This is a genomic window from Streptomyces sp. NPDC021225, assembly GCF_044332865.1.
In the GTDB taxonomy this organism is placed as follows: Bacteria; Actinomycetota; Actinomycetes; order Streptomycetales; family Streptomycetaceae; genus Streptomyces.
Map to the genome: position 1 here is coordinate 288,357 of NZ_JBIRPV010000005.1, position 111,487 is coordinate 399,843.

The 111,487-nt window shown below is 72.5% G+C and carries 99 protein-coding genes and 2 pseudogenes (2 of these 101 only partly in view); 50 read left to right on the forward strand and 51 right to left on the reverse strand.

Translation table 11 applies throughout. The annotated features are described in order from the left end of the window. Window positions 1-957 carry the 3' portion of a uroporphyrinogen decarboxylase gene (gene hemE, locus ACH4S9_RS23420; RefSeq protein ID WP_311723618.1) on the forward strand. 129 nt of this gene lie to the left of the window's left edge, so 957 of the gene's 1,086 nt are visible here — the last part of the coding sequence; its start codon lies off the left edge, out of view; the stop codon is at window positions 955-957. A gap of 55 nt (window positions 958-1,012) precedes the next feature. Continuing rightward, a complete protein-coding gene (locus ACH4S9_RS23425; RefSeq protein ID WP_398373747.1) occupies window positions 1,013-2,602 on the forward strand; it encodes a hypothetical protein in 1,590 nt (529 codons plus the stop codon). A gap of 10 nt (window positions 2,603-2,612) precedes the next feature. On the opposite strand, the gene ACH4S9_RS23430 is transcribed toward ACH4S9_RS23425, so the two are convergent. The 3 genes and pseudogenes from ACH4S9_RS23430 to ACH4S9_RS23440 all read right to left on the reverse strand — a co-directional run bounded on the left by ACH4S9_RS23430 (window position 2,613) and on the right by ACH4S9_RS23440 (window position 5,921). Beyond that, the gene (locus ACH4S9_RS23430; protein ID WP_311723616.1) at window positions 2,613-4,064 is read right to left on the reverse strand and encodes an MFS transporter; all 1,452 of its coding nucleotides are present in this window, start codon (window positions 4,062-4,064) and stop codon (window positions 2,613-2,615) included. Between the two features lie 418 nt (window positions 4,065-4,482). After that, window positions 4,483-4,749: pseudogene (locus tag ACH4S9_RS23435) on the reverse strand (helix-turn-helix domain-containing protein); the annotation flags it as partial. Continuing rightward, complete coding sequence (locus ACH4S9_RS23440; protein ID WP_398373748.1) at window positions 4,746-5,921, reverse strand: 4-hydroxybenzoate 3-monooxygenase; 1,176 nt, start codon at window positions 5,919-5,921, stop codon at window positions 4,746-4,748. The gene ACH4S9_RS23440 and the pseudogene ACH4S9_RS23435, both read right to left, overlap by 4 nt. An 87-nt stretch (window positions 5,922-6,008) precedes the next feature. Between ACH4S9_RS23440 and ACH4S9_RS23445 the strand changes: the two genes are divergently transcribed. The 3 genes from ACH4S9_RS23445 to hemQ all read left to right on the forward strand — a co-directional run bounded on the left by ACH4S9_RS23445 (window position 6,009) and on the right by hemQ (window position 10,385). Further along, window positions 6,009-7,811: an IclR family transcriptional regulator C-terminal domain-containing protein gene (locus ACH4S9_RS23445; protein ID WP_398373749.1), complete on the forward strand. Its 1,803-nt coding sequence runs from the start codon at window positions 6,009-6,011 to the stop codon at window positions 7,809-7,811. Between the two features lie 251 nt (window positions 7,812-8,062). Then, window positions 8,063-9,538, forward strand: coding sequence for a protoporphyrinogen oxidase (gene hemG, locus ACH4S9_RS23450; RefSeq protein WP_398373750.1), 1,476 nt, complete (start codon window positions 8,063-8,065; stop codon window positions 9,536-9,538). 109 nt (window positions 9,539-9,647) lie between these two features. Then, entirely contained in the window at window positions 9,648-10,385 is a 738-nt protein-coding gene (hemQ, locus tag ACH4S9_RS23455; RefSeq protein WP_311723611.1) for a hydrogen peroxide-dependent heme synthase, read from the forward strand. A gap of 33 nt (window positions 10,386-10,418) precedes the next feature. Here hemQ and ACH4S9_RS23460 read toward each other — a convergent pair whose 3' ends face one another. The 4 genes from ACH4S9_RS23460 to ACH4S9_RS23475 form a co-directional block, all read right to left on the reverse strand. Further along, window positions 10,419-12,050 (reverse strand): alpha/beta hydrolase, encoded by a 1,632-nt coding sequence (locus tag ACH4S9_RS23460; RefSeq protein WP_398374002.1) that lies wholly within the window; start codon window positions 12,048-12,050, stop codon window positions 10,419-10,421. Window positions 12,051-12,235: 185 nt separating this feature from the next. Then, window positions 12,236-13,102 (reverse strand): TIGR04222 domain-containing membrane protein, encoded by an 867-nt coding sequence (locus ACH4S9_RS23465; protein WP_398373751.1) that lies wholly within the window; start codon window positions 13,100-13,102, stop codon window positions 12,236-12,238. Between the two features lie 114 nt (window positions 13,103-13,216). After that, entirely contained in the window at window positions 13,217-14,242 is a 1,026-nt protein-coding gene (locus ACH4S9_RS23470; RefSeq protein WP_398373752.1) for a TIGR04222 domain-containing membrane protein, read from the reverse strand. A gap of 5 nt (window positions 14,243-14,247) precedes the next feature. Further along, window positions 14,248-15,594 carry a DUF692 domain-containing protein gene (locus ACH4S9_RS23475; protein WP_361187144.1) on the reverse strand — a complete coding sequence of 449 codons (1,347 nt, stop codon included), beginning with the start codon at window positions 15,592-15,594 and terminating at the stop codon, window positions 14,248-14,250. Window positions 15,595-16,132: 538 nt separating this feature from the next. On the opposite strand from ACH4S9_RS23475, the gene ACH4S9_RS23480 reads away from it, so the two are divergent. Next, window positions 16,133-18,076, forward strand: coding sequence for a transglycosylase domain-containing protein (locus ACH4S9_RS23480; RefSeq protein WP_385350902.1), 1,944 nt, complete (start codon window positions 16,133-16,135; stop codon window positions 18,074-18,076). Here the strand turns inward: ACH4S9_RS23480 and ACH4S9_RS23485 are convergent. Beyond that, window positions 18,060-19,325: a hypothetical protein gene (locus ACH4S9_RS23485; RefSeq protein ID WP_311723606.1), complete on the reverse strand. Its 1,266-nt coding sequence runs from the start codon at window positions 19,323-19,325 to the stop codon at window positions 18,060-18,062. The two genes, ACH4S9_RS23480 and ACH4S9_RS23485, sit on opposite strands and share 17 nt — an antisense overlap. 218 nt (window positions 19,326-19,543) lie before the next feature. Between ACH4S9_RS23485 and ACH4S9_RS23490 the strand changes: the two genes are divergently transcribed. Both ACH4S9_RS23490 and ACH4S9_RS23495 read left to right on the forward strand, forming a co-directional pair. Next, window positions 19,544-20,668, forward strand: coding sequence for a chemotaxis protein (locus ACH4S9_RS23490; RefSeq protein WP_385350884.1), 1,125 nt, complete (start codon window positions 19,544-19,546; stop codon window positions 20,666-20,668). A gap of 111 nt (window positions 20,669-20,779) precedes the next feature. Then, window positions 20,780-21,394, forward strand: coding sequence for a class I SAM-dependent methyltransferase (locus tag ACH4S9_RS23495; protein WP_398373753.1), 615 nt, complete (start codon window positions 20,780-20,782; stop codon window positions 21,392-21,394). Between the two features lie 19 nt (window positions 21,395-21,413). Here the strand turns inward: ACH4S9_RS23495 and ACH4S9_RS23500 are convergent, their stop codons facing one another. Then, entirely contained in the window at window positions 21,414-22,262 is an 849-nt protein-coding gene (locus ACH4S9_RS23500; RefSeq protein WP_398374003.1) for a peptidyl-tRNA hydrolase, read from the reverse strand. Window positions 22,263-22,275: 13 nt separating this feature from the next. Here ACH4S9_RS23500 and ACH4S9_RS23505 point away from each other — a divergent pair, with 13 nt between their 5' ends. Then, window positions 22,276-23,895 (forward strand): ATP-binding cassette domain-containing protein, encoded by a 1,620-nt coding sequence (locus ACH4S9_RS23505; RefSeq protein WP_398373754.1) that lies wholly within the window; start codon window positions 22,276-22,278, stop codon window positions 23,893-23,895. 74 nt (window positions 23,896-23,969) lie between these two features. Here the strand turns inward: ACH4S9_RS23505 and ACH4S9_RS23510 are convergent, their stop codons facing one another. Together ACH4S9_RS23510 and zapE are read right to left on the reverse strand one after the other, a co-directional pair. Further along, window positions 23,970-25,364: a PhoX family protein gene (locus ACH4S9_RS23510; RefSeq protein ID WP_385347643.1), complete on the reverse strand. Its 1,395-nt coding sequence runs from the start codon at window positions 25,362-25,364 to the stop codon at window positions 23,970-23,972. Between the two features lie 96 nt (window positions 25,365-25,460). Continuing rightward, window positions 25,461-26,561 (reverse strand): cell division protein ZapE, encoded by a 1,101-nt coding sequence (gene zapE, locus ACH4S9_RS23515; protein ID WP_398374004.1) that lies wholly within the window; start codon window positions 26,559-26,561, stop codon window positions 25,461-25,463. A gap of 109 nt (window positions 26,562-26,670) precedes the next feature. Here zapE and ACH4S9_RS23520 point away from each other — a divergent pair, with 109 nt between their 5' ends. From ACH4S9_RS23520 to msrB, 4 genes are all read left to right on the forward strand, one after another. Continuing rightward, window positions 26,671-27,492: a pyrimidine reductase family protein gene (locus ACH4S9_RS23520; RefSeq protein WP_311723600.1), complete on the forward strand. Its 822-nt coding sequence runs from the start codon at window positions 26,671-26,673 to the stop codon at window positions 27,490-27,492. Between the two features lie 119 nt (window positions 27,493-27,611). Then, window positions 27,612-28,088, forward strand: a complete 477-nt coding sequence (locus ACH4S9_RS23525) for an indole-3-glycerol phosphate synthase (RefSeq protein WP_385347637.1) — start codon at window positions 27,612-27,614, stop codon at window positions 28,086-28,088. Between the two features lie 128 nt (window positions 28,089-28,216). After that, window positions 28,217-29,647, forward strand: coding sequence for a UDP-N-acetylmuramate--L-alanine ligase (murC, locus tag ACH4S9_RS23530; protein WP_398373755.1), 1,431 nt, complete (start codon window positions 28,217-28,219; stop codon window positions 29,645-29,647). 8 nt (window positions 29,648-29,655) lie between these two features. Then, complete coding sequence (gene msrB / locus ACH4S9_RS23535) at window positions 29,656-30,063, forward strand: peptide-methionine (R)-S-oxide reductase MsrB (RefSeq protein ID WP_311723597.1); 408 nt, start codon at window positions 29,656-29,658, stop codon at window positions 30,061-30,063. On the opposite strand, the gene treZ is transcribed toward msrB, so the two are convergent. The 3 genes from treZ to ACH4S9_RS23550 all read right to left on the reverse strand — a co-directional run bounded on the left by treZ (window position 30,015) and on the right by ACH4S9_RS23550 (window position 33,384). Continuing rightward, on the reverse strand, window positions 30,015-31,832 hold the full coding sequence (gene treZ / locus ACH4S9_RS23540; protein ID WP_398373756.1) for a malto-oligosyltrehalose trehalohydrolase: 1,818 nt from the start codon (window positions 31,830-31,832) through the stop codon (window positions 30,015-30,017). The genes msrB and treZ overlap by 49 nt on opposite strands. A 94-nt stretch (window positions 31,833-31,926) precedes the next feature. Then, window positions 31,927-32,835: a GNAT family N-acetyltransferase gene (locus ACH4S9_RS23545; RefSeq protein WP_385347631.1), complete on the reverse strand. Its 909-nt coding sequence runs from the start codon at window positions 32,833-32,835 to the stop codon at window positions 31,927-31,929. A 204-nt stretch (window positions 32,836-33,039) separates the two neighbouring features. Beyond that, window positions 33,040-33,384, reverse strand: coding sequence for a MerR family transcriptional regulator (locus ACH4S9_RS23550; RefSeq protein WP_311723868.1), 345 nt, complete (start codon window positions 33,382-33,384; stop codon window positions 33,040-33,042). Window positions 33,385-33,499: 115 nt separating this feature from the next. Here ACH4S9_RS23550 and ACH4S9_RS23555 point away from each other — a divergent pair, with 115 nt between their 5' ends. Next, on the forward strand, window positions 33,500-34,318 hold the full coding sequence (locus ACH4S9_RS23555; protein ID WP_398373757.1) for an aminotransferase class IV family protein: 819 nt from the start codon (window positions 33,500-33,502) through the stop codon (window positions 34,316-34,318). 34 nt (window positions 34,319-34,352) lie between these two features. Here the strand turns inward: ACH4S9_RS23555 and ACH4S9_RS23560 are convergent, their stop codons facing one another. Together ACH4S9_RS23560 and ACH4S9_RS23565 are read right to left on the reverse strand one after the other, a co-directional pair. Beyond that, window positions 34,353-35,063, reverse strand: a complete 711-nt coding sequence (locus ACH4S9_RS23560) for a response regulator (protein WP_398373758.1) — start codon at window positions 35,061-35,063, stop codon at window positions 34,353-34,355. After that, window positions 35,060-36,340: a sensor histidine kinase gene (locus ACH4S9_RS23565; RefSeq protein WP_398373759.1), complete on the reverse strand. Its 1,281-nt coding sequence runs from the start codon at window positions 36,338-36,340 to the stop codon at window positions 35,060-35,062. Before ACH4S9_RS23565 ends, ACH4S9_RS23560 begins: the two co-directional genes overlap by 4 nt. Before the next feature lie 126 nt (window positions 36,341-36,466). Here ACH4S9_RS23565 and ACH4S9_RS23570 point away from each other — a divergent pair, with 126 nt between their 5' ends. Beyond that, the gene (locus ACH4S9_RS23570; protein ID WP_385347619.1) at window positions 36,467-36,718 is read left to right on the forward strand and encodes a hypothetical protein; all 252 of its coding nucleotides are present in this window, start codon (window positions 36,467-36,469) and stop codon (window positions 36,716-36,718) included. Here ACH4S9_RS23570 and lpdA read toward each other — a convergent pair. Then, window positions 36,684-38,117, reverse strand: coding sequence for a dihydrolipoyl dehydrogenase (gene lpdA, locus ACH4S9_RS23575; RefSeq protein ID WP_398373760.1), 1,434 nt, complete (start codon window positions 38,115-38,117; stop codon window positions 36,684-36,686). The genes ACH4S9_RS23570 and lpdA overlap by 35 nt on opposite strands. Before the next feature lie 99 nt (window positions 38,118-38,216). Here lpdA and ACH4S9_RS23580 point away from each other — a divergent pair, with 99 nt between their 5' ends. After that, entirely contained in the window at window positions 38,217-39,149 is a 933-nt protein-coding gene (locus tag ACH4S9_RS23580; RefSeq protein WP_398373761.1) for a LysR family transcriptional regulator, read from the forward strand. A 95-nt stretch (window positions 39,150-39,244) separates the two neighbouring features. Here the strand turns inward: ACH4S9_RS23580 and ACH4S9_RS23585 are convergent, their stop codons facing one another. From ACH4S9_RS23585 to glgX, 3 genes are all read right to left on the reverse strand, one after another. Further along, window positions 39,245-40,342 carry a lytic polysaccharide monooxygenase gene (locus ACH4S9_RS23585; protein WP_361187175.1) on the reverse strand — a complete coding sequence of 366 codons (1,098 nt, stop codon included), beginning with the start codon at window positions 40,340-40,342 and terminating at the stop codon, window positions 39,245-39,247. Window positions 40,343-40,483: 141 nt separating this feature from the next. Next, complete coding sequence (treY, locus tag ACH4S9_RS23590) at window positions 40,484-42,964, reverse strand: malto-oligosyltrehalose synthase (protein WP_385347608.1); 2,481 nt, start codon at window positions 42,962-42,964, stop codon at window positions 40,484-40,486. 127 nt (window positions 42,965-43,091) lie between these two features. After that, window positions 43,092-45,230 carry a glycogen debranching protein GlgX gene (gene glgX / locus ACH4S9_RS23595; RefSeq protein ID WP_385347605.1) on the reverse strand — a complete coding sequence of 713 codons (2,139 nt, stop codon included), beginning with the start codon at window positions 45,228-45,230 and terminating at the stop codon, window positions 43,092-43,094. 233 nt (window positions 45,231-45,463) lie between these two features. Between glgX and ACH4S9_RS23600 the strand changes: the two genes are divergently transcribed. The 4 genes from ACH4S9_RS23600 (at window position 45,464) to ACH4S9_RS23615 (ending at window position 49,566) form a co-directional block, all read left to right on the forward strand. Further along, window positions 45,464-46,270 (forward strand): Tat pathway signal sequence domain protein, encoded by an 807-nt coding sequence (locus ACH4S9_RS23600; protein WP_385347663.1) that lies wholly within the window; start codon window positions 45,464-45,466, stop codon window positions 46,268-46,270. A 55-nt stretch (window positions 46,271-46,325) separates the two neighbouring features. Then, entirely contained in the window at window positions 46,326-47,663 is a 1,338-nt protein-coding gene (locus ACH4S9_RS23605; RefSeq protein WP_311723583.1) for a copper amine oxidase, read from the forward strand. 65 nt (window positions 47,664-47,728) lie between these two features. After that, window positions 47,729-49,006 carry an SAV2148 family HEPN domain-containing protein gene (locus ACH4S9_RS23610; protein ID WP_311723582.1) on the forward strand — a complete coding sequence of 426 codons (1,278 nt, stop codon included), beginning with the start codon at window positions 47,729-47,731 and terminating at the stop codon, window positions 49,004-49,006. A gap of 35 nt (window positions 49,007-49,041) precedes the next feature. Next, window positions 49,042-49,566 (forward strand): hypothetical protein, encoded by a 525-nt coding sequence (locus ACH4S9_RS23615; RefSeq protein ID WP_358846137.1) that lies wholly within the window; start codon window positions 49,042-49,044, stop codon window positions 49,564-49,566. Here the strand turns inward: ACH4S9_RS23615 and ACH4S9_RS23620 are convergent. Then, window positions 49,512-50,372, reverse strand: a complete 861-nt coding sequence (locus ACH4S9_RS23620; protein ID WP_311723579.1) for an ATP-binding cassette domain-containing protein — start codon at window positions 50,370-50,372, stop codon at window positions 49,512-49,514. The two genes, ACH4S9_RS23615 and ACH4S9_RS23620, sit on opposite strands and share 55 nt — an antisense overlap. Further along, entirely contained in the window at window positions 50,369-51,094 is a 726-nt protein-coding gene (locus tag ACH4S9_RS23625) for a FadR/GntR family transcriptional regulator (protein ID WP_398373762.1), read from the reverse strand. Before ACH4S9_RS23625 ends, ACH4S9_RS23620 begins: the two co-directional genes overlap by 4 nt. 130 nt (window positions 51,095-51,224) lie before the next feature. Here ACH4S9_RS23625 and ACH4S9_RS23630 point away from each other — a divergent pair, with 130 nt between their 5' ends. Next, window positions 51,225-51,953, forward strand: coding sequence for a 3'-5' exonuclease (locus tag ACH4S9_RS23630; protein WP_311723576.1), 729 nt, complete (start codon window positions 51,225-51,227; stop codon window positions 51,951-51,953). A 13-nt stretch (window positions 51,954-51,966) separates the two neighbouring features. Here the strand turns inward: ACH4S9_RS23630 and ACH4S9_RS23635 are convergent, their stop codons facing one another. Beyond that, window positions 51,967-52,866 (reverse strand): aminoglycoside phosphotransferase family protein, encoded by a 900-nt coding sequence (locus ACH4S9_RS23635; RefSeq protein WP_398373763.1) that lies wholly within the window; start codon window positions 52,864-52,866, stop codon window positions 51,967-51,969. Window positions 52,867-53,359: 493 nt separating this feature from the next. Between ACH4S9_RS23635 and ACH4S9_RS23640 the strand changes: the two genes are divergently transcribed. The 4 genes from ACH4S9_RS23640 (at window position 53,360) to ACH4S9_RS23655 (ending at window position 57,302) form a co-directional block, all read left to right on the forward strand. Continuing rightward, window positions 53,360-54,253 (forward strand): sugar ABC transporter permease, encoded by an 894-nt coding sequence (locus ACH4S9_RS23640; RefSeq protein ID WP_358846180.1) that lies wholly within the window; start codon window positions 53,360-53,362, stop codon window positions 54,251-54,253. After that, window positions 54,250-55,095, forward strand: a complete 846-nt coding sequence (locus tag ACH4S9_RS23645; RefSeq protein WP_311723574.1) for a carbohydrate ABC transporter permease — start codon at window positions 54,250-54,252, stop codon at window positions 55,093-55,095. The genes ACH4S9_RS23640 and ACH4S9_RS23645 overlap by 4 nt, the downstream gene beginning before the upstream one ends. Further along, window positions 55,095-56,393 (forward strand): ABC transporter substrate-binding protein, encoded by a 1,299-nt coding sequence (locus tag ACH4S9_RS23650; RefSeq protein WP_398373764.1) that lies wholly within the window; start codon window positions 55,095-55,097, stop codon window positions 56,391-56,393. The genes ACH4S9_RS23645 and ACH4S9_RS23650 overlap by 1 nt, the downstream gene beginning before the upstream one ends. Window positions 56,394-56,468: 75 nt before the next feature. After that, window positions 56,469-57,302, forward strand: a complete 834-nt coding sequence (locus tag ACH4S9_RS23655; RefSeq protein WP_311723572.1) for a putative RNA methyltransferase — start codon at window positions 56,469-56,471, stop codon at window positions 57,300-57,302. Here the strand turns inward: ACH4S9_RS23655 and ACH4S9_RS23660 are convergent. Then, window positions 57,287-57,670, reverse strand: a complete 384-nt coding sequence (locus ACH4S9_RS23660; protein ID WP_385347584.1) for a hypothetical protein — start codon at window positions 57,668-57,670, stop codon at window positions 57,287-57,289. The genes ACH4S9_RS23655 and ACH4S9_RS23660 overlap by 16 nt on opposite strands. Between ACH4S9_RS23660 and ACH4S9_RS23665 the strand changes: the two genes are divergently transcribed. After that, window positions 57,671-57,949 carry a hypothetical protein gene (locus tag ACH4S9_RS23665; RefSeq protein ID WP_398373765.1) on the forward strand — a complete coding sequence of 93 codons (279 nt, stop codon included), beginning with the start codon at window positions 57,671-57,673 and terminating at the stop codon, window positions 57,947-57,949. A 136-nt stretch (window positions 57,950-58,085) separates the two neighbouring features. After that, complete coding sequence (locus ACH4S9_RS23670) at window positions 58,086-59,084, forward strand: CDP-alcohol phosphatidyltransferase family protein (protein ID WP_398373766.1); 999 nt, start codon at window positions 58,086-58,088, stop codon at window positions 59,082-59,084. Between the two features lie 7 nt (window positions 59,085-59,091). Here the strand turns inward: ACH4S9_RS23670 and erm are convergent, their stop codons facing one another. From erm to ACH4S9_RS23685, 3 genes are all read right to left on the reverse strand, one after another. Beyond that, on the reverse strand, window positions 59,092-59,862 hold the full coding sequence (gene erm / locus ACH4S9_RS23675; protein ID WP_385347657.1) for an ErmE/ErmH/ErmO/ErmR family 23S rRNA (adenine(2058)-N(6))-methyltransferase: 771 nt from the start codon (window positions 59,860-59,862) through the stop codon (window positions 59,092-59,094). A gap of 301 nt (window positions 59,863-60,163) precedes the next feature. Continuing rightward, window positions 60,164-60,316 carry a hypothetical protein gene (locus ACH4S9_RS23680; protein ID WP_311723567.1) on the reverse strand — a complete coding sequence of 51 codons (153 nt, stop codon included), beginning with the start codon at window positions 60,314-60,316 and terminating at the stop codon, window positions 60,164-60,166. A 116-nt stretch (window positions 60,317-60,432) separates the two neighbouring features. Continuing rightward, window positions 60,433-62,688: an MMPL family transporter gene (locus ACH4S9_RS23685; protein ID WP_385347654.1), complete on the reverse strand. Its 2,256-nt coding sequence runs from the start codon at window positions 62,686-62,688 to the stop codon at window positions 60,433-60,435. A 395-nt stretch (window positions 62,689-63,083) separates the two neighbouring features. Here ACH4S9_RS23685 and ACH4S9_RS23690 point away from each other — a divergent pair, with 395 nt between their 5' ends. Both ACH4S9_RS23690 and ACH4S9_RS23695 read left to right on the forward strand, forming a co-directional pair. Continuing rightward, window positions 63,084-64,304: a S8 family peptidase gene (locus ACH4S9_RS23690; protein ID WP_398373767.1), complete on the forward strand. Its 1,221-nt coding sequence runs from the start codon at window positions 63,084-63,086 to the stop codon at window positions 64,302-64,304. Between the two features lie 147 nt (window positions 64,305-64,451). Beyond that, entirely contained in the window at window positions 64,452-65,081 is a 630-nt protein-coding gene (locus ACH4S9_RS23695) for a disulfide bond formation protein DsbA (RefSeq protein ID WP_398373768.1), read from the forward strand. On the opposite strand, the gene ACH4S9_RS23700 is transcribed toward ACH4S9_RS23695, so the two are convergent. Together ACH4S9_RS23700 and ACH4S9_RS23705 are read right to left on the reverse strand one after the other, a co-directional pair. After that, the gene (locus ACH4S9_RS23700; RefSeq protein ID WP_398373769.1) at window positions 65,074-65,289 is read right to left on the reverse strand and encodes a DUF397 domain-containing protein; all 216 of its coding nucleotides are present in this window, start codon (window positions 65,287-65,289) and stop codon (window positions 65,074-65,076) included. The genes ACH4S9_RS23695 and ACH4S9_RS23700 overlap by 8 nt on opposite strands. Continuing rightward, complete coding sequence (locus ACH4S9_RS23705) at window positions 65,286-66,134, reverse strand: helix-turn-helix transcriptional regulator (protein ID WP_358846125.1); 849 nt, start codon at window positions 66,132-66,134, stop codon at window positions 65,286-65,288. Before ACH4S9_RS23705 ends, ACH4S9_RS23700 begins: the two co-directional genes overlap by 4 nt. 234 nt (window positions 66,135-66,368) lie before the next feature. On the opposite strand from ACH4S9_RS23705, the gene ACH4S9_RS23710 reads away from it, so the two are divergent. The 3 genes from ACH4S9_RS23710 to ACH4S9_RS23720 all read left to right on the forward strand — a co-directional run bounded on the left by ACH4S9_RS23710 (window position 66,369) and on the right by ACH4S9_RS23720 (window position 67,648). Next, complete coding sequence (locus ACH4S9_RS23710) at window positions 66,369-66,749, forward strand: hypothetical protein (RefSeq protein ID WP_385347563.1); 381 nt, start codon at window positions 66,369-66,371, stop codon at window positions 66,747-66,749. Between the two features lie 218 nt (window positions 66,750-66,967). After that, window positions 66,968-67,339 carry a hypothetical protein gene (locus ACH4S9_RS23715; RefSeq protein WP_385347560.1) on the forward strand — a complete coding sequence of 124 codons (372 nt, stop codon included), beginning with the start codon at window positions 66,968-66,970 and terminating at the stop codon, window positions 67,337-67,339. 39 nt (window positions 67,340-67,378) lie between these two features. Next, window positions 67,379-67,648, forward strand: a complete 270-nt coding sequence (locus tag ACH4S9_RS23720) for a hypothetical protein (protein ID WP_385347557.1) — start codon at window positions 67,379-67,381, stop codon at window positions 67,646-67,648. 27 nt (window positions 67,649-67,675) lie between these two features. Here ACH4S9_RS23720 and ACH4S9_RS23725 read toward each other — a convergent pair whose 3' ends face one another. Both ACH4S9_RS23725 and ACH4S9_RS23730 read right to left on the reverse strand, forming a co-directional pair. Beyond that, a complete protein-coding gene (locus ACH4S9_RS23725) occupies window positions 67,676-67,927 on the reverse strand; it encodes a hypothetical protein (RefSeq protein ID WP_398373770.1) in 252 nt (83 codons plus the stop codon). A gap of 38 nt (window positions 67,928-67,965) precedes the next feature. Continuing rightward, the gene (locus ACH4S9_RS23730; protein ID WP_398373771.1) at window positions 67,966-68,916 is read right to left on the reverse strand and encodes an RNA polymerase sigma-70 factor; all 951 of its coding nucleotides are present in this window, start codon (window positions 68,914-68,916) and stop codon (window positions 67,966-67,968) included. 280 nt (window positions 68,917-69,196) lie between these two features. Between ACH4S9_RS23730 and ACH4S9_RS23735 the strand changes: the two genes are divergently transcribed. Then, window positions 69,197-70,741: an MFS transporter gene (locus tag ACH4S9_RS23735; RefSeq protein WP_398374005.1), complete on the forward strand. Its 1,545-nt coding sequence runs from the start codon at window positions 69,197-69,199 to the stop codon at window positions 70,739-70,741. A 148-nt stretch (window positions 70,742-70,889) separates the two neighbouring features. Here ACH4S9_RS23735 and ACH4S9_RS23740 read toward each other — a convergent pair whose 3' ends face one another. Then, the gene (locus ACH4S9_RS23740) at window positions 70,890-71,516 is read right to left on the reverse strand and encodes a methyltransferase domain-containing protein (protein ID WP_361187208.1); all 627 of its coding nucleotides are present in this window, start codon (window positions 71,514-71,516) and stop codon (window positions 70,890-70,892) included. 63 nt (window positions 71,517-71,579) lie between these two features. Between ACH4S9_RS23740 and ACH4S9_RS23745 the strand changes: the two genes are divergently transcribed. Beyond that, window positions 71,580-72,230 carry a helix-turn-helix domain-containing protein gene (locus ACH4S9_RS23745; protein WP_311723558.1) on the forward strand — a complete coding sequence of 217 codons (651 nt, stop codon included), beginning with the start codon at window positions 71,580-71,582 and terminating at the stop codon, window positions 72,228-72,230. Between the two features lie 122 nt (window positions 72,231-72,352). On the opposite strand, the gene ACH4S9_RS23750 is transcribed toward ACH4S9_RS23745, so the two are convergent. Beyond that, window positions 72,353-73,111, reverse strand: a complete 759-nt coding sequence (locus ACH4S9_RS23750; RefSeq protein WP_398373772.1) for an SGNH/GDSL hydrolase family protein — start codon at window positions 73,109-73,111, stop codon at window positions 72,353-72,355. A gap of 343 nt (window positions 73,112-73,454) precedes the next feature. On the opposite strand from ACH4S9_RS23750, the gene ACH4S9_RS23755 reads away from it, so the two are divergent. Beyond that, window positions 73,455-75,035, forward strand: coding sequence for an Ig-like domain repeat protein (locus tag ACH4S9_RS23755; protein ID WP_311723556.1), 1,581 nt, complete (start codon window positions 73,455-73,457; stop codon window positions 75,033-75,035). Window positions 75,036-75,398: 363 nt separating this feature from the next. Here the strand turns inward: ACH4S9_RS23755 and ACH4S9_RS23760 are convergent, their stop codons facing one another. The 3 genes from ACH4S9_RS23760 to ACH4S9_RS23770 all read right to left on the reverse strand — a co-directional run bounded on the left by ACH4S9_RS23760 (window position 75,399) and on the right by ACH4S9_RS23770 (window position 77,255). Beyond that, entirely contained in the window at window positions 75,399-75,995 is a 597-nt protein-coding gene (locus tag ACH4S9_RS23760; RefSeq protein ID WP_311723555.1) for a Uma2 family endonuclease, read from the reverse strand. Between the two features lie 144 nt (window positions 75,996-76,139). After that, window positions 76,140-76,688, reverse strand: a complete 549-nt coding sequence (locus tag ACH4S9_RS23765) for an exonuclease domain-containing protein (protein ID WP_398373773.1) — start codon at window positions 76,686-76,688, stop codon at window positions 76,140-76,142. A gap of 48 nt (window positions 76,689-76,736) precedes the next feature. Continuing rightward, on the reverse strand, window positions 76,737-77,255 hold the full coding sequence (locus ACH4S9_RS23770) for a hypothetical protein (RefSeq protein WP_398373774.1): 519 nt from the start codon (window positions 77,253-77,255) through the stop codon (window positions 76,737-76,739). Between the two features lie 73 nt (window positions 77,256-77,328). Here ACH4S9_RS23770 and ACH4S9_RS23775 point away from each other — a divergent pair, with 73 nt between their 5' ends. Beyond that, complete coding sequence (locus tag ACH4S9_RS23775) at window positions 77,329-78,054, forward strand: hypothetical protein (protein WP_398373775.1); 726 nt, start codon at window positions 77,329-77,331, stop codon at window positions 78,052-78,054. Window positions 78,055-78,134: 80 nt separating this feature from the next. Here the strand turns inward: ACH4S9_RS23775 and ACH4S9_RS23780 are convergent, their stop codons facing one another. From ACH4S9_RS23780 to ACH4S9_RS23840, 13 genes are all read right to left on the reverse strand, one after another. Then, window positions 78,135-79,826: a phosphodiester glycosidase family protein gene (locus ACH4S9_RS23780; RefSeq protein ID WP_398373776.1), complete on the reverse strand. Its 1,692-nt coding sequence runs from the start codon at window positions 79,824-79,826 to the stop codon at window positions 78,135-78,137. Window positions 79,827-80,075: 249 nt separating this feature from the next. Beyond that, window positions 80,076-80,834 carry a sirohydrochlorin chelatase gene (locus ACH4S9_RS23785; protein WP_311723550.1) on the reverse strand — a complete coding sequence of 253 codons (759 nt, stop codon included), beginning with the start codon at window positions 80,832-80,834 and terminating at the stop codon, window positions 80,076-80,078. A gap of 88 nt (window positions 80,835-80,922) precedes the next feature. After that, complete coding sequence (locus ACH4S9_RS23790) at window positions 80,923-81,873, reverse strand: ABC transporter permease (protein WP_311723549.1); 951 nt, start codon at window positions 81,871-81,873, stop codon at window positions 80,923-80,925. Next, complete coding sequence (locus ACH4S9_RS23795) at window positions 81,860-82,684, reverse strand: ABC transporter ATP-binding protein (protein ID WP_311723548.1); 825 nt, start codon at window positions 82,682-82,684, stop codon at window positions 81,860-81,862. The genes ACH4S9_RS23790 and ACH4S9_RS23795 overlap by 14 nt, the downstream gene beginning before the upstream one ends. A 90-nt stretch (window positions 82,685-82,774) precedes the next feature. Continuing rightward, window positions 82,775-83,917 carry an ABC transporter substrate-binding protein gene (locus tag ACH4S9_RS23800; RefSeq protein ID WP_311723547.1) on the reverse strand — a complete coding sequence of 381 codons (1,143 nt, stop codon included), beginning with the start codon at window positions 83,915-83,917 and terminating at the stop codon, window positions 82,775-82,777. Between the two features lie 215 nt (window positions 83,918-84,132). After that, window positions 84,133-85,470, reverse strand: coding sequence for a sulfate adenylyltransferase subunit 1 (locus ACH4S9_RS23805; protein WP_398373777.1), 1,338 nt, complete (start codon window positions 85,468-85,470; stop codon window positions 84,133-84,135). A gap of 2 nt (window positions 85,471-85,472) precedes the next feature. After that, complete coding sequence (gene cysD / locus ACH4S9_RS23810; RefSeq protein WP_385347516.1) at window positions 85,473-86,435, reverse strand: sulfate adenylyltransferase subunit CysD; 963 nt, start codon at window positions 86,433-86,435, stop codon at window positions 85,473-85,475. After that, window positions 86,432-86,998, reverse strand: coding sequence for an adenylyl-sulfate kinase (cysC, locus tag ACH4S9_RS23815; RefSeq protein WP_398373778.1), 567 nt, complete (start codon window positions 86,996-86,998; stop codon window positions 86,432-86,434). Before cysC ends, cysD begins: the two co-directional genes overlap by 4 nt. Next, a complete protein-coding gene (locus tag ACH4S9_RS23820; RefSeq protein WP_311723543.1) occupies window positions 86,998-87,717 on the reverse strand; it encodes a phosphoadenylyl-sulfate reductase in 720 nt (239 codons plus the stop codon). Before ACH4S9_RS23820 ends, cysC begins: the two co-directional genes overlap by 1 nt. After that, window positions 87,714-87,896, reverse strand: a complete 183-nt coding sequence (locus tag ACH4S9_RS23825) for a hypothetical protein (RefSeq protein WP_311723542.1) — start codon at window positions 87,894-87,896, stop codon at window positions 87,714-87,716. The genes ACH4S9_RS23820 and ACH4S9_RS23825 overlap by 4 nt, the downstream gene beginning before the upstream one ends. Beyond that, the gene (locus ACH4S9_RS23830) at window positions 87,893-89,590 is read right to left on the reverse strand and encodes a nitrite/sulfite reductase (protein ID WP_398373779.1); all 1,698 of its coding nucleotides are present in this window, start codon (window positions 89,588-89,590) and stop codon (window positions 87,893-87,895) included. The genes ACH4S9_RS23825 and ACH4S9_RS23830 overlap by 4 nt, the downstream gene beginning before the upstream one ends. 247 nt (window positions 89,591-89,837) lie before the next feature. Then, entirely contained in the window at window positions 89,838-89,921 is an 84-nt protein-coding gene (locus tag ACH4S9_RS23835; RefSeq protein WP_309471194.1) for a putative leader peptide, read from the reverse strand. Between the two features lie 129 nt (window positions 89,922-90,050). Further along, complete coding sequence (locus ACH4S9_RS23840; RefSeq protein ID WP_385347506.1) at window positions 90,051-90,623, reverse strand: GNAT family N-acetyltransferase; 573 nt, start codon at window positions 90,621-90,623, stop codon at window positions 90,051-90,053. A 354-nt stretch (window positions 90,624-90,977) separates the two neighbouring features. Between ACH4S9_RS23840 and ACH4S9_RS23845 the strand changes: the two genes are divergently transcribed. Continuing rightward, window positions 90,978-92,288, forward strand: a complete 1,311-nt coding sequence (locus ACH4S9_RS23845) for a YhjD/YihY/BrkB family envelope integrity protein (protein WP_398374006.1) — start codon at window positions 90,978-90,980, stop codon at window positions 92,286-92,288. Here ACH4S9_RS23845 and ACH4S9_RS23850 read toward each other — a convergent pair. Next, window positions 92,262-92,957: a hypothetical protein gene (locus ACH4S9_RS23850; RefSeq protein WP_398373781.1), complete on the reverse strand. Its 696-nt coding sequence runs from the start codon at window positions 92,955-92,957 to the stop codon at window positions 92,262-92,264. The two genes, ACH4S9_RS23845 and ACH4S9_RS23850, sit on opposite strands and share 27 nt — an antisense overlap. A 103-nt stretch (window positions 92,958-93,060) precedes the next feature. Between ACH4S9_RS23850 and ACH4S9_RS23855 the strand changes: the two genes are divergently transcribed. From ACH4S9_RS23855 to ACH4S9_RS23875, 5 genes and pseudogenes are all read left to right on the forward strand, one after another. Beyond that, window positions 93,061-95,103: a spermidine synthase gene (locus ACH4S9_RS23855; protein ID WP_311723539.1), complete on the forward strand. Its 2,043-nt coding sequence runs from the start codon at window positions 93,061-93,063 to the stop codon at window positions 95,101-95,103. Between the two features lie 56 nt (window positions 95,104-95,159). Then, window positions 95,160-95,360 (forward strand): hypothetical protein, encoded by a 201-nt coding sequence (locus tag ACH4S9_RS23860; protein ID WP_398374026.1) that lies wholly within the window; start codon window positions 95,160-95,162, stop codon window positions 95,358-95,360. Window positions 95,361-95,394: 34 nt separating this feature from the next. Continuing rightward, window positions 95,395-95,670 (forward strand): annotated as a pseudogene (locus tag ACH4S9_RS23865) (hypothetical protein); the annotation flags it as partial. Window positions 95,671-95,706: 36 nt separating this feature from the next. After that, window positions 95,707-96,042, forward strand: a complete 336-nt coding sequence (locus tag ACH4S9_RS23870; RefSeq protein WP_398374007.1) for an alpha-L-rhamnosidase C-terminal domain-containing protein — start codon at window positions 95,707-95,709, stop codon at window positions 96,040-96,042. A gap of 88 nt (window positions 96,043-96,130) precedes the next feature. Beyond that, window positions 96,131-98,533: an ATP-binding protein gene (locus ACH4S9_RS23875; RefSeq protein WP_398373782.1), complete on the forward strand. Its 2,403-nt coding sequence runs from the start codon at window positions 96,131-96,133 to the stop codon at window positions 98,531-98,533. A 434-nt stretch (window positions 98,534-98,967) separates the two neighbouring features. Here ACH4S9_RS23875 and ACH4S9_RS23880 read toward each other — a convergent pair whose 3' ends face one another. Further along, window positions 98,968-100,719 (reverse strand): hypothetical protein, encoded by a 1,752-nt coding sequence (locus tag ACH4S9_RS23880; protein WP_398373783.1) that lies wholly within the window; start codon window positions 100,717-100,719, stop codon window positions 98,968-98,970. Between the two features lie 186 nt (window positions 100,720-100,905). Here ACH4S9_RS23880 and ACH4S9_RS23885 point away from each other — a divergent pair, with 186 nt between their 5' ends. From ACH4S9_RS23885 to ACH4S9_RS23920, 8 genes are all read left to right on the forward strand, one after another. Next, window positions 100,906-102,087, forward strand: coding sequence for an ROK family protein (locus ACH4S9_RS23885; protein ID WP_398373784.1), 1,182 nt, complete (start codon window positions 100,906-100,908; stop codon window positions 102,085-102,087). Window positions 102,088-102,367: 280 nt separating this feature from the next. After that, window positions 102,368-103,885, forward strand: a complete 1,518-nt coding sequence (locus ACH4S9_RS23890) for a sugar ABC transporter ATP-binding protein (RefSeq protein WP_398373785.1) — start codon at window positions 102,368-102,370, stop codon at window positions 103,883-103,885. Next, window positions 103,882-104,901, forward strand: coding sequence for an ABC transporter permease (locus tag ACH4S9_RS23895; RefSeq protein WP_311723535.1), 1,020 nt, complete (start codon window positions 103,882-103,884; stop codon window positions 104,899-104,901). Before ACH4S9_RS23890 ends, ACH4S9_RS23895 begins: the two co-directional genes overlap by 4 nt. A gap of 18 nt (window positions 104,902-104,919) precedes the next feature. Then, on the forward strand, window positions 104,920-105,960 hold the full coding sequence (locus tag ACH4S9_RS23900) for a substrate-binding domain-containing protein (RefSeq protein WP_311723534.1): 1,041 nt from the start codon (window positions 104,920-104,922) through the stop codon (window positions 105,958-105,960). A 51-nt stretch (window positions 105,961-106,011) separates the two neighbouring features. Further along, a complete protein-coding gene (locus ACH4S9_RS23905) occupies window positions 106,012-107,256 on the forward strand; it encodes a Gfo/Idh/MocA family protein (RefSeq protein ID WP_385341270.1) in 1,245 nt (414 codons plus the stop codon). 133 nt (window positions 107,257-107,389) lie between these two features. Next, the gene (locus ACH4S9_RS23910; RefSeq protein ID WP_398373786.1) at window positions 107,390-109,876 is read left to right on the forward strand and encodes a PQQ-dependent sugar dehydrogenase; all 2,487 of its coding nucleotides are present in this window, start codon (window positions 107,390-107,392) and stop codon (window positions 109,874-109,876) included. A 132-nt stretch (window positions 109,877-110,008) separates the two neighbouring features. Next, complete coding sequence (locus ACH4S9_RS23915) at window positions 110,009-111,199, forward strand: inositol-3-phosphate synthase (protein WP_398373787.1); 1,191 nt, start codon at window positions 110,009-110,011, stop codon at window positions 111,197-111,199. Beyond that, a protein-coding gene (locus ACH4S9_RS23920) for an SCO3242 family prenyltransferase (protein WP_358844148.1) crosses the window boundary here: on the forward strand, window positions 111,196-111,487 show its beginning. The gene runs 587 nt beyond the window's last position; the window shows 292 of its 879 coding nt (coding positions 1-292); it begins with the start codon at window positions 111,196-111,198; the stop codon falls past the right edge of the window. Before ACH4S9_RS23915 ends, ACH4S9_RS23920 begins: the two co-directional genes overlap by 4 nt.

The following is a 111,487-nucleotide window of genomic DNA, read 5'->3' on the forward strand; positions in this document are numbered from 1 at the left end:
CGGCAGGCCGGCCGCTCGCTGCCGGAGTACCACAAGGTCCGCGAGGGCATCGCGATGCTCGATTCCTGTACGCGGCCGGACCTGATCACCGAGATCACGCTGCAGCCGGTTCGCCGCCACCATGTGGACGCGGCCGTTTATTTCAGCGACATCGTGGTCCCGCTGAAGGCCATCGGGATCGACCTCGACATCAAGCCCGGCGTCGGCCCGGTCATCGCGGACCCCATCCGTACCCGTGCGGACCTGGACCGGCTGCGCCCGCTGGACCCGGACGATGTGAAGTACGTCACCGAGGCGGTCGGGATGCTCACCGGGGAGCTCGGCGCCACCCCGCTGATCGGCTTCGCCGGCGCGCCCTTCACGCTCGCCAGCTATCTCATCGAGGGCGGCCCCTCGCGCAACCACGAGCGCACCAAGGCGCTCATGTACGGCGACCCCGAGCTGTGGGCCGAACTGCTCGACCGGCTCGCCGACATCGCCGCCGTCTTCCTGAAGGTGCAGATCGAGGCGGGCGCCTCCGCCGTCCAGCTCTTCGACTCCTGGGTCGGCGCCCTGTCCCCCGCGGACTACCGGGCCCGCGTGATGCCCGCCTCCACGAAGGTCTTCGACGCCGTGGCCGGATACGGGGTGCCGCGCATCCACTACGGCGTCGGCACCGGCGAGCTGCTGGGGCTGCTCGGCGAGGCGGGCGCGGACGTCGTCGGCGTGGACTGGCGGGTGCCGCTGGACGAGGCGGCCCGGCGGGTCGGCCCCGGCAAGGCGCTTCAGGGCAACCTCGACCCGGCCGTGCTCTTCGCCCCGCGCCAGGCCGTCGAGGCCAAGACCGACGAGGTGCTGGAAGCGGCCCGGGGCCTGGAGGGCCATGTCTTCAACCTCGGCCACGGCGTGCTGCCCAGCACCGACCCCGACGCCCTGACCCGCCTGGTGGAGTACGTCCACACCCGCACCGCCCGCTGAGCCTGCGCCCTCAGTAGCCGGAACCCGCACGGGGTCCCTCATCGTCTGGGAGACCATGAGGGACTTCCCTGCCATCACCGCCGACCGCGTCCGGGAACTGGCCGACCAGTGGGACGCCGTCCGCGAAGGCCGCTCCAAAGACGAGGCCGACCGGCTCGTCCGCGGCTGTGCCGAGCGGCTGACCGCCGAGCCCACCGGTGAACACGCCTACCTGTGGACGCTCGGCCTGCTGATGACGGCCGAACACACCGGCTGGCTCACCGGGGACGGCGTCGAGGGCGCCGCCCTGGTGGCCCTCGACGCCGCCGACACCGCCCTGCGCGAGCGCCCCTGCGGCCACCGGTGGCACCCGTACGAGGACGACCTGGGCGAGCGCCAGGACGGTCTGGCGCACCTGCTGCCGCTGCTGCGCAACGGCCGGAGCGAGGCCGAGGACGAGCAGTGGCGCGACACGGCCACCAAGGAACAGTGGCTGTGCCCGCGCAACATCGCCGGATACGCGCGGGTGGCCATCGATGTCATCGACCCCGGCGCGGTGGCCGACATCCCGCCAAGGCTGCCCCTCATCGACGCGCGCAAGGCCCAGCACCTGCGGTCCATCCTGTGGGACTACCCCAACGTGGACCCCGCGTACGAGCTCTCCGACCACGCCGCCGCCCTGCGCGACCACCCCGAGGGCGACGGCCGCGCCGGGCTCGTCGTCATCCTGCACGCCGCCTGCGGGTACGCGGTGAGCGGCCGGATCCGCGGCAAGTGGGTGCTGGACGAGATGATCCAGGCCCTGGAGGCCGTCCTGCCCGCGCTCGGCGACGAGCCCTGCGCACACCGGGACGGCGAGCACCCCCGGACCGGCGACGACCCGGCCGCCCTGGCCACCGTCGGCGTCCATCTGCTCAGCACCGGCGGGCGGGGCGTCTACCAGTGGCGGGGCGGGATCGAGGGGTGGCACACCCCCCTGGAGGGCTGGCTGTGCCCGGCCTTCCTCGCCGGGCTCGCCCGCGAGGCGCTGGACCGGCTGCTGGCCGGGCGCGGCAAGCTCTTCGGCACCCGCGACACCGCCCACCTCGACGCGGAGTACCTGCTCCCCGACGGGCGGCTCGATATCGACACCCTCACCACCACCTACCGCCAGTCCTGGGTCACCGAACACGACGAGCTGGTGCAGAACGCCGCGCTGTGGGCCGCCCGCCGCTGGGCGGCGGGCGACGGCGACGGCGACGAGCGCGAGCGGGCCGTTCTGCTGCTGCTCGCCTGCTGGGCGGTGGACGGGATGGTCATCGACATACCGAGATCCGTGCTCGGCGTCCTTCAGGAGATCTTCGAGCGCGTCGATCTCGCCCCCCTGGACGAGCCGTGCCCGCACCCGGGCGGGCACCCCTGGGAGGGCCTGGAGCGCCTGGCGAGCCGCGGGTACGGGGTGGTGGGGTACCGGGACACGCTGATCGGCGCCCATCTGAACCACCTCTGCGCGCCCGGGGACTTCGAGGCCCCCGACGAGCCGTTCGCCCCCGGCGCCTGGAGCTGCCCCCGCCATGTGGCCGGGCGGGTCCGGGACGTGCTGGAGGTGCTGTACGAGGTGAACGAGAGCGACGAGGACGACGCGGAGGACGCGGAGGACGCGGAGGGCGACGCCGACGGCTGGTGAGGGGCGCGCGCTACGGTCGCCGGACCTCCTCGCGGATCAGGTAGTACAGCACGGCGCTGGCGAGCATCAGCGCGCCGTCGATGTAGACGGCCTGCGTCCAGCTCTTGTAGTGGTCGAAGAGGGTGCCGCTGAGCGCCGGGCTGATCACCGCGCCGATCTCGCCGACGAGGTTGAACATCCCGAAGGCCGCCCCGCGTTCGGCCGGGTCGACCACGTCGTTCAGCAGCGCGTGCGCCATCGGCTGGAGGGCGTTGAAGAACAGGCTGGTGACGAACAGGAGCACCGACATCACCAGCAGCGAGGGCGTCTCGTCGGCCTGGAGATAGGCGCCGAAGACCAGCACCAGCACCCCCTGGACCACGGTGAACGCGACCAGCAGCGGCCGTCGCCCCCAGCCCCGGTCCTTCGCCCGGTCCGAGAGCCAGCCGCCGGCGGGGAAGCCGAGGATGCCCGCGCCCGCGTTGAAGGTGGCGACCAGCGCGGCGTTCTGGAAGGAGCTGTGGGCGGCGTCGGCGACGATCGAGACCGACCAGAAGCTGAAGAACCACAGGTTCCACATGACCGCGATGAAGGCGAAGCTCAGCAGCAGCGCGTTGCGGTTGCGGGAGACCGCGCCCAGCCGTGAGCCCCGCCGGGCGAAGATCGCCCCGATGAGGACGAACGCCAGGACACACTCCAGGACGGCCACGCCCCAGGTCGGCAGCCCCGCCCCGTCGGCGATCAGATACACGGCCATCACGGCGGCGCACAGCACGGCCGAGATGCCCAGGAGCCGCAGCGCCGAGCCGCCCGCCCGCAGCGGGCCGCCGATGCGCCGCAGATAGGCCGCCGAGACGACGCCGAACACCAGCGTCGCGCCGCCCAGGACCAGGAACGGCATCCGCCAGGCGTCCTCGTGGCCGAACACGTCCGCGCCCCAGTCGATCAGATACGGGGCGCTGATGGTCGCGATCGTCAGCCCGATGGACAGCCCCGTGATCGCCACGCCCATGCCGAGACCGGCCTTGGCCGGCGGGGTCCGCTGGGCGATCAGCGTGCGGTCGTTGGAGTAGAAGACGCCCTCGCCAAGACCGGTCAGCACGCGCAGCACCACAAACGCGATCAGGCCGGTGACCATCCCGCTGGCGAGGGTCGCCACGCCCGCCCACAGCAGCGAGACGGCGAGCATCGCACGGTGCCCGAAGCGGTCCCCGAGATAGCCGCCGGGGAACTGCGTCAGCATGTAGCCCGCGAAGAAGAGGCTGCCGATCAGCCCGCCGAGCGCGTGCGGATGGCTGGCGGAGCCCAGCATCCCGTGGTCGTTGTCGATGAGCCAGGTGACGACCGGGCCGGTGATGGTGCGGTCCGCGTACGAGAAGAGCCAGCCGCCGAGCAGCATGGCCCACAGGGTGTGGTACGGCTTCCAGCCTCCGGACGCGGCCTCCGGCTCCTGGGCGGTGGTCGGTTCGGTCGCTTCGGGCATGTCCTCATGTCCCCCTCTGGGCGCGGCGGTTCACGGACGGTCCGGCGTCGGTGGCGCGAGGTGCGAGGTGTGAAAAGCGATGCGATGCGAGGCGCGTGGTGCCCCACAGCCTGTGGGCTCAGTCACGCCGCGGCAAGGGGTGCGGCCGCACCCTTTCACCGGGCGGAAGCCTTCGCGACGGGGCCTTGGACAGGATCCGTGTCGCTGCCCCGGGGTCGAGTACGCCGGGGACCAGTGCGCCCAAGACCGTTCGGGGCGTGCCAGTGCGTGGGCTCACCCCGCTCACTGCCCAGGAGCGGTACGGGAGATCCCGTGCGTCGGCCGGGATCAGCGTTGTCGGCGCCCGCCCCTTGGCGCCCGGGACGACGACGGACAGTGAGGCCACCACCTCCCCGCGCGGCCCGCGTGCTGGGGCGGCCCCGCGCGGCGACAGGGTCGCCACCTCCCACAGCCGTAGCCCGATGTGGTAGGCGCCCGCCGCGTCCCGCTCCAGGGCGCCCCAGCCGGTGAGCGCGGCGACCAGGCGGTGCGCGGTGGCCAGCGGCAGCCCGGCGCGGCGGGCGAGCGCGGTCAGCGACAGCGAGCGGTGCGTCGCGTCGAAGGCGTCCAGCACGGCGAGCACCCGGCCCGCGACCGAGCGGCGGCCGTCGAGGGGGCGCCCCTCCAGGGCCCTGGGCGCGGTCATATGAGCGGGAGGCCGACGTAGTTCTCGGCGAGTTCGGCCGACGCGGTCGGCGAGTCGGCGATCCGCTCCAGCTGGGCGAGGCGCAGCCGCTCCTCGAACGGGGAGCGGTCCGGGTGCGGATGGAGGGTGTCGGTCATGAAGTACGAGAAGCGCTCGGCCTGCCACACCCGGCGCAGACAGGTCTCGGAGTAGCCGTCGAGCAGTTCGGTGGAGCCGGTCTCGTGGTGCAGGGTCAGGGCGCGGGCCAGGGTGATCACATCGGTGACGGCCAGGTTGAGCCCCTTGGCGCCGGTGGGCGGCACGATGTGCGCGGCGTCGCCCGCGAGGAACAGCCGGCCGTGGCGCATCGGCTCCTGGACGAAGCTGCGCATCGGGGTGACCGACTTCGCGGTGATCGGGCCGCGCTCCAGGGCCCAGTCGCCGTCGACGGCGAAGCGGGCGGACAGCTCGTCCCATATCCGCTCGTCGGACCAGCCGGCCGGGTCGGTGTCGGCCGCCACCTGGAGGTAGAGCCGGGAGACGAGCGGGGAGCGCATGCTGTGCAGGGCGAAGCCGCGCCGGTGGCGGGCGTAGATCAGCTCCTCGCAGGACGGCGCCACATCGGCCAGGACGCCGAGCCAGGAGTACGGGTAGACGCGCTCGTACACCGTGGTGAGGCGGGCCGGGACCGCGCGGCGGGCCACGCCGTGGAAGCCGTCGCAGCCCGCCACGAAGTCGCAGTGGAGCGTCTGTTCGCGGTCCTCGTGGCGGAAGCGGATCGCGGGCGCGGCGGAGTCGGGACCCTCGATGGCGAGCACCTCGGCCCCGAACAGCAGCGGCGGCCCGTCGGTGAGCTGGAGCGCGATCAGGTCCTTGACCACCTCCGTCTGGGCGTACACCATCACCGACCGCCCGCCGGTCAGGGCGCGGAAGTCGACGCGGTGGGCGCGGCCCTCGAAGCGCAGCTCGATGCCGTGGTGGAGCAGCCCCTCCCGGTCCATCCGGGCGCCCGCGCCGCACGCCCGCAGCGCGTCCACCGTGCCCTGCTCCAGGATCCCGGCCCGCTGACGCGCCTCGACATAACCGCGGTCGCGGCTCTCCAGCACCACGCAGTCGACTCCGGCGCGGTGCAGGAGGCGGGCGAGCAGCAGTCCGGCGGGGCCGCCGCCGACGATGCCGACGGTCGTGCGCATCCGATTGTCCCCTCTTGCCCGTTCGCCCAGCCTTGTTCGCCTGGCGGGCTGTTCGCCTGGTGAAGGATGGTTCATAATCTGGTGGTGATGAGTCTCAGGGCGGCCTCACCGCCTGTCAATGGTTCGGTCGGGCCTCTCGAGCGCGGCCTCGCCGTGCTGCGCGAGCTGGCCGCCCTGTCCGCGCTGTCCGCGCACGGCGCGGGAACCGCGGTCCGCCCCGGCGACCTGGTGCGCGCCACGGGGCTCGCCCGCTCCGTCGTCGACCGCGTGCTCGGCACGCTCGAACAGCTCGGATATGTACGGCTGGACGGGCGCGAGGTGAGCCTGGCGACCCGGCTGATGGAGCTGGGCAACGCCTACCTGAACGCGAGCGGCCTGCCGGACGCGCTCCTTCCGTTCGCCGGGCGGCTGGCGGACGCGCTCGACGAGTCGGTCTCGGTCGCCGTCCCGGACGGAGCCGGGGTGCGCTTCGTCGTCCAGGTCACCCGGCGCCGCACCATGTCCCTCGCCTTCCGCATCGGCGACCTCCTCCCCGCCGAACGCTGCGCCCCCGGGGCCCTCTTCGCCACCCAGTGGGACGAGGCGACCTGGGCCGCCTGGCGCGCCCGCCGCGCCGCCGACCCGCTGGACGCCTCCTTCCCCGCCGTCCCGCCCCGGCCGGAGCGGGATGGGGCCCCGGGCCCCGGGACCCCGGACCCCGGCGACTTCGCGCGGCGCGTGGAGGCCGCGGGCCGCGGCGGCTGGGCACCGGACGACCAGCTGATCGAGCCGGGGCTGGTGGCGGTGTCCGTGCCGCTGCGGGACCCGGCGGGCCGGATCGTCTGCGCGGTGAACGTGGTCAGCCACACCAGCCGCCACGACATCGCGTCCCTGGGCCGGACCGCGCTCGCCCCCCTGCGCGACCTGGTCCCCGCGATGGAGGCGGCGCTGGCCGCCCCAGCCGCGGGCGGGCCGGGCGCCGAGCCGCCCCCGGCCGGGGGCGGCGTTGTCGGCGAGGACCCGGCCCGGCTGGCCAAGCGGGAGATGGGGGCGGGCTTTCTCCAGTCGCTGGCCCGCGGGCTGGCCGTGCTGCGCGCGCTGGGCTCGGCGGCCCCGCCCGGTCCGGGGCCCGAGCCCGGTCCGGGGCTCCCGGCCCGTTCGGGGCTCCGCCAGGGCGTGACCCTCACCGCCGTCGCCGAGGCCACCGGCCTGGCGCGCGCCACCGCCCGCCGCTCGCTCCTCACCCTCCTGGAGCTCGGCTACGCCGAGACCGACGGGGAGCGCCTCTTCCGCCCCACCCCCCGCGTCCTGGAGCTCGGCCACGCCCCGCTCGCCGGGCTCGGCTTCACCGACATCGCGCGCCCCCATATGCGCGAACTGGTCGGCGCCGTCCACGAGTCGGCGTCCCTGGCCGTCCTCGACGGCGACGACATCCGGTACGTCGAGCGCGTGCCGACCGTCCGCATCATGAGCGTCAACATCACCATCGGCACCCGCTTCCCCGCCTACGCCACCTCCCTGGGCCGGGTGCTGCTGGCGGGCCTGGACCCGGACGCGCGCGCCGCGTATTTCGCCGCCCTCGACCCGCGCCCGCTGACCCGGCACACCCTCACCTCCGCACCCGGGCTCGCACGTGTCCTGGAGGGCGTGGCGGAGAGCGGATACGCCCTGGTCGACGAGGAGTTGGAGGAGGGGCTGCGCTCCCTCGCCGTGCCCGTACGGGACGCGGAGGGGCGGGTGGCGGCCGCGCTCAACCTCGCGGTGCACGCGGGCCGGGGCACCCCGGAGGACACCGTGCGCACCCTCCTGCCGCCGCTGCGCGCCGCCGCGGCCCGCGTCGAGGCCGACCTGCGCACGGCCTCCGCCCACCGACCCCATGGCCTGGGCGCCAGGCGGCCGACGGGCGTCTGAGAGAGTGGCAACATGAGCGTGTCTTGGGGCGCTGCGCGGGCTGGACTGAGGAGCCGCGCGGCGACGGAGGAGCGAGCGGTGACGAGGGAAGCTCGTGCGTTGGAGCGCGCCGGGACTGAGCGGGTGGAGGGGTGCGTGTCTTGGGGTGCTGCGCGGGCTGGACTGAGGAGCCGCGCGGCGACGGAGGAGCGAGCGGTGACGAGGAAGGCTCGTGCGTCGGAGCGCGCCGAGACTGAGCGGGAGGCAGGGAAATGAGCGCAGCGAACGGCCCCACGGGCCATGTCGTGGTCGTCGGCGGCGGCATCTCCGGGCTCGCGGCCGCCCACCGCCTGCTGGCCGGCGGGGCCCGGGTGACCGTCCTGGAGGCGACCGGCCGGCTCGGCGGCAAGCTGTACGCGGGCGAGATCGCGGGCGTCCCCGTGGACCTCGGCGCCGAGTCGATGCTCGCGCGCCGCCCCGAGGGCGTGGACCTGGCGCGCGCGGCCGGGCTCGGCGACCGGCTCCAGCCGCCCGCGACCGCCACCGCCTCGCTGTGGACCCGCGGCGGGCTGCGCCCGATGCCCAAGGGCCATGTGATGGGCGTGCCCGGGGACCTCGCCCCGCTGGCCGCCTCCGGGGTGATCTCGGAGGAAGGGCTCGCCCGGATCGCCGCGGAGCCCGGGCTGCCGCGGCCGGAGCTGGGCGAGGACGTCGCCCTCGGCGAGTTCGTCGCGGAGCGGCTGGGCCGGGAGGTCGTGGACCGGCTGGTCGAGCCGCTGCTGGGCGGGGTGTACGCGGGCGATGTGTACCGGACGTCCATGCGGGCGGCGGTCCCCACGCTCTTCGAGGCGGCCCGCACCCACGGCTCGCTGACCGAGGGCGCGCAGGCGCTCGCCGCGCGGGCCGCGGCGGCGCAGCCCGGCCCGGTGTTCACCGGCATCGACGGCGGGATCGGGCGGCTCCCGCTCGCCGTCGCCGACGCGGTGCGCGCCGCGGGCGGCGAGATCCGCACCGGCGAGCCCGTGCGCGAGCTGCGCCCGACCGCCGCCGCTGCCGGTCGCGATGGCGCGGGGGAGGGCCGGGCGGCCCGCTGGACGGTCGTCACCGGCCGCGGCGAGACGCTGGAGGCCGACGCCGTCGTGCTCGCCGCCCCCGCACCGGTCGCGTCCCGGCTGCTCGCCGCCGACTCCCCGGCGGCCTCCGCCGAGCTGGCCGGCGTGGACTACGCCTCCATGGCGTTGATCACCATGGCCTTCCGCCGCGCCGACGTGGAAGGGATCGTCCCGGGCAGCGGATTCCTCGTGCCGCCCGTCGAGGGCCACACCATCAAGGCCGCCACCTTCTCCAGCCGCAAATGGGGCTGGCTGGGGAAGGCCGACCCCGAACTCTTCGTGCTGCGTACCTCGATCGGGCGGTTTGCCGACGAGGCGGACCTGAGCCGCGACGACGACGATCTGGTAGGGCTGTCGCTCGCCGACCTCGGCGAGGCCATCGGCCTGGCCGCGCGCCCGGTCGCCACCCGGGTGAACCGCTGGGAGGGCGGGCTGCCGCAGTACCCCGTGGGCCACCTCGACCGCGTGGCCCGCATCCGCGCGGAGGTCGCGAAGCTCCCGGCGCTGCGGGTGTGCGGCGCGGTGTACGACGGCGTGGGGATCCCGGCCTGCGTCGCCAGCGCCCGCACCGCCGCCGACGAACTGCTGGAGCTGCTGGCCACGCGACGCCGCCCGGACTCACCCGAGGCCGTTTAGGCCCTGTCCAGCGGATCTTGACGCCTGCGGCGGGCTCCTGCCCCGCCGGACACCGGCTAGCCGCCACCCAGGCGCGGGGCGCCGGGCGCGGAGAGCGAGAATAGGGACCATGACTGCTGCATCCGCTCCCGAGACCGGCCCGTCCGGCAAGGTTCCCAACGCCGGCAAGAAGGCCAAGGACCTCAACGAGGTCATCCGCTACACCCTGTGGTCGGTGTTCAAGCTGCGCGACCTCCTGCCGGAGGACCGCACCGGCTACGCAGACGAGGTCGAGGAGCTGTTCGCGCAGCTCGCCGCGAAGGACGTCACCGTGCGCGGCACCTACGACGTCTCCGGGCTGCGCGCGGACGCGGACATCATGCTCTGGTGGCACGCGGAGACCTCCGACGCCCTTCAGGAGGCGTACAACCTCTTCCGCCGCACCAGGCTGGGCCGGGCCCTCGAGCCGGTCTGGTCGAACATGGCGCTGCACCGCCCCGCCGAGTTCAACCGCTCGCACATCCCGGCGTTCCTGGCCGACGAGAACCCCCGCGACTACGTCAGCGTGTACCCCTTCGTCCGGTCCTACGAGTGGTATCTGCTGCCCGACGAGGAGCGCCGCGCGCTGCTCGCCGACCACGGCAAGATGGCGCGTGGCTACCCGGACGTGCGGGCCAACACGGTCGCGTCCTTCTCGCTCGGCGACTACGAGTGGATCCTCGCCTTCGAGGCCGACGAGCTGCACCGCATCGTCGACCTCATGCGCCATCTGCGCGGCTCCGAGGCGCGCCGGCACGTGCGCGAGGAGGTGCCGTTCTTCACCGGGCGGCGCAAGCCGGTGTCCGAGCTGGTCGCCGGGCTGGCCTGACCGGGACCGCCCACGGCCACCCCTGCGCCGCCGTCATCCGTACGCCGCGCCCGCGGCCGGTTCCGTTTCCGGTTCCGGTTCTGCTCCGGGACCGGGCGCCGACCAGACGGTGGGCTCGGGCAGCGCGCGCGAGGCGCAGGAGGCTGAGCGGCCCGGCGTCCGCCCGGTCAGCAGGTACGTGTCGACGTGGCGGTTGACGCAGGCGTTGGGGCCGCCCCACAGCCCGTGGGTGCCCGCCTTCCGCTCGGTGACCAGCGACGAGCCCGGCAGCCGCCGCCGCAGCTCCTTGGCGCCCTCGTACGGGGTGGCCGCGTCCCGCTCGGCGGCCAGCAGCAGTACCGGCGGCAGCGTCCCGCGTCCCGCGCCGCCCCGGGGGCCCACCGTCAGCGGCCGCCGGTGCGGTGCGGACCAGTAGGCGCACGGCAGGTTCATCGCCGCGTTGTCCCAGGTCTCGAAGGGCGCGCGGCGGGCCAGCGCGGTGTTGTCGCGGTTCCAGCGGGCCCAGCGGCGCGGCCAGGGCGCGTCGTTGCACTGCACGGCCGTGTAGACGGCGTTGCCGTTCTCCTCGGACACCGCCGCGGCCGGGTCGGGCGCGGCCAGCGTCACCAGGGGCTCGGGGTCGCCGCCGAGATACGCGGCCAGCGCGTGCGCGCTCGGGTCCCAGTAGGCGTCGTTGTAGACGGTCCGCTGATACGCGTCCTGGAGCTGCGCGGTGCCCACCTGCCCGCCCGCCGGGTGGCGCGCCAGCCGCCGCCGGGCCTTGTTGTAGGAGGCGAGCACCTTCGCCGAGGTGTCGCCGAGGTGGTAGACCTCGTCGTACCGGGCGACCCAGCGCCGCCAGTCCCGCCAGCGCCGCTCGAAGGCCAGCGACTGCTTCAGATTGCTGCGGTACCAGATCTGCCGCGGGTCGGGGTCGACCACGCTGTCGAAGACCATGCGGCGCACATGCCGGGGGAAGAGCGTGGCGTAGACGGCGCCGAAGTACGTGCCGTAGGAGGCGCCCACGAAGTTGAGCCGCTTCTCGCCGAGGGCGGCGCGCAGCACATCGAGGTCGCGGGCGTTGTTGAGGGTCGTGTAGTGGCGCAGCGCGCGGCCCGTGCTGCGGGCGCAGCCGCGGGCGTAGGCCCGCGCCCGCTTGACGATCTTCCGCTTGAAGGCCGCGGAGGGGTGGACGGGGAAGTTCGTCGGCGCCTTGGCGAAGGCGGCCGGGTCCTGGCAGGACAGCGGCCTCGAGCGGTCCACGCCGCGCGGGGCGTAGCCGACGAAGTCGTACGCCGCGGCGGCTTTGCGGAACGCGGCCACACTGGCGTACGCGGGGAACCCCAGGCCTGAGGCGCCGGGCCCGCCCGGGTTGTAGAGCAGCGCGCCCTGGCGGCTCGACCTGGGGCCGGTGGCGCGGATCCGGCTGACGGTGAGGGACAGCTGGGTGGCGCGGGGGTGCGCGTAGTCCAGGGGCACCTTGACGGTGCCGCAGCGGGCCGCGTCGGGCAGTTCCTCGTCGAGCGGGCAGCTGCCGAAGTCGACGCCGCGGGCGGCGGCGCGCCGGGCGGCGAGCGCCACGCCCCGGTCCTCGGCGGCGGTGCCGGGGAGGGAGGCGGCCGTGGCGGCGCCGGTTGCCGCGGCGGCGGTGGCGGCGGGCGCCGGGGCGGCGAACAGGGCGGCCATGGCCAGGGCCAGGGACAGCGGCCGGAGGACGCCGTTCAGCGGTACTGCTCCCACGGGCCGTCCCCTCGTAGTGCGTTCGCGTTCCGCTTGTCGTTCCGCGACGACCTGTCACTTGTCATTCCGTGACGAAAGGGATACTTGGCCCGGCGGCCGGCCATGTAAAGCACCGCGCCGAGGTGTCGGGGTCAATGACCCCAATGCGCTTTGAAGGCCGAACGCAGCTCGGGGTCGGGGAGGGCGGACGCGCCGTGCAGCGCGAGCGCGACGAGCATCGCGTGTTCACCGCCGCCCCGGCCGTCACCGCCGCCCCGGCCGTCACCGTCGCCGCGGCCATCGCCGTCACCGTCGCCGTCACCGCTCTGTCCGCCGACGCGTCGGGCGGGCCGGGCGGGCCGGGGCCGGGGCGCCTCGATCCGGCCCAGCAGCCGCTGCCCGGCGGGCGACGCCCACCGGGTGTACGGATGCACCTCGGCGTGGGCTATCGCCAGGCAGCCGAGCGTCAGCAGCAGCGGGAGCGCGAACCACGCCGCCGCCTGTCCCCGCCCCGAGTCGGGTGGCACGATCAGCAGCGCGGCCACCCCCATGAGCAGGACCAGCCCGGTGGCCGCCCACACCTGACGGACCGCGGCCGCCACGTTCGTACGCGCCGCCGCGGGCACCGCGAGCCCGGCGGCCACCAGCCGGTCGGCGAGCGCCCGGACCGGGGCCGCGGCGGCGAGCGCGGCCCGCACCGGAGGGACGGGCGACTGGCCCCGCGGGCCTATCGCGGCGATGACGGAGCGCTCCAGCTCGTTCCGGCCCTCCGGGTCCACCACCGTGACCCAGCCGGTGTGCGCGAGCAGCAGCCGGCGCTGACGGTCCATCGCCACCAGGGCGAGATCGCCGACGCGCTGCGGACCGCCTGACAGGAACGCCACCTCGTACAGGCTCAGCCGGCGGCCGGCCCCGGCGCCCTCGGGCTCCCGGGCGGCGGCGACGGCGGCCGAGCACAGCCGGGCGCTGGAGACGACGGCCGCGGCACAGGCGATGAGCAGGAACAACAGCCAGAACATGGCCGATTTGTACTCGACCCGCCCCGCCTTCCGCCAGACATTTCATCAGATGAACGCGGTGGTGGCGGACGCCCGCCACGCCTCGCCACCGCCACCGGGATACGACGCGGCCGGTCAGCCGCCCCCGCAGCCGCCACCCCCGCCGCAGCTGGAGCCGCCCCCGCCCCCGCAGCTGGAACCGCCGCCGCAGCTGGAGCCGCCACCGCCGCCGCCCCCTCCGCCACAGCTGGAGCTGCCGCAGCTCGAACCGCCGCCCCCGGAGCCGCCGCCGCACCACGAGCCGCCGGAGCTCCCGCAGGACGTCGACCCCGAGGAGTTGGAGGAGGCGGAGTTCGAGGACCCCGAGGAGCCGGAGGACGAGGCCGCCGCGGCGGCCTGGACGCGCTCCGCCTCCAACAGGTGGTGCCGCAGCAGCTCGTCGGCGGCCAGCGCGCCCACCCCCGCCAGCGCGACCGTCTCGGCCACGGACGCCACCCGGGTGCCATCCCTCGACTCGGTCGAGGCGTACGCGAGGTTCCGCCGGAACGACGCCAGCGCCCGCCTCCCGGACACCGTGATCCGCTTCCTGTTCGAGGCGGCGCAGATCACGGCGGTCAGGAACCCGGCGAACAGCGCCGGGAAGATCTTGAAGATGAACGGCAGCCCGCCGTCGTACTCCTCTCCTGTGGAGGCCCAGATGCCCAGGAACACGCCCGCGACGCAGGCGAGCGTCTGGAGGGCGGCCATCCACCGCCAGAAGCGCATCTTCTCCGGCCGCACCATCAGCCCGCGTTGCGCGAGCCGGTCGCCGATCGACTGCACCGCCCGGTGGCGCATCAACTCCGAGCGCAGCAGGGTGAGTCCGCCGTGCGGCGCTCGGGCGTGCACCTCAAGCAGCGCCTCCTCCACCGGGTTGCGGGCCACCGCCTGCCGCACCGAGACCACCCCGGGGCCGCCCACCGCAAGCCGCCCGTCGGTGTACATCTCGCAGATCACCGTGTCGGCCACCCGGCCCGGGCCGGCCTCCAGGAAGGCGGCCTCCAGAAGGTCGTGCGCCCGGTTGTCCCCCTTCGTGCCGGCCCCGCTCCGGGAGCGCACCGTGCCCGTGATGAGCGCCGCCGACGACACCGCGACCGCCAGATACACCAGTTCCGTGTTCATGTTCCTCACCTTCCGAGCAGCGCGAGTCGGGCGGCCCGTGCCAGGCGCGCCGCGGGGCCGGGCCGTACCGGAGCGGGCCCCGACCGCTCCTGCCACCACTGCGTCAACTGCCGCCGCGCCGCGGGGTCCTCCGGCCGCTCGGCGGCCAGCAGGTGCTCGGCGAACGCCAGGGCGTCGCGCCGGTAGCCGGCGGTCATCGGGCGGCCCAGGGCGTAGTCCAGGAACGCGGGGCGATAGCCCGTGCCCAGGATCCGCGGCAGCTCGGGGGCGACCTTCCCGACCACATCGGCCCGCTTGGCCACCAGCGCCCGGCTCTGCACCCCCAGCCGCCGCCGGTCGAACCCCTCCGGCGCGGGGGTGCCCGCGACCAGCGAGGACAGCAGGGACGCCTGCGCGAGCGCGAGCCGCCCCCGGGCGCCCTCCACGGCCTCCTCCACGGCCTCCGGCCCGGTCACCGAGCCGGCCGGGGCGGTCGCGGCGGTCGAGCCGGCCGGGGCGGTTACGGCGGCCGCCTCGGAAGTGTTCCGGACCCCCTTGGCCACCACGCCGCGTATCGCGTCGAGTTCGGCCGCGAGCTCCCCGGTCGCGGGGAAGTTGTCGTCGCGCTCCAGCAGCACGCCGGGCGGCGCCGTACGGGCGCACAGCTCGGCGAGCACATCGAGCACCGGCTGGGTCACCGGGTGGGCGTGGCTGTCGTGCCACACCCCGTCCCGCTCGACCCCGCCCGCGACATGGACATACGCGATGGCCGAGGTCGGGAGCGCGTCCAGGGCCGCCGCCGGGTCCTCGCCCCGGTTGACGTGGTTGGTGTGCAGATTGGCCACGTCGATCAACAGCCGTACGCCCGTCCGCTCCACCAGCTCCGCGAGGAACTGCCCCTCCGTCAACTCCTCGCCCGGCCAGGAGATCAGCGCCGCGATGTTCTCCAGCGCGAGCGGCACCGGCAGCGACTCCTGCGCGATGCGGACGTTCTCGCACAGCACGTCCAGCGCGTCGCGGGTGCGCGGCACCGGCAGCAGATGCCCGGCCTCGGCCGCCGGTGAGGCGGTTCGCGGGCCCCCCGCCCGTACGAACGCGATGTGTTCCGTGACCAGTGGCGAGCCCAGCGCCTCCGCCCGCTCGGCGAGCGCGGTGAGCCGTGCCGTGTCCGGTCGCTCCGCGCCGCCGAGGCCGAGCGAGACGCCGTGCGGGACGATCGTCGTCCCCCGCTCCCGCAGCCGCAGCAGCGCGTCGGGGAGGTGGCCGGGGCAGATGTTCTCCGCCACGACCTCCACCCAGTCAATGCCCGGCAGTCGCTCGATGTCATCGGCGATCTCCGGGCGCCATCCAATGCCGGTTCCGAGGCGCCTCATGGCTTCCCCCTCCTCGTCCGTCCCCTCGTCTGGGGTGATGACCCCGCTGGGAAAGGACGAACCCAGGAGCGGTGCGGTTCAGAGGTTCATTTGAGCTTCGGGCGTTCACGGTGTGCCGCGTCCCGGACAAGCGGAGATCGACGGTCGGCCAAAGTCCCCTTTTGTGGCGTGTCGTACGTGACGCACGTCGCGGAATGTCATTACTGTTACAAACTTTTGGCGCTCTGAGGCGACAGATGTTCGGAAAGCATCATAGGGTCGGACCGTCTTCGGGGGGACGGACCATCAGACCTTTGGCCGCGCCCCGCGCGCGGATCGTGGGGGACACGTGCAGGGCAGCAACAACGCCGGGGGAAGACACCGCCGCGAGGCACCACCGCGAAGAGCGCCGCGCGGCAGGGCGGCGAGCGGCAGTGCGCCGGTGGCCTTCCAGGGGTGGGCGCTGCGCCGCTGGGCCGTCCGCCGTATCCGGCTGGACTATCCCCGCGCGGGCAGAAGCGGCCCCTTGCGCTGGCTGCCCTCGTGGCGGCAGCTGGCCATGCTCTTCCTGTTCTGTGTCGGCGGGCTGACCGGCGTGCTGAGCTTTCTGTATCTCCAGACCGACATCCCGGAAGACCTCAACGACTTCGCGACCCAGCAGGACAACGTCTACTACTGGGCCGACGGTTCGGAAATGGCCCGCACGGGCCCGGTCAACCGCCAGGAGGTCCCGCTCGACAAGGTGCCGGAGAAGGTGCAGTGGGCGGTGCTCGCCGCCGAGAACGCCAGCTTCTACTCCGACAGCGGCGTCTCGCCCAGCGGTTTGATGCGCGCCCTGACCCGGATGGTGACGGGCGGTGAGACCCAGGGCGGTTCCACCATCACTCAGCAGTATGTGAAGAACGCCTATCTGAATCAGGAGCAGACCTTCTCCCGCAAGCTCACCGAGATGTTCATGGCCATCAAGCTGGACGACCGGATGGACAAGGAGGAGATCCTCGAGAGATATCTCAACACCAGCTGGTTCGGCCGCGGCACCTATGGCATCCAGCGGGCCGCCTACGCCTATTACGGCAAGGACGTCTCCAAGCTCAATGTGAGCGAGGGCGCCATGCTGGCCTCCCTGCTCAAGGGTGCCGGGACCTTCGACCCCACGCTCGGTGCCAAGAACCACCGCCGGGCGGAGGAGCGCTGGAAATGGATCCTGGACCGGATGGTGGACATCGGCAGGCTCTCCAAGGCCGAGCGCGCCAAGTACACGAAATTCCCGGAGCCCAAGGCGCCGCCGAAAGCGGAGGGGCTGACCGGCCAGGTCGGGTATCTGGTGGAGACGGCGAAGGCGTATGTGGCCTCCCACACCGATATCTCCGACGCCGATTTCGACCTGGGTGGCTATCAGATACACACCACCTTCGATAAGTCGAAGGTGAACGAGCTCGCCAAGTCGGTGGACAAGATGCGCGACGGCCTCGACCCGAAGTCGCGCAAGGAGGACCGGTACGTACGGATCGGCGCCGCGTCCGTCACCACGGACGGCCGTATCGCCGCGCTCTACGGCGGCCCCGGCTATCTCGAACAGGGCTTCAACGACGCCAACGCCTCGAATGTCCCGGCCGGCACGTCCTTCACGCCCTTCGTCTACGCCGCGGCCCTGCGCGACGGCGTACAGCTCGAACGCGACGGGGCGCGCACCCCGGTGTCCCCGACCAGCCTCTACGACGGCAACGACAAGGTGGCCGTGCGCACGCCCGAGGGCCCGTACTGGGACCGCAACGGCCAGATCGTGCGCGGTACGAACGACGGGCACCGCTCGTGGGGGCAGGTGACACTGCGTCAGTCCATCGAGGAGTCGATCAACACCCCGATGATGCAGCTCGGCATGGACGTGGGCCTGGACCGGGTGCGCAAGGCGTCCGTCGACGCGGGGCTTCTGCCCAGCAGCTTCGGCGACCGGGTGCCCGCCTTCTCGCTCGGCACGGCCACCCCCAGCTCCATCCGCATGGCCAGCGCTTACGGGACGTTCGCGGCCGGCGGCAAGCACACCCCGCCGTACTCGGTCACCGGGCTCACCCACCGCGGCGAGCAGGTGCCCCTCGAAAAGCAGGCCGCGACCCGGCCGTTCAGCCAGGAGGTGGCGGCGCAGGTGAACGAGGCGCTGCACGGTGCGGCGCAGAGCGGGACCGCGCGGACGGCCTCGGTGATCGGCCCTGATGTGGCGGGCAAGGCGGGTACCGAGCAGGACAACACCTCGTCGTGGTTCGTGGGTTATACGAAGGAGATGTCGACGGCCGTCTCGCTGTCGCGGCTGGATCCGAAGACCCAGGAGCTGCTGCCGCTGGACGGGCTGGGCGGATCCGGCACCGGGAGCACCGACGGCACCGTCGGTACCGGCGGGGTTCCCGGGACCTCCGATCCCGCCGGCACCACCACTCCGGGCGCCGGATCCACCTACGCCGTCGACATCTGGACGCGCTATATGAAGGCCGTCACTTCGTCTTCGTGAAGGTGGACCAGTCGGGCGTCTGAGCCGGATCCAGCGTGCGGAGCTTGTCCAGGACCTTCGGGTCCTGGGCGTCCAGCCAGTCGGCGAGCTGCTTGAACGAGACGCACTCGACGCCCTTGCGGGGGCACACGTTCCGCATCACGTCCTCGATGGCCTGCATATAGATGCCGCCGTTCCAGGTCTCGAAGTGGTTGCCGATGAACAGCGGCGCCCGGCTGCCGTTGTAGACGCGCTCGAAGCCGTTCATATAGCCCTCGCGGGTCAGCCGCTCCCACTCCGGGTACCTGGCCGGGTCGCCCTCAGTGGTGTCGCCCGACTGGTGGTAGAGGAAGTTGAAGTCCATCGAGAGGACCTGCTTCTCGCTCTCCGGGTAGGGCACCAGCTGAAGCGGGAAGTTCCAGATCCCGTCCTTCTTCGACGGCCAGATCTGGAAGTCGCCGGGCGAGCTCGCGTCGTACCGCCAGCCCATCGACTTGATGGCCGGGATGAGGTTCTTCTGTCCCTCCAGGCACGGCGCCCGGCCGCCCACCAGCTCGACGTCGTAGTCGAAGGGCAGCGGGGCGACGTCCGTGAAGCCGGTGTTGGTCTTCCAGTTCTTCACGAACGAGTAGGCCTGCTCGGTCTCGCTCTTCCACTCCTCGGTGCTCCAGTCCTCGCCGCCCTTGGCGCCGCAGAAGTGGCCGTTGAAGTGGGAGCCGATCTCATTGCCCTCCTGCCACGCCCCGCTCAGCTGCTCCAGCGTCTCCCGTATGTGCTCGTCGGTCGGGTACGAGATCGCGGCCGAGCCCCGGTTGTGCTGCGGCGGCTGGTACAGGCCGCTCTTCGACTTGGGCAGCAGATACATGCCGCTCAGGAAGAACGTCATGGTGGCGCCGCTCTCCTTGGCCACGTCGCGGAAGTGGGAGAAGAGATGGTCGCCGTTCTCCAGCGCCCCGTCCCAGGAGAAGACCACGAACTGCGGTGGTTTCTCGCCGGGTTTCAGCTTCTTGATCTTGAGCTGGTTGGGCTGCGGCCCGGTGTACGAGGTCGAGCCGTCCCCGAGCACCTTGACCTTGCCGTCCCAGTCGGCGTACTTGTCCTTCTTCTTCTTGGTGCCGGGGGTCTCCCCGTCCGGCACGGGGGAGGAGCCGGCCACCGGGGCCTTCCCCTCGGGCGAACCGTCGTCCGCCTCACCGCCCGACGGCAGGACGGCCAATAACACGGCGACGACGACGGCCACGACGATCAGCGCGCCCATGGGGCCCGTCACGCCGTAGGCGTTCCTCGGCCTTAACGCTTTCAAAGCCTTCAAGGTCTTCAAGCCCCCCTCACGGGTCGCGCCCCCGGAGACAGTACGGCTCACCAGTATCACTGAAGAATTACCGTCTCTTCACACGGGCCCCGCATTGATCGGCCGCCGCCCCGCGATGCGCCGCCGCCGGTCCTGGGCGATGCTGGATAAACACGTCAAGAGGTGAGAGGCAACGGATGCGTACCACCGGACTGACATCCCGCACGCTGACCGCCCTCCGCGCCAGGCGTCCCTACCCCGCGGTCACCATCACCCTGCCGACCCACCGCCGCGAGCCCTACCGCCCGGCGGACACCGTGCGGCTGCGCAACCTGATCGCCGAGGCCAAGCGCCGGCTGGAGGCGGACCCCGACGTCCCGCGCGAGGCCCGCTACGACATCAGCGGGCAGCTCGACCGGGCCCTGGCCGATGTGGACCTGCGCTACGCCCTGGACTCGCTCGTGATCTGCGCGGCGAAGGACGAGAACGAGGTGTGGTCCCTGCCGAGGGCCGCCCCCGAGCGCGTCGTCTTCAGCGACACCTTCCTGACCCGCAACCTGGTCGCGGCGCGGGAGCGGACTCGCCCCTACTGGGTGCTGGCGGTCGCCGTGGACCGTACGACGCTGTGGCGCGGCAGCGACGGCAACCTGGTGGAGGAGCGCGCCGCGGGCTTCCCGCTGGAGCCCGAGCCGATGGACAACGAGGACGTCGAGCGCAAGGAGCGGGTCGGCGACGTCCCCGGCCCGTACGACGACGAGGGCACCCGGACCTATCTGCGGCAGGTCGACACCGCCCTGGACGCCCTGCTGACCACCGACCCGCTCCCGCTCTACCTGGTCGGGCTCGCCCCCGCGCTGAGCCTCCTGGAGGAGGTCGGCTCGGCGGCCAAGGCGGCCGACAGCAGGGTCGTCAAGGGCGGGCTCCAGCACGGCCCCGCCCGCGCGCTCGCCGACGCGCTCCGGCCCGCCCTGCGGGAGCAGGCGGCGCGGCACACCGGGCGCGTCCTCGAACGCATCGGGATGGCGCAGGGGCGCCGCGCCTTCGCCGCCGGTCTCGAGGAGGTCTGGCAGGTGAGCAAGGAAGGCCGGATCGAGCTGCTCGCCGTCGAGGAGAACTACCAGCGGACCGTGAGGGTCGCCGGTGAGCATCTGACCCCGGTCGACCCCGAGGAGGGCTCGCCCGCCGAGCTGGGCGCGGCGGTGCTGGAGGACATCGTCGACGAGATCATCGAGACCGCGCTGGACACCGGCGCGGAGGTCGCCTTCGTCCCGGACGACTCCCTGGCCGCGCACGAGCGCATCGCGGCGGTCCTTCGTTTCTGACGGGTCTTCGGTCACAGAACGCTCACAGTGGGGACGACGCGGCGTTGCCTGCCGCTGCCAGCGTGGCGGCCGGTCACCCCCCACCGCAAGCGACCGACCGAGGACAGCACCATGACGGCAACAGCCCCGGACGTCGTCCAGGGCCCCACCTCGCTCGTCCCGCGCCATGTCGCCCCCGACAGCTGCCGCTTCGTCCACGTCGACGCCGCGCATCTGTACGAGCACGTGGCGGGCGACATCGACGCCGCCCGCACGGCGATGGTGCCGACCGGGGTGGTGGCCCTGGACGACTTCCGCTCCGAGCACATCCCGGGCGTGGCGGCCGCCACCTGGGAGGCGGTGTTCCTGCGCGGATTGCGGCCGGTGTGTCTGAGCACCCAGAAGCTGTACGGCGCCTGGGGTGACCCCGAGCCGCTCCAGGAGGAGCTGATCGCCGACGAGGAGTGGCGGGCCGGGACGCACCTGAGCGTGCAGGAGATCGCCGGACAGCGGGTGCTGCGCTTCTCGGGTCGCCCGCCCAACCCGGCCGCGCCCCGCTCCCGGTACGCCGAGGAGCCCCGCGAGGCCGGGCGCACTGAGGTGGAGCCCGGCGCGCGGTGCCCGACGCCGGACCGTTCCGCGCCGTCCGCGCCGCGCCGCCGCGGCCCGGTCCGCAGGCTGGCGGCCGATGTGCTCCCGCCGGTCGTGACCCGGGCGATCCGCCGACGGAGCGCCGGCGGCCGGTAGGCGAGGGCGAACAGGGCCGTCAGGCGCGGCCGGGCCCGCGCAGGGCCGGGTGGTCGGCGACGACCGTGCACGAGCCGGGCGCGATCTCGGTGTACCCTGCGTCGCGCACCACCGGCAGACCGCTCGCGACCAGCCGGGCCCAGTGGTCCGCCGACGGGGTGCGCACCGACAGCGGGAAGCCGGCCGCCTGCCAGGCCATGCGGGCCGCGTCGTCCAGCTCCCACCACGCGAGCTGCGCGCCGTGCCCGGCCTGCGCCATGGCCTTGCCCGCCGACATGGCGATCTCCGGGTTCAGCCACAGCACCGGCGTGGCGGGATCCGGCACGGGCGGCGGCTCGGGGTCGTCCAGGTCGGTGCCCGAGACCTGGAGCTTGGCCAGGTCCTTCGGCCACCCGTCGAGCGGCACCGGGGGGAACACCCGCACCTCGGCCGCCGCCGCGCCGCCCTCGGCCGCCGGGCCGCCGAGCGTGATGCCCGGCAGCGCCTCGGCCCGCCGCCACTCCGCGCCCCGCGCCCGCCGTACGACCTTGCGGATCCGGGCGTCCTGCCAGCTCCGCACGGCCTCCGTCCACTCGCCGTCCGGCGCCGTCGCCCGCTCGTCCGACAGCAGCACGAGCACGGCGCGCGCCGCCGTCTCCAGGGCGTCCGTACGGGCCGGGGGCGCGGCCTTCTCGATGTGCACCACCAGGGGCAGCACGAACTGCGGCGCGGCGTCCCGGTCGGTCTCCGAGTGCCGGAACGGGCTGGTGCGGGCGGAGCCGGTGTCGGAAGAGAGGCCGGGGCTGGTGTCGGGGCTGGTGTCGGCGCTGGTCACGGGCCCCAGTGTGCCACCCGGGCCGACGTGCCCCCAGAACGGCCGCGACCGCATAGGCTCAACCGGCATGATGCTGCATGAAGTTGGCCGCCGTTACGGCCTGCGCGGGCCATGGGTGCTGCACGGCGTCGACCTCGAGGTACGGCCGGGCTCGCTGATCCGGGTGGTGGGGAGCAACGGCAGCGGCAAGTCCACCCTCCTGCGGCTGCTCGCCGGCATCGACGCACCCACCACCGGCCGGATCACCGGCCGCCCGTGCACCGCGTACGTCCCCGAGCGCTTCCCCGCGGAGCTGCCCTTCACCGCCCTCGGCTACCTCACCCACCTCGGCCGCCTCCACGGCCTCAGCGGCGCCGTGGCGGCGCGCGGGGCCGAGGAGTGGCTGGAGCGCTTCGACGCGGGCGGCCACGCGCGCATCCCGCTCGCCGAGCTCTCCAAGGGCACCAGCCAGAAGGTCGCCGTGGTCCAGGCCCTCCTGGCCGCCCCGGACCTCCTCGTCCTCGACGAGGCCTGGACCGGTCTCGACCAGGCCGCCCGCGCCGTCCTGGACCAGGCGGTCACCGACCGCGTCGCCGACGGCGCCGCGGTCGTCTTCGTCGACCACGACCCACGCCGCCTGGCCGACGCCGCCGACGAGGTCCTCCACGTCGTGGACACCCGGCTCGTCCGGGCGCCGGGCACGCCCGCCGCCCCCCTCCCGAGCGCCGCACCGACCGGCCGGGCCGCCGAGGCGCGCGTATGCGTCGAGGTGGAGGGTCCGCCGGGGGTCTCGCTGCCGGACGGCCTGCCGGGGGACCCGGCCGGCGAGCCGGGCCCGGGCGGGGCCGCGCCCGCCGTCCGGCTGACGGTCGCCGCCGCCCACTCCGACGCGTTGCTGCGCGCGCTCCTCACCGCCCGGCCGCCCTGGCACATCCGCACGGTGACGCCCGCGCCCGCCCAGGGCCGGGCCGTCCCCGGCGCCCCGGAGCGGCGGCCCCGGCCGCGGCCGGCCGGAGCCGGGGCGGCGGCCGGGCGGCGGCTGCCCGCGCTGCTGCGCTATCAGGCGGCGCTGCTGGCCCGCTCGCAGCGCTGGGTGCCGCCGATCGTCCTGTACGCGGCGTTCATGGGCATCGGCGTGGCGGCGGGCCAGCCGATCCTCGACTCCTTCGGGTACGCCGCGGGCGCACTGCTCCCCATCGCGGCCTGGCTGGTGCGCGTGTGCGTCAGCAACGAGCCGCCCGCGGCGCGCAACTGCTCCGCCGCGGCGACGAGCCCGGCCCGGGTCCACCTCGGCGCCGTGCTCACCGGGCTGTCCGCGGCGGCCGTGCTCGGCGTCGCGGGAGCGCTGTTCGTCGCCCTGATCAGCGATCCGAAGACCTCCGATCAGCGGATCGACATCTCACGCCTCGACGCGACGTCCGCCGGGCTGCTCGCGGCGCTCATCTGCGCCCTGCTGGGCGTGGTGGTCGGCGTGCTGTTCAGCCGTCCGCTGCTGCTCAGCAACGGCTGGGGCATCCAGGCCACCGCGGTCGCCTCGCTCCTGGTGCTGGTGGTCCAGGTGTCGCCCGCGAACGCCGCCGTGTCCGACCTGGTCGGCGGCTCGCACACGGGCACCGTGACGCTGCCCCTGCTGCCGCTCGCCCTGACCGCCGCGGCCGCCGCGGGGGCGACCGCGCTGGCCTGCGCGCTCAGCTCACGACGGTCCTGAGGCCGTACGGGGGCGTCGGCGCGGACGGCCCGCTCCGGCCGAGGCGGGCGGAGCAGGCCGCGGAGCGGCGGGGCTCAGTGGCGCCAGGGTCCGGTCACCGCGAAGGTCGTGCCCGGGGTGTAGCAGTTGACGTACATCGTGCGGCGGTCGGCCGAGAAGGTCACCCCCGCGAACTCACCCCACTCGGGCTCCTCCGGGGTGCCCAGGTTCTGGCGCCCCCGGGCCATCGGGTACACCTCCCCGCGCCTGGTCAGCCCGTAGACATGCTGCGCGCCGCTGCCGTCCTCGCAGACCATCAGGCCGCCGCTGGGCGCGAGCGTGATGTTGTCCGGTGACTCGCCGGGCAGCTGGACGTCCGTGCTCGGGCCGAAGACGATCACGAGCGTGAGGCGGCGCTGGTCCGGGTCGTACCGCCAGATCTGCCCGTAGTGGTCGGCGGCCGAGCCGTTCGCGCTCTTGGCGAAGCTGGAGACGAAATAGACGGATGTGCCGCCCCAGTAGCAGCCCTCCAGCTTCTGCGCGTGCGTGATGCCCTGGGGGCCGAAGTCCTGGAACCGGATCGGGGTCTGTCCGGCCAGCGGGTCGGGGACCGGCACCCACTCGATGTCGTGGAAGGTCGTGCCGGTCTCCTGGACGACCGACAGGTCCCGCACCCCGGGCACGCGCATCGCGTACAGGTCGCCGCCCGCGCGCAGCGAGCCCGTGCCGCCGAGCGGCTTGCGCGGCAGAAAGCGGTAGAAGAGGCCGAAGGGCTTGTCGAAGGCGTCCTCGGTCTCGTAGACGACGCCGTTGCGCGGGTCGATCGCGATGGCCTCGTGCTGGAAGCGCCCCATCGCGGTGAGCGGCACGGCGCCGGTGCGGCGCGGGTCGTACGGGTCGACCTCGAAGATGAAGCCGTGGTCCTTGGTGTAGCCGTTGGTGCCGGCCTTGTCCTCGGTCTCCTCGCAGGTCAGCCAGGTGTTCCAGGGGGTCGGGCCGCCCGCGCAGTTGACCGCGGTGCCCGCGATGGCGACGTGTTCGGCCAGGACGCGGTTGCCGGCGTCGAGTTCGAGGGCGGTGCAGCCGCCCATGCCCATGGGGTCGTAGGTGAGGCCCTTGACCGCGGGGACGCGGATCGCGGCGGTGGGGCGGTTCTCGTGGTTGCGGACCAGGTGGGTGCGGGCTCTGGCGCCGGACCGGCCGGGGAAGGCCGCCATGCCGTCGTGGTTGCTGGGGACCTTGCCCTCGCCGGAGCGCAGCTCGTCGCCCTCGCGGGACAGCACCCGGTAGCGGAAGCCCTTGGGGAGGTCGAGAAGGCCGTCGGGGTCGGGGACGAGCGGGCCGTACCCGCCCGAGCCGGCCGCGGCCTGCGGGCCCGGCTCGGCGGCCGCGGCGGTGCCGGCGAAGAGCTCGGAGATGGCACCGGCGAAGGCGATGGAGGCACCGGCCGCGCCGCTGCGGGCCAGGGCCTGACGTCGTGTTACTGACATGCGGTAACTCCCTGTTGGCGGACAGGAAATGTGACCGCACGTGTGTATCACGCGAATTCGCTTACGGGAACCATCCGATCGCGCGCCGCTGCTCCGTCAGTCGCCCGGCTGCTCCGTCAGCCGCCCCGCGTCGCGGGCGAGCGCCGTGAGCCGGGATATCGCCCGGAAGTACTTCTTCCGGTAGCCGCCCTGGAGCATCTCCTCGCTGAAGAGTCGGTCGAACGGCACGCCGGACGCCAGCACCGGCACCTCGCGGTCGTACAGCCGGTCCGCGAGGACCACGAGCCGCAGCGCGGTCGACTGGTCGGGCACCGGCCCGACCCCGGTCAGACACACCGCGTGGATTCCGTCGCACATCGCGCCGTAGCGGCTCGGGTGTACCCGGGAGAGGTGCTCGAGGAGGGCGGGGAAGTCGTCGAGCGAGGCGTCGGGCGTGCGGTGCGCGACGCGGGTGACGGCCTCGTCCGAATACGGGGCGGGGGCCTTCGGCAGACCGCGGTGGCGGTAGTCCTCGCCGTCGATGCGCAGCGCCCGGAAGTGGGCGGACAGCCCCTGGATCTCGCGCAGGAAGTCGGCCGCGGCGAACCGGCCCTCGCCGAGCTTGCCGGGGAGCGTGTTGGAGGTGGCGGCCAGCGCGACCCCCGCGTCGACCAGCTTGCCGAGGAGCGAGGAGACCAGCACGGTGTCGCCCGGGTCGTCCAGCTCGAACTCGTCGATGCACAGCAGCCGGTGGCCGCTGAGCGTCTGCACGGTCTGCTGGAAGCCGAGGGCGCCGACCAGGTTGGTCAGCTCGACGAAGGTGCCGAACGCCTTTTTCTCGGGCGCGCCCGGGGTGGCGTGCCAGAGGGAGGCCAGCAGATGGGTCTTGCCGACGCCGTAGCCGCCGTCCAGATACATCCCGCGCGGGCCGCGCGGCGCGGTGGGCCTGGACTCCCGGCGGAACCAGCTCCTGCGGCGGGGCTCCGCCGCCCCCGGGCCGCCGCCGACGGAGGTGGCGAAGGCCGCCAGCTCCTTGACGGCCGTGGCCTGGCTGGGCTGTCCCGGGTCCGGGATGTAGTTGTCGAAGCTCACCGTCGAGAAGCGCGGCGGCGGGACCATCTCCGCGACCAGACGCTCGGCGGGCACGTGCGGGGTGCGGGAGGCGAGGGCGACGGGGGCGGCGGGGATGTCGGTATTGCCGGGGGGTTCCTCGGCTATCGGACCCGCGGGCCTGTCGGACGTGGTGGTTCGCGATGACACAAACTCCCAGCGTAGTCCCTTCGGGGGAGGTCACCGTCCGATAGGGAGGCATGTCACACTGCGGCCTATGCGACGCCTGTTCCCACTGCCCGCCGACCCGCCGACCGGACCGTCCCCGTGGGAGGACCGCGAGTGGGCTCTGGACGAGCTGGCGGACCTCTACGCCTACCCGGAGTCCCCGGCCGGGCCGGGGCGGCCCGCGGGGGCCTGGCTGCGGGCCAACATGGTGTCCTCGCTGGACGGAGCCGCCCACCACGACGGCCGGTCGCAGCCGCTGTCCTCCGCCGCCGACATGCGGATCTTCGGGGTGCTGCGCGGGCTGGCCGACGCGGTCGTGGTCGGCGCCGAGACCGTACGCCGCGAGGGCTACCGCCCGGCCCGCGCCCGCGAGGCGTTCGCCGCGCGGCGGGCGGCGCTGGGCCGTCCGCCGGTGCCCGCGATCGCCGTGGTCAGCGCGAGTCTGGACCTGGACTTCTCGCTGCCGCTGTTCACCGAGCCGCTGGTGCCCACGCTCGTGGTCACCGGCGCGCAGGCGCCCGCGGAGCGGGTGGCGGCTGCCCGTGCGGCCGGGGCCGAGGTGGTCCTGGCGGGGGAGGGGCGGCGGGTGGAACCGGCGCGGGTGGTGGCCGCGCTGGCCGAGCGGGGCCTCACCAGGCTGCTGTCGGAGGGCGGGCCGAAGCTGCTCGGGCAGTTCGCGGCGGCCGGGGTGCTGGACGAGCTGTGTCTGTCGCTGGCGCCGATGGTGGCGGCGGGCGACGCGGAGCGGATCGTCAACGGCCCCACGCTGATGGAACCGGAACGGTTCGCTCTCTCTTCTGTCCTGGAGGACGCCGGGTTTCTCTTCACCAGCTACCGTCGGAAGCGCCAATACGGCGATAATCAGCCTTAGCGAAAACCCGGCGAAAACCTGGCGAAAACCTGGCGAAAACCTGGCGAAAGCGGAATATAAAGGATATATCGTAGATATATCGCAGAAGAAGGGCGCCGCCCGTGTTCACGAGCGTATTGATGATCGAGATGCCCCTGAGCCCCGTCGACGTGGAATTCGTCACCGGCCTGCACGGCGACGACCCGGTCTCCTTCGTGGTGCTCATGCAGCCGCGGGGCAGCAAGGACCGGCTGCTGCGCGCCATTGACGACATCGCGCTCGGCGAACTGGAGCAGGCCGTCCAGGAGCGTGAGGAGCCCGAGGGGAAGGAGGCGCTGGAGCCCGCCGAGCGAGCCCTGGCCCACTCCGTCGCCGCCCTGCGCGTGGCGGGCGCCGAGGCCCGCGGGCAGGTCGTCCAGCGCCACCCGCTGGACGCGCTGCGGGGCGTCGTCGAGGAGGCCCACGCCGACGAGGTGATCGTGCTGACCGCGCCGCATTTCGTGGAGGAGTTCTTCCACCGCGACTGGGCGTCCCGGGCGCGGCACAAGGTGGGCGTCCCCGTGCTCAAGCTCTTCTCCCACGCGGCCGACGAGGAACAGCCGACGAAGCGCGGCTGAGCGCGCCCGCGCGCCGCTGCCGCCGCTGCCGCCGCTGTGCACCGGACGGGCCTTCGCCGGACCCGTCCTCACGGGGTGCGAGAATCGGGGCCGACAGCGACGAACCGCGACCCAGGGGAGACCCGCACATGGCACCGGCCGGCTTTGCCTCCGACGCGATGGACCGACCGCACTTCATCGGCATCGGCGGCGCCGGGATGTCGGGCATCGCGAAGATCCTCGCCATGCGCGGCTCACGGGTCGCGGGCAGCGACTCCAAGGACTCCCCGACCGTCGAGGCGCTGCGCGAGCTCGGGGTGACGGTGCACATCGGCCACGCCGCCGGGCACCTGGCCGCCGACGCCACCAGCGTGGTCGTCTCCAGCGCGATCCGCGCCGACAACGCCGAGCTGGTCGCCGCCGCCGAGCGCGGCGTCCCGGTCATACACCGCTCCGACGCGCTGGCCGGCCTGATGGACGGCGCCCGCCCGATCGCGGTCGCGGGCACCCACGGCAAGACGACCACCACCTCCATGCTGGCCGTCTCCCTCACCGCCCTCGGCCTCGACCCGTCGTACGCGATCGGCGGCGACCTGGACGCCCCCGGCTCCAACGCCCACCATGGCGGCGGCGAGATCTTCGTCGCCGAGGCGGATGAAAGCGACCGCAGCTTCCACAAGTACGCGCCCAAGGTCGCGATCATCCTCAACGTGGAGCTCGACCACCACGCCAACTACGCCTCGATGGAGGAGATCCACGAGTCGTTCCAGACCTTCGTGGAACGGATCCGGCCCGGCGGCACCCTGGTGATCTCCGCCGACCACCCCGGCGCCCGCGAGCTGACCGGCCGCGTCACCGGCCGCGAGGGGCTGCGCGTCCTCACCTACGGCGAGCACCCGGACGCGGACGTACACGTGCTGGGGATCACCCAGCACGGGCTGACCAGCGAGGTCACCGTGGCGCTCGCGGACGCCCTCGGCGGCGGCGAGCTGACCTTCACGGTCTCCGTCCCCGGCCGCCACTACGCCCTGAACGCCGTCGCCGCCCTGACCGCGGGCGCCGCCCTCGGCGTCCCCGCCCGCGAGCTGGCCCCCGCCCTCGGCTCGTACACCGGCGTCAAGCGCCGCCTCCAGCTCAAGGGCGTCGCGGCCGGGGTGCAGGTCATCGACTCCTACGCACACCACCCCACCGAGATCTCCGCCGACCTGGAGGCGATCCGCGGTGGCGCGGGCGACGGCCGGGTCCTGGTGGTCTTCCAGCCGCACCTCTTCAGCCGCACCCGCGAGCTGGGCGCCGAGATGGGCGAGGCCCTCGCGCTCGCCGATGCCAGCGTCGTCCTGGACATCTACCCCGCCCGCGAGGACCCCGTCCCCGGCATCACCAGCGCCCTGGTGATCGACGCCGCGGCCCGGCACGGCGCGGACGTCGCCGCCGAGCACGATCGGACCGCGATCCCCGGGCTGATCGCAGGAATGGCCAAGCCCGGTGACCTTGTTCTCACCATGGGCGCCGGCGACGTCACGGACCTCGGTCCGGAGATCCTCGCCCGCCTGCGGAGCGTCGAGAGCGCCGAGAGCTAGGAGATTCCATGCCGTACGAGATCGACAAGCCGGAAGAGCAGTGGCGCGCGGAGCTGAACCCGCAGGAGTACCACGTCCTCCGCGAGGCCGGCACCGAGCGCGCCTTCACCGGTGAGTACACCGACACCAAGACGACCGGCGTCTACTCCTGTCGGGCCTGCGGGGCCGAGCTGTTCACCTCGCAGACCAAGTTCGAGAGCCACTGCGGCTGGCCGTCCTTCTACGACCCGGCCGACTCCTCCGCCGTCGAACTGATCGAGGACCGCACGCACGGCATGGTCCGCACCGAGGTCCGCTGCGCCCGCTGCGGCTCCCACCTCGGCCATGTCTTCGCGGGCGAGGGCTACCCGACCCCGACCGACCAGCGTTACTGCATCAACTCGATCTCGCTGCGGCTGGAGCCCAGGGAGGGCTGATCCGGCCCCGCCCGGCCGCCGCCGCACCGCAGCACCACGGCCGTCTCCGGCGGCAGCCGCAGGGTGCCGTCCGCGGCGGGCGGGTCGGTGGGGCGCCAGGCGGCGACGACCTCGGCGCCGTCGGCGGCGGGGGCGCCGAGCCGGGCCTGTGCCGGGCGGTCGCGCGGGTTGACCAGGACGTACAGGGGGCCGCGCCGGAAGCCGAGACAGCCGTCCGCGGCGACGGACAGCCCGGTGGCGGACCACCACGGGTCGGCCAGGGCCGGTTCGGCGCGGCGCAGCCCGATCAGCCGCCGGTACCAGCCGAGCAGCTCCGCGTGCGGCTCGCGGTCCGGCTCGGACCAGTCCAGGCAGGAGCGCAGCCGCGTCGCCGGGTCCTGTGGGTCGGGGATGTCCTCCTCCGCCCAGCCGTGGGCGGCGAACTCGCGGCGCCGGCCGCGCCGTACGGCCTCGGCCAGCTCCGGGTCCTGGTGGTCCGTGAAGTACTGCCAGGGCGTGCCGGCCCCCCACTCCTCGCCCATGAAGAGCATCGGTGTGAAGGGGGAGCACAGCACGACCGCGGCCGCGCAGGCCAGCAGCCCGGGGGAGAGCCGGGCGGAGAGCCGGTCGCCCGTCGCGCGGTTGCCGATCTGGTCATGGGTCTGGGCGTAGCCCAGCAGCCGGTACGAGGGGGTGGCCAGGGTGTTGAGCGGGGCGCCGTGGGTCCGGCCGCGGAAGGACGAGTAGGTGCCGTCGTGGAAGAAGCCGCCGAGCAGGGTCTTCATCAGGGCGTGCGGCCCCTGCTCGGCGAAGTCGGCGTAATAGCCCTGCCGTTCGCCGGTCAGCAGGGTGTGCAGGGCGTGATGGAAGTCGTCGTTCCACTGCGCGTGCAGGCCGTGGCCGCCCGCCTCGCGCGGCGCCGTGGTGTGCGGGTCGTTCAGATCGGACTCGCCGATCAGGAACAGCGGCCGGCCCACCTCCACGGCCAGCGCGTCCACGGCGGCGGACAGCTCGGCGAGGAAGTGGCGCGCCCGGGTGTCGCGCAGCGCGTGCACCGCGTCAAGACGCAGCCCGTCCAGGCGGTAGTCGCGCAGCCAGGCGAGGGCGCTGCCGAGGAAGTACGCGCGGACCTCGTCCGAGCCGGGGGCGTCCAGGTTGACGGCCGCACCCCACGGTGTGTGGTGGGTGTCGGTGAAGTACGGACCGAACTGGGGGAGATGGTTGCCGGACGGGCCCAGGTGGTTGTGGACCACGTCCAGCACCACGCCGAGGCCGTGGCCATGCGCGGCGTCGACGAAGCGCGCGAGCCCCTCCGGCCCCCCGTACGGCTCGTGCACGGCCCATGGCGCCACCCCGTCGTACCCCCAGCCGTGCGTCCCCGGGAACGGGCACACCGGCATCAACTCGATGTGGGTGACGCCCAGCTCCGCCAGGTGCGGCAGGCGCTCGGCGGCCGCGTCGAAGGTGCCCTCACGGGTGAAGGTGCCGATGTGCAGCTCGTACAGGACCGCGCCCGGCAGCGCCCGCCCCCGCCACTCCCGCCGCCACGAAAAGCCCGCGGGGTCGACCACCGCGCTCAGGCCCTCGGGGCCGTCGGGCCGGCGGCGGGAGCGCGGGTCGGGCAGCGGCGCGCCGCCGTCCAGCGCGAAGCCGTAGCGCGCGCCGGGGGCGGCCTCGGCTGCCGCCCGCCACCACCCCTCCCGGGCCGGGTCGCGCTCCATGGGGTGCGTATGTCCCTCCAGCTGGAGCCCGACCCGCCCGGCGCGCGGCGCCCACACCTCGAACAGCACTGGCCTCTCCTCACCTCATCGGCGTCCGGGGAACCATGCTGCGCGACGCGGGGCGCGCCGCGCAGCAGGAACGCCGCGATGAGGTCGGATGAGGTCAGACGAGGTCGATGCGCTCCTGGGTGATGGGATAGCCCGCCTTGGCGAAGTGCCTGGCCATCGGGATGTTGGGCTGGTCGGTCGCCGCCGCGATCTTCGTCGCGCCCCGCTCCACCAGGTCGTGGGTGCACTCCACCAGCAGGTCGTACGCATAGCCGTGGCCGCGCTGCCCGTCGACCACCCCGATGTAGCCGACGCACGGGCCGGACGGGTTGTGCGCGGGCACCTGGATGCCGACCAGCTCGCCCTCCGGCGTCCACGCCAGCCGCCACCACTCGCGCGGCGACGGGCACCAGTTGAAGAAGTCCATCAGTTCGCGCACCGGGGCGTCGATGCCCCCTTGCTCGATGGCCCGCAGGTCGTGTGCGTCGAGCGTGCCCGGCATGATGCGGCGCAGCACGTCGGCGATCACCGCGTCGTCGGGCTCGGGCCGGAACTCCAGCCGCCCCGGCCGCGCGGGCAGCCCGCACTCGGGCGTCCACTCGTAGCGGTAGCGCTCCACCAGCGGCTTCATTCCGCCGGCGATGGCGGCGTCTATCCGGGCCTGTGCCGCCGCCCGCTCCTCGGGCCGCTCACGCCAGCCGGGCGCCACCAGCAGGCTGTACTCGGTGTGCAGCGGGGCGGTGCGCAGCAGCTCCGCCGCCGCGTCGGCCTCGCCGTCGGCGAAGTCGAACCAGTCCAGCGCGACGGGGGCCTTGTCGTCGCCCGCGCCCCACCAGGCGGCGCGGGCGACCACGCGGTCGTCACGCAGCGCGACCCACGTCCAGTCGGGGCGGTAGTCGCCGCCCTCGGCGCGGGTGCGGTAGGTGAAGCCGAAGCGGGCGCGGCCGACGAGCGCGGGGTCGTGCAGGGTGTGAAAGAGATGTGCGTCGCCCTCGGTGAGCGCGCGGATGACCAGATCGGTCATGGGATTCCTTCCGGGAATACGATGCGCTCCCGGTCGGATCGGAGATCAGACTTCAGGTACGCCCGGCGGACAAGGGGCGGGAGCGCGGGAACGTGATGATGTCCATGGCTCTCGCCTCCTTCCTCGATCACGGGCGTGCCCGCACACTATGCGGGCCGACGAGTTCATGTCCAGGCGTTTTTCCGGGTGCCCGACGGGGACGGCTCAGGGCTGCGCCAGATAGTCGGCGAGCGCGCCCCGGTTGCGTTGGAGGTCGTCGATGCGCTCGTCCACGGCCGCCAACTCCCGTTGGAGGGTGGCCCGTATGTCCGGGCACCAGTCGAACCCCGGCTGCTCGCCCCGGACGCACGGCAGCAGCGTACGGATCACCTCGGTGGACAGCCCGGCGCTCAGCAGGGCGCGGATCTGCCGCACCGTGACCACCGAGCCCTCGTCATAGTCGCGGTAGCCGTTGGGGCCGCGTCCGGCCTCGAGCAGCCCCTGCTCCTCGTAGTACCGCAGCAACCGCGTGCTGACCCCGGTGCGCCGGGACAACTCCCCGATCAGCATGCGCCCTGCCATGCGTTCCGCCCCACTTCCGAGCTTGACCCTTCCATCGGTGTGAACCCCTAACGTCATTCCGCGGGCGGTTATTCCGCCGATTCCGTCATCCGTTGGAGCGTTCATGACTTCCCTTTCCGATTTTGGCGCTTTTGTCGCACACCGCAACGGACGAGCGGCGACCGCCGAGGAGCTGGCGCCGCTCGCGTTCGCGGGCTACGCCCACTTCACCGCCATGCAGGTGCGCCGGGGCCGGGTCCGGGGCCTCGACCTCCATCTGGAGCGGCTGCGGACCGCCTCGGTGGAGCTGTTCGGCCACGCGCTGCCCGACGACCAGGTGCGGTCGTATCTGCGGGCGGCGCTGGAAGCCGGGCCGGCCGACCTCTCGCTGACGGCCACGGTCTACTCCCCGGCGGGGGAGTTCACGGCGAGCGGCGAGGCGAAGCTCGATGTGCTGGTCCGCACCGGGCCGCCCGCCTCCGGCCCGGAGGGCCCGCTGGCGCTGGCGGCGATGGAGCACGAACGATTCCTCCCGGCCGTGAAGCACGTCGGCGAGGTGGCCAAGACCTACCTCCTCCGCCGGGCCGTCGCCCAGGGCTTCGACGACGCCGCCTTCGTCGACCGCCGGGGCCGGCTCAGCGAGGCGACGATCTGGAACCTCGCCTTCTGGGACGGGGACGCGGTGGTGTGGCCCGAGGCCGAGGTGCTGGGCGGGATCACCATGAGCATCGTCCGCCGGCAGCTGGACGGCCTCGGCGTCCCCCAGCGCGTCCAGGAGGTCACGCTCGCCGACCTGCCGGAGCTGGCCGGGGGCGTGGTCATGAACTCCTGGACGCCGGGTGTGGCGGTGCGCCGGATCGGCTCGGTGCCCCTGCCCGAAGCGCCGGCCTTCCTGGACCTGCTGCACCGCGCCTACCGGGCCGAACCGCTCACCGCCCCGTGAGCGTTCGGACGGGCGTCAGGGGCTTTGGCGGACGTCATTCGAGCAGGCCCGCGTCATGGGCCAGCAGCGCGATCTGCACCCGGTTGTTGAGATCCAGCTTGGTCAGGATCCGCGACACATGCGTCTTGACGGTCGCGACGCTCATGAACAGACCGGCGGAGATCTCGGCGTTGGACTTGCCCTGGCCCACGGCGACCGCCACCTCGCGCTCCCGGTCGTTCAGCCGGTCCAGCAGCCCCCGGGCCCGCTCCCGCCGCCCGTCCCGCCCGGAGCCCGCCACATGCTCGATCAGCTGCTGGGTCACCGCGGGGGACAGCACCGGCTCGCCCGCGGCCACCCGCCGCACGGCCGCGACGAGCTGGGCGGGCGGGGTGTCCTTGAGTACGAAGCCCGCTGCTCCGGCGCGCAGCGCCCGCAGCACATGCTCGTCCGCGTTGAAGGTCGTCAGGATCACCACCTCGGGGGCGGAATCGCGGCTCCGTAGCTGCTCGGTGGCGGCCAGCCCGTCCACCGTCGGCATGCGGATGTCCATGAGGACGACATCGGGGAGGTGGCGGTCCACGAGCGCGTCCACCTCGGTGCCGTCGGACGCCTCGGCGACGATCTCTATGCCGGAGGACGCGCCGCCGAGCATCAGCCGCAGCCCGGCGCGGACCAGCGGGTCGTCGTCGACGATCAGCAGGCGGATCGGGGCGGGGGCCGCTGCCGGTGCGGGCGTGGGGGGTTCCGGAGGGGATGGGGTCATGCGGGCCACGGTAGCCAGGCGTGGAGCCGGAAGTCCCCGGCGTCCGAAGGGCCGCACTCCAGCCGCCCGCCCGTCAGCGCCGCGCGCTCGGCCAGCCCGGCCAGGCCCTGGCCCGAACCGGGGATCGCCCCCGGCCGGTCTTCGTGCTCCGGCGGCGCACCGGGTGTACGGGCGCGCATCGGGGCGCGCACGGGATTGCGTACGGGATCGCCTACGGGATTGCGCACCTCCACGGTCAGCCCCTCGCCGGGCGCTCCCGACACCGTCACCGCCACCTCCGCGTCCGGCGCGTGTTTGCGCGCGTTGGTCAGCCCTTCCTGCACGATCCGGTAGGCTGTACGCCCCGTGGCGCCCGGCACGGCCGCCGCGCCCGCCCCGGCGACGCCCGCCTCGTCCGACAGCGTCACCCGCATGCCCGCCCGGCGCGACTCCTCCACCAGCCGCGGCAGATCGGCGAGGGTCGGCTGGGGCCGGTCGGGCGCGCCGTCCGCGGCGGTGGCGCCAGGGGCGGCGTCCGGGGCCCGCAGCACGCCGATCACCTCGCGCAGGTCCTGGAGCGCCTGGTGCGCGCTGCTGCGTATCACCCCGGCGGCCTCGGCCACCTCCTGCGGGGACGCGTCGGCCCGGTACTCCAGCGCGCCCGCGTGCACGCTCAGCAGGGACAGCCGGTGCGCGAGCACGTCATGCATCTCCCGGGCGATCCGCTCGCGCGTCAGGCGCTGCGTACGCTCGGCGCGCAGCGCCGCCTCCGCCTCGGCCCGCGCGGCCCGGTCGCGCAGCGATTCGAGCAACTGGCGCCGGGAGCGCACGAACATGCCCCAGCCGATGGCGCCGCTGACGAGCAGCGCCCCGAGAAGCACGTTTCCGGTGTAGTCGAGGTCGGGGTCGGGGCGTACCGCCGGGGCGACGAAGATCTGGGCCAGCGCCGCCCCGCCGACCCACGCGACCGTACGCAGCGGCCGGTGCACCGCGACCGTGAACAGCGCCACGAGCAGCGGCCCCGAGACGTAGAACGCGACCGTGCCGACGGCGAGCAGGACCAGCGCCAGCCCGACCGGCCGGCGGCGGCGCAGCCACAGCGCGAGACAGGCCAGGGCGCCCGCCATCAGGTCGGCGAACAGCGCCTCGTCGGACACCGAGGGGTCCGTGGCCATCGACTCGGAGGTCGTCAGCGAGAACAGGGCCGCGAGCGAGATGCAGCACACGTCCACGATCCAGTCGCGCAGGGCGCGGCGCGTTCTGGCGTTCGCCGTCGGCGCGGCGTCCGAGCTGCTCATACCGTTGAATGTAGTGAGGAGGGATGGGCTCCGTCGCCGCCTCGGACGCGGGTATCGACCAAAGTCGCAGGGCCTTAGACCTTTGGCCGACCCGCGTCCGCCGGTCCGCCGCATAGCGTCGAACACATGAGAAAGGCATGCGAGTTGGTGGGCGGCTTTCTGCTGTTCGAGGGGCTCGTCGGGATCGTCCACGAGCTCATCGGCTGGTTCCGGCTGATGGCGCTGGTCCGTTTTCTGCCGTTCCTGGACGGCTATGAGCTGTACGCGAGTATCGGGCTGGCCGTGGTCGGCTTCATCGTGGTGGCCGTCGCCGAGGAGTCGGGCGAGCGCCCGTCCGGTCCGCTCATATCTGGTGCAGACCGCGCCCCGCGAGAGTGAGGAAGGCCTCGCCGACCGCCTCCGAGAGGGTGGGGTGCGGATGGATGTGCCGGGCCACGTCCGAGGGTTCGGCGTCCCAGCCCACGATCAGCTGGCTCTCGGCGATCATCTCCGAGACATGGGGGCCGACGAGATGGACGCCGAGGACCCTGCCGGTGCCCTCGCCCGCCCGCTCGGCGACGACCTTCACCATCCCGCCCTGGCCGTGCACCATGCCCTTGGCCACCGCGGTCAGCGGCATGGTGTTGACGACGACATCGTGGCCCCGCTCGCGCGCCTGGGCCTCCGACAGGCCGACCGCGGCGGTCTGCGGGCTGGAGTAGGTCACCCGGGGGACGGTGTCGTAGTCGACAGGCTGGGGTGAGCGGCCCGCCAGGGTCTCGGCCACCAGCAGCCCTTCCGCGAAGGAGGCGTGGGCCAGCCCGAGTGAGGGCGGCGGCAGCAGATCGCCGACGACATGGATGCCCGGCACCGCGGTCTCCAGCCGCGACCAGTCGGCGGGGGCGACAAACCCGCGGTCGTCGGTGGTCAGTCCGGCGGCGCCCAGGTCCAGGCCGTCGGTGACCGGGGTGCGGCCCACGGCGACGAGCAGCCGCTCGGCGTCGAGGGTGCGCGGCTCGCCGCGGGCCGGGCGGACGGTGGCGCGCACCCCGTCCGCGTACGGCTCGGCGTGCTCCAGCCGGGCGCCGGTCAGCACCTCGATGCCGCGCTTCTTCAGCCCGCGCGTCAGATGGCGGCTGACATCCGCGTCCTCCAGGGGCAGCAGCCGGTCCGCCGCCTCGACGAGGGTGACCTGCGCGCCCATGGAGCGGTGCAGTGAAGCGTATTCGACGCCGATCGCACCGCCGCCCAGCACCAGGACGGAGGCCGGGAGTCCAGGGGCGAAGAGGGCGTCGTCGCTGGTGACGACCTGTCGGCCGTCCGGCGGCAGGCCGGGGAGGGCGCGCGGGCGGGAGCCGGTCGCCAGCACGATGCCGCGGCGCGCGGTCCACTCGCCGCCCGCGTCCGCGCCCGTCTCTGTGCTCGTTATGCGTACCGTGCGGGCGCCGGTCAGGGCGGCGGAGCCGCGCACCACGCGGACGCCCGCGTGGGACAGATGGCCCTCGACGCCGCGGTGGTTGCGGGCCACGATGTCGTCGCGGGTCGCGGTCAGCGCGGACCAGTCCACGGCGTCCAGGGTGGCCTTCACCCCCCACCGCTCACGCGCCTCGGCGATGCCGTCGACCAGCTCCGCGGCGTGCAGCATGGCCTTGCTGGGGATGCAGCCGCGGTGCAGACAGGTCCCGCCCACCAGGTCGCGTTCGGCCAGCACGACGTCGAGACCGAGGGTGGCGGCGCGCAGCGCGGTGCTGTAGCCGCCGGTCCCGCCGCCGATGACGATGATGTCCGTCTCATGCATGGGTCCACCCTGTGCCCATACCGAGCCATGAGTCCAAGGCAAAGTTTCTCTGGATACGATGAATTTTCTGCATGACAGGAGGGGGAAGGTGGGGGCCCGATGAGTCTGCGTCAGATGGAATATCTCGTGGCCGTGGTCGAGGAGGCGTCCTTCACCCATGCCGCCGAGCTGCTGGGCGTCACCCAGTCCGCGCTCTCCCACCAGATCAAGGCCCTGGAGCGGGAGGTCGGCGGCGCGCTGCTGGAGCGGCTGCCGCGCGGAGTGCGGCTGACGCCCATGGGCCGGGCGTTCCTTCCGCACGCCGAGTTCGCGGTGCGCAGCGCCCGGCAGGCCCGGCGCGCCGCGCGGGCGGCGGCCGGGGCGGCGGGCGGAGAGCTGCATATCGCCACCCTGCACGCGTTCGCCATCGGGGTGCTCCCCGAGGTCCTTGCGCGCTGGCGGCGCGGCCATGGCCAGGTGTGCCTGGCGGTGCACGAGTACGCCACCGGCGAGGAGCTGCGCGAGCGCATGGAGCGCGGGGTGGCGGATGTCGCGGTCGGCCACCGCCCCAAGGCGTGGCAGGGGCCCGTGGTGTCGCTGGGCGAGGAGGAGATGGCGGTGGTCGTGGAGCCGGACGACCCGCTGGCGAAGCAGGATTCCGTGCGGCTGGCCGAGCTGGCGGACCGGGACTGGGTGCGCTGTGCGCTGGAGCCGGTGGTCGAGGGGCGGCGCTTTCTGGACCTGGCCTGTGAGCAGGCGGGCTTCACTCCTCGTACCGGCGCCCGCACCGAACACACCTCGACCGCGGTGCGCCTGGCCGCGGCGGGGGCGGGGGTGCTCATCGCCCCGGCGCATGTGGCCGCGGGGTACGACTGCGCGGTGCTGCCGCTGGATCCGCCCTGGCGGCGCGAGCTGACCGCGTTCTCCCGGGTCGAACTCACCGGGGCCGCGGCCTCCTTCGTCGGGCTGCTGGACCGGCGGTGGTGGGGGCGGACGGGGAAAGGCCGGCCTGCCGCCCACGAGGGGGAAGGGAGCGGCAGACCGGCTGGGTGAGGTGCACCTGACAGGGCGGAGGAGCGGATCAGGGCACCGTGCGGATCGGGTCGGGGCAGCGAGCCGTGCGGGTCGGCGCGCTGCGTGGGATCGGGTCAGTGCACCATGCAGATCGGCGCGGCCGCCGCGTCGGGTGAGCCGCCGCTGGCCGCATAGCCGAAGGTCGTCGACGCCCCGGCCGCCAAGGAGCCGTTCCAGTCGGCGTTGGTCACCGATGCGGCCGAGCCTGTGGCGGTCAGTTTGCCGTTCCAGACGCTGTCCACCCGCTGCCCGGACGGCAGTGTCCAGTCGACCATCCAGGAGGAGATGGGGGTGGCGCCGGTGTTGGCCACTGTCACCTCGGCCTGGTAGCCGCCGTTCCAGGTGCTGGTGGTCTTCTGGGAGGCGGTGCACTTGGCCGTCGGCGGGTTGGTCGGGTCGCTGCCGCCGCTGGAGGCGCCCGGCACCGTCACCTCACCGTTGCCGCCGTCGAAGACCACGTCGGAGCAGCTGTAGAAGGTCTCCTGGCTGTCCGAGCGGGTCCAGACGGTGTAGATGATGTGGCGGCCGCTCTTGCCCGAGGGCAGATTGGCGGTCCAGGTGTACTTGCCGTCCACCGTGCCGACCGGGCCCGTCTGCGGCGGGTTCGTCACCGTGTTGAACGGCTGGTCCTCCAGGTCGTTCCAGGTGAGCGGCTTCGTCGGGTCGATCGCGTTCTTGGTGACGTAGCTGCGGAACGAACCGGGGTGCGCGGCCCAGGCGTTGTAGGTGAACTGCATCGACTTGCCGGCGGTCAGATGGGTCACCGGCCAGTCGTTGCTGCCCAGGTCGAAGCCGGAGAAGTTGTAGACGGTGGCCGCGCCGCTGCACAGCTGGCCGTCCGGGATGAAGCCCTTGGTCCGGCCGGCCCCGTCCGAACGCAGCACCGCGAACCAGTTGTAGAACGGGGTGGCCCCGCTCTTGTCGAACGCGGCCTTGCAGGCGGGGTTGGTCGGCTTGACCTCTCCGGTGCTGGACAGGCTGTACTTCCAGCACAGATAGGTGCGGCTGCCCGGTGCCATCGGCGCGCCGTGCGCGGAGGCGCTGCCGCCACCGAAGAAGACCAGCCCGAGGGCGGGCAGCACACCGAGCAGGACCAGCAGGACGGACCGGCGGGCGCGGGAGGGGCCCGGCGGGCGAGCGGGACGTGCGAGAGCCATCAATCGTCGTGGCATTGCGCTTCTTCTTCCCTTCGACGCGAACGGGTCAGGAACCGTCGTATGGGAGCGCTCCCAAGTTACTTTGTGAAGGTAGCGCCGTCCGGAGTAGGTGTAAATGCTTTAGGCCGCGAACACAGCATCAGTTCTGGCGGGCCGTCAGTTACGGATCAGCAGGGCCACCGGAAGTTGGTCGAAGAGCTCGCCGAGCGGGCTGGCGCCCTCGGCCGCCCGCCCGGTCAGCAGATCGCGCCAGCGTCCCGGCGGCAGCGGCAGCGCCGTGCCCCGCCAGCCGCCCGCCTCGGCGAGCCGCCGCGACAGCCGGGTGACGGCGGTGACCGCCCCGCCGCCCCCGCCCCCGTCTTCACCCTCGCCCTCGCCCTGGCCGTCCGTCCGCAGAAAGGCCACGCAGTGTGCGGCGGCCGGGCCCTCGGCGGCCAGCGGGGTGTACGCGCCCGACGGCCCGAACCACCGGGGCCGGCGCCTCCGCAGCCGCAGGGCCGCCGCGGTCAGCAGCAGCTTCTCGGCCGACGGCCCGTCAGGCCCGCGCCTTGCGTCCAGCTGGGCGAGCAGCTCGGGGCGCGGCTCGGGCGGGCGGCGGTTGTCGGGGTCGACCAGCGCGGCATAGCTGTGCTCGGTGCCCATGTAGAGGTCCGGCACGCCCGGCATGGTCAGCTGAAGCAGCGCCGCGCCCAGCGCGTTGGCGCGCGCGGGGCCGTCCAGCGCGCCGCCCAGCGCCGCCCAGGCCGCATGGCCGGGGTCGCACGGGCCCGCCTTCAGGTAGGCGGCGACCTCCTCCTCGTATGCCGGGTCCTGTTCGGTCCACGTCGTCCGCAGCCCCGCCTCCCGCACCGACTTGAGCAGCGCGGGGACCAGCCGCTCGCCGTCCGCGGAGCCCAGGCCCACCGCGGTCTGCCACGCCGTCCACACCAGATGGGCATCCGGTGCCGCCGCGGAGCCCGGCGCCGCCTCCCGCACCTCCGCGTCCACCGCCACCAGCAGCCGTTCCCAGCGCTCGGGGCACTCCGTCAGCGCCGCGAGCCGCGCCCGCACGTCCGCGCTGCGCTTGGTGTCGTGCGTGGACAGGACCGTGCCCGTCGTGGGCCAGTCGGCCTGGAGCCGGGCGGCGAAGGCGTGGAACTCCGCGGGGGAGACGGCGGGGTGCCCCGGGTCGCCGCCGACCTCCGCCGTCGAGAGCAGCGGGGCATAGCGGTAGAAGGCGGTGTCCTCGACCGACTTGGCGCGCAGCGCGGCGGCGGTCTGCGCGAAGCGCGCGCAGAAGTCCCGGTGGTGCGGCCCGTCCCCCAGCCTGCCGAGTGCCGCGTCCCGCACCGTGAACACCACCCGCCCCTCCTCCGGCACCGCGAACGCTCCCCGCGCGTCCTCCGCCGCCAGGGTCAGCATCTCGGCGTCCGTCCGCGCCGCCGGGGCGTCGGGGGAGACATACGGGCGGTAGACCGGCAGCCGCACCAGCAGCTCGTGGATCGCCGCGCGCAGCGCCCAGGGCGCGTGGTCACGCAGCGCGGGGTCGGCCGCGCAGATCTTCACGGCCGAGCGCGTCAGCCGCTCCACCTCGGCGGCCAGCTCATGGGTCACCACGCGGCGGGCGGCGCGCCGCACGGTGGCCGGCCAGTCGCCGCCCAGGTCCTCCGGGGGTGCGGCGAAGGCGCGGTAGAGCGCGGTCAGCTCGGCCAGCCCGCCCGGGTCGACGAAGAGGCCGTCGATGTGGTGCAGCGCGTCATAGCCAGTGGTCCCGGCGACGGGCCAGCGCGCGGGCAGCGGCTCGCCCCGGCCGAGGATCTTCTCCACGACGGTCCACCGGCCGCCGCCCGCCGCTGCCCGCACCTCGCGGTCCAGATGGCGCAGATAGCCCTCCGGGTCGGCGAGGCCGTCCGGATGGTCCACCCGCAGCCCGTCGATCACTCCGTCGCGCACCAGCTCCAGCAGCTTTCCGTGGGTCGCCGCGAAGACCTCGGGGTCCTCGACCCGCACCGCGATCAGCTCGGAGATGGTGAAGAAGCGCCGGTAGTTCAGCTCCGTACGCGCCAGCCGCCACCAGCCCAGCCGATACCACTGCCGGTCCAGCAGCGCGGGCAGCGGCGTCTCCTCGGTGCCGGGCCGCAGCGGGAACTCGTGGTCGTGGTAGTGCAGCACGTCGCCCTCGACCCGCAGCTCCGCCAGCTTGTCGCCGAGCGGGCCGCCGAGCACCGGCAGCAGCACCTTGCCGCCGTGCCGGCCCCAGTCGATGTCGAACCATCGCGCGTATGCCGAGGCGGGGCCGTCCCGCAGCACCTCCCACAGCGGTTGGTTGAGCCGCTCCGGCGCGGGCACTGCCATGTGGTTGGGGACGATGTCGACGATCAGCCCGAGCCCATGGTCGCGCGCGGCGCGGGCGAGGGAGCGCAGCCCCTCCTCGCCGCCCAGCTCCGCCCGCACGGCCGAGTGGTCGACCACGTCATAGCCGTGTGTGGAGCCGGGCACGGCCTCCAGCACCGGCGAGAGATGCAGATGGGACACGCCGAGCGAGGCCAGATACGGCACGGCCTCGCGCGCCGCCCCGAAGGGGAAGGCGGGCTGGAGCTGTAGCCGGTAGGTGGCGGTCGGGGCGGCGGCCCCGGGCGCGGTGCGGTCGGACGTCATAGAACGTACGTACCCACAACGCGCCCGGCATCAGATCGGGGCAGCCGCCAAACACTCGTACGAGGGTTTCTTCGCCGAAACGGGAACCGGCCCCGTCCCCCTCCGTAAGCACAACCGGCCCACGGCGCTAAGCGGGCCGCTGAAGCACCAGCAGGCTCCGGTCCACCAGGGTCAGCCGGTCGCCCGCCGCCACCTTCGCCCCGCTGCCGGGCTCCACGCCCTCCGGCAGCGAGGTGTCCACGATCACCTGCCACTGCTTGCCGTGGTCGATGGGCACCGTGAAGTCCAGCGGCTCGTGGTGCGCGTTGAACATCAGCAGGAAGGAGTCGTCGGTGATCCGCTCCCCGCGCGGCCCCGGCTCGGAGATGGCGTTGCCGTTGAGGAAGACCGTTAGCGACTTGGCGTGGGCCGCCTGCCAGTCGCGCTGCCGCATCTCCTCGCCCTCGGCCGTGAACCAGGCGATGTCCGACAGCTCGTCGTGGGTGCCCTCCACCGGCCGCCCGTGGAAGAAGCGGCGCCGCCGGAAGACCGGGTGGTCGCGGCGCAGCCAGATCAGCGAGCGGGCGAAGCGCAGCAGCTCCAGGGCCGGCGCGTCCGCCTCGTTCGCCTGGTTTTTGGTGCCCGGCCATTGAACCCAGGACACCTCGCTGTCCTGGCAGTACGCGTTGTTGTTGCCGTGCTGGGTGCGCGCGAACTCGTCGCCGTGGCTGAGCATCGGCACGCCCTGGGAGAGCATCAGGGTGGCGATGAAGTTGCGCATCTGACGCTCGCGCAGCGCCCGCACCGCCGGGTCGTCGGACTCGCCCTCGACCCCGCAGTTCCAGGAGCGGTTGTAGCTCTCGCCGTCCCGGTTGCCCTCGCCGTTGGCCTCGTTGTGCTTCTTGTCGTACGAGACCAGGTCGCGCAGGGTGAAGCCGTCGTGGCAGGTGACGAAGTTGACGGAGGCCAGCGGCCGCCGCCCGTCGCCCTGGTAGAGGTCGGAGGAGCCGGTCAGCCGGGAGGCGAACTCGGCGAGCTTGCGCGGCTCGCCCCGCCACAGGTCGCGCACCGTATCGCGGAACTTGCCGTTCCATTCGGTCCACAGGGGCGGAAAGTTCCCCACCTGGTAGCCGCCCTCGCCGACGTCCCAGGGCTCGGCGATCAGCTTCACCTGGCTGACCACCGGGTCCTGCTGCACCAGGTCGAAGAACGAGGACAGCCGGTCCACCTCGTGGAACTGCCGGGCCAGCGTGGCCGCCAGATCGAAGCGGAAGCCGTCGACCCGCATCTCGCTCACCCAGTAGCGCAGCGAGTCCATGATCAGCTGAAGCACGTGCGGGCTGCGCATCAGCAGGGAGTTCCCGGTGCCGGTGGTGTCCATGTAGTAGCGCCGGTCGCTGCTCAGCCGGTAGTACGAGGCGTTGTCCAGGCCCCGGAAGGACAGCGTCGGCCCCAGGTGGTTGCCCTCGGCGGTGTGGTTGTAGACGACGTCGAGGATCACCTCGATGCCGGCCTGGTGGAGGGCGCGTACGGCCGACTTGAACTCCAGCACCTGCTGTCCCCGGTCGCCCCAGGAGGCGTACGCGTTGTGCGGGGCGAAGAACCCGATGGTGTTGTAGCCCCAGTAGTTCGACAGTCCCGCGTCGGCCAGCCGGTGGTCGTGCACGAACTGGTGCACCGGCATCAGTTCCAGCGTGGTGACGCCCAGCTCCGTCAGGTGCTCGATGATCGCGGGGTGCGCGAGCGCCGCGTAGGTCCCGCGCAGCTCGTCCGGCAGCCGGGGGTGGAGCATGGTGAGGCCCTTGACATGGGCCTCGTAGATCACGGTGCGGTGGTAGTCGGTGCGCGGCGGCCGGTCGTCGCCCCAGTCGAAGTACGGGTTGACGACGACCGAGGCCATGGTGTGCGGGGCCGAGTCGAGGTCGTTGCGCTTCTCGGGCCGCTGGAAGTGGTAGCCGTAGACCTCCTCGCCCCAGCGGACCTGCCCGCTGACCGCCTTGGCGTACGGGTCGAGCAGCAGCTTGGCGGAGTTGCACCGGTGGCCGCGCTCCGGCTGGTACGGGCCGTGGGCCCGGAACCCGTACCGCTGCCCGGGCATGATCCCCGGCAGATAGGCGTGGCGTACGAAGGCGTCGGTCTCGCGCAGCTCCACCGCGGTCTCCGAGCCGTCGTCGTGCAGTAGGCACAGCTCGATCCGCACGGCGGCCTCCGAGAAGACCGCGAAGTTGGTTCCGGCGCCGTCGTAGGTGGCGCCCAGGGGGTAAGCCTGTCCCGGCCAGACCTGCATGCGTCGACTCTTCCACTTCTTCCCGGGGGGCCGCGAGCACCCCTGGCACCGCACGAGAAGAAATCCTTGCCCAACTGGCGCCCTGGGGTAGCGGTTTCGCTCCAACTTCGCTGAAACGGAGGCAACCTACGGTCGGATCGGTTCGTCCTACCGGGTGACTCCGCACACCGGATCTCCCGGTATGCGGTCCCATGCGACCTGAGGGGTGTTTGGGGGAGAATGTGCGCAACATGATGCACCGCCACCTGGGAAAGGTGGTGGCAGGTGCGGCCATCGCGGTCACCGCCACCGCGGTGATGGTGGGGGTGACGCTGCCGAGCGACGCGTCCGGCCAGGAGAAGGGCGCGGCCGCGGGGCGCGAAGGCGGCCCGCAGGGCTCGACGGCCGAGCAGAGCCAGTCGGGGCGGCCGCAGCCCGCCGTCGTGGAGTCCGCCCCCGCCCAGGGGAAGAAGGGCACCGGCCGCGACCCGCTCACGGGCGACGAGATGAAGCGCGCCGAGCAGCTCGCGCTGACCCGTGGCTTCCGCGACAGCAGCGAGAACGTCACCGGCGGCAAGGGCCCACAGCAGCTGGCCACCGACCTCGCGGAGCTGTCTCCGGAGGAGGCGGCCGAGGCCGCTCCACCGCGCCGCGCCGAGGTCTCGTACTACGACTACAAGGGCGACAGCTACGTCACCAAGACCGTCGACCTCGACTCCGGCAAGGTCGTGGAGACCGACACCCAGCACGGCGTGCAGCCGCCGCCCACCCGCGACGAGGCACGCGAGGCCGCCCGCCTGCTGATCGCCGACAAGCTCGGCGACGGCCTCAAGCGGGACTACAAGGACGCCACCGGCAGGGCGCTGACCGGCCCCGACCAGCTGACGGTCACCGGCTTCGTCTACCGGGTCGACGAGGAGAACGCCGGGCCGGCCGCCCTCGCGGACTGCGGCACCCACCGCTGCATACGGCTGTTCACCAAGGTCGTCAACGGGCAGTGGATCGACACCCGGCAGATGGTCATCGACCTGAGCGCCCGCAGCGTCCACCGGCTGGGCTGACGCCCCCGGCGCGCTCCCTTTCGCACACCTTTACGTTCACCACAGGAGTTCCACCATGCCTGAAAGAAGGCTCCGCCGAGCCCGCGCGCGGGTCGCGGCGGCCCTCGGCGCCTCCGCGCTGATCGGGGTCACGGGCGTCGCGGCCGGTCCGGCCGGATCCGCCCAGGCCGCCCCCAAGGCGCCCGCCAAGGCCCCGGTCGCGGCCGCCGACTGCTCGGCCCCGTACCGGATCGAACAGAAGCTGGACGGCGGCACCACCTGGCGGATGTGCTGGCACTACGAGAGCAAGGCCGGGCTCGTGCTCGACGACGTCTCGTACCAGCCCAAGGGCGAGGCCGCCCCCATCAAGGTGCTGACCAGCGCCAAACTCGCCCAGATCCATGTGCCGTACGACGACGGCACCAATGAGTACGACGACCTCACCGGGCAGTCCTTCGCCCAGGGGCTCCAGCAGCTCGACCCGGCCGAGTGCCCCGGCGGCACCATCAAGACCGTCCGCGTCCCCGGCGCATGGGACCCGGACAACCCGGATGTGAAGGGTCTGTGCGCCACGACCCGCGCCCGCGGCCACGCCTACCGCATGGGCGGCGGCGGCCAGGACGGCAACAAGGTCTACCAGCTCCAGGGCAAGGACCTGCTCCTCTACACCGTCAACATGGTCGGCTGGTACGAGTACATCACCGAGTGGCGGTTCTCCGGCGACGGCACCATGACCATGCAGGTCGGCGCCACCGGCACGCTCTCCCCGGTCGACTACGACGCGGGCGACGGCCGCGGCTGGCCGATCGGCAAGGGCGCCAAGGACTACGCCACCAGCCACGCCCACAACGTCTTCTGGCGGCTGAACTTCGGCCTCGACGGCTCCCCGAAGAGCAGGATCGAGCAGTACGACTCCAAGACCACCACGGCCTCCGGACAGAATCCCAAGACCAAGACCACCCGCACCAAGGTCACCAAGGAGCTGGCCGGGGACGCGGCCGCGCAGCGCTGGTGGCGGATCGTGTCCGACACGGGCAAGAACAAGGACGGCCACCCGCGCAGCTACGAGATCGTGCCCGGCCACACCAGCAAGTTCCCCGGCCGTAGCTACACCAAGCACGACGTCTACTTCACCGAGTACAAGAAGTGTGAGCAGTTCGCCAGCCACAATCTGCGCAACTGCGGCGCCGGCGCGGGCAAGAGCGTCGACAAGTGGGTGAACGGCCAGACCCTCAAGCACCCCATCGTGTGGGTCAACATCGGCTTCCACCACATCGCCCGCGATGAGGACCAGGAGCCCATGCCGGTCCACTGGCAGGGCTTCCAGCTCGCCCCGCGAGACGTGACCGCTATGAATCCGCTCACGCCTTCTGCACTGTCCGATCACAACGGCAATACACAACAAGCAGGTTGACCGTAAGCTCGATCGATCGAGCTGCACCGCCCCCGTCCTCCGCAGTAGTCTGCGGTGATCGTTGGATGGGGGCGGAAGGCGGTGCGCAGGTGAGCTCGGGCGGGCTGGAGCTGCCCTCTGGGGACGCGGTTCCCGGGGGAGACAGCGCCACCGACACACCCCCCGGTGCGGTGTCCCTGGTACAGCCGGTGGAGATCGGAGCGGAACTGGACTGGGGCGCCGACGCCTGGGCCGAGGTGCGCACCCGCGCACGCCGGGCCGGGCGGGCCTACATCTGGCTGAACCTCGTCGAGCAGCGGCTGCGCGCGGTCGTGGCCGCGGTGCTCCGCCCCATCTACGAGCCGGTGCACAGCGACGACTGGGTCGTCGCCGCGGCCGGGCCGGCCGGGCAGGAGTGGGTGCAGCGCGCGGTCGCCGTGCGGGAGGTGAGCCGCCGCAAGGGCTATCTGCTGGACCCGGCGGACGACAACGTCCTCAGCTTCCTCACCCTGCCGCAGCTGCGCGAACTCCTCGTCCAGCACTGGCCGTGCTTCGAGCCGTACCTGGACGACCGGCGCGAGGTGGAGCTGGCCCTGGACGAGCTGGAGGTGGCCCGTAACGTCGTCTCCCGCAACCGCGCCCTGTCCGAGACCGTGCTGGCCCAGGCCGAGCGCGCCTCCGCCCGGCTCCTGGACATCCTCGGCAGCGGCACCGGCACCCCCTCCGCCGACCGGCTGCCCATCGACGCCGTCGAGGACCTGGTGGGGGACCGGTACGCGGATGTCGTCGGGGTCCACTCCGACCGGGTGCGGCTCCAGCGGCAACTGCCCGTCGAGGACCTCTTCGGCAACGCCCGCCGCCTCGACGCCGTCGGCATCGGGCTCAACCTCCTGGTCCAGAACTACTCCGGCCGCCGGATGGTCCGGCTGGCCGAATCCGGCTGCCGGGCCCGGCTGCTGTTCCTCAACCCGGCCAGCAGCGCGGTGCGGCGGCGCGAGCGCGAGCTGGGGCTGAAGAAGGGCGAGATGAGCCGGTCGGTGGAGATGAACATCCTCCACATGCGGCGGGTGCGGGCCCGGCTGCGCGACCCCGGCGCGTTCGAGATCCATGTCTTCGACGAGACCCCCCGCTTCACCGCCTACCTGGTCAACGGGGACGGCGCGGACGGCCTGGCCGTCGTCCAGTCGTATCTGCGCAAGGCCCGGGGCATCGAGGCCCCGGTGCTGGTGCTGCGCGGTGGCGGGCGCGGCCATGACGTGCTGCGGGACGGGCACGACATGAACCGGGACGGCGAGAACGGGCTCTTCGGCACCTACCGCGAGGAGTTCGAGAGCGTGTGGGCGGACTCCCGGCCGGTGTCCTGAGCAGCGTTGTCAGTGGCTGCCGCTAGCCTCCCGGCATGCCGGATGCCTACACCATGCTGTGGACCAACGACCTGTGCGCGTACCTCAAGAAGGAGGGGTACCAGGGCGAGCGCCTGGTGATCCTCTTCGGCGGGCCGTTCCAGTCGATGCCCAGCTTTGTACGCGCCGGCGTCAAGGAAGGCGACCACATCTACCCCGTGCGCGCCTTCCGCAAGCGGCTGTGGGCGCTGGGCCGCATGGAGGTCGGCCGGATCCTTCCGTACGACACGGTCGGCGAGCTCACCACCGACGAGGACTACGCCCGGGTGCTGCGCTGGCGGGCGCTGAAGGCCGGGGGCGGGGTGAGTGAGGTGCTGCTCGGCCCGCCCGGCTCACCCCTGCGGTTCGACCGGGCGGTGCCGCCCGGCCTCCTGGCCTCCTTGACCTACCGCTCCCGGCGGGGCGAGCGCCGCATCAAGCACGTCGAAGAGGGCGAGCTGAAGCGCTCCCACAGCGTGCGGGGCATCTATCGGCTGGCCCCCGCGTCGGCGGCGGCCATGGCCGCGCTGGTGGCCGGCTGAGCCGGGCCGCCGGTACGGGCCCGGCCGGTGCGGGCCGCCCAGCGGCCGTCGGTGCGGGTGATGCGCACCGGATGGCCGAAACAGTCGCTGATCCGCTCCGTGGTGACCACCTCGTCGGCCGCCCCGGAGGCCAGGGCGCGCCCCTGGCGCAGCAGCAGCGCGTGCGTGGTGCTCGCGGGCAGCTCCTCCAGATGGTGCGTCACCAGCACCGTGGCCAGCCGCGGATGGTCGCCCCGCAGCGCGTCCAGGCTGTCCAGCAGCTGCTCGCGCGCCGCCAGGTCAAGACCGGTGGCCGGCTCGTCGAGCAGCAGCAGGCGCGGGCGGGGCATCAGCGCGCGGGCGATCAGCACCCGGCCGCGCTCGCCCTGGGAGAGGGTGGGCCACAGGGCGTCGCGCCGGGCGCCCATCCCCAGCGTGTCGAGCAGCCGCTCGGCCTGCTCCAGCCGGGCGGGCTCGGGCCGCCGGCGCGGCACGGTCTCGACGGTGTTGGTCAGCCCGGTCAGCACCACGTCCCGCACCCGCAGCGGGGAGCGCAGCGGATGGCGCGGGTCGACATGGCCGACGAGGGTGCGCAGCTCCCGCAGATCCACCCGGCCCAGCGTGTGCCCCAGGACCTGCACCGTGCCCCGGGTGGGGTGCGTCAGCGCGCCCAGCAGCCCGAGCAGGGTGCTCTTGCCCGCGCCGTTGGCGCCGAGCAGCGCCCAGTGCTCGCCCTCGCGCACGGTCAGCGAGACCGACCGCAGCAGATACCGGCCGTCGCGGACCACGTCCACGTCCTCGGCCCGCAGCACGGCGGAGCGGGTCATCGCACCTCCTCCTCGACCAGGGCCATGACGGACGCCAGATGGGCGGCGGTGGCCGCGACCGCAGCCGCGGCGTCGCCGCGCGCCAGGGCGTCCAGCAGCTCCGCGTGGGCGTGGGACAGGTCGGGCAGCCGGGTCTCGTACGTCACCATCTCCACCAGCGCCTCGCGCAGCACCGGCAGTACGGAGGTGAACAGGCCGAGCAGCACGGCGTTGCCCGACAGCTCCACGACCGTCCGGTGGAACTCCAGATCGGCGTCCACGAAGGCGGCGGGCCCGGCCCCGGCGGACTCCTGCCGCCGCTTCAGATCCGCCGCGAGCCGGGCGACGTCCTCGGGGCGCGTGCGGCGCGCGGCCAGCCGGGCGGCCTCCACCTCCAGGGCCCTGCGGACCTCGTAGACCTCCAGCAGCCGGGCGCGGCGCAGCAGCTGGGGCAGATCCGGCTCCCCGGCCGCCCCGGCCTGCTCGGGTGCGGCCTGCTCGGGCGCGGTCGGGGCGGCGAAGGTGCCCGAGCCGTGGCGTACGTCCAGCAGGCCGTCCCGGGCCAGCAGCCGTACGGCCTCCCGCACCGAGGACCGGCCGACGCCCAGCTCCGCCGCCAGCATCACCTCGTTGGGCAGCCGCTCGCCCGGCCCCCAGCGTCCCTCGCGCAGCATGTCGCGCAGCGCGCCCTCGACCTGCGGTACAACGCGCCCGTGCCGCAGCCGGGTCGGCTCCGCCGCCACGCCCCCACCTCTCCTGATCATGTTCCGGGGACCCTAGCACGAGTCCTCAGACGTCTGAGGACTCGATGCGTTGTCAGTGGTGCGTGGGAGGGTGGTTCACACCAGGGGGAAAGTACGAAGGAGGGCCGGTATGGGCTGGCACCGAGAGCTGCTGATCGGATTCGATCTGGAGACCACGGGCACGGACCCGGGGGAGTCCCGGATCGTGACGGCGGCCGTGGTCGAGGTGAGGGGCGGGGAGCCGGTCGGGCGGCGCGAATGGCTGGCCGATCCGGGCGTGCCCATTCCCGACGACGCCGTCGCCGTGCACGGCATCACCACCGAGCGGGCGGCGGCCGAGGGGCGCCCCGCGCGCGAGGTGGCCGACGAGATAGCGGAGGCGCTGGTCGCCCACTGGCGGGCGGGAGCGCCGGTGGTGGCGTACAACGCGGCATTCGATCTGAGCCTGCTCGCCGCCGAGTTGCGGCGCCATGGGCTGCCCTCGCTGGGCGAGCGGCTGGGCGGCGCCGAGACCGGCCCGGTCGTGGACCCGTACACGATAGACCGGGCCGTCGACCGCTATCGCAAGGGAAAGCGCACGCTGGAGGCGGTGTGCGGGGAGTACGGGGTGGTCCATGAGCACGCCCATGAGGCGGGGGCGGACGCACTGGCGGCGGTCCGCGTCGCGTACGCGGTCGCGGAGCGGCACGGCCAGGTGGCGGGTCTTGACCTGTGGGATCTGCACCGCAAGCAGGTCGTCTGGTACGCCCGATGGGCGGCCGACTTCCAGGCATGGCTGCGCCGCAAGGGCACGGCGGACGCGGTGGTCGACGGCAGCTGGCCGCTCCACGAGGCCGAGGCGGTGGCGGTGGCGGGCTGACCGGCCGCCGCGCTCAGAACGCGTACCAGCGGACCGTGGGGTCGCCGTCCCGCAGGGAGGCCACGCGGCGGCCGAACTCCGCGAGTGCCGCCGGATTGCCCGGCGCGTGCTGGGCGACCCAGGCGCAGCTCGCGATCTCCCGCGCGCCCCGCAGCACCGCGCAGCCGTCCCACTCCCGTACGTCCCAGCCGTAGGCCGCCACGAACTCGTCGTACGCGGCCGGGCCGAGCCCGTAGCGGTCCCGGGTCAGGGCCATGACGACGAGGTCGTGTTCGCGCAGGTCGTACGAGAAGGTCTCCAGGTCCACCAGCACCGGGCCGGCTGGGCCGATGTGCACATTGCGCGGCAGCGCGTCGCCGTGCACCGGGCCGGGCGGCAGATGTGGGGTCAGCTCCGCGGCGGCCGCCGCGGCGTCGTCCCGGCGGGCGCGCAGATACGCCGCGTCCGCCGGGTCGATCGCGTCCCCGGCCAGCCGCAACCAGCGCTCCACGCCGCCCAGCAGATCACGGCCGGGCAGGGCGAAGGGCGGCTCGGGCAGGGCGTGCACCAGCAGAAGCAGCTCGGCGAGGTCGCGGGGGCCGGCGGGGCGTACGGACTCGGGGAGCTGCTGCCAGTAGGTGACGAGGTGGCCCCCGAAGGGGAGGGGCTGCTCCGGGCCGTAGCGGCGGTCCGGCCGCACCGCGGGCAGGCCCTCGCGCGCCAGCCAGTCGGCGACCTGGAGCTCCCGGGCGGCCCGGTCCCACACCTCCAGGTCGCGGCTGATCCGCACCACGAGGGACAGGCTGTCGACGGCGAAGACGGCGTTCTCGCCGAGCGCCAGCAGCCGGGCCTCGGCGGTGCCCGCCCGGTACGGCGGCAGCGCGGCGCCGAGCACGGCGCGCGCCCGCGCCTCGGTCAGCGTCGTGGTGCCCATGCCGTGCCTCCCAGACGTGTTCGCGGTGGGGTTCTTGCCCCCACCCGCCCCTTCCCGCGACGGGGGCAAGCCCCCGGCCCCCGGCCCCCGGACGCCCGGGCGGTCCCATCACGCTGCCCGGCGCGGCGCGCTCCAGGCTACGGGGCCGGGCGGGCATCTCCGGGCCGGGGCGGCCCTGCGCCTCGGGGGCACGCCACGGAGCGTCCGGGGTCGGGGGCGGAGCCCCAATGGGGGCCGGGGCAGGGCCCCAGCGGGGCGGGGGCAGGGCCCAGCGGGGGTTGGGGCGGAGCCCCAATGGGGGCCGGGGCGGAGCCCCGGATCGGGAAGGGGCGGGGTGGGGAAACAACCCCGCCGCCCAACTCCCTTACCCCTCACCTTGATCCAAACGCTTGACTGCGCCGCGCCCCCTCCGCACGATGACGTGGGCCTCCGCACCGGGCGCCCCAGTTCAGCCGTACCGCCGCGCCCGAAGGAGTCCCTCGCCGTGACATCAATGGCCGCAATGGCGCGGCCGGGCAACAGAACACCGGACGGGAGGCGGGGCCACGGCGCGTGGTTCCTGGTCCTGCCCGCCCTCATACCGATCCTCGTCCTCAGCGTCGGCCCCCTCCTCTACGGGATCGCGCTGGCCTTCACCGACTCCCAGTCGGGCCGCACCCGGCCCACCCAGTGGATCGGCCTGCTCAACTTCCAGGACCTGCTCCAGGACCGGCTCTTCTGGGAGTCGTTCGGCATCGGGCTGCAATGGGCGGTCGGGGTGACGGTCCCGCAGTTCCTGCTGGCGCTCGGACTGGCGCTGCTGCTCAACCAGAACCTCCGCTTCCGCTGGCTGGCGCGCGCCCTCGCGATCGTCCCGTGGGCCATGCCGGAGATCGTCGTCGGCATCATGTGGCGGCTGGTCTACCACCCCGACGCGGGTGTCCTCAACGAGGCGCTGGGCACCGACAAGAACTGGCTGGGCGACCCCGCCACCGCCCTGCCCGCCGTCATCGTGGTCGGCGTCTGGGCGGGCATGCCGCAGGTGACGGTCGCGCTGCTGGCCGGCCTGGCCAATGTGCCGCGCGAGCTGCACGAGGCCGCGGCGGTGGACGGGGCCGGGGCCTGGCGCCGCTTCCGCACCGTCACCTGGCCCGCCATCAGGCCGATAGCCCTGGCCATCAGCGCGCTGAGCTTCATCTGGAACCTCAACTCCTTCGCGCTGGTCTACGTCCTGACCAACGGCGGCCCCGGGGGCCGCACCCGGCTGCCCATGCTCTTCGCGTACGAAGAGGCTTTCCGCTACGGCCAGTTCGGCTACGCGGCGGCGATGGGTTGTGTGCTGGTCGCGGTCGTCTCCGTGCTGCTCGCCGTGTATCTGGCCGGGCGGCTGAAGGGAGAAGACCGGTGAAGCGGCAAACGGCCGCCAAGCGCACGGCCCGCGCCGGCCAGTACCTCGCGCTGCTGTGCTACCTCGGCTTCCTCGTCCTGCCCCTCCTGTGGCTGATGTCCACCGCCTTCAAGCCGCCCCGCGAGCTGGCCACCCTCGACCCCGGCTGGATCCCCGACCGCCCCACCCTGGACAACTTCCGCCAGGCGTTCGACGAGCAGCCGCTGCTCCAGGCCGCGGCCAACAGCCTGGTCGCCGCCGCCTGCGCCGCCGTGTTCGCCGTCGTCGTCGCGACCCCGATGGCGTATGTGATGGCCCGCCACCGGTCCGCGCTGTCCCGCGCGGCCACCGGCTGGGTCGTGGTCAGCCAGGCGTTTCCGGTGGTGCTGGTGATCATCCCGCTGTTTCTGGTCCTCAAGAACCTCCGCCTGATCGACTCCCTCGCGGGCCTGGTGGCGGTCTACGTGGTGTGGGCGCTGCCGTTCGCGCTGTGGATGCTCACCGGGTACGTCCGCGCCGTGCCGCGCGAGCTGGAGGAGGCCGCGGCCGTGGACGGCGCGGGCCGGGCGCGGATCCTGGTCTCGGTGACCGCCCCGCTGCTCGCCCCGGGGATCGTGGCCACGGCCCTGTTCGCCTTCATCACGTCCTGGAACGAGTTCTTCTTCGCCCTGGTCCTGCTCAAGTCGCCGGAGAAGCAGACCATGCCGGTCATCCTCACCCACTTCATCGGCGCGGAGGGTGTGGCCGACCTCGGCCCGCTCGCCGCGGCCGCGCTGCTCGCCACGATCCCCTCCCTCGTCCTCTTCGCCGTCATCCAGCGGCGGATCACGGGCGGGGTGCTGGCCGGGGCGGTGAAGCACTGATGCGCCGCAGGCACTTCCTCGCCGGGGCGCTGGCCGCGCCCGCCTCCGCCGCTCTGCTGCCGGCCTGTTCTGCGGGCCGCCGCCGCTCCGCCGACGGCACGGTCACCCTCCGCTTCCAGTCGCTGGCCTGGCAGCAGGAGTCCGTGGCCGCGAACAAGCAACTGGTCGCGGAGTGGAACGAGGCCCATCCGAAGATCCGGGTCGAGTACGTCCAGGGCAGCTGGACCGGCGTCCACGATCAGCTGCTGACCGCCTTCGAGGGCGGCGATCCGCCCGACATCATCCACGACGCCACCGACGACCTCGCGGACTTCGCGTACGGGGGCTCGCTTGCCGACCTCACCGATCTGCTGCCCCGGCGCCTCAGGGAGGACATCCCGCCCGAGAGCTGGCGCACCGCGACGTTCGGTGACGGCGTCTTCGGCGTGCCGTTCCTCCAGGAGCCGCGGGTGATCATGGCGAACCGGGCCCTGCTGGAGGCGGCGCGGGTGCGGGTCCCGACCGCCCGGGACCCCTGGAGCTGGGAGGAGTTCGAGGAGGCCGCGAAGCGGCTGACGCGCAAGGGCACCTACGGCGTGGCCTGGCCGCTCAAGGAGCCCGTCTCCGCGACCCTCAACCTGTCCCTGTCCACCGGCGGCCAGGTCTTCCACCGGGGCGCGGACGACAAGGTCACCATCCGCTTCGACGCCGCCGACCAGGCCGTCCCCGCCGTCATCCACCGGCAGCTGGGCGCCGACGGCACGGGCGCCCGGGCCACCTTGAGCATGGGCGGCTCGGACACCCTGCCCGGCTTCTTCGGCGGCAAGTACGCGATGGTGCCGCTCGGCTTCTCGTACCGCCAGCAGATCGTGCAGCAGGCGCCCGAGGGCTTCGAGTGGACCGTCCTCCCGGCGCCCGCCGGGCCCGGGGGAGAGCAGCGGCAGGGCGTCAGCCCGCAGACGCTGTCCATCGCGCAGGACAGCCCGTACAAGGAGGAGGCGGCCCGCTTCATCGACTTCTTCCTCCGGCCGCGCAACATGGTGCGGCTGGCGCGCGGCGACTGGCTGCTGCCGACGGGCACGCGCGCCCTGGCCGACCCCGCGCTGCGCACCCGCGAGCACGGCTGGGCGACCGGCGCGGCCCTGGCGAGCGCGCTGCGCCCGGCGCCCGCCCAGGCGGTCCGGGGCTATCCGGAGTGGAAGGACAAGATCGCGACACCGGGGCTTCAGGAGTACTACGGCGGCGAGATCGGGATGGAGGAGCTGAGGGACAGGCTGGTGAAGGACGGAAACCTGGTGCTCGCCCGCTACCAGCGATAGCGATCGCGACCGGCGCGGCGGACAGCACCAGGTTCAAGTTGCACGAGACGTATCGTCTCGCTTAATGTCACGGCCGTGGCCGAACCCTTCGACGCCCTGCTGTGCCCGCTGTGCGGCGACGGCCTCCGTCCCTCCGCCGGGTCGCTCGGCTGTCCCCGCGGCCACGCCTTCGACATCGCCCGCCAGGGATACGCCAGCCTGCTCGTGGGCGGCGCCTCCACCGCGAGCGCCGACACCGCGGCCATGGTCCGGGCCCGGGCGGCGTTCCTCGGGGCCGGGCACTACGCGGGTCTCGCGGGCGCCCTCGCGCGGCTCGCCGCGCCGCTGTGCCCGCCCGGCTCCACCGTGCTGGACGCCGGGGCGGGCACCGGCTACTACCTGTCCGCCGTGCTGGACACCGCCCCCGGCGCGGTCGGCCTGGCGCTGGACACCTCCAAGCACGCGCTGCGCCGGGCCGGGCGGGCCCACCCCCGCGCGGGCGCCGCCCGCTGGGACCTGCGGCGGCCGCTGCCCGTCCGGACCGGCTCGGTCGACGTGCTGCTCAATGTGTTCGCGCCGCGCAACGGCGGTGAGTTCCGCCGCGTGCTGCGGCCCGGCGGTGCGCTCCTGGTGGTCACCCCCACGGAGCGGCATCTCGCCGAACTCCGGCCCTCCATGGGCCTGTTGTCGGTCGACGCGGCCAAGGACGACCGGCTGCGCCGCACGCTGGACGGCCGCTTCCGGCTGGAGCGCACCGCGTCCTGTGACCGTACGGTCGCACTGACCACCGAGGACGCGGAGAACGCGGTCTCCATGGGGCCCTCCGCCTACCACCTCGACGAGGCCGAAGTGCGCCGCCGGGCCGCCCGTCTGCCCGCCCCGCTGCGGGTGACCACGTCCTTCCGGCTGGCGGTCTACCGGCCGGCCTGACGGACCGCGGCTTCCGACGGCAGGTCGGCGGCGGCCGTGAGTGAGTGAAGGCAGTAGGTGGCGAGTTCCCGGGGGGCGATGTCGTCCCGGAGTGCTTGGGCGGCCGCGGCTTGCGCGATCACATCTTCGAAGAGCCGGCTGAGGTCGCGCTGTGCCTGGACGATCGCTTCGCCGCGGTGGAGCAGCGCCGAGAGTTCCTCGGTGCCCTGGCCGCGTCGGCGGTAGGAGATGAGCGCGTAGCGCTCAAGGACCGCCCGAACCCGTTCGCCGGGGTCGGGGAGGCTGTCGCGGAGTTGGCGAAGCCGCGGCGCATCCTGGACGGCATCGCCGCACGCATCGAGAAGATCGGCAGACGTGACAATCTGCACGTGACCTGGCATCGTCCCGGCGCCGCCGACGCCGCCCCCGGCGTGGCGGGCGGGCCACCCGCCGCACGGTCGCCGCTCCGCGCCCACGGCGGGGCGATCGCCTTGTCCGCCGTCGCCCTGCTGGTCCTGGCCGTGCACCTCGCGGCCGGCCGCACCCTGGTGGACTCCTCCTGGTCGAGCTGGGCGCTCGTCACCGTCCTCGGCATTGTCGCGGTCAAGGCCACTGTCATCACGGCCGTGGTCATCCGCCGCCGCAAGGCCGCCAGGGCACACCCCTGACAGGCCGATGCCATGGACCAGCTCCCTCCGGGAGACCGTTACCGCGGAGGAAAGGTTGTGTACCGACTGCCTTGTGTCCTTTCTTTACTGCTTCTTACCGTCGAGTGAACTCTTGACTAACGCAGGAAAGTTGGACATGCGCGCAGACATACCGCCACTCGCCGAAGTACGTCGTATCACCGAGAAGAAGCGCGACGCGTGGTGGACCGTCATGCTTGTGGACCCGGTCGCCACACCGCTGGTCCGCTGGACCGCGATGCACACCCGCGTCACCCCGAACCAGCTCACCTGGGGCGCGTTCCTCGTGGGCCTCGGGTCCGCCGCCTGCTTCGCGCAGGGGGACTGGCGCTGGCTGCTGCTCGGCGCCCTGCTCTACCACGTCAGCTTCATCTTCGACTGCATGGACGGCAAGCTGGCCCGGCTGACCGGCGCCGGCTCGGTCTTCGGCGCCTGGCTGGACTTCGTCTTCGACCGGATCCGGGTCCTGGTCTGCGCGGTCGCGCTGATGGCCGGCCAGTACGAGCGCACCGGGGAGGTGCGCTACATCTGGCTCGCGCTGGCAGTGGCGGCCCTGGACGCGCTGCGCTATATCAACTCGCTCGAGACGTTCAAGATCCGGCACGGGATGCGCGAGCAGATCAAGGCCCGGATGGAGGCGGCCCGCGAGGCGCACAACGAGGCCGAGCTGGCCTTCATGGAGGACCTGCTGAGGGACAACCCCCAGGCCGACGTGGAGCACGACCGCGCCGTCGCGGCCGGGGCGGCGCGCGGGACGACGGTGGAGGTGACGACGGCGGAGGCGACGACGGCGAGGGCGCCGGCCGAGGCGACCGCACCGGAGGCCCCCGACGGGCCCGTGGTCGTCGATCTCCAGCGGTCGTTCCGCCGCCGCTTCCCCTGGTGGACGCGGTGCCGCTCGTTCCTTCAGCGGCACCGCGTCCGCGCTCATCTCGTCAGCGGTATCGAGTTCCAGATGGGCGTGTTCATCATCGGGCCCGCCCTGGACTCGGTGGTGGCGGGGACCGTCGTCTCAGCCGCTCTGCTGCTCGTCTTCGAGCTGGCCATCATCTACAAGCTGCTGCTGTCGACCCGGGACTTCACCCGCACCCTCAACTCCTTCGGCACCACCGCTTGAGCACCGCTCAGGCAGGCGTGCCGCTGAGCTCCTCGAACAGCACGAGCCACTGCCGCGGAGTCGCGTACGCCACCACGGCATCCCGGCCGAGCCCCGCCCGCCGGAACGCGGAGTCCAGCCGCCGGGCGGGGTGCGCGCGGCGCAGCGACGCGTACAGCGTCCCGCCGATGCCGGAGAAGCCGAGCTCGACCAGCCGCTCGTACGCGGCCCGCTCGGCCGCCCCCGTCAGCAGCGGCCGCGGGCGCCGGGTCAGCCGCATGATCCCGCCGTCGACCCTCGGCACCGGCCGGAAGGCGGCGCGCGGAACCCGCCCGCACATCCGCCACTCGACATCCGGCCAGGTCCGTACGGTCAGCAGGCTCCAGCGGCCGAAGTCCCCGGTGCGCTTGCGGGCGTACTCCAACTGCGTCAGGAAGGTGGCCGAGGTCAGCCGGGGCGCCCGCAGACACCAGTCGACGATCTCGGCGGTGCGGGCGTAGGGCACATTGCCGACCACCGCGAAGGGCTCCAGCGGGGGCCGTGCGGTCAGGAAATCCCGGTGCACCACGCGCACATGGGGGTGCCCGGCCAGGCGCAGCCGCAGGCCGGGGATGAGGTGGGGGTCGATCTCGTAGCCGATGAGCTCGCGGCAGTGCGGCGCGAGCGCCGCGGTGAGCGCGCCCTTGCCCATGCCGACCTCGACCACCAGGTCGCCGGGGCCGGGCCGCGCGGCCCGCACCACGCGGGCGACGGAGGCCGGGTCGACCAGGAAGTTCTGCGAGAGCGTACGGCGCGCCAGATCGCGTTCGGAACAGCGCGGGTTTCGGGATGGAGTTCGCTTGCGGGCCACAGCCGGCGGTCCTTTCGGAGCCGGGCGGGCGGCAGCAGCACGGAACGGGCCCTGCCGCCCGTCCCGGAGTGAATGATTCCTGGACTGGCGGGGGCCCTGGCCGAGGGCGTGCGGAAGCGAGCCGTAGGGCTGTGAAGCCGGAGGCGATACCGCTACGAGGTGACGGAGCTACAGAGCTACGAAGGTACGGAGCTACGAGGCTCTGAAAGCCTCAGCGTCGGACAGGCGTCGAGCGCTCAGTGGCGAGCGGTCAACGGCTGGGGAAGGCGCTGGGCGCGTCCGGGCCGGCCAGGGCACCGGGGCCGCGCCGCGGGCGGCGGGTGAGCAGGAGAGAGGCGTTCACACACGCTGCCCGGGCGAAGCCCTGGGAGTCGCGGATGAACGCGCCGATCAGAGATCCCATCGGTGAGTGCCTTCCGCGCGCGTGCGTCGTTCCTGTCTGCCGTCCGTGCCGCCAAAAACACGGAACCGGCCGCGCGGCACGAGGGCCACGCGACCGGTTCACCGTAGGGACGCGCCCTAGCGGGCCGCAACCGATTTACGCTCCGGCTCCGGCTCCGGCTCCACCCCGGCGGCCGGCGCCGCCGCCACGGCCGGCTCGTCGTGTGTGAGGTCCGGCAGCCACTGGAGCCAGCGCGGCAGGTACCAGTTGCGCTCGCCGAGCAGCGACATCACGGCCGGCAGCAGCACCCCGCGGATGATGGTGGCGTCGATGAGCACCGCGGCCGCGAGCCCCACGCCCATCTGCTTCATGCTCTGCATCGACAGCGTGCCGAAGATCGCGAAGACCGCGACCATGATCACGGCGGCGCTGGTGACCACGCCCGCCGTGGTGACCACGCCGTGCACCACCGCGTCCTTGGTGGTCCGCCCGGCCATCCGCGCCTCGCGGATCCGGGAGACCACGAAGACGTGGTAGTCCATGCTCAGCCCGAACAGGATCACGAAGAGGAACAGCGGCAGCCAGGACACGATCGCGCCGACCCCCTCCGCGCCGACCAGGCCCGCGCCCCAGCCGTGCTGGAAGATCGCGGTGAGGACGCCGTACGCGGCGCCCACCGACAGCAGGTTGAGCACGATCGAGGTGATGGCGACCGTCAGCGACCTGAAGGACATCAGCATCAGCAGGAAGGCGAAGACGACGACGAAGGCGAAGACCGGCGTCACGGCCGAGCCGAGCTTGTCGTTGAAGTCCTTGGACATGGCGGTGGAGCCGCCGATCGGCGCGTCGATGATGCCGTCGGCCTTGTCGAGCGTGTCCGGACGCACCGTGTCGCGCAGGATGTTCAGGCTTTTCTCGCTCTTGGCCTCGTCGGAGCCGCCGGTCAGCGGCACCTCGATGACGGCGAGGTTCTCGCGGTCGTGGAAGGCCACCTTCACCGGGCCCTTGGAGGCGCCCTTGGCGACCGCCTCGGCACGGAAGTCCTCGATCGCGGCGCGCACCGGCGCCGCGTTGATGTCATCGGCCTTGACGGCCACCTGGGCCGGGGAGGGACCGCCGGGGAACGCCTCGTCCATGTGCTCGTACGCGGCCACGATCGGCAGGGAGTTGCCGAACTCCTGGTCCAGGGTGAGGTTCGCGGTGTTCATGCCCACGGCCGGGACGGCCACGGCGATCAGCACACCGCCCGCCAGCGCCACCGACAGCTTCGGCTTGCGCAGCACCCGGGTCAGCACGGCGCGCCAGAAGCGGCTCTCGCCGTTGCTCTCCCGCTTGATGCGGCCCAGGAACGGCACCCGGCCCTTATCGACCCGCTCGCCCAGCAGCGACAGCAGCGCCGGGAGCACCGTCACCGAGCCGATCATCGCCACGGCCACCACCAGCAGGGTGGCCAGGCCCATCGCCTTGAACTCGGCGATGCCGGTGAAGAGCATGCCCGCCATCGCCACGATCACGGTGAAGCCCGAGACGAGGATGGCCCGGCCGGAGGTGGCGGCGGCTATCCGCAGCGCGGTCTGCGCGTCCCGGCCCGCGGCCCGCTCCTCGCGCTCCCGCCGCAGGTAGAACAGGCAGTAGTCGACGCCCACCGCGAGACCCACCAGCAGCATCACGGAGTTGGCGGTGTCGCTCATGTGCACGGCGTGGCTGACCACCGCCACCAGACCGGAGGTGGCCAGGAACGCGGTCATCGCCAGCAGGACCGGCAGCAGGGCCGCCACCAGCGCGCCGAAGGCGATCAGCAGGATGCCGAGGGCCACGGGCAGCGCCGAGTACTCGGCCTGCTGGAAGTCGTCGCCGAACGCGTCGTCGAACGCCTTCTGGCCGCTCGCGTCGCCGAACTGCTCGATCAGCAGGTCCTTGTGCTCGCCCTGCGCCTTCTTCACCGCGTCCAGCACCGGCTGGACGTGGTCGGCGGCCTTGTCGGGGTCGCCGCGCATATCGAACTGGACCAGCGCGGACCGCTGGTCGGCGGAGATCGTCTTCGTGTCGTACGGCGAGGTGACTTCGGTGACCTGCCCCGTGCCCTGTACGGCCTTGATCACGCCGTCGACGGCGGAGCGGAACGCCGGGTCGCTCGCCGTGACACCCTTGCCCTTCGCCTGGATGAGCACGGTCTCGCCGGCCGGGTCTTCAATGCCGACGTCGTCCAGAAGCTTCAGAACACGCCCGGACTCGCCCGGCATGGCCTCGCCGTTCGATACGTCCACCCGGCCCGCCATCGACCCGACGGCGAGGGCGAGGATGACGAGCAGCACCCACCCCCCGACCGCGGTCCACCGGTGCCGGGCACTCCAACTGCCCATGCGGGCCGCGATTCCGTGCGGCCTGTCCATGTGGCCTGTGTCCGCCACGACGTCCCCTTTTCCCCAGATCTCCCGGTGACGGACTCGCCGCCGCCCCCTGGACAAGACGCTATGGGGCGCGGGGGTGCCGTCCCATCCTGCTGTCCGGTGAACCCTCGGGCAGTCATCTCCACCGAAAGGAGGGGGGATATCCCCACCCCCAGGAAAGAGGCCCCTTACACGTAAAACGGCCCGCACCGGCCGACCTGAGCCTCAACCTCCCCTGTAATCAAGAACGTTGTTTACGTCACACATGGCCGAGGATCTTGAAATGACCGCGTCAATCGGTCAGGGTTTCGGGCAGGCCGGAGCGGGTCCCCACCGATGCTCCGGCGCGTTGCAAGGCGAACTTTCCCCCCACAACCACACGAGGAGGATCCCTCGTCATGGCAGTTCACAAGCGAGTCAACGCGCGTCAACTCACCCTGGCCACGGCCGTTGCGGCCGCTGTTGCCGCCGGTGCCTTCGTGGCCGTCCCCGCAGGCGCGTCCACCGCCGCGCCCGCCGAGGGCAAGGTCTACGGCACCCAGTCCGCGGACGCCGTCAAGGGCAGCTACATCGTCCTGCTCAAGGGCGGCAGGAGCATCAAGGCCGCGGCGGAGGGCAAGGACCTCGCCCAGCGCTACGGCGGAACCCTGCGCCGCAGCTACGACTCCGCGGTCAACGGCTTCTCCGCGAGCGGCCTCACCGAGACCGAGGCCAAGCGGCTGGCCGCCGACCCCGCCGTCGACAAGGTCGTCCAGAACCACCGCTTCACGATCGACGCCACCCAGGACAACCCCCCGTCCTGGGGCCTGGACCGCATCGACCAGACCGACACCGAGGGCGACAAGAAGTACACCTACCCGGACGCCGCGGGCGAGGGCGTCACCGCGTACGTCATCGACACCGGCGTCCGCGTCAGCCACGAGGACTTCGGCGGCCGCGCCGTCTCCGGCTTCGACGCCATCGACAACGACGACGACGCGGACGACGGCCACGGCCACGGCACGCACGTGGCCGGCACCATCGCCGGAGCCGAGCACGGCGTCGCCAAGAAGGCCAAGATCGTCGCGGTCCGCGTCCTGGACGACCAGGGCTCCGGCACCACCGAACAGGTCGTCGCGGGCATCGACTGGGTCACCGAGAACCACCAGGGCCCGTCCGTCGCCAACATGAGCCTCGGCGGCACGGCGGATGACGCCCTCGACGCGGCCGTCCAGAAGGCCATCGACTCCGGCATCACCTTCGCCGTCGCGGCCGGCAACGAGTCCACCGACGCGGGCCAGGGCTCGCCCGCGCGCGTCAAGGACGCGATCACCGTCGCCTCCAGCACGGACGCCGACGAGCAGTCCGACTTCTCCAACTACGGCGACATCGTCGACCTCTACGCCCCCGGCTCGGACATCACCTCCGACTGGAACACCGGCGACGACGCCACGAACACCATCTCCGGCACGTCCATGGCCACCCCGCACGTGGTCGGCGCCGCGGCGGTCTACCTCGGCGGCCACCCCGACGCCACCCCGGCGGACGTGGCCAAGGCGCTGACCGAGGGCGCGACCCCGGACAAGATCTCCAACCCGAGCGCGGGCACGCCCAACAAGCTGCTGAAGATAGTGGAGTAGGACCAGCACGACCCAGTGCCGCCGCGCTCATCCCCCATGGAGCGCGGCGGCCCCATTCCCGGGCCATTCCCGGGCCGCGAGTGGCCCACCGTCCAGGGCCGGGAATGGCCCAGAGCGGTGGGCCGCTCAACGGCTAATGTCCCACCCATGAACACATCTTCGAATACCGCCACCCGCACGAAGGTCGACCTCTACTTCGACCCCATCTGCCCCTTCGCCTGGATCACTTCGCGCTGGATCCTCGAGGTCGAGGGCCAGCGCGACCTCGACCTGCGCTTCCGGGTCATGAGCTTGTCCGTCCTCAACGAGGGCCGCGAGGACCTCCCCGAGCGCTACCGAGACCTGCTCGAGGCGGGCTGGGGCCCCGTCCGCGTCTGCGTCGCCGCCGCACAGAACCACGGCGAGGAGGTCCTGCGCGACCTCTACACCGCGCTCGGCACCCGCATCCACAACCAGGGCAACGAGGACACCGAGGCCGTGATCCGCGAAGCCCTCGCCGAAGTCGGCCTCCCCGCCGACCTCGCCTCGGCCGCGACCAGCACCGCCTACGACGAGGCCCTCCGCGAGAGCCACCACGAGGGCATGGACCCCGTCGGCGAAGACGTCGGCACGCCGACTCTTCACGTCGACGGCGTCGCCTTCTTCGGCCCGGTGCTGTCGTCCATCCCGCGCGGCGAGGATGCGGTGCGCATCTTCGACGGCGCCCGGCTGCTCGCGGGCTACCCGGACTTCTTCGAGCTCAAGCGGACCCGGACGGGGGGCCTGGACTTCAGCTGAGGTCGTCGAGCGCGCCGGTTTTCACGGTGCGTATGAAGGTGCCGAGCCGGGCTGGGGTCGTGCGGATGGCTGCGGTGGGGGTGTCGCTCTCCCGCAGCCATATTTTGCCGTCTGCGGCGGCCAGCTCGACGCAGTTTTCTTCCTCGCCGTGGCCCGAGAAGGATGACTTCCGCCACTCCATTGCTTCAGTCACGATCTGTCCCTTCAAAGTTCTACCGTGATGCGACGGATGAGATCGCGCGATTCCTCTGGTGGGAGAGCGAATCCGAGGGCCTTGTCGAGAAGTAGGCGAAACCGTACGAGTTGCGACTCTGCGTCCAGCAAAATCATCCTCAGCGCGTCTAGCTGTACGGTATCCAGTTTCGGTACTGGCCCACCTGCGTACAGCATGGAATTTCCGGCCCCGCCAAACCCGTCGACGTCGAACGGGATCACCCGGACAGTGATGTTCGGCCGTTCTGACTGCTCCAGCACGTACTGCAACTGGCGGCGCGCTACGTCCCGGTCGGCAACCCGTGTTCGTAGGGCGGATTCGCAGATGACCGCTTCGAACGAGGGAGGGGTATCGCGCTCCAGGACGCGCTGGCGGCGCATGCGGAAGTCGACCAACACGTCAAGGTGGTGTGGCGTTGGCTCGGGGAGCCCATAGGCCATGAGGGAGCGCATGTAGTCCTTGGTCTGTAGAAGCCCCGGGATGTAGACAGCCTGAAGCGTTCGCATGTAGCAGGAGCGGGATTCCAGCTCGGCGAGATCCAGCGCCCCGTGTGCGAGGTGGCCTCGGAACTCCTCCCACCACCCCTTGCCGCGATCCGTGGCCATGGCGGCCAACTCGGCGATCAATTCCTCTTCGAGGCAGGCGTAATGAGTCGCCATCTGCCGAACCCGTTCCGCGCTGATGCCCGCACGCCCCGACTCCACGTGGCTCATCTGGGCCGATGTCGTACCGACTCGCTCGGCTGCCTCGCGGGCGGTCATGCCCGCCGCCTCGCGCATCTTGCGCAGTTCGGCGCCCAGTCGCGCCTGGAACGCGGTGGGCTGACTCCTCAGTGCCATGCGGCCGTTCCCTCCGATCCATCGAGAGCCCGACAAACGCTCGTTGCGCCATCCAACCAGACAGCTCGGACATCGCCACAAACTTGTGGTGCACAAAGTTGTGGCGTACTGTGAGTGACGCACTCATCACACAGCGATGATCGGTGCAAGTCGAAAGCGTACGGCCCCCTCATGCCTGCTGCCTCGGCACCGGCATGTCCGAAGCGGGGGCATCGACACCTCTCGGAGGCCCACGTGGAGACACCTAACCCCAACCCACCGAGCCCGAACCACCCTCCGCTCCCGTTCCCGTGGGCGGACACATCCCCGGAAGCCTTCGACAAAGAGCTGTGCGACCTCGTCGTCGCCGTCGCGCCCCGCGTCTTCGCCGTCATCCAGGAATACGAGGTGGACCCGGGCGTGAAGGACGGTTGCGTCGCGGCCTGGGGCATGGCCTTCGACGACGGCTCCGTACGCGTCACCACCATCGACGGCACCCGCCAGTTCGTCCTCAACACGCCCGAGCGAGCGCTCCGGTGGTTCACCGGGCGCGGCGGCGAGGACGAGGTGTCGGCGAGGCTGGTCTGGCTCGGCCAGGCCGACGCCGCCGACTTCGAGCGCGTCGAGGCCGCCTGACTGCACAGTTAAGGGGCGAGGCGCGCTACCTCGCCCCTTGAACCCGCCGCAAACAGCGTGCGCGAATCGTCAAAGGCCGTGCGCGGAGTGACAAGGCCGGGTGCTGTAGCCCTTGGCATCCTGAGTGCCGAACACCCAAGGGCCCTCAGGTGGAACCGTTCGCACTGGTGTCGACCAGTGATCACAGAACCGACAACTCTGATCTCCAAGGAGACGACATGAGGGGCAATATCAAGCGAGCAGCCACGGTGGTCGGCGCGCTGACGGCCGCTGTCGCCATGCTGGGGCAGGGCGTCGCGCAAGCCGCCCCCCTCGGCCGCACAAGCGCGTGCGCCAAGTTCACCGGTGACTACACCTACTGGAGCGACGGCACCGGCTGGTACGGCTTCAGTCTGAGCGGAAGCATCACGCGAACCTGCTCGGGAAGCGGGTGGCACACCATCCAGGTGACCGGTGACAAGAAGGGGGGCGACGGGGAGTACTACACCACCGATGCAGTCAACTTGACGAAGGGCGAGAATTTCCCGATCAGGGACATCGGTGCATCCAGCGGGGTTAAAAACATCCGCATCGCGCTCCTCGATGGCTGACCACGCGAAGCCGCGATTCCTGAAGATGGGGAGTAGGTTGTGCGTATTCGTTATGCCCTCATCGGCGCGGCCTTGGGAGCTGTGCTCGCCCTCGGGGCGATAGCCGTCCCCGCCCAGGCCGCCTCGTCTCAGTCCGTCGCACAGTCGGCCAGCGTCTCCGTGGACGCCCCCGCCGGCGTGCAGGGCTACGTCTACGCGGGGCAGTACCTCACGGAATACCAGTGTGGACTCGCCGGCTACGGCCAGCCGTTCCCGTGGTACTGCCAGAGGTACGGGGCAGTGTGGTATCTCTTCATCAAGACATCCTGAACAAGGGTTTCTGAGCTGTGGCTCGGATCAGAGGTCGGTTCTGAAGTCGCGGTGGTCCCGCCGGAAGGCGGGGCCACGGCGGTTTGTGACCGGCCCGTCGGACTGGCCCGGAACGAGCGGTTGGCGGAGTTCCATCCGTACGACGGCGAGGTCCGGGCCGTTTCCCTCTCGTGGCTCGACGATGCGGGAGCCCCCGATCGTGGCGACGGCCTCGGGGCCGGGGGTCGGGCTCCGCTGACCGCCCGCCGAGGCGGCGTCGAGGCCGAGCCCACCCGCCACCCTCCAGAGCTCCCGCGTCGTCGAGCAGCGCGCCGGTCTCAGCGGCTCACGGCGGTCTCCCGTTCCACACGCGACAGCTTCTCGGGATTGCGCACGGCGTAGAGCCCGGTGATGAGTCCGTCGTCGAGGCGCAGCGCCATGACGGTGTCGATCTCGCCGTCGAGCCGGACGAGCAGCCCCGGGCTGCCGTTGACCTGTACCGGCTCGAGGGACCTTGCGGCGTCGCGCTGGTACGAGTGGGCGCCCAGCAAGAGGGCGGCCACCTTGCCGATCCCCACGACGGGCCGCAGCAGAGCGTGCCTGACTCCGCCGCCGTCGCTCAGGGCGACGACGTCCGGCGCGAGGATGTCGAGCAGGCTCTGTAGGTCGCCGGTTTCGATCGCTCGTTGGAAGGCATGGAGGGCGGCTCGGCTCTCGGCCGGGGAGACGGTGCCGCGCGGTCGGCGCGTGGCGACGTGTGACCGTGCCCGATGCGCGATCTGGCGCACGGCGGCGGGGGTCTTGTCGACGGCTTCGGCGATTTCGTCGTAGTCCAGATCGAACACCTCGCGCAGCACGAACACCGCCCGCTCGGTCGGCCCGAGCGTCTCCAGCACCAGCAGCATCGCCATCGAGACGCTGTCGGCCAACTCGATGTCCTCTGCCACATCGGGCGCGATCAGCAACGGCTCGGGCAACCACGGCCCGACGTAGGACTCCTTGCGCCGGCTGAGCGCACGCAGCCGGTCCAGTGCCTGCCGGGTGACGATCCGCACCAGGTAGGCACGCTCCTCCCGCACGGTGCCGGGATCGACGCCCACCCATCGCAGCCAGGTCTCCTGAAGGACGTCTTCGGCGTCGGTGGCCGAGCCGAGCATCTCGTAGGCCACGGTGAACAGCAGGTTGCGGTGGGCGACGAACGCCTCGGTGGCGGAGTCCACGGAGTCCACGCGGTCGGCACGATCGAGCGGCTCACCCGTGTCCGTGGTGCGTTCGCTGCGCTCGCTCATACCCGGCTCCTGCCTGTTCGCCCGTCGCACTGCCACACGCACAGGACGCCGGTCCCCACCGTTTTGTGACACCCGTGATCGGTGGCCCATGTCACAGTTCCGCCCTGTCACAGGGATCGGGGCGCCGGCGTCTTGTGTGCGTCAGGACGCCGCGCGAACGAACCGGGCGGCACGCGGCACCACGAATCGTCCGAATCGACCCCCGAGCACGCACACGGAGAAGGTAGCCCGACACATGGCCCACACAGCCCTGCCTGAAACCGGCCCCGAACGCCGCGACATGTTGCTGGACAAGGGGGGAGACCCGCCGCCCCCCGACCCCCGCCGCTGGTGGGGCCTGGTGGTCATCGCCCTCGCCCAGCTGATCGTGGTGCTGGACATGACCATCGTCAACATCGCCCTGCCGTCCGCCCAGCAGGACCTCGGCTTGACCGACGGCAACCGGCAGTGGGCCATCACCGCCTACACCCTCGCCTTCGGCGGCCTGCTGCTGCTCGGCGGCCGCCTCGGCGACCTGTTCGGCCGCAAGCGCAACTTCATCATCGGCCTGATCGGCTTCGCCGGGGCCTCCGCGCTCGGCGGCGCCGCCACCGGCCCCGGCATGCTCTTCGCGGCCCGAGCCCTCCAGGGCGCCTTCGCCGCGCTGCTGGCCCCCGCCGCGCTGTCCCTGATGACCACGACCTTCACCGACCCGCGCGAACGCGGCAAGGCATTCGGTGTGTTCGGCGCCATCGCCGGTGCCGGCGGCGCCATCGGCATGCTGCTCGGCGGCTTCCTGACCGAGTACCTCGACTGGCGCTGGTGCCTGTACGTCAACGCCCCGGTGGCCGCCGTCGCGGTGATCGGCGCGATCGTGGTGCTCAAGGACCCGGGCCGCAGGACCGGCGGTCGGCTGGACATCCTCGGCGCCGTGCTGGGCACTGCCGGTGTGCTGTCCATCGTCTACGGCTTCAGCGAGGCCGAGTCCCGCGACTGGGACGACGCCCGGGTGCTGACCCTGCTGATCGGCGGCGTGGTGGTCCTCGGGATCTTCGCACGGTGGCAGACCCGCGCCCGGACCCCGCTGCTGCCCCTGCACATCGTCAAGGACCGCCAGCGGGCGGGCGCCTATCTGACGATGGCCCTGGTCACGATCGCCATGTTCGGCGTCTTCCTGTTCCTCACCTACTACCTTCAGGGGATCAAGGGCTGGTCGCCGCTGAAGACCGGTGTGGCCTATCTGCCGATGACCGTCTGCATGATCATCGGCTCCACGCAGATCTCGGCGCGGCTGCTCCAGAAGGTGCCGGCCCGGGCGCTGATCATGCCCGGCCTGGCGCTGGCCGCCGGCGGCCTGGCCTTCCTCGCCTCCATGGACGTCGACGCCGGCTACCTCGGCCACGTCCTGCCCGGCATCTGCCTGATGGGCCTCGGCATGGGCGCCACCTTCATGGCGGCCATCTCCACGGCCACCGCCCGCGTCGCTCCGCAGGAGCAGGGGGCCGCCTCGGCGACCCTCAACACCATGCAGCAGGTGGGCGGGTCGGTCGGCACCGCGCTGCTGAACACGATCGCGGCCGGCGTGACCACGGACTGGCTGACGGACCACCGGGTCGACCCCACCCAGCGGACACCGCAGGCGAAGGCGGCACTGGCGGAGGCGACGGTGCACGGCTACTCCGTGGCGACCTGGATCTCCGCGGGCGTCATGCTGCTGGCCGCGGTGGTCGCGGGCGTGTTCATCAACGCCAAGGCGCCGGGCCGGCAGGCCGACGCGGCGACCGGCGGCCCGGCGGGCGGCGACCGCGAGGCCGGGGCCGTCGCGGTGCCGGTCCACGCGGGCTAGCTGATTGATGTGCTATGCGTGCCGGTCTTCGGCTTGACGTGGTCGTAGGCGATGAGGCTGCGTTTCCGGGATGCTCCGCACGGCACGAGGGTGTTGTCCATCAGCCGTAGCAGCTCCGCCGCGGACGGTTCGGTGTCCACGACGCCCCTCACGCCGCGGCGGAGGTGCGGTGCAGCGTGAACCAGAAGGTCGGGACCGGGTTCGTACCAGGCGTCACGTCGGTCAGTTGCCACCCGGCGAACTTGGCGCGGAGCTCGTCCGCAGTAACGCCGGAGATCGGGTCGTCGAACGCCTCGGGGCCGTACCCGAACATCAGCAACTGCGCTCCCGGGGCGGCTCGCGTCGTGAGACCGGCGGCGTAGGCGTCGCGGCGGTGCGGCGGAATGCCGCAGTAGCAGCTCAGGTCGAAGAACAGATCGTACGGGCCGAGCACGCCTACCTCGTCGAGCCGGGTGGCGTCCCCGCACAGCACCGTAACGTCCACCCCCGCCGCGTCGGCCTTCTTCCGGGCCTGACGGACCGCGCGGTCGACCAGGTCGACGGCCGCCACCCGCCAGCCGTGCCGAGCCAGGTACACCGCGTTGGTCCCGGTGCCGCAGCCGAGTTCGAGGACGTGACCGGGCGTCAGTGCGCCAGGCCCCTCTACCAGGTCCACCAGCTCGGGTGGTGTGACGCCGCTGTCCCACGGCGGCTTGCCGTCCCGGTAGTAGTCCTCCAACGAGCGGCGTACGGCCGCCTCTTGGTCGAGCTCCGCAGCCGTCCGTATATCGCTCACCGCTACCCCTCCAAGAATTTAGAGTTCGACTCTAGTGTCTGGCTCTAGAGATAGACTCCCGGCATGGCTGCCGTCAAGGGATCCGACAAGCGCCCCGACAAGCGGGCCGAGCGCTCGCGGCGCACCCGCGAGAAGATCGTCGCGGCGGCGCGGGATCTGTTCGTCGCGCAGGGGTATGGGGCGACGAGCCTTCAGGAGGTCGCAGACCGCGCGGGCGTGGCCGTCCAGACCGTGTATTTCGTGTTCCGCAACAAGCGCGCGCTGTTCAAGGACGTCGTCGACACGTCCATCGCCGGCGATGCCGAACCGGTCGCCACGATGGACCGAGACTGGTTCCGCAGCGCGTGCGCCGAGCCCACTGCGGCCGGACAACTGCGCGCCCACGTACGGGGCGTGCGCGAGATCCTCGGTCGCGTCGCCCCGATCATGCCGCTGATCGCCGCCGCCGCGGCCACCGACCCGGAGATCGCCGCGCAGTGGCCCACTGACCCCGACCCGCGCTACACCGTCCAGTACGCCGCAGCTGAGGCGCTGACCTCCAAGCCCGACGCCCGCGCCGACGTCGACGTCACCCGCGCTGCCGACCTGCTGTACGGTCTGCTCAGCCCCGAGCTGTACCTGGTCTTCGTCCGCGACCGCGGCTGGTCCCCCGACGCCTGGGAGGAGTGGGCCTGTGCGGCGCTGACCGCTGACCTCTGCGCCGACCGTGAGTAAGGCTTAGCAGGCCGAAAGACGCATCAATCATCCAGCCTCCGGCCGGTCCCGACCATGTGGAACCCGAGTCCGGCCCCGGCCCCGGCCCTTGTCCGGTGCCGGGGCCGGTACTCCCTCAGTGGCTACCGTGCCGTGGCCGCCTGGGGTGCTCCCTGCGTCCGTGACGGGCCTCTGGCGCCCATGCTGCCGGGCACGGAGAGGAGTGCGCTGTACCAGACGTTGGCCATCTTGCTGTAGCCGCCCGCGTTCGGGTGCACTCCGTCCGCCAGGTCGGCGGTCGTGAGTGCCCGGTACATGTCAACCAGATGGACGCGCTTGCCGGCGTTCACCTTGCTCTGCACGATCCCGGGGATCGCCGCGTTGAAGGTGCGGACGGTCGGGTCGGCGAAGGAGATGGGGACGATCGTCGCCACGAAGACCTCCGTATCGGGGGCCGTGGCGGTGATGTGGTCGAGCAGGGTGGAGAGCCGGGCCGGTGCTCCGGCGGGGTCGCTCCCGTACATGTCATTGGTGCCGATGTGCAGGAGCACGGTGTGCGGGGTGTAGGTGCGGAGCCAGTTCACGACATTGCTGTCGATCTGGCCGATCGTCCACCCGGAGTGGCCTTCGTGATCCCGGTCGCCGAGACCGCTCGGACCGTTGGACATGGAGCCGACGAAGTCGACGTTGCGGCCGGCTGCCACGAACTTCTGCCAGAGGTCGACGCGGTAGCCGCCCGGCACGTTGAAACCGTCGGTGATCGAGTCGCCGAGCGGCGTGACGCGCACTCCGGCGGCCGGTGCGGTGGGTGTGGCGAGTGCGGCGTGGGCGGTGCCCGTTGTGGTGATCAGTGCGAAGATCAGGGCCGCGAGAGCGATGGAGCTGGTGACCAGGCGTCTCATCCGCCTCGTGATCGTCTTCCTTGGTAACGGAACCATGGTGCCGCCTCTCGATCTCTGGTGACTTCCGGCAACGGTGATGAAACATTCCGGAGTGTGTTCCGAACTTTTTCGGTCGGCAAGAGTCAAGACGCGCCATAGCGTTTGCGCCCGGGGGCGGGGGCTCTGGGTGACGGCTCCGGGCGGCATCAACCGGGCCCAGATGCTGGTGGTGGGCAATGACGAGCCGGCACGGGCGCAGCGGAACAGATCAGTGACCGCACTGTTACAGTCCGTTTGCCCCGAGTACGGGGACACGACGGAAAACAGAATGAGGGGACCAGAGTTGCGCATACAAATAAGACGGATGATCGCGGCGATCGGGGTGGGGCTCGCGCTGGCCCTGACGCCGATCACGGGGACCGCGGCGGCGCAGGAGACGGGCACCATGGCCGTGACCGACATGGACTTCACCCCGTCCGCAGTGGACGCGACGCCTGGCGGCGAGACCGTCACGCTCCGCTGGACGATGACGGATACCACCCCAGAGACCGACGGCATGAGCGCGCGGGTCTACCTGCGCCGCCAGGGCGCGACGGCCGGTACGTACCTGGGCGTGCCGCTGGTCGGGACCTATGACGTGGGCTCCTCTGGCCAGGACATCACCGTGGTGCCCGGTTCGACGCCTCAGGAGGCTACTTATGAGTGGACCCTGGCCGTTCCGCAGTACGCGGCCGGGACGTCGGTCACCTGGGCCGTTACCCGCTTAGAGGCCTGGGACAACCAGGGCACCTCGCTGGACTGGGGCGCCGCCGAGCTGGGTGCGTTCCACAGCACGTTCGAGGCGAAGACGCTCGCCGACGCGCAGGGTCCGACGTACGACGACCTTGCGGTGAACAGCGAACAGGAGCCGTACGTCTACGCCGGCGAGGACTCGTCGAGCATGACCTACGAGCTCGATGTGTACGACGCCCAGGCCGGCATTTCCGGCGGCACCCTGACGGTGACCGGCCCCGGCGGGCAGCACCTGACCGGCTCGTTCGCGATCGAGTGGACCTGGTACGAGGGCTACCAGGGGTGTGGCTCCATCGATTGGGGCCAGACATACGCCGGGTCCTGCCGCGTGTCCGTGACCTTCCCCGCGCACGCGGCATCGGGCACGTGGACCGTCTCGAAGGTCGAGCTCACCGACAACGCGGGCAACACCAGCACCTACAACAACCTCTCAGCCGCCCCTGTCCACGTCACCTCCAACGACGTGCTCTCCGCGGACGGTTTCACGGCGACGCCGAACCCGGTCGACACCTGGCACGGCGCCCGGACGATCAAGGTCGGCTTCCGGCCCCACGGGGACCAGGGCGAGGTCGCATCGGCGGTCGTGAACACCAACAGTGCCAACGGCTGTCGGCAGACCTCCACCACGGCAACGACCGCGGCGGACGGGACCGTCTCGGTGAACTACCAGGTGCCGCGGGGGGTCTTCACCTGCCACGTCACCGGCCTGATCATCACGGACAACGCCGGGAACGTCGCCCTGTACGGCTCGCAGTTCGGCGCACCGGAGACCGGTCTGACGATCGCTTCGGCACCCGACACGGTGCTGCCCGAGATCGACCAGGCCACGCTCTCGCCCACCACCATCCCGGCAACGGACCACTTCACGGACATCCGCCTCACCGTCAACGTCTCGGGCACCACCGCGGGTGTCAACAACTACGACGTCTACCTGATCGACTCCTCGGGGCAGCGGATCCCGGCCGTGTTCGGCGGTACCTCAGTGACCTTCAGCGGCCCGTTGACCTTCTCCTTCCCACTTCCCTCCGACGTGGCCCCCGGGACGTACACCGTCGCTCTGCGCCTGTCCGACCAGGCGCGCAAGTCCTCGTCCTTCGGCTTCCCGAACGGCACCCCGATGCCGGGTGGGCCGGTGACTTTGACGGTCACCTAGGCGCCCCGGAGTCTGAACAGATCGCCCAGCATCACTGGGGAGGTGCCCGGTCTCGCTGCGAGGCCGGGCACATCGCCGTCACTGCCCCGCGGAACGCCTCTGGGACCCTTCGCCGGTCCAACGGGCCCGTGCGGGGCTCCGGCCGTGCGCCACACACAACCCCAGCTGAGGCCAGAGCGGGAGCCCAGGGCTCATGCAGGTCTCGTACGACTTCCAGTGTCGCTGACCCGAGCCTCCTCGCGGCGGGGCGGACGCGCACGCCTCGCTGCTGCGCGCGGGGGCGGCCTTCGGGGGCGCCCTGACCGTACTGATCGCCGTACTGGCGCTGGCCGTGGGCGTGCTGGCGGGGTAGCCGTGAGGCGCTCAGCCCGCCAGGTCGCCGAGCAGCGCGGCGACGTCCAGCTCGACGCTGAACTCTCCGGCGATCTGGATGGACTCATTGCCCGTGACCGTGGCCACCTCGCGGTAGGTGTCGACCGACAACTCGTGCGCCACAACCCGCACCTGAGGCTCGAGCTCGACCCGCCAGTAGGCCGGCACCTTCGCCTGGGCGTAGAGGGCGGGCTTGAGGATGCGGTCGGTGGACTGGTTGCTCGGCGACACGATCTCGACGAGCAGGAGGACCGCTTCGAGCGGCACGGCCAGCGTCCCGCGCTGGACTGCGGCGCGGTCGGCGATGGCGATGTCGGGGATGAACAGTCGGGATTCCCCCGTCACGTTCACTGCCTCGGCGGAAATAAAGGGCGCGGCGGACCGAACCAGGGCAGCCTTGATCTGGCTGTGCAACTCCGAGGACACGATCTGGTGGTCCCAGGAGGGTGCAGGGGACATCATGAGGACACCGTCCACGAGCTCATAGCGGGCGCGTGCAGGGTGCTCCGGGAGCGCGAGGACGTCCTCAACTGTCCAAGGGCCTTCGTGATCGTCGACTCGCATATTTTCGACGCTCATGACTGCCATCACCGCCTCCTCGTGTTCTTGGACTCCAGCATGGCACGCAGTTCTGACATTCGCCGAGACTTCCAGCCCGAGCCGCTAGCATGCGTCGAAAGGCATGCTTATCACTCTTTGGAGTGAGGTGGTCACCCGCGAGAGGGCCGCGGTTCACCGTCTGAGCAACCCCGCCAGCAGCCCCGCGATGTTCCACGCGTCGTCCACGCCCCGGTGGTGTGTGCCCTCCAGGGGGAGCCCGGCGTGGTGGAGGGCCCCGGCCATGCCCAGTTCGCGGTCGAGGGAGTGCATCAGCGAATACAGATTCTTGACGTTGAGATGCCGGGTGCCGAACGGATAGCGGGTGTCGGTCGCCTCGCACTGGCGCGTGAACTGGGCGCGGTCGTACTCGCCCCAGCTCGCCCATACGCGGTGCCCGGCGCCGTGCTCGTCGCGCAGGATCTCGCAGGCTTCGGCGAATTCGAGGCCGTCGGCGGCCTGTTCGGGGGTGATGGTGGTCAGTTCGGTGCAGAAGGGGCTGACCGTGGAGCGCTCGGGGCGGATCATCAGGGAGCGGCGGCCGGAGCGTTCGCCGGTGGCGACGTCGAGTTCGCACAGGCCGATCTCGATGATGTCGGATTCCATGCCCTCGGGGGTGGGGCCGTCCCAGCAGGTCGCTTCGACGTCCACGACGAGGACGCGGTCGAGTCGCAGTCTTGCCATGCGGGGTAGCGAATCACGGGGGCGTGGCGGGAGGCACGCGAATTGCCGTCAGGCGGGGGGCCGGTGGGCCAGGCGGGGCGGCGGCCATGCGGCGACGGTGCCGGCGATGCCCGCGCCGAGCAGGGCGAGCGCGATGGTGAGGGCGAGCCAGCGGTGGGCCGCGAGGTCGAGGACGCTCTGGTCGAGGGCCCCGGCGGGCTGGGCCTGGTAGGGGTCTTCACGGTTGTAGACGACGGTCGTCGCCACGCGGTCCTCGGCGTCCCGGTGGCCGTGCGGGACATAGAGCGAGCCGTCGATCGCCGTCTCCGGCACGCTGACCGGATCGCCGTCGGCGTCGACGAAATCGAGCCACACCGACGACGTCTCGCAGCTGATGCCCCGCCCCTGGGAGCAGGCGGTGGACAGGGACGCCTCGGCCCGCGCGTGCAGTCCGTGGGCGCGCAGCGCGGCCAGTTCGGAGTGGCCGTCCCATACGTGTTTGATCTGTCCTGACAGCAGAAGAGCGCCGATCACCGCGACGGTCACGGCGGCGGCCGTCGTCCACCACCGGCGCAGCAGACTCCGCATGGCAAGCCCTCCTCACGGGTCATGACCATGGTCCCGCATCAGCTGTCTGCCCAGCCTATTAGGGTCGTCCGACATGACGAACGACAGGCTTCGCCAAATCCTCGCCACCGGACTCATCGACCGCCTCGACGCCCGCGACAAGACGCTGCTGGAGCGTCGCGCGCTGATCAAGGCCAGTGGGGAGAAGCCGTTTCGGGTGGAACCGCGCGGATGGTGGTACGCGGTGCCGGGCGCGGCGTACGAGGGGGTGTTCGAGGCGCTGGAGCTGCACGACCGGTTCCCGGTCACGCTGGAGGAGGGTGTCGATGTGGACGACATGCCGTGGCGCCGGGGCGCGTTGCCCGTGTTCATCACCCCGGAGCTGGACGGCTGGCGGCTGATCTACGGCAACCTCATCAGTGTGGTCGGCGAGGGCTGGGACGAGTGGATGGGCGCGGTGGAGCGGCTGAGCGAGCACTGCGGCGAGGCGCAGATGTTCTTCGAGGACCAGGCGGCCGGGGCGGACATCTGGGTGGTGGCGGAGAAGGGGCGGATCCGGCGGCGTTACGCGGCGGAGAGCGACCCCGAGTGGATCGGCGAGCCGCTGCCGTGGGAGGACCTGGTCGTCGACGACGAGGACTACGACCCGGAGTACTACGAGGCCGAGCCCCACGAGGGCACGGCGCGGGCGGCGTACGCGTGCGGGCGGTTGTCCGTCGACCCCACGAAGGTCGGCCCGGGCACCGCGATGCGGGGCCACGGCTGGCTGGCCCTCAATGCTCCCGGCATCGGGTACAAGGGGCTGGATCTGCTGGTGTAGGAGGTCTGCGGTTTGTGGTGGATATGAGACAGCGACACGCCGATGCCACGGCGTGTCGTCGTCTCATATCCACCACGAAGTCACCGTCCCGCGCCCGCCGGAAGCACCTGGACCGTGTCGCCCACCGCGCGCTCGCCCGCCACGTCCGAGGGGGCGTTGACGAGCCCGCCGTTCACGGCCATGGCGCTGGAGCCGCCGCCGTCCAGGTTGAGAGCCTGCTCCGCACCCAGGGAGCGCATGAAGTCGGCGCCCTCCACGAGCGTGAAGCCCTCGCTGACGCCGGGCTGCCGCCCGTCCACCGTGGCGAGGATCAGCCGTCCCTGCTTGTCGATCCCGGCCATGGTGCGGGGCTGCCGTCCGTTGGACCAGGCGTAGCCGAAGGAGAGGTCCTGGGGGTCGAGCATGCCTTCGGTGGCGGCGTCGACGGCGTTCCGGCCGTCCTCGACCAGGGTGGGCGCGGCGCTGACGACGCTGTCGTCGGGGCCGAGTTCGACCTGCCGGCCGGCGGTGTCGCGGATGACCTCCTCGACGGATATGGGCTCGCCCGCGCGGCCGTGGGCCGTGAGCCAGTCGGCGCCGCCGCCGATGCCCTGGAGCACCGAGCCGCCGGACGGGACCTTGCCGCCGCGCGCGCCGACGGACACCACGCGGTGGTCGGCGTCGAGCACCGCCTGGACGCCGGGGCCGGTGGGCAGGTCGGCGCGGAACGACGACGTGAACTTCACCAGGTCGTCGGTCTTGGCGCAGGTGAGGTCCTGGCGGGGCTCCTCGGTGGGGGTGGCGCCTGGGCGGCCGCAGTTGCGCACCTTCCCGGGCACCCGGTTGATGCCCTCCACCGCGTAGCCGGCGGTTCCGGCGCGGGCGGTGACCGTGGTGGTCAGGTCCGCGATACGGGGGTTCCGGCCGCCGTCATCGAGGATCAGCGCGGCCCGTGAGCCGGCGGCCATCGACTGGAGTTCGCCGTCGTAGGCGCCGATTCCGGCCATGGTGCCCTGGACGCCGTCGGCGTCCGAGGTGATGAAGAAGCCGCCGTTGACGCCGATCAGGGAGCCGACCTTCGCGGCGACGGAGGAGGTCGTCTCGCGGTCCGCGACATCGCCGTTGTGCGTGCCCGCGACGGTGCCGGTGAAGGCGGCCGAGTCGATGACCGCGACGTGCACGCTCTCCCGGTCGGCCGGCTGCTGCACGTCGTAGCCGGTCCACTCCACGGCCGGGCGCAGGCCGCTCGCGGACACCTTCTGGCTGGTGCTCTGGGCGCCCTCCGCGGTGGCGTACGAGCCCACGCGCACCCGCCAGCCCATCGTGCCGCTCGGCGTGTCCGCGTACGCGGGCCAGCGGACCTGCTCCAGGCGCGGCTCGAGACCGGCGTCCCGCAGCCGCCGCGCGGTGTCGTCGGCCCAGGCGCGGGTGGAGAGCGGGGCGGACGTCGGGGCGCCGGTCAGCCGGTTGACGGCGGGGGCCTGGATGGTGACCGTCCAGGAGGGTTTGGCGTCGGGGTCCTTGATGACGCCGGTGCGCAGTTCGACGCCCGGGGCCACGGTCCGCGTCGTCCAGTCGGTGACGGACTTCGCGGCGGCGGTTGGGGCGGGCTTCGCCGCCGCGGGCGTGGCCGCCTGCGCCGGCCCGGGCACCGCCCAGGGGTTGATGACCGTCAGCGCGATGGTGGCGGCCACCGCGATCGCGCCCCGCCTGCGGGCGCCGCGGCGGGCTGCTCTGTCGGCCGTGCCGACCATGTCGGTTCCGAGTGGACGGGGGGCGTGTTCAGTGCGCATGGCATCCCCTGGGGCGTCGGCGTCCTGCAACGTCCTGATGTGTGGGAGGCAAGTCCAGCGGTGTCCGGGGGCCGGGCTGACAAGGATGCGGGACGGGCGGGGGACGGGACACGGAAGACGCGGTGAATCGCACGGGGCGGAGGTGGCCGAACCCCGTCGGACCCCAAGCCCCGCCGGGGCCGGGCGTCCCTCTGAGGCGGAGCGGGAGAGTAGCCCGAATGAGTGATGAACAGGGACGGGACCGCGCGGTCAGGCGGTGAGCGCCGTCAGCTTCCGGGCCCCCGCCTCGTCGTAGCGGCGCAGCAGCAGCCGGGCCAGCTCCGGGGCCGGGCCCAGGACGCCCGCCAGGACGTCCGCACCCGCCTCCCGCGCGCCGTGCGCGATGCGGTCCGGGAGGCGGCCGGGGGCGATGACGTACGGGGCGACGGCCACGCGGCGGGCGCCCTCGGCGCGCAGCGCGCGGACCGCGTCCTCGGTGCGGGGGAGAGTGGCGGAGGCGAACGCGGGCCGCACGGCGCACCAACCGGTGTGCCGCCACTCCCGCGCGATTTCTGCGATCACCGCGATCGCCTCCGGGTCGGTGGAGCCCGCCGAGGCCAGGACGACCCCGGTCGAGCTTCGGTCGCCGGGCCGCAGCCCGGCCTCGTACAGCCGCCGCTCCAGGGCGCTGATCAGCAGCGGCGAGGGGCCGAGCACCTCGGCCTGCCGGACCCGCAGGCCCGGGTGGCGGGCCGTCGTCTCGCGCAGCACCGCCGGGATGTCGGCCTTCGCGTGGAAGGCGCGGGTGAGGAGGAGCGGGAGGGCGACCACATCGCGGGCGCCCTCCGCAGCCAGGCGGTCCAGGACCTGCCCCACCCTCGGCGCGTTGAAGTCCAGGAACGCCGCCTCCACCCGAAGCCCCGCCCGCAGCGACCGCACCCGCGCGCACAGCGCGGCGACGGTCGCCGCGTGGCGCGGGTCGCGGCTGCCGTGGGCGATGACCAGCAGGACGGGGGGAGAGGGGGTCACGGGATGCGTTACCGGATTCCTTACGAGGGCGGGCGGGGGGCTACGGGCGGGGTGGCCGGGCTACGGGCGGGGTCGTCAGGACGGGGTGTCAGTGGGTGCTCACCAGCAGGCCCCGGCTCCGCAGCACCCGCCGCTCGATCGGGGCGAAGATCAGCAGCTCGATCGCGATCCCGACGAACAGGATCATGATGATGCCGAGCAGCACCCCCGCCATGTCGGAGTTGTTGCGCTGGTTCTCCAGGTACTGGCCGAGCCCGAGCCCCAGGTCGGGGGACTTGGCGATGATCTCCGCGGCCATCAGCGAGCGCCAGGAGAACGCCCAGCCCTGCTTGAGCCCGGCGACATACCCGGGCAGCGCGGCGGGCAGCAGGATGTGCCGGGCGCTGACCAGGCCCCGGGCGCCGAGCGTGCGTCCGGCGCGCAGGAACAGCGGCGGCACCTGGTCGATGCCGGAGACCAGGCCGTTGGCGATCGAGGGGACCGCGCCGAGCAGGATCACGGCGTACATCATCCGGTCGTTGAGGCCCAGCCAGATCACCGCGGGCGCCACCCAGGCGACCGAGGGCAGCGACTGGAGCCCGGAGAGGATCGGGCCGATCCCGGCGCGGATCACCTTCACCCGGGCGACGATCAGCCCCAGCGGGGTGGCGATCGCCAGCGCGATGAGGAAGCCGAACAGGCCGCGCGAGACGCTCGTCCAGACGATGTCGAGCAGCTCGCCGCGGAGCCACAGCTGCTCCAGCGCGTCCCAGACCAGCTTGGGGTCGGGGAGCTTGTAGTCGTCGGTGACCTTCGCCCAGACCAGCGCCTTCCACACGGCCAGGATCAGCGCGATCGCCACAATGGGCGGCAGCACCTTCTGGACCAGCACCTCGGCGGGCGAGGTGCGCCGGATCTGCACCGCGTCCAGCGCGTCGAGCCCGGCCTCCAGGCCCGCCAGGTCCTGGCTGGTCTGCTTTCCCGGCTCCTTCTCAAGCTCCGTCTTCGCCACGGCGGCCGTGGTCTTCGGCGATTCGCCGGTGATCTCAGTGCCGGCCATGACGGCGGATCTCCCCACGCAGTTCTTCGGTGATCTCGATGGACAGGTCCGCGACGGCCGCGTCCTCGATCCGGCGCGGCTGCGGAATGTCCACCGTCCACTCCCGGACGACCCGCCCCGGCCGCGAGGACAGCAGCACCACGCGCTGGGCCAGGCGCACCGCCTCGCGCACGTTGTGCGTGACGAACAGGACCGAGACGCCCGTCTCGCTCCAGATGCGGGTCAGTTCGCCGTGCAGCACATCGCGGGTGATGGCGTCGAGCGCGGCGAACGGCTCGTCCATCAGCAGCACGCTGGAGTCCTGCGCCAGCGCGCGGGCGAGCGCCACGCGCTGCCGCATGCCGCCGGACAGCTCGTGCACCCGCTTGCCGTGCGCGCCGCCCAGCCGCACCAGCTCCAGCAGCTGCTCCGCCTTCGGCCTGCGCTCGGCGCGCGGCACGCCGCCGAGACGCAGCGCCAGCTCGATGTTCTTGCCCGCGGTCAGCCAGGGGAAGAGCGCGTGCTCCTGGAACATCAGGGCCGGCCGGCCGCCCGGGACCTCGATGGACCCGGCGGTCGGCCTGTCCAGGTCGGCGACCAGGTTGAGCAGCGTCGACTTGCCGCAGCCGGAGGCGCCCAGGATGCACACGAACTCGCCCGGCCGCACATCGAGACTGATGTCGTCGAGCACGGGCTGTGCGGCGCCGGGGCGGCCGAACGCCTTGTGGACGTGGTTGATCCGGACAGCTCCGGAGGAATCCGAGGGGCCTGCCGCGGCCGCCGCGGCCGCGCCCGCCCGGTCGGCCTTGTCGGTGGTCAGTGCCGGGGACATCCGGTCACCTCCTGATGGGTGCGTACGTGCGTATGGGCGTGCGTACGGGGGCCCGCGTACGCGATGCGTGCGCACGCGGGCGGCCGGCGGCTACTGGGTGCCGAGCCCCGCGGCGGAGACCGTCGGCTTGCCCTCCGCCTTGAGGACCTTGTTGAGCAGGGTCAGGTCGTAGATGCCCTTGAGGTCGGGCTTCTCCAGGAGCCCGGCCTTGACCGCGTGTTCCGCCTCGGTGTCCAGGGTCGAGGCCAGCGGGTCGTCGGTGACCTGGATGCTCTTCCACGCCGGGTCGATCACCTCGGCCGGGAGCCCCTTGCCGGTCTCCGCCTCGAGGGCGGCGTTGGCCTCGGACTTCGCCTTGTCGGGGTTGGCCTTGATGTACGCGTTGGTGTTCACCGAGCCGCGCAGCACCGCCTCGACGACGTCCGGGTGCTTCTTCAGGAAGTCCTGCCGGACGATCACGTTGGTGATGACGAACTTCTTGTCCGGCCACAGGGTGGACTCGTCCAGCAGCACCTTGCCGCCCTCGGCGACCAGCTTGGAGGCGGTGGGCTCGGGCACCCAGGCGCCGTCGATCGCGCCGGACTTGTAGGCGTCGGGGGTCACCTTGTTGTCCGTGCGGACCACGGAGACATCGCCCTTGCCACTCTGGGCGTCGACCTTCCAGCCCTTCTCGGCGATCCAGTTGAGGAACGCCACGTCCTGGGTGTTGCCGAGCTGCGGGGTGGCGATCTTCTTGCCCTTGACGTCGTCCAGCGTCTTGATCTTCTTCGGGTTGACGACGAGCTTGACCCCGCCGGACGCCGAACCCGCGATGATCTTGAGGTTCTTGCCGTGCGACTTCACATAGCCGTTGATGGACGGCGAGGGGCCGATCCAGCCGATGTCGATGGAGTTCGCGTTGAGCGCCTCGATCTCGGACGGGCCCGCGTTGAAGACGAACGGCTGGATCTCGGTGCCGCCCAGCTCCTTCTGGATCAGCCCGCCGTCGCGCAGGCCCACCAGCGCGGTGGCGTGCGTGAGGTTGGCGAAGTAGCCGATCCTCACCTTGTCCAGGCCGTCGATCTTCTTGCCGCCGGCGGCGGGGACGGCCTTGTCTCCCGTGTCGTCCTTCTTTGAGCCGTAGCCGCAGGCGCCCAGCGCGCCGATCAGCAGCGGGAGGGCGGCGGCTGCCGCGAAGAGGCGGGTGCGCCGGCTGAAGGCCGGGCGCGGGTGCGTGGTGCGGTCGACGGGCACGGGAGGAGTTCCTCTCGGAGGGCCGGGGACAGCGTCAGGGGACGCCCGGCAGTTCGGCTGGTCTTCGGTTACGCCGCTTGCGATACGGCGGGGGAACGGGGAACGAGCGGGTCAGCTGGCACATCGGCCGACCCCTCCCTGTCCACTGCCGAGGGCGCCGCTGCCGACGCGGCCGCCCTCCTTCGCGAAGGTGGAGAAGACATCACCGGACATGATCAGAAGTCCCATCCGTCGTCATCGGACGTGTCGTCGTCGGCCGTGGCCGGGGTGGCGGTCGCGAACGAGTCGCCCACCATGCCCGCCGTCAGTGTGGTGCCGTCGGCCGGGTCGATCAGGATGAACGATCCGGTGCGGCGCGAGTCGGCGTAGGAGTCCACCGGCAGCGGCTCGGCGGTACGGATCTTCACCCGGCCGATGTCGTTGGCCACGAGCTGCTCCGGGTGCGGGTGCAGGGACAGGTCGTCCAGCGTCAGCCGGGACGGGATGTCCTTGACGATGGCCTTCACGGTGCGCGTGCCGTGCTTGAGCAGCACCCGGTGGCCCACCGTCAGCGGCTGGTCCGCGACATGGCAGACCGTCGCCTCGATGTCCTGCGTGGCCGGTGGCGCGTCCTTGCTCGGCACGAGCAGATCGCCGCGCGAGACGTCGATGTCGTCCTCCAGCAGGACGGTCACCGACTGCGTCGTCCAGGCCACGTCGACCGGCTCGCCCAGCAGGTCGATGCCCGAGATCGTGGTCGTACGGCCGGACGGCAGCACCGTGACCCGCTCCCCGACGCGGAACGAACCGGCCGCGATCTGGCCCGCGTAGCCCCGGTAGTCCGGGTGCTCGGCGGTCTGCGGACGGATCACATACTGCACGGGCAGCCGCGCGTGGCAGTGCGCCAGGTCGTGGCTGACCGGGACGGTCTCCAGGTGTTCGAGGACGGTCGGGCCGCCGTACCAGTCCATGGTGGCGGACGGCTCCACCACGTTGTCACCCGCCAGCGCCGAGATCGGGATGGCGGTGACCTCGGGGATGCCGAGCTCGGTGGCGTAGGCCGTGAACTCCTCGGCGATCGTGGCGAAAACCGGCTCCCGGTAGCCGACGAGGTCCATCTTGTTGACCGCGAGGACCACGTGCGGGACGCGCAGCAGGGCCGCGATGGCGGCGTGGCGGCGGGTCTGTTCGACGACGCCGTTGCGGGCGTCGACCAGGATCACCGTGAGCTCGGCGGTGGAGGCGCCGGTGACCATGTTGCGGGTGTACTGCACATGGCCGGGGGTGTCGGCGAGGATGAACCGGCGCCGGGGCGTGGCGAAGTAGCGGTACGCCACGTCGATGGTGATGCCCTGCTCGCGCTCGGCGCGCAGGCCGTCGGTGAGCAGCGCGAGGTCCGGGCCTTCCTGGCCCCGGTTGGCCGATGCGCGCTCCACGGCCTCCAGCTGGTCGGCGAGGACCGACTTGGAGTCGTGCAGAAGACGGCCGACGAGGGTGGACTTGCCGTCGTCGACCGAACCGGCGGTGGCGAACCGCAGAAGGGTCGTCTCGGAGAGCTCCGTGGTCGTGGTCATGCTTAGAAGTACCCCTCGCGCTTGCGGTCCTCCATGGCGGCCTCGGACAGCTTGTCGTCGGCGCGGGTGGCGCCGCGCTCGGTGAGCCGGGAGGCGGCGATCTCGGCGATGACGGCGTCGAGCGTGGTGGCGTCCGAGTCGACCGCGCCGGTGCAGGACATGTCGCCGACGGTGCGGTAACGGACCTGCCGCTTCTCGACGGTCTCGCCGTCCTTGGGCCCGCCCCACTCGCCCGCGGTCAGCCACATGCCGCCCCGCGCGAAGACCTCGCGCTCATGGGCGAAGTAGATCTCCGGCAGCTCGATGTTCTCGCGGGCGATGTACTGCCACACGTCCAGCTCGGTCCAGTTGGACAGCGGGAACACGCGGACGTGCTCGCCCGGCGCGTGGCGGCCGTTGTACAGGTTCCACAGCTCGGGGCGCTGGCGGCGCGGGTCCCACTGCGAGAACTCGTCCCGCAGCGAGAACACCCGCTCCTTGGCGCGGGCCTTCTCCTCGTCGCGGCGCCCGCCGCCGAACACCGCGTCGAACCGCTCGGCCTGGATCTTCTCCGTCAGCGGCAGCGTCTGGAGCGGGTTGCGGGTGCCGTCGGGGCGCTCCTTGAGGACCCCGCGGTCGATGTAGTCCTGGACGGAGGCCACATGGAGGCGCAGCCCGTGGGCCGCCACCGCGCGGTCCCGGTACTCCAGGACCTCGGGGAAGTTGTGCCCGGTGTCGACGTGGAGCAGTGAGAAGGGCACCGGTGCCGGGGCGAACGCCTTGAGCGCCAGATGCAGCATGACGATGGAGTCCTTGCCGCCGGAGAACAGGATCACCGGCCGCTCGAACTCGCCCGCCACCTCGCGGAAGATGTGCACCGCCTCGGACTCCAGCGAGTCCAGGTGCGACAGCGTGTAGAGGGCGCCGTCGCCGTCGCCGTCCTCCGAGCCGGGTCCCGTCCCGTTGACCTGAGCCACGGTCGTCATGCCAGTCCCCTCTCACCCAGCAGCGCTCTCAGCGCCGCGGCGGATTCCTGGACGCCCTGCCCGTGCGTCTCGATGCGCAGGTCCGGGACCTCGGGGGCCTCGTACGGGTCGTCGACCCCGGTCAGCCCGGAGATCTCGCCCGCCGCCTGCTTGGCGTACAGCCCCTTGACGTCCCGCTCGGCGCACACGTCCACCGGCGTGGCGACGTGCACCTCCAGATAGGCCGTGCCCTCGCTCTGGTGGCGCTTGCGGACCGTCTCGCGGCTGTCCGCGTACGGGGCGATGACCGGCACCAGGACCTTGACGCCGTTGGAGGCCAGCAGCTCGGCCACGAAGCCGATCCGCTGGACGTTGGTGTCCCGGTCCGCGCGGGAGAAGCCGAGGCCGGAGGAGAGGAACTCGCGGATCTCGTCGCCGTCCAGCACCTCCACCCGGTGCCCCTCGCCGCGCAGCCGCTCGGCCAGCGCGTAGGCGATCGTCGTCTTGCCCGCGCTCGGCAGACCGGTGAGCCATACCGTGGCGCCCTGCTCTGTCACGCTCATCTGGTTCTCCTGGTCAGCCATCAGCCGTGCAGCCCGCACTCGGTCTTGGCGCGGCCCGCCCAGCGGCCGGCGCGCGCGTCCTCGCCCTCCAGTACCCGCCGGGTGCAGGGCGCGCACCCCACGGACGCATAGCCGTCCATCAGCAGGGGGTTGGTGAGCACGCCGTGTTCGTCGACGTACGCGTCCACGTCCGCCTGCGTCCAGCGGGCGATGGGGGAGACCTTGACCTTGCCGCGCCTGGCGTCCCAGCCGACGACCGGGGTGTTGGCGCGGGTCGGGGACTCGTCGCGGCGCAGCCCGGTCGCCCAGGCGGCGTAGCCGCGCAGCCCCTCCTCCAGCGGCTTGACCTTGCGCAGGGCGCAGCACAGGTCCGGGTTCCGGTCGTGCAGCTTCGGGCCGTACTCGGCGTCCTGCTCGGCCACGGTCTGGCGGGGGGTGAGCGTGATGACGTTGACGTCCATCACGGCCGCCACCGCGTCACGGGTGCCGATGGTCTCGGGGAAGTGGTAGCCGGTGTCGAGGAAGACGACATCGACGCCGGGCAGGACGCGGGAGGCCAGATGGGCCACCACCGCGTCCTCCATCGAGGAGGTGACACAGAAGCGCGGCCCGAAGGTGTCGGCCGCCCAGCGCAGGATCTCCAGCGCCGGGGCGTCCTCCAGCTCGCGCCCCGCGCGCTCGGCGAGCCGCTCCAGGTGCGCGGGGTCGCCGGACTCGTCGAGGTCCACGTGCTCGGTCATATCGCCGTGCCCCCTTCGCCGTGTTCGCGCCGCAGGCCCTTGGCCAGCAGCCCGAGGAACGACAGCCGGAACGCGCGGTTGCAGGACGCGCATTCCCACGCCCCGTGGCCTTCCTCGGAGGGGCGCAGGTCCTCGTCCCCGCAGTACGGGCAGTAAAAAGGCGCCGCACGCTCGCTCATGAGAGGGCCTCCTCACTGGCCCGCGACGCCCACGTCGCGAACCGCTCGCCCTCTTCCCGCTCTTCCTCGAAGCGGCGCAGCACGCGCTCGATGTAGTCGGGGAGTTCGGCGGAGGTGACCTTGAGGCCGCGCACCTTGCGGCCGAAGCCGGGCTCCAGGCCGAGCGCGCCGCCCAGGTGGACCTGGTAGCCCTCGACCTGCTCGCCGTTGTCGTCCATGACCAGCTGGCCCTTGAGGCCGATGTCGGCGACCTGGATGCGCGCGCACGCGTTCGGGCAGCCGTTGAGGTTGATGGTGATGGGCTCGTCGAACTCGGGCAGCCGGCGCTCCAGCTCGTCGATCAGCGAGGAGCCGCGCGCCTTGGTCTCGACGATCGCGAGCTTGCAGAACTCGATGCCGGTGCAGGCCATGGTGCCGCGCCGGAACGTCGACGGGGTGACCTGGAGGTCCAGCGCCTCCAGACCCGCGACGAGCGAGTCGACCCGGTCCTGCTCGACATCGAGCACGATCATCTTCTGCTCGACGGTGGTCCTGACGCGGCCGGAGCCATGTGCCTCGGCCAGCTCGGCGATCTTGGTGAGGGTGGCCCCGTCCACGCGGCCGACGCGCGGCGCGAAGCCGACGTAGTAGCGGCCGTCCTGCTGGCGGTGCACGCCGATGTGGTCGCGCCACCGCTGCACCGGCTGCGCGGGCGCGGGGCCGTCGGCCAGCTTGCGCTTCAGGTACTCGTCCTCCAGCACCTGGCGGAACTTCTCCGCGCCCCAGTCGGCGACCAGGAACTTCAGCCGGGCGCGGGTGCGCAGCCGCCGGTAGCCGTAGTCGCGAAAGATGCCGATGACCCCCGCCCAGACCTCCGGGACCTCCTCCAGCGGGACCCAGGCGCCGAGCCGGACGCCGATCTTCGGGTTGGTGGAAAGACCGCCGCCGACCCACAGGTCGAAGCCGGGGCCGTGCTCGGGGTGGCGCACGCCGACGAACGCGATGTCGTTGATCTCGTGGACGACATCGAGCACCGGCGAGCCGGAGATGGCCGTCTTGAACTTGCGCGGAAGGTTGGAGAACTCCTTGGTGCCGATGAAGCGGCGGTGGATCTCGTCGATGGCCGGGGTGCCGTCGATGATCTCGTCCTCGGCGATCCCGGCGACCGGTGAGCCGACGATGACGCGCGGAGTGTCGCCGCAGGCCTCGGTGGTCGACAGGCCGACGGCCTCCAGCCGACGCCAGATCTCGGGCACGTCCTCGATCCGGATCCAGTGGTACTGGACGTTCTGCCGGTCCGTGATGTCCGCCGTGCCGCGGGCGAACTCCTGCGAGACCTCGCCGACGACCCGCAGCTGCTCGGTGGTCAGCCGCCCGCCGTCGATACGGACGCGCAGCATGAAGTGCTCGTCGTCCAGCTCCTCCGGCTCCAGGATGGCGGTCTTGCCGCCGTCGATGCCGGGCTTGCGCTGGGTGTAGAGGCCCCACCAGCGCATACGTCCGCGCAGGTCGGCGCCGTCGATGGCGTCGAAGCCGCGGTGGGCGTAGATCGTCTCAATGCGTGTCCGCACATTGAGACCGTCGTCGTCCTTCTTGAACTGCTCGTTGGCGTTGAGCGGGGTGAAGTGACCCGCGGCCCACTGGCCCTCGCCGCGGTGGCGTCCGGCCTTGCGGCGGGGCGTGGCTGCGCTGGGGCGGTCCGGGGTGGCGGCCATGGCGGTGTGTGTCCTTCTGAGCGGCTCTGGTGCGGCGGGCGGTACTCGTCAGCGCACCCTCGGTGACCTGCGCTTTTGTGCAGGCGGGCACGGCGTTGCGGCAGAGGGCGCGGGGCGCGGGGTGCAGAGGTTAAGGAGGCGGGGAGAGTGCGAGACGTGCGCGCTCGCCCACGACGTCGGGGGCGGCGGGGAAAGCTGCGCTGCTGGCGGTGGCGTCCAGGACGGAGGCCCGACTACGGGTACAGCCTCAGCCCGCTGGACAGATCGCGCTGGACATGCGGCCGAGATCGACGTGTCGCCGACTCACCAAGGCAATTCCAGCTCGAGACATGAGGGAAGCGTGGCATGGGGGTCTCAGGGCAGTCCACCATCATCCAATATTTGGACGACTCTGTCCCGCATCGTGAGACGATGTGTCCTTGGTCACGTGTGCCGCCCCTCGCCGGGGGGAAAGACCGGCCTACTCGGCCCCGGCGTCGGCCCTGGTGTCGCCCCCGGCGTCGGCCTCTGTGTCGACCTTGGTGTCGAAGACCCGGAATCCGCGCCGCCGGTAGTTGTCCAGCGCATGCGGCCCGTCCTTGCTACAGGTGTGCACCCACACCCGCTTGGTCGGCGGCCGCCCGGCCCAGCGCTCGGACAGGTCCCAGGCCCGGCCGGTGCCCCAGGACAGCAGGTGCCCGCCGATGCGCCGGCCCCGGAAGGCGGGCAGCAGCCCGAAGTACGCGATCTCGACCACGCCCTCGTCCTGCCCTTCCAGCTCGATGTATCCGGCCGGGGTGCCGCGCTCGTACGCGACCCAGGTCTCCACCCCGGGCCGCTCCAGGAACTCCCGCCACCGGTCGGGCGTCCAGCCCAGCCGGTCCGTCCAGGCCACGTCCGCGCCCACCGACGTGTAGAGGAAGCGGTTGAACTCCGGGCTGGGGATCTCGGCCCGTACGATCCACACCCCCGCGGAGGCGGGCGGCTCCTGCGCCGGGGCGAGGTCCGCGGGCGAGGTCTGCTCCAGGGACCAGGTGGTGACCGTGATGCTCATGGAGCACAGCCAATCACGACCGCCGCCGGGTGCCCGGGGCGGGCGCGCGCTGCCCGGCGGGCGGCGCGTTGCAACGCCGCGCAACCTTTGCCTATGGCTGTACCCCGCACGGACAGTGGGCGCGGCGGAGGGCGGTACCGAGTCGGCGCGGCATCCCCTCCGCCGGCCCGGCCCAGGCCCCGGCCACGCACCGTCCGGCCTGGTCACCGGCTGGTCACGGAGGGAAACACCGGGCGCCGCCGGGCACCCCGGGGCGGATACCGTGAGAAGGTGCAGCCAGGGAAAGAACCGTCGAAGCCGTCCGGTCGGCTCTACAAGGCGCGCGCCTTGTACCGAAACGTGTCCAAGCGCAGGATGGTCTGGCTGCTGCTGAAGGACACCGTCAACTCCTGCATGGAGTACCGGGTCACCGGCCTGGCCGCCGAGGCCGCCTTCTTCACCCTCCTGTCTCTGCCGCCGCTGCTGCTCGGCCTGATCGGGCTGCTCGGCTACTTCGACGCGTGGACCAACACCGACACCGTGGCCACCATCCGGCAGAACATCCTCAACGCCTCGGGGACCGTGCTCTCCGACAAGGGGGTCCGGGAGATCGCCCGGCCGCTGCTGGACGACGTCATCAGGGGCGGCCGCCCCGACGTCATCTCGCTCGGCTTCGCCATCGCCCTGTGGTCCGGCTCCCGCGCGGTCAACGTCTTCGTCGACACCATCACCATCATGTACGGGCTCGAAGGCCGCCGCGGGATCGTCAGGACCCGGCTGCTGTCCTTTCTCCTCTATCTGGTCGCGCTGGTCATCGGGGCGGTGGCGCTGCCCCTGATGGTGATCGGCCCGGAGACCGTGGTGGACCTGGTGCCCTCGAGCGGGGACCTCGTACGGATCCTCTACTGGCCCGTGGTCATCCTGCTGTCCGTCGCCTTCCTCACCACCCTCTACCACGTCTCCGTGCCGGTGCGCTCGCCCTGGCGGGAGGACATCCCCGGCGCGCTCGTCGCCCTGGCGATATGGGTGCTCGGCAGCTTCCTGCTCCGTATCTACCTGCTCCACACCGTGGAGGGGCCGACGATCTACGGCTCGCTGGCCGCGCCCGTCGCCGTGCTGCTGTGGATCGGTGTGTCCGCCTTCGCGGTGCTCGTGGGCGCCGCCGTCAACGCCGCGATCGACCGCGTCTGGCCGTCGGTGGCCACCGCCGCCGGGCGCGCCGAGGCGGCCGCCCGGGTCCGGGAGGAGGCGACCCGGCGGCGGGCCTGGGAGCAGCGCACCGCGGACGACGGGGCGGCGGAGATCACCCCGCCCTCGGAGTTCCCCGAGCGCTGGGCGCAGTTCCTGCCGCACGCCGACGTACGCTCCCGGCTGCACGGCAAGCGCGCCGCCCGGCAGGAGCAGCAATCGCCGGAGCAGCGCGCGCCGGAGCAGCGCGCGCCCGAGCCGAGGGCGTCGGAGCCGAGGGCGTCGGAGAACGGCGCGTCGGAGAACGGCGCGTCGGCGAATGGTGCGTCGGCGAAGCCCGCAGCCGAGAACGGCGCGCCCAAGGACGCCCCGGGCGCCCAGGGCTCGCCGGCCGCCCCGGGCGCACCGCGCGCCCCGCGCGACGGCCGGACCGACGCCGCCGGGAAGCCGGTGCGCAGCGCCACCGGCGGATCAGAACCAGACGCGGGAGGCCAGTAGCCCCGTCCCGGCCTCGGCCGCCCCCCGCCACACCCGCAGCGGCCCGTCGAGGAGCGCCTCGGCTTCCTTCTCGCCCGGCCAGTCGTCGATCCGGGCCAGCGCCCGCTCGCGCTCCGCCCCGGACACCGCGAGCGCGGCCTCGGCCGCGGGGAGCCGACGGCGCACCTCGTCGGCGGTGAAGACGGCGTCACCGGCCCAGCCGGGCAGCTTCCCGGCGCGCTCGGGCCCCAGGCCGTGGAAGAGGGCGGCCACCGGGTTGTCCTTGCGCACGGACTCGACGAAGGGCTCGACCGCGTCGGTGTCGATCCGGTCCCACCACTCCATGATGTGGAGCTTCCCCGAGCCGTCCATCGCGTCGAAGGCCGAGTCGTCGACCAGGTTGTACAGGTGCAGCGCGTCCTCGGTGTTGTAGGCGCCGTCCTCGCGCCACACCGGCACCGCGCCACCGCCGCGCTCCGCGTCCCGCTCCCAGCGCGCCCAGGTCCCCACCGCCGCCGCCCGGGCCGCGGTGGCCTCGATGGCGGGCACCGCCAGCGGGGCCAGCTCCGCGACGTCCGCCTCACCCAGCGCCCCCACGAGCCAGCAGCCGGACATCCCCATGGCGAACCCCACCTCCACACCGAAGATCGTGATTCCGTTCGAACGGAGGTTCAGGGTGGCATGCCCCACCGACGGCACGGTTGGGCCCATCAGGTGACAGGCGCGGGTCAGGTGGCGCACGTACCGCCGGGGTGCTCGACCTGCCCCCGCTCAGATGACACCGTCTCGTGACATGGATCACAGCGCTCGAACGCGGAACCTGCGCCCGAGGCTGGTGCTCGCCAGCGCCACCATGCTCTTCGTCGAGCTGGCGCTGATCAGGTGGACCGGGGCCAACGTCGTCCACCTGAGCTACTTCTCGAACTTCATCCTGCTGGGCTCGTTCCTCGGGATCGGCCTGGGGTTCCTGATCCCGGCCGGGCGCGGGCAGTGGCTCACCCGCTGGGCGCCCGTGCCGCTCGCCGTCCTCGTCGTCCTGGTGCGGGCGTTCCCCGTGCAAGTGCGGCAGACCAGCGGCGAGGTCATCTACTTCACGGCCGTGAAGACCACCGGGCTGCCCCAGTGGGTGACCCTCCCTGTCCTGTTCGGCCTTGCCGCGCTCACCATGACGGCGCTCGGCAAGATGACGGCGGACCTGTTCCGGCAGCTGCCGTCGCTGGACGCCTACCGCTACGACCTGCTGGGCTCGCTGGGCGGCTCGCTCTCCTTCGCGGCGCTGTCCTGGCTGCGCGCCCCGTCGGTGGCGTGGGGGGCGCTCGCCGCGGTGGCGCTGCTGGTGCTGGGCGGGCGGCGCAACACCGTCCGATACGCGGCGCCGCTGGCCTTGGTGGTGGCGGCGCTGACGCTGGAGTCGCTGGCGACCGGCATCTCCTGGTCCCCGTACTACAAGATCGAGGTCACCCGGCCGACCACCGGCAGCCGCGACTACAAGATCTCCGCCAACGGGGTGCCGCACCAGAGCATCGCGCCGCTGAAGGTGCTGCGGCGCTCCGACTCCCCGTACGAGCGGCCCTACCAGGAGACCCCGGCCAATCCGCACCGCCGCGTCCTGGTCATCGGCGCCGGCAACGGCAATGACGTGGCCGTGGCGCTCGCTCACGGCGCCCGGCGGGTGGACGCGGTCGAGATCGACCCCAGGCTCAAGCAGATCGGCGCCGATCTGCACCCGGACCGGCCGTACGACGACCCCCGGGTGCATGTCCACATCGACGACGGGCGGGCCTTCCTGGAGCGCACCGACGCCCGCTACGACCTGGTCGTCCTCGCGCTGCCGGACTCCCTGACCCTGGTGTCCGGCGCCAGCAACCTCCGCCTGGAGAGCTATCTGTTCACCCGGCAGGCGTTCGAGGCGGCCCACCGCCATCTGGCCCCCGGCGGCGCGTTCGCGATGTACAACTACTACCGGCAGAACTGGCTGATCGACCGCTACGGCTCCACGATCACCGACGTCTTCGGGCACGCGCCCTGCATCACCCACTACGGCGGCAAGAAGGCCGCGATCCTCGTTGCCGGCGCCACCCCGGGCGACCAGCGGTGCCGCACCGCCTGGCGGCCCTCGGGCCCGGTGCCCGCGGCCGCCACCGACGACCACCCCTTCCCGTACCTGCTGCACCGCACCATCCCCAACCTCTACCTCGGGGTGCTCGGCGCGATCCTGCTGGTGACCCTGGTGTCGGTGCGGCTGACCGGGGTCCGCGTCGGACGCACCGTCAAGTACGCCGACATGTTCCTGCTCGGTGCCGCGTTCATGCTGCTCGAGACCAAGAACGTGATCGGGTTCGCGCTCTACTTCGGCACCACCTGGCTGGTCAACGCGGTCGTCTTCGCCGGTGTCATGCTGGCCGTGCTGTGCGGCGTCGAGGTCCGCCGCCGGATGCGCCGCGTCAACCAGACCGCCCTCCAGCTCGCGCTGTTCGCCACGCTGGCCGTGTCCTGGCTGGTCCCGACCCATCTGGTGCTCGGGCTGCCCTTCGCCGCGCGCCTGGTCGCGGCGATCGCGCTGGCCTTCGCCCCGATCTTCTGCGCCAACATCATCTTCTCCGACCGGCTGGCGGCGGCCTCCGACCCCACGTCCGCCTTCGGGGCCAACCTCCTGGGCGCCCTCGTCGGCGGCACGCTCGAATACCTCGCCCTGATCACCGGCTATCAGGCGCTGCTGCTCCTGGTCGCCGTGCTGTACGCGGGCGCGTGTGTCGCGATGCGCTTCACCGGCCGCGGCCAGAGCCAGGCGCAGCCGGTGGAGCGGCTCACGGCGGAACCCACCGCCCACCCCTGACCACTGCCGCACACCCCGTCAGGCCCCCGGTCCCGCCGGGGGCCTGACGGATTTCCGTGTTCCAGGTATCGCTTTCGGAGGCGACATCGAGAGTCCCCAGGCGCCGGGAGACCGGCAGCGGCAGCAGCGGTAGTGGCAGCAGCGGCGGCGGCCTGCGGCGGTTCGGCGTCGTGCTGGCGGCCGCCCTGCTCCCGGTGGTGTCCACGGCCGTCCCCGGCCGCGCGGCGGCCACGCGCCCCTTGCCCCCGCCGACCTGACCGTCGGCGACCGCGCCCGGCCGCACACGCCTCGCAGATCGCCAACGCCTACGCCGTCGCCTTCGGCATCGCCCCCGACGCGGCCGTGGACACCATCGCCGACCATCTCGCCTCGCTGAAGCTCCAGATGGGCCCGATGACCGCCAACTGGCTGCTCACCGCCCTGCACCGGGCCGGCCGTGACGACCAGGTGCTGGCCCGGCTCACCGACCGCACCTCGCTCGGCTGGGCCAACATCCTCGCCCGGGGCGGAACCTTCACCTGGGAGTCCTGGGAGGCGCCGGACGACGGCCAGAGCCTCTCCCACGGCTGGGGCGCCACCGCACTGGTGGATCTCCAGCAGGACATGCTCGGCCCGAACATCACCGCCCCGGGCGCCGCCACCCTGCGGATCAGGCCACCGCGCGACACCGGTCTGACCCACGCCGAGGGCACGGTGTGGACCCAGGCGGGCACCGTCGGGGTCCGCTGGAGCACCACCGCGCACGGCACCGCGGTGAAGGTCGACATCCCCGTCAACGTCACCGCCGAGGTGCAGGTCCCGCTGGCCGGTGGCCGGAGGCCCGAGGCCCGTGGCGGCGGGCCTGACGGCGCGTCAACGCCGCGCTTCCGGGGCGTCCGTAACGGCTACGCCGTCTACACGGTGGGCTCCGGACACTCCACCTTCACCCCGGCCGCCTGACGCGATCCCGGCCGCGACGTGGCGATCTTCCCGATACCGTGTGGCACAGACGCGAGTTGGGGGTGGGTGGGCTGTGGAGCCGTTCACGATGGCGGCGGTGGCTTCGGCGGTCGGCACGGTGACCTCCGGTGCCCTGTCGGGAGCGGGCGGGGAGATGGGGCGGCGGAGCTCGGAGGCGCTGGCCGGGCTCGTACGGCGGATGCGGCGTCAGAACCCCGCCCCCGCCCCCGGCGCCGACAGCGATCCGCTGCTGCCCGCCACCGAGGAGGAGCGGCGCGAGCTCGCCCGGCAGCTGTGGGAGGGCGCGCGCACCTCGCCCGGCCTGGCCCGTGAGGTCACGGCCTGGCTGCGGGAGGCCGGGTGGCTGGGGTCCGGCGCCGTCCCGGCCGTGGCCCCCGGGGCGTCCCGTCCGCGGATGCTGCCTCCCGCGAACGCCGCCTTCACCGACCGCGAGTCGCTGCCGGAGCAGATCGCCCAGGTGCTGGACGGCGTGGACCGGCCCGCCGGCGTGCCCGCGGTCGTCGTGCTGGTCGGGCCCGGCGGCATCGGGAAGACCGCCGCGGCCGTGCACTGCGCGCATCTGCTCAAGGACCGCTTCCCCGACGGGCAGCTCTACATCGACCTGGAGGGGCAGTCCGCGACGACGGCGCTGACCCCCTCCGAGGCGCTGGTCCGGTTCCTGGACCGGCTCGGGGTGCCGTCCGGCCGGATGCCCGCCGACGAGCAGCGGCTGAGCGAGCTCTACCGCGACTGCGCGGCCGAGCGGCGCATGGTCGTCGTGCTCGACAACGCCCACTCGGAGCGCCAGGTCGCGCCGCTGCTGACCGCCGCCTCCGAATCCCTGGTCATCATCACCAGCCGCTACCGCCTGGACCGGCTCGCCGCCGACCCCGGCGCCCGGGTGATCAGGCTCGATCCGCTCTCCACCGCCGACTCCGTCCAGCTGCTGACCCGCATCGTGGGCCACGACGCGATGGCCGGGCGCGGACCCGGCGCGGCTGCGGTCGCGGAGCGGTGCGGCGGGATTCCGCTCGCGCTGTGCGAGACGGGCGCCCGCGTCGCCGTACGGGAACATCTCACCTGGCACACCGTCGGACGCCAGCTGGCCGAGCGGGCACACCGCCGGGAACGGGAGGCCCTGCCCATGGACGACCGCTCCTCCCGGGACGCGGTGGACCTCACCACCGATGTCACCTACGGGGAACTGAGCCCGCGGGCGGCCCTGCTGTACCGGATGCTGGGCGTGTGGCCGTGGCACAGCGTCACCGTGGGGGCCGCGCGCAGGGCCGTGGACGCGACGGACGACGACGAGGCGCGGGTCCTCCTCGACGAGCTGGCCGGCGTCCATCTGCTCGAGGAAGTGGGCGAGGAGCGCTACCGCTTCCACGACCTCGTACGCCAACACGCCGAGCGGCGCGGCGAGACGGAGGACCGACACGCCGACCGGGTGGCCGCCGTGCGCCGCGTCGTCGTCTGGCACCTCGGGTGCGCCGCCGCCGCCGACCTCCGCGTCATCCCCGGGCGCTGGCGGCTGGGCCCCGCCTACGCGAGGCTGGAGCCGCCGGCGGGCCGCGGCCCCGAGGACGGCCGCCTCGCCCTCGCCGAGCTGCGCGCCGAGCGCGAGAACCTCGCCGCGGCAGTGCGCGCCGCGGAACACCACGGCTTCGACGACCTGGCCTGGCAGCTGTGCGAGGCGATGTGGGGCCTGCATCTGCGGCTCGGCTACCACGAGCAGTGGGTCGACACCCATCTGAGGGGCGTGGCCGCCGCCCGCCGCAGCGCCGCCGAGTTCGGCGACCCGCGGGCCGAGGGCCGGATGCTCGTCCAACTCGCCTTCGCCCACATGGGCCTCGGCCGCCTGGCCGAGGCCGAGCAGGCCCTGCTGGAGGCCGCCGCGGCGGACGGGCGGGCCCGGCACCACCGCGGCCAGGCCACCGCCGCCGAGGCCCTCGGCCTGCTGCGCCTCAAGCAGTGGCGATACCCCGACGCGCGGCGGAGCCTCGAAGAGGCCCGGCAGGCGCTCGGGCGGATCCGCCCCGGGGACGACGGCGCGCCGGACGTGCCCCGCGCCCTGGCGCTGCTGGCCCACCACACCGGGCGCGCCCTGCGCGGCCAGGGGCGCCACGTTGAGGCCGTGCGCCGACTCCACCAGGCCCTGGCCGACTTCCGGGCCCTGCCCGAGCCGGACCTGTACAACGAGGGCCGCGTGTACATGAGCCTGGGCGAGACGCACCTGGACGCCGGGGGCGCGGACAACGCCGAGTCGGCCCGTGTCTGCCTCGACGCGGCCGTCGCCACGATGGGGCGCGAGGGCGCGGAGTTGCAACACGCCGACGCCGCGGAGATGCGTGCTCGCTGCGCGCGGCGGCTCGGCGACTTGGCCGGGGAGGCCGACGATCTGCGCATGGCGCTGGGGCTGTACGAGACGGCGGGCGACGCGCTCTCGATCGCCCGCGTACGCGCGCGCCTGGCGGACCTGGCGGACGCCTGACCTCCCGCCGCGCGCCCCGTCCCGTGTGCGGCTCCGCCGCGCCGGGGGCTTCGCCCCCCTGGGGTCCGCTACGCGGCGGAATTGTCCCCTACCCGCCCCTTCCCGAAACTGGGGCTCCGCCCCAGACCCCGGGGGCTGGGGCGGAGCTCCGCCGCACGGGGGCTGCGCCACGCGGGGGCTGCGCCACGCGGGGGCTGCGCCACGCGGGGGCTGCGCCACGCGGGGGCTGCGCCACGCGGGGGCTGCGCCACGCGGGGGCTGCGCCACGCGGGGGCTGCGCCCCCAGACCTCGGGGTCTGGGGGCGCAGCCCCCAGTTTCGGGAAGGGGCGGGTAGGGGAACAGGCCCGCCGCGGCGAGGAGGGGAAGAGGCCCGCCGCAGGCGCCAAGGCCAGGGCGTCGCCTACCGCAGGCGTCAACACCCGCCGCGCGCCGCCTACCGCAGGCGCTCCACCGCCACCCGGTGGTGCGCCGCGCCCGTGACCACGGTCAGTTCGGGTGCCGCCTCGGCGAGGGGCTTGCGGCCCAGCCAGGCCAGCAGCGCGGAGGCGTACGCGGCCGGGTCGCACAGGTCCGCCCGGCCGTCCTCGCCGGGCGCGGCCGTCAGCCGCACCAGGTCGCCCCGACGGGTGCGCACGGTGCAGCGGTCCGGGCCGCTCACATACACCGCGAGCGCGCAGTGCGGATGGCGCGCGAGCACCTCCGCCGTCCAGGCAGCGGACGGGCCGACCCGTGGGTCGTCCTCCGCCGCGTACCGCACGATCACATCCGCCACGCTCAGCCGCCCGGCGTCCCGCGTGTCCTCGTGCACGGCCGTGTGCGCGCCGTCCGCGTCGGGGTCCTCGGGCTCGTGGGCGGCGTCGGCGTGGCGGGTGACCGCGACCTTCGGCGGGTCGGCGCCGATCAGCCGGGTCAGGACCCGTACGGGCGCGGTGCGCTTCGCCGGCTCGTACGGCGGCAGGGGCAGCCGGTCGAGGAGGGCGGGGCGGCCGGCGGGCTCGGGGATGCCGATGAGGCGGTAGAAGAGGCGCCGCAGCAGCGCGGCGGAGCGGCCGGGGGAGGAGGTGGTCTGGGCGGCCAACTCGGCGTAGCGGCCGGGGGCGTGGCCCTCGACGGCTTGGTCGATCTGTGTGCGCAGCCCGCCGTGCGGGCGGAGTCTGGGGGCGGCCCGGCCGAGCGCGGCGACGGGCGAGGCGGGGTCGAGGTCGCCGTCGGGGAAGGCGCCGAGGAGGACGGGCCTGCCGAGGGACGCGGCGTAGTACGTGACGCTGCCGTGGTCGCCCAGGACGCAGTCCGCCGCTATCAGGGCCTGTCGCCAGCCGTGCAGCGGATCGATCAGGCCGAGGCCGGCCCGCCGCGCCCGGTCCAGCCAGCCCCGGACCTGCCCGGGGCCGTGCCCGTACCAGATGTTGGGGTGCAGAACGGCCACCGCGCGGTACTCGTCCGCGGGCAGTTCGGCCGTCAGGCGGGGCAGCAGCCAGGGCAGCAGGTCGCCTTCGCCGCCGTCGCCGAAGAGGGAGCGGGGCGACCAGGTGGAGTTGACCACGATCAGCCGCTGGTGCGGGCCGACCCCGAGGGCGCGGCGGAACCGCTCGCGGTACGGCAGGGCGTCGAGGACGCGGTCGTAGGCCGGGTCCCCGGCCAGTACGGCTGTGGGGACCGCCTCCGGGCAGGCGGCGGCCAGCCGGTCGAGCTGCTCGGGGTGGGACAGCACGGTGGCCGAGGCGAGGGGGCGCCCGTCGTGCAGCAGCCACTCGGGCGAGAGCCCGAAGACCGGTGTTGTCCGGTGTTGTCCGGTGTTGTCCGGTGTTGCCAGCCTTTTATTGTACCCGATGCCATGGGAAAGCACCGCCAACCGGCCGCGCAGCGCGTGGAGTTCGCCGCCGTAGCTGGCGGATATGGCGAGGGCGACGGGGGTGTCTTTCGCCTGCTCCCAGGGGAGGACCGGCACCTCCGCCGAGGCCAGCAGCTCGGGCACGCCGGCCAGAAACGGCGAGGACCCCGTGTAGGTCGCCAGCAGCTGCACCCGATGGTCGTCGCGGAACAGCGGCAGCACATCCAGCAGCCGGGTCGCGGACGTCACGTTGTGCACCACGAGGAGCACAAACCGGACATCCGCCCGGGTCGTCCATCTTTCCGCGTCGGCGCCGACCGGAACCCTCAGTCGCGGCGTGTCCGTGCCCGTCATCCTGGCGATATTACCGTCGGTGACGACGGCTACCCGCCGCCCCGCATCGATCTTTGTCCTGCGAGTGGGGAAAGTTAGCAGCAATCCGTGCGCAGATTCTTCCCAGGTGCGGAAGCCGCTGCTACGTTCCTCACGAAAGCCCGACACTGGTGGCCGAATCTGGGCGGGGAGGGGATCGTGAGACGCATGACGGCGCGACCGGCCAACGCTCATCAGGCCCGCCTGCTCAAGCTGTTGCGTGACGGCGGCCCCAACTCCCGTGCCCAGCTGGGCGACCAGGTCGAACTGTCCCGGTCCAAGCTGGCCGTGGAGGTGGACCGGCTGCTGGAGACGGACCTGGTGGTGGCCGACGGACTCGCCGCCTCGCGCGGTGGCCGCCGCTCCCACAACATCCGGCTCAACCCGGGCCTCAGGTTCCTCGGCGTCGACATCGGCGCGACATCGGTCGACGTCGCCGTCACCAACGCGGAGCTGGAGGTCCTCGGCCACCTCAACCAGCCGATGGACGTCCGTGAGGGCCCCGTCGCGGTCTTCGAGCAAGCCTTGGACATGGCCGGAAAGTTGAAGGCCGCCGGGCTCGCCGAGGGCTTCGACGGCGCCGGTATCGGCGTCCCCGGACCGGTGCGCTTCCCCGAGGGCGTCCCGGTGGCGCCGCCGATCATGCCGGGCTGGGACGGCTTCCCCGTGCGGGAGGTGCTCAGCCAGGAACTCGGCTGTCCGATCATGGTCGACAACGACGTGAACCTCATGGCTATGGGGGAACAGCACGCCGGAGTCGCCCGCAGCGTCGCCGACTTCCTGTGCGTCAAGATCGGCACCGGCATCGGCTGCGGCATCGTGGTCGGCGGCCGGGTCTACCGGGGCACCACCGGCAGCGCGGGCGACATCGGCCACATCCAGGCCGTGCCCGGCGGCAGGCCCTGCGCCTGCGGCAACCGGGGCTGCCTGGAGGCCCACTTCAGCGGTGCGGCGCTGGCCCGCGACGCGGTGCAGGCGGCCCAACAGGGCCTGTCCACCGAGCTCGCGGCCCGGCTGGAGGCCGGCGGCACCCTCACCGCCGTCGATGTCGCCGCCGCGGCCGCCGCGGGCGACGCCACCGCGCTGGAGCTGATCCGCGACGGCGGCACCCACGTCGGCCAGGTCCTGGCCGGTCTCGTCTCCTTCTTCAACCCTGCCCTGTTAGTGATCGGCGGCGGAGTGACCGGCCTGGGCCACACCCTGCTCGCCGCGATCCGTACCCAGGTCTACCGCCAGTCGCTGCCCCTCGCGACCGGCAATCTGCCCATCGTCCTGGGAGAGTTGGGCCCCACCGCCGGAGTGACCGGCGCGGCCCGGCTGATCAGCGACCACCTCTTCTCACCCGCCTGAGCGACCGCCTCCTTTCACCCGCGCTCCTCTCACCCGCGCTCCTCTCACCCGCGCTCCTCTCACCGCGCTCGTCCCACCCGCGCAAGCGATCCGAATCGTGTAGACCCCGTCTCCCCGGCCGCTCGGCCCGTGCGGCGCCCGGCTCTGCCGCGCGCCCGAACACCCCGCACCTTCCCCGCAAACCCCCCGCCCTGTACGAAGTACGCCTGCCCGGCGCCGCGCCGGCCGCAGGCGCAGCATGCCCTGCCACCGGCCCGCGCGTCCGCCGAGGGGAACCCACATGGCCTCAGAACCACCGCTGCTCAGCATGTCCGGGATCACCAAGTCGTTTCCCGGAGTCCGTGCCCTGGACGGCGTCGACCTCGACGTCCAGGCCGGTGAGGTGCACTGCCTGCTCGGCCAGAACGGCGCCGGGAAGTCCACCCTCATCAAGGTCCTGGCCGGCGCCCACCAGCCGGACGGCGGCACCATCCGCTGGCGCGGCGAGCCCGTCACCCTGCGCTCGCCGATCGCCGCCATGCGCCTGGGCATCGCCACCATCTACCAGGAACTCGACCTGGTGGAGCACCTGTCGGTGGCGGAGAACGTCCACCTCGGCCACGAGCCGACGGCCGCCGGATTCGTCGTACGGGGCAACGCGGCGCGTGCGTCGACGGCCAAACTGCTCAAGCGGCTGGGGCACCCGGAGATCGATCCGGCCCGGCCGGTGGCCGAACTGTCGGCGGCCCAGCGGCAGATCGTCTCCATGGCGCGGGCCCTCTCGCACGACGTACGGCTCATCGTCATGGACGAGCCGTCCGCCGCCCTCGACCCGGACGAGGTGAACAACCTCTTCCGCATCGTCGGCGACCTCACCGCCGACGGCGTGGCCGTCGTCTACATCTCGCACCGCCTGGAGGAGATCCGGCACATCGGCGATCAGGTGACCGTGCTCAAGGACGGGCGGGCGGTCGCGGGGGGACTGCCCGCCAAGACGACCCCGACCCGGGACGTCGTCGCCCTGATGACCGGCCGCAACGTCGAGTACGTTTTCCCCGAGCGGCCCGCGCGGCCACCCGCGGGCGACCCCGTGCTCAAGGTCCGCGGGCTGGCCCGCGACGGCGAGTTCGCGCCGCTCGACCTCGACATACGGCCGGGTGAGATCGTCGGCCTCGCCGGGCTGGTCGGCTCCGGGCGCTCCGAAGTCCTGGAGACGGTCTACGGCGCCCGCAAGCCCACCGCGGGCGAGGTCCTCGTCGACGGCAGACCGCTGAAACCCGGCAGCGTCCGCGCGGCCGTGCGCGCCGGGCTCGGACTCGCCCCCGAGGAGCGCAAGGCGCAGGCCCTGCTGATGCTGGAGTCCGTCACCCGCAACGTGTCGGTCTCCACCCTCTCCCGCTTCTCCCGGGCGGGCTGGATCGACCGGGGCGCCGAGCGGCGCGCCGCCCGGGCCGCGGTCCGCGAACTGTCGCTGCGGCCCGACAACCCGGAGGTGCCCGTGCGCACCCTGTCCGGCGGCAACCAGCAGAAGGCCGTCCTGGCCCGCTGGCTGCTGCGCGGCTGCCGGGTCCTGCTGCTGGACGAGCCCACCCGCGGCGTCGATGTGGGCGCCCGCGCCGAACTGTACGCGGTCGTCCGCCGACTGGCCGACGAAGGCCTCGCGGTGCTCCTCGTCTCCAGCGAGGTGCCCGAGGTGCTCGGCCTGGCCGACCGGGTGCTGGTGCTCCGCGAGGGGCGGGTCGTGCACAGCGCGCCCGCCCGGGAGCTCGACGAACACCGTGTCCTCGACCTCGTCATGGAAGGAAGCCCGGCGTCATGACGCAGCACGTCTCCCCGCCCCGCGACGCCGCAGGCAAGACGCCGGCGGCCGACCGTCCCCCGGCCTGGCGCGGCCTGCGGGCCCGCGTCGACATCCGTACGCTGTCGCTGCTCGGCGTGCTCGCCGTGCTCGTCGTCGTCGGCGGTGTCACCAAGCCCGACGAATTCCTCGACACCCACAACCTCCAGCTGGTGCTCACCCAGGCGTCGATCATCGGCGTCGTCACCGTCGGCATGACCTTCGTCATCACCTCCGGGGGCATCGACCTGTCGGTCGGCGCGATCGTGGCGCTCTCCTCGGTGTGGGCGACCACGGTCGCCACCCAGGAGTACGGGTTCGCCGGGATCCTCTTCACCGCCGTGCTGGTCGGCCTCGGCTGCGGCCTGGTCAACGGGCTGCTCATCGCCTACGGCGGCCTGGTCCCCTTCATCGCCACCCTCGCCATGCTCGCCTCGGCGCGCGGCCTCGCCCTCCAGATCACGGACGGCAGCACCCAGATCGTCACCGTGGACGGGATCCTGAACCTCGGCGAGCGCGACTCCTACGTCCTGGGCATACCGCCACTGGTCATGGTGTTCGCGATCGTGACGATCCTCGGCTGGTTTGTGCTCAACCGGACCACCTTCGGCCGGCGCACGGTCGCGGTGGGCGGCAACGCGGAGGCGGCCCGGCTCGCCGGGATCGATGTCCGGCGCCAGCGGCTCTACCTCTATCTGCTGTCGGGCCTGTGCTGCGGCATCGCCGCGTTCCTGCTGATCGTGCTGTCCGGCTCGGGCCAGAACACCAACGGCAACCTGTACGAACTCGACGCCATCGCCGCCGCGATCATCGGCGGCACCCTGCTCACCGGCGGCCGGTCCACCATCACCGGCTCGGTCCTCGGCGTCCTGATCTTCACCACCATCACCAACATCTTCGCCCTGAACAACCTCCAGAGCGACGTCCAGCAGATCGCGAAGGGCGCGATCATCGTCGCCGCCGTGCTGGTCCAACGCCGCACCGCGAATACGGCCTGAGGAAAGGGTTCACCCGCCATGCCAGAGCACACCAGCCGCAGAGGACTCCTCTTCGGGACCGCCGCAGTGTCCGCCGGAGCGTTTCTCACCGCTTGCACCAGCAACGAGAACAACGACAAGAGCCCCGCCGCCGACTCCAAGCCGGCCGCCGACGACAAGCCCGGCAAGCACGTCACCATCGGCTTCGCCGGACCCCAGGCCGACCACGGCTGGCTCAACGCCATCAACGAGAACGCCAAGAGCCGGGCGAAGAAATACTCCGACGTCACCCTGGAGACCACCGAGGGCTCCAACGACACCGCGCAGCAGATCGGTCAGATCGAGACCCTCATCAACAAGAAGGTCGACGTCCTGGTCATCCTGCCCGCCGACGGCAAGGCCCTCACCCAGGTCGGCCTCAAGGCCATGAGGTCGGGCATCCCGGTCGTCAACCTCGACCGGATCTTCAACACGGCCCAGGCGTACCGCTGCTGGATCGGCGGAGACAACTACGGCATGGGCCTCAACGCCGGGCACTACATCGGCGAGAAGCTCAAGGGCAAGAAGAACGCGAAGGTCATCGAGTTGGCGGGCGTGGACAGCCTGGAGCTGACGAAGCAGCGCACCCAGGGTTTCGACGACGCGCTGAAGAACTACCCCAACATCGAGAAGGTGGCCCGCCAGGCGGCCGAGTTCACGGTCGAGTCCGGGCAGGCCAAGATGGCCCAGCTCCTCCAGGCCCAGTCGAAGTTCGACGCCCTGTGGAACCACGACGACGACCAGGGCGTGGGCGCGCTGCGCGCCATCGAGCAGGCCGGGCGGGACGAGTTCCTGATGGTCGGCGGGGCCGGGGCGCTCTCCGCGTTCCAGGCCATCAAGCAGGACAAGGGCGTGCTGAAGGCGACCGTCCTGTACCCCCCGACCATGGCGGCGTCCGCGATCGACCTCGCCCGCGCCCTCGGCCAGGCCAAGGGCGTCAGCGGCCTCGCCGAGTACGAGATCCCGGCGTCGATCACCCTCTACTCGGCCGTCGTCGACAAGGACAACGTGGACCAGTACATGCCCACCGGCTTCCGATGAGGCGCCCCGCCCGCACCCCCGCCGTGTCATGACGAACAGGAGGACGAGCGCATGGAACAGCCGCAGCAGTCAGCGGAGCAGGAGCCGGTGGCCGAGGCCGCACCGGGGGCCGGAAAACCCCCGCTGCGCGTGGGCATGGTCGGATACGCCTTCATGGGCGCCGCCCACTCCCAGGGCTGGCGCACCGCGGGACGCGTCTTCGACCTGCCCCGGCAGCCGGTCCTGGCCGTGATCTGCGGCCGCGACGCCACCGCCGTACGAGCGGCGGCGGACCGGCACGGCTGGGCGGCCACCGAGACCGACTGGCGCGCCCTGATCGCCCGGGACGACGTCGACCTCGTCGACATCTGCACCCCCGGCGACAGCCATGCCGAGATCGCGGTCGCCGCGCTGGCCGCCGGCAAGCACGTTCTGTGCGAGAAGCCCCTCGCCAACACCGTGCGGGAGGCCGAGGCCATGACCGCCGCGGCCGAGGAGGCGTACCGGCGCGGCCGGCTGCTGGGGATGACGGGCTTCAACTACCGCCGGCTCCCCGCCACCGCCTTCGCTCGCCGCATGGTCGCCGACGGGCGGATCGGCGCCCTGCGCCACGTCCGGGCGACCTACCTCCAGGACTGGCTGGTGGACCCGGAGGCCCCCCTGACGTGGCGGCTGCGCAAGGAGTCGGCGGGCTCCGGCTCGCTGGGTGACCTCGGCGCGCACATCGTCGACCTGGCCCAGTATCTGGCGGGGGAGAGGCTGGCCGGGGTGTCCGCCCTGACCGAGACCTTCGTACGGGAACGCCCGCTGCCCGGCGGCCCCGCAAGCGGCCTGAGCGCCGTGGCCGCGGCGGGCACCGGTGAGGTCACCGTGGACGATGCGGCCCTGTTCACCGGCCGGTTCGCCTCCGGCGCCCTCGCCTCCTTCGAGGCCACCCGCTACGCCACCGGCCGCAAGAACGCGCTGCGCATCGAGCTCAACGGCGACCGCGGCTCGCTCGCCTTCGACCTGGAGCGCCTCAACGAACTGTGGTTCCATGACGCCGGCCAGCCCGGCGCCGAGGCCGGCTTCCGCCGCATCCTGGTCACCGAACCCGACCACCCCTACCTGGACGCCTGGTGGCCGCCGGGGCACGGCCTCGGCTACGAGCACAGCTTCGTCCACCAGGCCCGCGACCTGGTCCACGCCATCGCCGAGGACCGCCGCCCCGAACCGTCGTTCGCCGACGGGCTCCAAGTGCAGCGCGTCCTCGCCGCGGTGGAGGAGAGCGCGGAGAAGAACTCCGTCTACACCCCCATCGCGGACCCACGCCCCTGAGCCGCCGTCGGCCCTCTCCGACGCGGCACTCTCCAGCCGGCGCCCAGCGCGCCAGTTCTCACAGCCCCGGGATGACGGCGCATCCCGGCGTACGCGCCCGACCGTACAACCAGCCCCATTCTGGAGGCATTTCGTGCACGGGAACGACCGCACCACCCGCACCCGAACCCCTAGATCCCCACTGCGCAAGGCGATCGCGCTGCTGAGCGGCGTGCTGCTCGCCGGCGCGGGCCTGACCCTCACCACCCCCCAGGCCGGCGCAGCCGTCACCGGCCAGGAGAAGGCCGCGGCGGCCGAGGACTTCCAGCAGGTCACCCTCGCCAAGGGGGAGGCGGAGGTCGGCGAGCCCATGTCGCTGGCCGTCCTCCCCGACCGCTCCGTCCTGCACACCTCCCGCGACGGCGAACTGCGCCTGACCGACGCCGCGGGCAACACCAAGCTCGCGGGCAAGCTCGACGTCTACTCCCATGACGAGGAGGGCCTGCAAGGCATCGGCGTCGACCCGGGCTTCGCCGACAACCGCTTCATCTACCTCTACTACGCGCCCCCGATGAACACCCCGGCCGGCGACGCCCCGGAGACGGGCACCGCCGCCGACTTCGCGCCCTTCGACGGCGTCAACCGGCTCTCCCGCTTTGTGCTGAAGACCGACGGCACCCTCGACACCGCCAGCGAGAAGAAGATCTTCGACGTCCCGGCCACCCGCGGGCTGTGCTGCCACGTCGGCGGCGACATCGACTTCGACGCGGCCGGCAACCTGTACCTGTCGACCGGCGACGACACCAACCCCTTCCAGTCGGACGGCTACACGCCGATCGACGAGCGCGCCAACCGCAACCCCGGCTTCGACGCCCAGCGCTCCGCGGGCAACACCAACGACCTGCGCGGCAAGATCCTGCGCGTCAAGGTCGAGGCCGACGGCTCGTACTCCATCCCCGAGGGCAACCTCTTCAAGCCCGGCACCGACAAGACGCGGCCCGAGATCTACGCGATGGGCTTCCGCAACCCGTTCCGGTTCAGCGTCGACAAGAAGACCGGCATCCTCTACGTCGGCGACTACGGCCCCGACGCCGGCGCCGCCAACCCGGGCCGCGGCCCGTCCGGACAGGTCGAGTTCGCCCGCGTCACCGGCCCCGGCAACTTCGGCTGGCCGTACTGCACCGGCGCCAACGACGCCTACGTCGACTTCGACTTCGCCACCCGCACCTCCGGCGCGGCCTTCGACTGCTCCGCCCCGAAGAACACCTCGCCGAACAACACCGGCCTCACCGACCTGCCCCCGGCGCAGGCCGCCTGGATACCGTACGACGGCGGATCCGTCCCGGAGTTCGGCGACGGCTCCGAGTCCCCGATGGGCGGCCCGGTCTACCACTACGACCCCACCCTCGACTCGCCCGTGAAGTTCCCCGAGGCCTACGACGGCGACTTCTTCGCCGGTGAGTTCGGCCGCCGCTGGATCAAGCGCATCAGCAGCGACGCCGACGGCAAGGTGCAGTCGATCAACGACATCCCCTGGAGCGGCACCCAGGTGATGGACATGGCCTTCGGCCCGGACGGCGCGCTGTACGTCCTCGACTACGGCACCGCCTGGTTCGGCGGCGACGAGCACTCGGCGCTGTACCGCATCGAGAACGCGACCGACGGCCACTCCCCGTCGCTCCAGGCCTCCGCCGACCGCACCTCCGGCCAGGCCCCGATGAAGGTCCAGTTCTCCTCGGCCGGTACCACCGACCAGGACGGCGACACCCTCACCTACAGCTGGGACTTCGGCGACGGCGGAACCTCCACGGCCGCGAACCCGGCCCACAAGTACGCCAAGAACGGCACCTACACCGCCACCGTCACCGCCAGGGACCCCTCCGGCCGCACCGGCAGCGCCAGTGTGCAGATCGTCGTCGGCAACACCGCACCCACGGTCGTCCTCGAGACGCCCAAGGACGGTCAGCTGTTCAGCTTCGGCGACGCCATCCCGTTCAAGGTGAAGGTCACCGACCCCGAGGACGGGCGGACCATCGACTGCGACAAGGTCAAGGTCACCCTGATCCTCGGCCATGACACCCACGGCCACCCGCTCACCTCCGCCAACGGCTGCTCCGGCACCATCCAGTCCAGCGCCGACGGCGGCCACGACGAGGACGCCAACATATTCGGTGTCCTGGACGCCGAGTACACCGACGGCGGAGGCGGCGGCCAGGCCGCGCTCACCTCGCACGACCAGAGCGTCCTCCAGCCCCGCCACCGCCAGGCCGAGCACTTCGGCACCAGCTCCGGCGTGACGGTCGTCGCCCATGACACCGCCCAGGGCGGCAAGGTCGTCGGTGACATCGACAACGGCGACTGGATCGCCTTCAAGCCCTACGTCCTGAGCGACGCCAAGAAGATCACGGCGCGCATCGCCTCCGCCGGCGCGGGCGGCACCCTCGAGGTCCGCGCGGGCTCGGCCACCGGCACCCTGCTCGGCAAGGCCACGGTGCCCGTGACCGGCGGCTGGGAGACCTACCAGGACGTCTCCGCCAACCTGTCCCGGGCGCCGCGCGGCACCACCACGCTCTACCTCGTCTTCAAGGGCGGCAGCGGTGCCCTCTATGAGCTCGACGGCTTCACCTTCACGACCGGCTGAGCCCGCCAAGGGCCACTGAACGGCGGCGGGCGGGAGACGCCGGACTCCCGCCCGCCGTCACCACCCTCATCCCTTCCGGCAGCTACCCCTCATCCCCTCCGGGATCTCGTTCCCCGGACAAGGAGGCAGCCCATGTCCGCGTCCCTCTCCCGTCCCCCTCGGGTCGGCGTCTGGCTGGTCGGGGCCCGCGGCTCCGTCGCGACCACCGTCGTCGCCGGATGCGCCGCCGTGACCGCGGGGCTGCGCCCGCCGACCGGCCTGGTCACCGAGGAGCCCGCCTTCGCCGACAGCGGCCTGCCCGCCCTGTCCTCCCTGGTCTTCGGCGGCCACGACACCACGGACTGCCCCCTGCCCAAACGCGCTGAACAACTGGCCGCCGGCGGCGTCCTCCCGCCCGGCCTGCCCTCCGCCGTCGCCGCCGAACTCGCCGCCGCCGACGCGGAGATCAGGCCCGGCGGCCCGCTCCCCGGCGACACCCGGGACGAGGACGAACTGATCGCCGCCTTCGCCGCCGACCTCCAGGACTTCGTCACCCGGCGCGGCCTGGAGCGCGCGGTGGTCGTGAACGTCGCCTCCACCGAACCGGCCCCGTCGTCCGGCACCGAGCACGGTCGACCGTCGACAGGGGCTGAGGCGCCCCGGAGGGGAACCGAGCCTCAAAAGAGGGGCCTCCCGCCCAGCTCGCTCTACGCGGCCGCCGCCCTGCGCGCCGGCTGCCCGTACGTCAACTTCACCCCGTCCACGGGCCTGCACCACCCGGCGCTCGCCCCGCTCGCCGAGTCGAGCGGACTGCCGTACGCGGGCCGCGACGGCAAGACCGGCCAGACGCTGCTGCGCTCCGTGCTCGGCCCCATGTTCGCCCAGCGGGCGCTGGACGTCCGGGCCTGGTCCGGCACCAACCTCCTCGGCGGCGGCGACGGCGCCTCCCTCGCCGACCCGGCCGCCGCCGCGGCGAAGAACGCCGGCAAGGAACGCGTCCTCGCGGACACCCTCGGCACCACCCCCGAGGGCGAGGTCCACATCGACGACGTGCCCGCGCTCGGCGACTGGAAGACCGCCTGGGACCACGTGGCCTTCGACGGCTTCCTCGGCACCCGCATGGTCCTCCAGACCATCTGGCAGGGCTGCGACTCGGCGCTCGCCGCGCCCCTGGTCCTCGACCTGGCCCGGCTCGTCGCCCGCGCCCACGAGACCGGTCTGCGCGGCCCCCTCGCCGAACTGGCCTTCTTCTTCAAGGACCCGGTCGGCCGGGCGCCGTCGGCGCTGGGCGAGCAGTACGCGGAACTGGTGCGGTTCGCCCGGGGGCTGGGGGAGGGCGAGTGAGCCGACTCCGCGCCTGGGCCGAACTGCTGCGCCTGCCAGCCCTGTTCACCGTCCCCGGCGACGGGCTGGCCGGCGCGGCCGCCGTCGCCGCCCGCCCCGACCGCCGTACCGCGCTCGCCGTCGGCTGCTCCCTGTGCCTGTACGAGGCCGGGATGGCCCTCAACGACTGGGCGGACCAGGAGGAGGACGCCGTCGAGCGCCCGCACCGCCCGCTCCCGTCCGGCCGGGTCCGCCCCGCCGCCGCCCTCGCCGCGGCCTGCGCCCTCACGGCCGCGGGCCTCGCCCTGG

Excerpts from the sequence above, each read along its gene's own strand:
- ACH4S9_RS23425 (WP_398373747.1), top strand. The coding sequence starts at position 1,013 with ATGAGGGACTTCCCTGCCATCACCGCCGACCGCGTCCGGGAACTGGCC.
- ACH4S9_RS23430 (WP_311723616.1), bottom strand. The coding sequence starts at position 4,064 with ATGCCCGAAGCGACCGAACCGACCACCGCCCAGGAGCCGGAGGCCGCG.
- ACH4S9_RS23440 (WP_398373748.1), bottom strand. The coding sequence starts at position 5,921 with ATGCGCACGACCGTCGGCATCGTCGGCGGCGGCCCCGCCGGACTGCTG.
- ACH4S9_RS23445 (WP_398373749.1), top strand. The coding sequence starts at position 6,009 with ATGAGTCTCAGGGCGGCCTCACCGCCTGTCAATGGTTCGGTCGGGCCT.
- hemG (WP_398373750.1), top strand. The coding sequence starts at position 8,063 with ATGAGCGCAGCGAACGGCCCCACGGGCCATGTCGTGGTCGTCGGCGGC.
- hemQ (WP_311723611.1), top strand. The coding sequence starts at position 9,648 with ATGACTGCTGCATCCGCTCCCGAGACCGGCCCGTCCGGCAAGGTTCCC.
- ACH4S9_RS23460 (WP_398374002.1), bottom strand. The coding sequence starts at position 12,050 with ATGGCCGCCCTGTTCGCCGCCCCGGCGCCCGCCGCCACCGCCGCCGCG.
- ACH4S9_RS23465 (WP_398373751.1), bottom strand. The coding sequence starts at position 13,102 with ATGTTCTGGCTGTTGTTCCTGCTCATCGCCTGTGCCGCGGCCGTCGTC.
- ACH4S9_RS23470 (WP_398373752.1), bottom strand. The coding sequence starts at position 14,242 with ATGAACACGGAACTGGTGTATCTGGCGGTCGCGGTGTCGTCGGCGGCG.
- ACH4S9_RS23475 (WP_361187144.1), bottom strand. The coding sequence starts at position 15,594 with ATGAGGCGCCTCGGAACCGGCATTGGATGGCGCCCGGAGATCGCCGAT.
- ACH4S9_RS23480 (WP_385350902.1), top strand. The coding sequence starts at position 16,133 with ATGCTCTTCCTGTTCTGTGTCGGCGGGCTGACCGGCGTGCTGAGCTTT.
- ACH4S9_RS23490 (WP_385350884.1), top strand. The coding sequence starts at position 19,544 with ATGCGTACCACCGGACTGACATCCCGCACGCTGACCGCCCTCCGCGCC.
- ACH4S9_RS23495 (WP_398373753.1), top strand. The coding sequence starts at position 20,780 with ATGACGGCAACAGCCCCGGACGTCGTCCAGGGCCCCACCTCGCTCGTC.
- ACH4S9_RS23500 (WP_398374003.1), bottom strand. The coding sequence starts at position 22,262 with ATGCGGTCGCGGCCGTTCTGGGGGCACGTCGGCCCGGGTGGCACACTG.
- ACH4S9_RS23505 (WP_398373754.1), top strand. The coding sequence starts at position 22,276 with ATGATGCTGCATGAAGTTGGCCGCCGTTACGGCCTGCGCGGGCCATGG.
- ACH4S9_RS23510 (WP_385347643.1), bottom strand. The coding sequence starts at position 25,364 with ATGTCAGTAACACGACGTCAGGCCCTGGCCCGCAGCGGCGCGGCCGGT.
- ACH4S9_RS23520 (WP_311723600.1), top strand. The coding sequence starts at position 26,671 with ATGCGACGCCTGTTCCCACTGCCCGCCGACCCGCCGACCGGACCGTCC.
- ACH4S9_RS23525 (WP_385347637.1), top strand. The coding sequence starts at position 27,612 with ATGATCGAGATGCCCCTGAGCCCCGTCGACGTGGAATTCGTCACCGGC.
- murC (WP_398373755.1), top strand. The coding sequence starts at position 28,217 with ATGGCACCGGCCGGCTTTGCCTCCGACGCGATGGACCGACCGCACTTC.
- msrB (WP_311723597.1), top strand. The coding sequence starts at position 29,656 with ATGCCGTACGAGATCGACAAGCCGGAAGAGCAGTGGCGCGCGGAGCTG.
- ACH4S9_RS23545 (WP_385347631.1), bottom strand. The coding sequence starts at position 32,835 with ATGACCGATCTGGTCATCCGCGCGCTCACCGAGGGCGACGCACATCTC.
- ACH4S9_RS23550 (WP_311723868.1), bottom strand. The coding sequence starts at position 33,384 with ATGCTGATCGGGGAGTTGTCCCGGCGCACCGGGGTCAGCACGCGGTTG.
- ACH4S9_RS23555 (WP_398373757.1), top strand. The coding sequence starts at position 33,500 with ATGACTTCCCTTTCCGATTTTGGCGCTTTTGTCGCACACCGCAACGGA.
- ACH4S9_RS23560 (WP_398373758.1), bottom strand. The coding sequence starts at position 35,063 with ATGACCCCATCCCCTCCGGAACCCCCCACGCCCGCACCGGCAGCGGCC.
- ACH4S9_RS23565 (WP_398373759.1), bottom strand. The coding sequence starts at position 36,340 with ATGAGCAGCTCGGACGCCGCGCCGACGGCGAACGCCAGAACGCGCCGC.
- ACH4S9_RS23570 (WP_385347619.1), top strand. The coding sequence starts at position 36,467 with ATGAGAAAGGCATGCGAGTTGGTGGGCGGCTTTCTGCTGTTCGAGGGG.
- lpdA (WP_398373760.1), bottom strand. The coding sequence starts at position 38,117 with ATGCATGAGACGGACATCATCGTCATCGGCGGCGGGACCGGCGGCTAC.
- ACH4S9_RS23580 (WP_398373761.1), top strand. The coding sequence starts at position 38,217 with ATGAGTCTGCGTCAGATGGAATATCTCGTGGCCGTGGTCGAGGAGGCG.
- ACH4S9_RS23585 (WP_361187175.1), bottom strand. The coding sequence starts at position 40,342 with ATGCCACGACGATTGATGGCTCTCGCACGTCCCGCTCGCCCGCCGGGC.
- treY (WP_385347608.1), bottom strand. The coding sequence starts at position 42,964 with ATGACGTCCGACCGCACCGCGCCCGGGGCCGCCGCCCCGACCGCCACC.
- glgX (WP_385347605.1), bottom strand. The coding sequence starts at position 45,230 with ATGCAGGTCTGGCCGGGACAGGCTTACCCCCTGGGCGCCACCTACGAC.
- ACH4S9_RS23600 (WP_385347663.1), top strand. The coding sequence starts at position 45,464 with ATGCACCGCCACCTGGGAAAGGTGGTGGCAGGTGCGGCCATCGCGGTC.
- ACH4S9_RS23605 (WP_311723583.1), top strand. The coding sequence starts at position 46,326 with ATGCCTGAAAGAAGGCTCCGCCGAGCCCGCGCGCGGGTCGCGGCGGCC.
- ACH4S9_RS23610 (WP_311723582.1), top strand. The coding sequence starts at position 47,729 with ATGGGGGCGGAAGGCGGTGCGCAGGTGAGCTCGGGCGGGCTGGAGCTG.
- ACH4S9_RS23615 (WP_358846137.1), top strand. The coding sequence starts at position 49,042 with ATGCCGGATGCCTACACCATGCTGTGGACCAACGACCTGTGCGCGTAC.
- ACH4S9_RS23620 (WP_311723579.1), bottom strand. The coding sequence starts at position 50,372 with ATGACCCGCTCCGCCGTGCTGCGGGCCGAGGACGTGGACGTGGTCCGC.
- ACH4S9_RS23630 (WP_311723576.1), top strand. The coding sequence starts at position 51,225 with ATGGGCTGGCACCGAGAGCTGCTGATCGGATTCGATCTGGAGACCACG.
- ACH4S9_RS23635 (WP_398373763.1), bottom strand. The coding sequence starts at position 52,866 with ATGGGCACCACGACGCTGACCGAGGCGCGGGCGCGCGCCGTGCTCGGC.
- ACH4S9_RS23640 (WP_358846180.1), top strand. The coding sequence starts at position 53,360 with ATGGCCGCAATGGCGCGGCCGGGCAACAGAACACCGGACGGGAGGCGG.
- ACH4S9_RS23650 (WP_398373764.1), top strand. The coding sequence starts at position 55,095 with ATGCGCCGCAGGCACTTCCTCGCCGGGGCGCTGGCCGCGCCCGCCTCC.
- ACH4S9_RS23670 (WP_398373766.1), top strand. The coding sequence starts at position 58,086 with ATGCGCGCAGACATACCGCCACTCGCCGAAGTACGTCGTATCACCGAG.
- ACH4S9_RS23680 (WP_311723567.1), bottom strand. The coding sequence starts at position 60,316 with ATGGGATCTCTGATCGGCGCGTTCATCCGCGACTCCCAGGGCTTCGCC.
- ACH4S9_RS23685 (WP_385347654.1), bottom strand. The coding sequence starts at position 62,688 with ATGGACAGGCCGCACGGAATCGCGGCCCGCATGGGCAGTTGGAGTGCC.
- ACH4S9_RS23690 (WP_398373767.1), top strand. The coding sequence starts at position 63,084 with ATGGCAGTTCACAAGCGAGTCAACGCGCGTCAACTCACCCTGGCCACG.
- ACH4S9_RS23695 (WP_398373768.1), top strand. The coding sequence starts at position 64,452 with ATGAACACATCTTCGAATACCGCCACCCGCACGAAGGTCGACCTCTAC.
- ACH4S9_RS23705 (WP_358846125.1), bottom strand. The coding sequence starts at position 66,134 with ATGGCACTGAGGAGTCAGCCCACCGCGTTCCAGGCGCGACTGGGCGCC.
- ACH4S9_RS23715 (WP_385347560.1), top strand. The coding sequence starts at position 66,968 with ATGAGGGGCAATATCAAGCGAGCAGCCACGGTGGTCGGCGCGCTGACG.
- ACH4S9_RS23730 (WP_398373771.1), bottom strand. The coding sequence starts at position 68,916 with ATGAGCGAGCGCAGCGAACGCACCACGGACACGGGTGAGCCGCTCGAT.
- ACH4S9_RS23735 (WP_398374005.1), top strand. The coding sequence starts at position 69,197 with ATGTTGCTGGACAAGGGGGGAGACCCGCCGCCCCCCGACCCCCGCCGC.
- ACH4S9_RS23745 (WP_311723558.1), top strand. The coding sequence starts at position 71,580 with ATGGCTGCCGTCAAGGGATCCGACAAGCGCCCCGACAAGCGGGCCGAG.
- ACH4S9_RS23750 (WP_398373772.1), bottom strand. The coding sequence starts at position 73,111 with ATGAGACGCCTGGTCACCAGCTCCATCGCTCTCGCGGCCCTGATCTTC.
- ACH4S9_RS23755 (WP_311723556.1), top strand. The coding sequence starts at position 73,455 with ATGATCGCGGCGATCGGGGTGGGGCTCGCGCTGGCCCTGACGCCGATC.
- ACH4S9_RS23760 (WP_311723555.1), bottom strand. The coding sequence starts at position 75,995 with ATGGCAGTCATGAGCGTCGAAAATATGCGAGTCGACGATCACGAAGGC.
- ACH4S9_RS23765 (WP_398373773.1), bottom strand. The coding sequence starts at position 76,688 with ATGGCAAGACTGCGACTCGACCGCGTCCTCGTCGTGGACGTCGAAGCG.
- ACH4S9_RS23770 (WP_398373774.1), bottom strand. The coding sequence starts at position 77,255 with ATGCGGAGTCTGCTGCGCCGGTGGTGGACGACGGCCGCCGCCGTGACC.
- ACH4S9_RS23775 (WP_398373775.1), top strand. The coding sequence starts at position 77,329 with ATGACGAACGACAGGCTTCGCCAAATCCTCGCCACCGGACTCATCGAC.
- ACH4S9_RS23780 (WP_398373776.1), bottom strand. The coding sequence starts at position 79,826 with ATGCGCACTGAACACGCCCCCCGTCCACTCGGAACCGACATGGTCGGC.
- ACH4S9_RS23790 (WP_311723549.1), bottom strand. The coding sequence starts at position 81,873 with ATGGCCGGCACTGAGATCACCGGCGAATCGCCGAAGACCACGGCCGCC.
- ACH4S9_RS23795 (WP_311723548.1), bottom strand. The coding sequence starts at position 82,684 with ATGTCCCCGGCACTGACCACCGACAAGGCCGACCGGGCGGGCGCGGCC.
- ACH4S9_RS23805 (WP_398373777.1), bottom strand. The coding sequence starts at position 85,470 with ATGACCACGACCACGGAGCTCTCCGAGACGACCCTTCTGCGGTTCGCC.
- cysD (WP_385347516.1), bottom strand. The coding sequence starts at position 86,435 with ATGACGACCGTGGCTCAGGTCAACGGGACGGGACCCGGCTCGGAGGAC.
- cysC (WP_398373778.1), bottom strand. The coding sequence starts at position 86,998 with ATGGCTGACCAGGAGAACCAGATGAGCGTGACAGAGCAGGGCGCCACG.
- ACH4S9_RS23820 (WP_311723543.1), bottom strand. The coding sequence starts at position 87,717 with ATGACCGAGCACGTGGACCTCGACGAGTCCGGCGACCCCGCGCACCTG.
- ACH4S9_RS23825 (WP_311723542.1), bottom strand. The coding sequence starts at position 87,896 with ATGAGCGAGCGTGCGGCGCCTTTTTACTGCCCGTACTGCGGGGACGAG.
- ACH4S9_RS23830 (WP_398373779.1), bottom strand. The coding sequence starts at position 89,590 with ATGGCCGCCACCCCGGACCGCCCCAGCGCAGCCACGCCCCGCCGCAAG.
- ACH4S9_RS23835 (WP_309471194.1), bottom strand. The coding sequence starts at position 89,921 with ATGTCTCGAGCTGGAATTGCCTTGGTGAGTCGGCGACACGTCGATCTC.
- ACH4S9_RS23840 (WP_385347506.1), bottom strand. The coding sequence starts at position 90,623 with ATGAGCATCACGGTCACCACCTGGTCCCTGGAGCAGACCTCGCCCGCG.
- ACH4S9_RS23845 (WP_398374006.1), top strand. The coding sequence starts at position 90,978 with ATGGTCTGGCTGCTGCTGAAGGACACCGTCAACTCCTGCATGGAGTAC.
- ACH4S9_RS23855 (WP_311723539.1), top strand. The coding sequence starts at position 93,061 with ATGGATCACAGCGCTCGAACGCGGAACCTGCGCCCGAGGCTGGTGCTC.
- ACH4S9_RS23870 (WP_398374007.1), top strand. The coding sequence starts at position 95,707 with ATGCTCGGCCCGAACATCACCGCCCCGGGCGCCGCCACCCTGCGGATC.
- ACH4S9_RS23875 (WP_398373782.1), top strand. The coding sequence starts at position 96,131 with ATGGCGGCGGTGGCTTCGGCGGTCGGCACGGTGACCTCCGGTGCCCTG.
- ACH4S9_RS23880 (WP_398373783.1), bottom strand. The coding sequence starts at position 100,719 with ATGACGGGCACGGACACGCCGCGACTGAGGGTTCCGGTCGGCGCCGAC.
- ACH4S9_RS23885 (WP_398373784.1), top strand. The coding sequence starts at position 100,906 with ATGACGGCGCGACCGGCCAACGCTCATCAGGCCCGCCTGCTCAAGCTG.
- ACH4S9_RS23890 (WP_398373785.1), top strand. The coding sequence starts at position 102,368 with ATGGCCTCAGAACCACCGCTGCTCAGCATGTCCGGGATCACCAAGTCG.
- ACH4S9_RS23895 (WP_311723535.1), top strand. The coding sequence starts at position 103,882 with ATGACGCAGCACGTCTCCCCGCCCCGCGACGCCGCAGGCAAGACGCCG.
- ACH4S9_RS23900 (WP_311723534.1), top strand. The coding sequence starts at position 104,920 with ATGCCAGAGCACACCAGCCGCAGAGGACTCCTCTTCGGGACCGCCGCA.
- ACH4S9_RS23905 (WP_385341270.1), top strand. The coding sequence starts at position 106,012 with ATGGAACAGCCGCAGCAGTCAGCGGAGCAGGAGCCGGTGGCCGAGGCC.
- ACH4S9_RS23915 (WP_398373787.1), top strand. The coding sequence starts at position 110,009 with ATGTCCGCGTCCCTCTCCCGTCCCCCTCGGGTCGGCGTCTGGCTGGTC.